At 43.3% G+C, this 115343-nt stretch carries 103 protein-coding genes and 8 tRNA genes (2 of these 111 running past the window's edge); 53 read left to right on the top strand and 58 right to left on the bottom strand.

All coding sequences use genetic code 11. The features are described 5' to 3' along the window. Window positions 1-1922: the 5' portion of a fatty acid oxidation complex subunit alpha FadB gene (gene fadB, locus AC4MDD_RS16170; protein ID WP_491882021.1), read on the bottom strand. It extends 232 nt beyond the left edge of the window; only the first 1922 of its 2154 coding nucleotides appear in the window; the start codon lies at window positions 1920-1922; its stop codon lies off the left edge, out of view. A gap of 479 nt (window positions 1923-2401) precedes the next feature. Here fadB and lpxO point away from each other — a divergent pair, with 479 nt between their 5' ends. The 6 genes from lpxO (at window position 2402) to pgsA (ending at window position 8009) form a co-directional block, all read left to right on the top strand. Further along, window positions 2402-3316: a lipid A hydroxylase LpxO gene (gene lpxO / locus AC4MDD_RS16165; protein WP_491882020.1), complete on the top strand. Its 915-nt coding sequence runs from the start codon at window positions 2402-2404 to the stop codon at window positions 3314-3316. 217 nt (window positions 3317-3533) lie between these two features. Then, window positions 3534-3941 (top strand): PH domain-containing protein, encoded by a 408-nt coding sequence (locus AC4MDD_RS16160; protein ID WP_491882019.1) that lies wholly within the window; start codon window positions 3534-3536, stop codon window positions 3939-3941. 155 nt (window positions 3942-4096) lie between these two features. Next, complete coding sequence (locus AC4MDD_RS16155) at window positions 4097-4441, top strand: DUF2185 domain-containing protein (protein WP_168159370.1); 345 nt, start codon at window positions 4097-4099, stop codon at window positions 4439-4441. Window positions 4442-4602: 161 nt separating this feature from the next. Continuing rightward, a complete protein-coding gene (gene uvrC / locus AC4MDD_RS16150; protein WP_491882018.1) occupies window positions 4603-6402 on the top strand; it encodes an excinuclease ABC subunit UvrC in 1800 nt (599 codons plus the stop codon). Between the two features lie 118 nt (window positions 6403-6520). Beyond that, on the top strand, window positions 6521-7315 hold the full coding sequence (locus tag AC4MDD_RS16145) for a thioesterase family protein (RefSeq protein ID WP_491882017.1): 795 nt from the start codon (window positions 6521-6523) through the stop codon (window positions 7313-7315). Between the two features lie 106 nt (window positions 7316-7421). Further along, complete coding sequence (gene pgsA / locus AC4MDD_RS16140; protein WP_004692729.1) at window positions 7422-8009, top strand: CDP-diacylglycerol--glycerol-3-phosphate 3-phosphatidyltransferase; 588 nt, start codon at window positions 7422-7424, stop codon at window positions 8007-8009. Window positions 8010-8059: 50 nt separating this feature from the next. Here the strand turns inward: pgsA and AC4MDD_RS16135 are convergent, their stop codons facing one another. After that, the gene (locus AC4MDD_RS16135; protein WP_491882016.1) at window positions 8060-9862 is read right to left on the bottom strand and encodes an ABC transporter ATP-binding protein; all 1803 of its coding nucleotides are present in this window, start codon (window positions 9860-9862) and stop codon (window positions 8060-8062) included. A gap of 128 nt (window positions 9863-9990) precedes the next feature. Here AC4MDD_RS16135 and AC4MDD_RS16130 point away from each other — a divergent pair, with 128 nt between their 5' ends. Further along, window positions 9991-10623 carry an alpha-ketoglutarate-dependent dioxygenase AlkB family protein gene (locus AC4MDD_RS16130; protein ID WP_005400948.1) on the top strand — a complete coding sequence of 211 codons (633 nt, stop codon included), beginning with the start codon at window positions 9991-9993 and terminating at the stop codon, window positions 10621-10623. Window positions 10624-10629: 6 nt separating this feature from the next. Here AC4MDD_RS16130 and AC4MDD_RS16125 read toward each other — a convergent pair whose 3' ends face one another. Continuing rightward, window positions 10630-11400 (bottom strand): IclR family transcriptional regulator, encoded by a 771-nt coding sequence (locus AC4MDD_RS16125; RefSeq protein ID WP_004692725.1) that lies wholly within the window; start codon window positions 11398-11400, stop codon window positions 10630-10632. A gap of 448 nt (window positions 11401-11848) precedes the next feature. Here AC4MDD_RS16125 and AC4MDD_RS16120 point away from each other — a divergent pair, with 448 nt between their 5' ends. From AC4MDD_RS16120 to AC4MDD_RS16110, 3 genes are read left to right on the top strand one after another with little or no spacing between them, the layout of a single operon-like run. Continuing rightward, on the top strand, window positions 11849-13930 hold the full coding sequence (locus AC4MDD_RS16120; protein ID WP_491882632.1) for an FUSC family protein: 2082 nt from the start codon (window positions 11849-11851) through the stop codon (window positions 13928-13930). A gap of 2 nt (window positions 13931-13932) precedes the next feature. Next, window positions 13933-14139, top strand: coding sequence for a DUF1656 domain-containing protein (locus tag AC4MDD_RS16115; protein WP_004692723.1), 207 nt, complete (start codon window positions 13933-13935; stop codon window positions 14137-14139). Between the two features lie 36 nt (window positions 14140-14175). Then, entirely contained in the window at window positions 14176-15183 is a 1008-nt protein-coding gene (locus AC4MDD_RS16110; RefSeq protein ID WP_491882015.1) for an HlyD family secretion protein, read from the top strand. Window positions 15184-15306: 123 nt separating this feature from the next. Here AC4MDD_RS16110 and ruvX read toward each other — a convergent pair whose 3' ends face one another. From ruvX to recN, 3 genes are all read right to left on the bottom strand, one after another. Beyond that, the gene (gene ruvX, locus AC4MDD_RS16105) at window positions 15307-15750 is read right to left on the bottom strand and encodes a Holliday junction resolvase RuvX (protein WP_062035179.1); all 444 of its coding nucleotides are present in this window, start codon (window positions 15748-15750) and stop codon (window positions 15307-15309) included. Next, complete coding sequence (locus AC4MDD_RS16100) at window positions 15743-16297, bottom strand: YqgE/AlgH family protein (RefSeq protein ID WP_004692720.1); 555 nt, start codon at window positions 16295-16297, stop codon at window positions 15743-15745. Before AC4MDD_RS16100 ends, ruvX begins: the two co-directional genes overlap by 8 nt. Before the next feature lie 112 nt (window positions 16298-16409). Continuing rightward, entirely contained in the window at window positions 16410-18071 is a 1662-nt protein-coding gene (gene recN / locus AC4MDD_RS16095) for a DNA repair protein RecN (protein ID WP_491882014.1), read from the bottom strand. Between the two features lie 391 nt (window positions 18072-18462). Between recN and ppnP the strand changes: the two genes are divergently transcribed. The 3 genes from ppnP to AC4MDD_RS16080 all read left to right on the top strand — a co-directional run bounded on the left by ppnP (window position 18463) and on the right by AC4MDD_RS16080 (window position 20628). Beyond that, on the top strand, window positions 18463-18786 hold the full coding sequence (gene ppnP / locus AC4MDD_RS16090) for a pyrimidine/purine nucleoside phosphorylase (RefSeq protein WP_125280995.1): 324 nt from the start codon (window positions 18463-18465) through the stop codon (window positions 18784-18786). A gap of 142 nt (window positions 18787-18928) precedes the next feature. Continuing rightward, window positions 18929-19678, top strand: coding sequence for a 23S rRNA (guanosine(2251)-2'-O)-methyltransferase RlmB (rlmB, locus tag AC4MDD_RS16085; RefSeq protein WP_004692717.1), 750 nt, complete (start codon window positions 18929-18931; stop codon window positions 19676-19678). Between the two features lie 32 nt (window positions 19679-19710). After that, the gene (locus tag AC4MDD_RS16080) at window positions 19711-20628 is read left to right on the top strand and encodes a DMT family transporter (RefSeq protein ID WP_491882013.1); all 918 of its coding nucleotides are present in this window, start codon (window positions 19711-19713) and stop codon (window positions 20626-20628) included. A gap of 12 nt (window positions 20629-20640) precedes the next feature. Here the strand turns inward: AC4MDD_RS16080 and coaE are convergent, their stop codons facing one another. The 4 genes from coaE to pilB are packed head-to-tail and all read right to left on the bottom strand — an operon-like array spanning window position 20641 to window position 25078. Beyond that, a complete protein-coding gene (coaE, locus tag AC4MDD_RS16075) occupies window positions 20641-21240 on the bottom strand; it encodes a dephospho-CoA kinase (protein ID WP_491882012.1) in 600 nt (199 codons plus the stop codon). 8 nt (window positions 21241-21248) lie between these two features. Continuing rightward, window positions 21249-22109 carry a prepilin peptidase gene (locus AC4MDD_RS16070; protein WP_491882011.1) on the bottom strand — a complete coding sequence of 287 codons (861 nt, stop codon included), beginning with the start codon at window positions 22107-22109 and terminating at the stop codon, window positions 21249-21251. Then, window positions 22109-23335, bottom strand: coding sequence for a type II secretion system F family protein (locus AC4MDD_RS16065; RefSeq protein WP_159127066.1), 1227 nt, complete (start codon window positions 23333-23335; stop codon window positions 22109-22111). Before AC4MDD_RS16065 ends, AC4MDD_RS16070 begins: the two co-directional genes overlap by 1 nt. A 30-nt stretch (window positions 23336-23365) precedes the next feature. Next, window positions 23366-25078 (bottom strand): type IV-A pilus assembly ATPase PilB, encoded by a 1713-nt coding sequence (pilB, locus tag AC4MDD_RS16060; RefSeq protein WP_491882010.1) that lies wholly within the window; start codon window positions 25076-25078, stop codon window positions 23366-23368. A 280-nt stretch (window positions 25079-25358) separates the two neighbouring features. Between pilB and tpiA the strand changes: the two genes are divergently transcribed. The 12 genes from tpiA (at window position 25359) to AC4MDD_RS16000 (ending at window position 33334) form a co-directional block, all read left to right on the top strand. Next, complete coding sequence (tpiA, locus tag AC4MDD_RS16055; protein ID WP_491882009.1) at window positions 25359-26150, top strand: triose-phosphate isomerase; 792 nt, start codon at window positions 25359-25361, stop codon at window positions 26148-26150. A 13-nt stretch (window positions 26151-26163) separates the two neighbouring features. Next, on the top strand, window positions 26164-26493 hold the full coding sequence (gene secG / locus AC4MDD_RS16050) for a preprotein translocase subunit SecG (protein WP_004692710.1): 330 nt from the start codon (window positions 26164-26166) through the stop codon (window positions 26491-26493). Window positions 26494-26546: 53 nt separating this feature from the next. Beyond that, a tRNA-Leu gene (locus AC4MDD_RS16045) sits at window positions 26547-26631 on the top strand. A gap of 49 nt (window positions 26632-26680) precedes the next feature. After that, a tRNA-Met gene (locus tag AC4MDD_RS16040) sits at window positions 26681-26757 on the top strand. Window positions 26758-26830: 73 nt separating this feature from the next. Continuing rightward, window positions 26831-26907 (top strand) — tRNA-Met (locus AC4MDD_RS16035). A 68-nt stretch (window positions 26908-26975) separates the two neighbouring features. Beyond that, a tRNA-Met gene (locus AC4MDD_RS16030) sits at window positions 26976-27052 on the top strand. 89 nt (window positions 27053-27141) lie between these two features. Further along, a tRNA-Met gene (locus AC4MDD_RS16025) sits at window positions 27142-27218 on the top strand. A 228-nt stretch (window positions 27219-27446) separates the two neighbouring features. Beyond that, a complete protein-coding gene (gene rimP, locus AC4MDD_RS16020; RefSeq protein WP_004692708.1) occupies window positions 27447-27971 on the top strand; it encodes a ribosome maturation factor RimP in 525 nt (174 codons plus the stop codon). 39 nt (window positions 27972-28010) lie between these two features. Further along, window positions 28011-29495 (top strand): transcription termination factor NusA, encoded by a 1485-nt coding sequence (gene nusA, locus AC4MDD_RS16015; protein WP_078425744.1) that lies wholly within the window; start codon window positions 28011-28013, stop codon window positions 29493-29495. A gap of 9 nt (window positions 29496-29504) precedes the next feature. After that, window positions 29505-32204 carry a translation initiation factor IF-2 gene (gene infB / locus AC4MDD_RS16010; RefSeq protein ID WP_491882008.1) on the top strand — a complete coding sequence of 900 codons (2700 nt, stop codon included), beginning with the start codon at window positions 29505-29507 and terminating at the stop codon, window positions 32202-32204. Beyond that, window positions 32204-32608, top strand: coding sequence for a ribosome-binding factor A (locus tag AC4MDD_RS16005; RefSeq protein ID WP_004978763.1), 405 nt, complete (start codon window positions 32204-32206; stop codon window positions 32606-32608). The genes infB and AC4MDD_RS16005 overlap by 1 nt, the downstream gene beginning before the upstream one ends. A gap of 192 nt (window positions 32609-32800) precedes the next feature. Then, window positions 32801-33334, top strand: a complete 534-nt coding sequence (locus AC4MDD_RS16000) for an 8-oxoguanine DNA glycosylase OGG fold protein (protein WP_491882007.1) — start codon at window positions 32801-32803, stop codon at window positions 33332-33334. A gap of 12 nt (window positions 33335-33346) precedes the next feature. On the opposite strand, the gene AC4MDD_RS15995 is transcribed toward AC4MDD_RS16000, so the two are convergent. From AC4MDD_RS15995 to AC4MDD_RS15920, 16 genes are all read right to left on the bottom strand, one after another. After that, a complete protein-coding gene (locus tag AC4MDD_RS15995; protein WP_004692702.1) occupies window positions 33347-33745 on the bottom strand; it encodes a Na+/H+ antiporter subunit G in 399 nt (132 codons plus the stop codon). Window positions 33746-33756: 11 nt separating this feature from the next. Beyond that, entirely contained in the window at window positions 33757-34032 is a 276-nt protein-coding gene (locus AC4MDD_RS15990; protein ID WP_004692700.1) for a monovalent cation/H+ antiporter subunit F, read from the bottom strand. Continuing rightward, a complete protein-coding gene (locus AC4MDD_RS15985; protein WP_004978767.1) occupies window positions 34029-34550 on the bottom strand; it encodes a Na+/H+ antiporter subunit E in 522 nt (173 codons plus the stop codon). Before AC4MDD_RS15985 ends, AC4MDD_RS15990 begins: the two co-directional genes overlap by 4 nt. Before the next feature lie 2 nt (window positions 34551-34552). Then, window positions 34553-36361: a monovalent cation/H+ antiporter subunit D gene (locus AC4MDD_RS15980; protein WP_491882006.1), complete on the bottom strand. Its 1809-nt coding sequence runs from the start codon at window positions 36359-36361 to the stop codon at window positions 34553-34555. Beyond that, window positions 36361-36726 carry a Na+/H+ antiporter subunit C gene (locus AC4MDD_RS15975; protein ID WP_004692695.1) on the bottom strand — a complete coding sequence of 122 codons (366 nt, stop codon included), beginning with the start codon at window positions 36724-36726 and terminating at the stop codon, window positions 36361-36363. Before AC4MDD_RS15975 ends, AC4MDD_RS15980 begins: the two co-directional genes overlap by 1 nt. Window position 36727: 1 nt before the next feature. Continuing rightward, entirely contained in the window at window positions 36728-39568 is a 2841-nt protein-coding gene (locus AC4MDD_RS15970; RefSeq protein WP_491882005.1) for a monovalent cation/H+ antiporter subunit A, read from the bottom strand. 362 nt (window positions 39569-39930) lie between these two features. After that, on the bottom strand, window positions 39931-41295 hold the full coding sequence (locus AC4MDD_RS15965; RefSeq protein ID WP_491882004.1) for an ATP-binding protein: 1365 nt from the start codon (window positions 41293-41295) through the stop codon (window positions 39931-39933). A 38-nt stretch (window positions 41296-41333) separates the two neighbouring features. Beyond that, the gene (locus AC4MDD_RS15960) at window positions 41334-42836 is read right to left on the bottom strand and encodes an AAA family ATPase (protein ID WP_004692691.1); all 1503 of its coding nucleotides are present in this window, start codon (window positions 42834-42836) and stop codon (window positions 41334-41336) included. 11 nt (window positions 42837-42847) lie between these two features. Continuing rightward, on the bottom strand, window positions 42848-43630 hold the full coding sequence (hisIE, locus tag AC4MDD_RS15955) for a bifunctional phosphoribosyl-AMP cyclohydrolase/phosphoribosyl-ATP diphosphatase HisIE (RefSeq protein ID WP_004978775.1): 783 nt from the start codon (window positions 43628-43630) through the stop codon (window positions 42848-42850). A gap of 189 nt (window positions 43631-43819) precedes the next feature. Continuing rightward, window positions 43820-45106, bottom strand: a complete 1287-nt coding sequence (locus AC4MDD_RS15950; RefSeq protein WP_491882003.1) for an FAD-dependent oxidoreductase — start codon at window positions 45104-45106, stop codon at window positions 43820-43822. Window positions 45107-45118: 12 nt separating this feature from the next. Next, window positions 45119-46177, bottom strand: a complete 1059-nt coding sequence (locus AC4MDD_RS15945; RefSeq protein ID WP_491882002.1) for an SMI1/KNR4 family protein — start codon at window positions 46175-46177, stop codon at window positions 45119-45121. 72 nt (window positions 46178-46249) lie between these two features. Further along, window positions 46250-47326 (bottom strand): patatin-like phospholipase family protein, encoded by a 1077-nt coding sequence (locus AC4MDD_RS15940; protein WP_491882001.1) that lies wholly within the window; start codon window positions 47324-47326, stop codon window positions 46250-46252. 162 nt (window positions 47327-47488) lie between these two features. Further along, window positions 47489-49108: an ABC1 kinase family protein gene (locus AC4MDD_RS15935; protein WP_491882000.1), complete on the bottom strand. Its 1620-nt coding sequence runs from the start codon at window positions 49106-49108 to the stop codon at window positions 47489-47491. Window positions 49109-49120: 12 nt separating this feature from the next. Then, entirely contained in the window at window positions 49121-49792 is a 672-nt protein-coding gene (locus tag AC4MDD_RS15930) for a ubiquinone biosynthesis accessory factor UbiJ (protein WP_489774253.1), read from the bottom strand. 23 nt (window positions 49793-49815) lie between these two features. Further along, window positions 49816-50760 (bottom strand): bifunctional demethylmenaquinone methyltransferase/2-methoxy-6-polyprenyl-1,4-benzoquinol methylase UbiE, encoded by a 945-nt coding sequence (ubiE, locus tag AC4MDD_RS15925; protein WP_039890287.1) that lies wholly within the window; start codon window positions 50758-50760, stop codon window positions 49816-49818. Between the two features lie 167 nt (window positions 50761-50927). Then, entirely contained in the window at window positions 50928-51632 is a 705-nt protein-coding gene (locus AC4MDD_RS15920; protein ID WP_114836923.1) for a DUF8198 family protein, read from the bottom strand. 195 nt (window positions 51633-51827) lie between these two features. Here AC4MDD_RS15920 and pap point away from each other — a divergent pair, with 195 nt between their 5' ends. Further along, a complete protein-coding gene (pap, locus tag AC4MDD_RS15915; protein ID WP_234965199.1) occupies window positions 51828-53255 on the top strand; it encodes a polyphosphate:AMP phosphotransferase in 1428 nt (475 codons plus the stop codon). Between the two features lie 53 nt (window positions 53256-53308). Here the strand turns inward: pap and AC4MDD_RS15910 are convergent, their stop codons facing one another. Then, window positions 53309-53851, bottom strand: a complete 543-nt coding sequence (locus AC4MDD_RS15910) for a hypothetical protein (RefSeq protein WP_004692676.1) — start codon at window positions 53849-53851, stop codon at window positions 53309-53311. A gap of 178 nt (window positions 53852-54029) precedes the next feature. Here AC4MDD_RS15910 and AC4MDD_RS15905 point away from each other — a divergent pair, with 178 nt between their 5' ends. From AC4MDD_RS15905 to recD, 3 genes are read left to right on the top strand one after another with little or no spacing between them, the layout of a single operon-like run. Then, a complete protein-coding gene (locus tag AC4MDD_RS15905; protein WP_491881999.1) occupies window positions 54030-57710 on the top strand; it encodes an exodeoxyribonuclease V subunit gamma in 3681 nt (1226 codons plus the stop codon). Window positions 57711-57713: 3 nt separating this feature from the next. Next, a complete protein-coding gene (locus tag AC4MDD_RS15900) occupies window positions 57714-61466 on the top strand; it encodes a UvrD-helicase domain-containing protein (protein WP_491881998.1) in 3753 nt (1250 codons plus the stop codon). 39 nt (window positions 61467-61505) lie between these two features. Then, window positions 61506-63290: an exodeoxyribonuclease V subunit alpha gene (gene recD, locus AC4MDD_RS15895; protein WP_491882631.1), complete on the top strand. Its 1785-nt coding sequence runs from the start codon at window positions 61506-61508 to the stop codon at window positions 63288-63290. A gap of 698 nt (window positions 63291-63988) precedes the next feature. Here recD and AC4MDD_RS15890 read toward each other — a convergent pair. Continuing rightward, window positions 63989-65287: a serine hydrolase domain-containing protein gene (locus AC4MDD_RS15890; RefSeq protein WP_491881997.1), complete on the bottom strand. Its 1299-nt coding sequence runs from the start codon at window positions 65285-65287 to the stop codon at window positions 63989-63991. Window positions 65288-65528: 241 nt separating this feature from the next. On the opposite strand from AC4MDD_RS15890, the gene rpsO reads away from it, so the two are divergent. The 4 genes from rpsO to AC4MDD_RS15870 all read left to right on the top strand — a co-directional run bounded on the left by rpsO (window position 65529) and on the right by AC4MDD_RS15870 (window position 70339). Then, the gene (rpsO, locus tag AC4MDD_RS15885) at window positions 65529-65798 is read left to right on the top strand and encodes a 30S ribosomal protein S15 (protein WP_004692669.1); all 270 of its coding nucleotides are present in this window, start codon (window positions 65529-65531) and stop codon (window positions 65796-65798) included. Between the two features lie 260 nt (window positions 65799-66058). Next, a complete protein-coding gene (gene pnp / locus AC4MDD_RS15880) occupies window positions 66059-68146 on the top strand; it encodes a polyribonucleotide nucleotidyltransferase (protein WP_491882630.1) in 2088 nt (695 codons plus the stop codon). A gap of 142 nt (window positions 68147-68288) precedes the next feature. Continuing rightward, complete coding sequence (locus AC4MDD_RS15875; RefSeq protein WP_078425728.1) at window positions 68289-69524, top strand: magnesium transporter CorA family protein; 1236 nt, start codon at window positions 68289-68291, stop codon at window positions 69522-69524. A gap of 113 nt (window positions 69525-69637) precedes the next feature. Continuing rightward, the gene (locus AC4MDD_RS15870; RefSeq protein ID WP_219349264.1) at window positions 69638-70339 is read left to right on the top strand and encodes an IS1-like element ISPa14 family transposase; all 702 of its coding nucleotides are present in this window, start codon (window positions 69638-69640) and stop codon (window positions 70337-70339) included. A 101-nt stretch (window positions 70340-70440) separates the two neighbouring features. On the opposite strand, the gene AC4MDD_RS15865 is transcribed toward AC4MDD_RS15870, so the two are convergent. The 7 genes from AC4MDD_RS15865 to AC4MDD_RS15835 form a co-directional block, all read right to left on the bottom strand. Then, window positions 70441-70701 (bottom strand): HP1242/YdcH family protein, encoded by a 261-nt coding sequence (locus AC4MDD_RS15865; protein WP_004692664.1) that lies wholly within the window; start codon window positions 70699-70701, stop codon window positions 70441-70443. 72 nt (window positions 70702-70773) lie between these two features. Next, window positions 70774-71130, bottom strand: coding sequence for a chaperone modulator CbpM (locus AC4MDD_RS15860; RefSeq protein ID WP_491881996.1), 357 nt, complete (start codon window positions 71128-71130; stop codon window positions 70774-70776). Window positions 71131-71140: 10 nt separating this feature from the next. Further along, entirely contained in the window at window positions 71141-72094 is a 954-nt protein-coding gene (locus tag AC4MDD_RS15855) for a DnaJ C-terminal domain-containing protein (RefSeq protein ID WP_004692661.1), read from the bottom strand. 144 nt (window positions 72095-72238) lie between these two features. Further along, window positions 72239-72691 (bottom strand): DUF2147 domain-containing protein, encoded by a 453-nt coding sequence (locus AC4MDD_RS15850; RefSeq protein WP_491881995.1) that lies wholly within the window; start codon window positions 72689-72691, stop codon window positions 72239-72241. A 199-nt stretch (window positions 72692-72890) separates the two neighbouring features. After that, a complete protein-coding gene (gene hslO, locus AC4MDD_RS15845; RefSeq protein ID WP_004978815.1) occupies window positions 72891-73766 on the bottom strand; it encodes an Hsp33 family molecular chaperone HslO in 876 nt (291 codons plus the stop codon). 50 nt (window positions 73767-73816) lie between these two features. Continuing rightward, entirely contained in the window at window positions 73817-75658 is a 1842-nt protein-coding gene (locus AC4MDD_RS15840; protein WP_491881994.1) for a monovalent cation:proton antiporter-2 (CPA2) family protein, read from the bottom strand. An 82-nt stretch (window positions 75659-75740) separates the two neighbouring features. Beyond that, entirely contained in the window at window positions 75741-77963 is a 2223-nt protein-coding gene (locus AC4MDD_RS15835; RefSeq protein ID WP_491881993.1) for a primosomal protein N', read from the bottom strand. Between the two features lie 152 nt (window positions 77964-78115). On the opposite strand from AC4MDD_RS15835, the gene gspF reads away from it, so the two are divergent. From gspF to AC4MDD_RS15820, 3 genes are all read left to right on the top strand, one after another. Then, on the top strand, window positions 78116-79321 hold the full coding sequence (gspF, locus tag AC4MDD_RS15830; RefSeq protein WP_491881992.1) for a type II secretion system inner membrane protein GspF: 1206 nt from the start codon (window positions 78116-78118) through the stop codon (window positions 79319-79321). 33 nt (window positions 79322-79354) lie between these two features. Further along, window positions 79355-79792: a type II secretion system major pseudopilin GspG gene (gene gspG, locus AC4MDD_RS15825; RefSeq protein ID WP_058868821.1), complete on the top strand. Its 438-nt coding sequence runs from the start codon at window positions 79355-79357 to the stop codon at window positions 79790-79792. Window positions 79793-80075: 283 nt separating this feature from the next. Further along, on the top strand, window positions 80076-80411 hold the full coding sequence (locus tag AC4MDD_RS15820) for a hypothetical protein (protein ID WP_004978824.1): 336 nt from the start codon (window positions 80076-80078) through the stop codon (window positions 80409-80411). 29 nt (window positions 80412-80440) lie between these two features. Here the strand turns inward: AC4MDD_RS15820 and AC4MDD_RS15815 are convergent. After that, window positions 80441-81263 (bottom strand): IS5 family transposase gene (locus tag AC4MDD_RS15815; RefSeq protein ID WP_087554504.1). Its coding sequence is split into 2 segments (ribosomal slippage): window positions 80441-80881 and window positions 80883-81263, totalling 822 coding nucleotides; the frame shifts between segments, so codons are not numbered across the junction. 193 nt (window positions 81264-81456) lie between these two features. Here AC4MDD_RS15815 and AC4MDD_RS15810 point away from each other — a divergent pair. Beyond that, entirely contained in the window at window positions 81457-81795 is a 339-nt protein-coding gene (locus tag AC4MDD_RS15810) for a tRNA-binding protein (RefSeq protein WP_004692646.1), read from the top strand. 66 nt (window positions 81796-81861) lie between these two features. On the opposite strand, the gene lnt is transcribed toward AC4MDD_RS15810, so the two are convergent. Then, window positions 81862-83421, bottom strand: coding sequence for an apolipoprotein N-acyltransferase (lnt, locus tag AC4MDD_RS15805; RefSeq protein ID WP_490792357.1), 1560 nt, complete (start codon window positions 83419-83421; stop codon window positions 81862-81864). Continuing rightward, window positions 83418-84257, bottom strand: coding sequence for a CorC family transporter (locus tag AC4MDD_RS15800; protein WP_004978829.1), 840 nt, complete (start codon window positions 84255-84257; stop codon window positions 83418-83420). The genes lnt and AC4MDD_RS15800 overlap by 4 nt, the downstream gene beginning before the upstream one ends. A gap of 212 nt (window positions 84258-84469) precedes the next feature. Here AC4MDD_RS15800 and tusA point away from each other — a divergent pair, with 212 nt between their 5' ends. After that, window positions 84470-84727: a sulfurtransferase TusA gene (tusA, locus tag AC4MDD_RS15795; protein WP_004692640.1), complete on the top strand. Its 258-nt coding sequence runs from the start codon at window positions 84470-84472 to the stop codon at window positions 84725-84727. Window positions 84728-84799: 72 nt separating this feature from the next. Further along, the gene (locus AC4MDD_RS15790) at window positions 84800-85327 is read left to right on the top strand and encodes a hypothetical protein (protein WP_005400910.1); all 528 of its coding nucleotides are present in this window, start codon (window positions 84800-84802) and stop codon (window positions 85325-85327) included. A 152-nt stretch (window positions 85328-85479) separates the two neighbouring features. Here AC4MDD_RS15790 and AC4MDD_RS15785 read toward each other — a convergent pair whose 3' ends face one another. Further along, a complete protein-coding gene (locus AC4MDD_RS15785) occupies window positions 85480-87192 on the bottom strand; it encodes an electron transfer flavoprotein-ubiquinone oxidoreductase (protein ID WP_005400909.1) in 1713 nt (570 codons plus the stop codon). Window positions 87193-87383: 191 nt separating this feature from the next. Between AC4MDD_RS15785 and AC4MDD_RS15780 the strand changes: the two genes are divergently transcribed. The 5 genes from AC4MDD_RS15780 (at window position 87384) to AC4MDD_RS15760 (ending at window position 91818) form a co-directional block, all read left to right on the top strand. Then, entirely contained in the window at window positions 87384-87995 is a 612-nt protein-coding gene (locus AC4MDD_RS15780; RefSeq protein ID WP_005400908.1) for a DUF1285 domain-containing protein, read from the top strand. Between the two features lie 47 nt (window positions 87996-88042). Further along, window positions 88043-88912, top strand: a complete 870-nt coding sequence (gene murI / locus AC4MDD_RS15775; protein ID WP_279697794.1) for a glutamate racemase — start codon at window positions 88043-88045, stop codon at window positions 88910-88912. A gap of 131 nt (window positions 88913-89043) precedes the next feature. Then, window positions 89044-90069 carry a DUF4062 domain-containing protein gene (locus AC4MDD_RS15770; protein WP_195728551.1) on the top strand — a complete coding sequence of 342 codons (1026 nt, stop codon included), beginning with the start codon at window positions 89044-89046 and terminating at the stop codon, window positions 90067-90069. 69 nt (window positions 90070-90138) lie between these two features. Beyond that, window positions 90139-91161, top strand: coding sequence for a ferrochelatase (hemH, locus tag AC4MDD_RS15765; protein ID WP_491881991.1), 1023 nt, complete (start codon window positions 90139-90141; stop codon window positions 91159-91161). Window positions 91162-91173: 12 nt separating this feature from the next. Next, window positions 91174-91818: an MBL fold metallo-hydrolase gene (locus AC4MDD_RS15760; protein ID WP_491881990.1), complete on the top strand. Its 645-nt coding sequence runs from the start codon at window positions 91174-91176 to the stop codon at window positions 91816-91818. 51 nt (window positions 91819-91869) lie between these two features. Here the strand turns inward: AC4MDD_RS15760 and AC4MDD_RS15755 are convergent, their stop codons facing one another. Both AC4MDD_RS15755 and AC4MDD_RS15750 read right to left on the bottom strand, forming a co-directional pair. Then, complete coding sequence (locus tag AC4MDD_RS15755) at window positions 91870-92049, bottom strand: hypothetical protein (protein WP_491881989.1); 180 nt, start codon at window positions 92047-92049, stop codon at window positions 91870-91872. 164 nt (window positions 92050-92213) lie between these two features. Next, the gene (locus tag AC4MDD_RS15750; RefSeq protein WP_004692619.1) at window positions 92214-92387 is read right to left on the bottom strand and encodes a DNA gyrase inhibitor YacG; all 174 of its coding nucleotides are present in this window, start codon (window positions 92385-92387) and stop codon (window positions 92214-92216) included. A gap of 86 nt (window positions 92388-92473) precedes the next feature. On the opposite strand from AC4MDD_RS15750, the gene AC4MDD_RS15745 reads away from it, so the two are divergent. From AC4MDD_RS15745 to AC4MDD_RS15735, 3 genes are read left to right on the top strand one after another with little or no spacing between them, the layout of a single operon-like run. Beyond that, on the top strand, window positions 92474-93133 hold the full coding sequence (locus AC4MDD_RS15745) for a class I SAM-dependent methyltransferase (protein WP_491882629.1): 660 nt from the start codon (window positions 92474-92476) through the stop codon (window positions 93131-93133). A 3-nt stretch (window positions 93134-93136) separates the two neighbouring features. Then, a complete protein-coding gene (locus AC4MDD_RS15740) occupies window positions 93137-94348 on the top strand; it encodes a TIGR03862 family flavoprotein (RefSeq protein ID WP_491881988.1) in 1212 nt (403 codons plus the stop codon). A gap of 58 nt (window positions 94349-94406) precedes the next feature. Continuing rightward, on the top strand, window positions 94407-94817 hold the full coding sequence (locus tag AC4MDD_RS15735; RefSeq protein ID WP_490753487.1) for a GFA family protein: 411 nt from the start codon (window positions 94407-94409) through the stop codon (window positions 94815-94817). Window positions 94818-94875: 58 nt separating this feature from the next. Here the strand turns inward: AC4MDD_RS15735 and AC4MDD_RS15730 are convergent, their stop codons facing one another. Then, a complete protein-coding gene (locus AC4MDD_RS15730; protein WP_490751869.1) occupies window positions 94876-95436 on the bottom strand; it encodes a hypothetical protein in 561 nt (186 codons plus the stop codon). A gap of 12 nt (window positions 95437-95448) precedes the next feature. Then, the gene (locus AC4MDD_RS15725; protein ID WP_491881987.1) at window positions 95449-96228 is read right to left on the bottom strand and encodes a class I SAM-dependent methyltransferase; all 780 of its coding nucleotides are present in this window, start codon (window positions 96226-96228) and stop codon (window positions 95449-95451) included. 122 nt (window positions 96229-96350) lie between these two features. Here AC4MDD_RS15725 and AC4MDD_RS15720 point away from each other — a divergent pair, with 122 nt between their 5' ends. From AC4MDD_RS15720 to AC4MDD_RS15710, 3 genes are all read left to right on the top strand, one after another. Beyond that, complete coding sequence (locus AC4MDD_RS15720) at window positions 96351-97637, top strand: hypothetical protein (protein WP_491881986.1); 1287 nt, start codon at window positions 96351-96353, stop codon at window positions 97635-97637. A 133-nt stretch (window positions 97638-97770) separates the two neighbouring features. Next, window positions 97771-97965: a hypothetical protein gene (locus AC4MDD_RS15715; protein WP_259233703.1), complete on the top strand. Its 195-nt coding sequence runs from the start codon at window positions 97771-97773 to the stop codon at window positions 97963-97965. A gap of 123 nt (window positions 97966-98088) precedes the next feature. Beyond that, window positions 98089-99045 carry a 2-hydroxyacid dehydrogenase gene (locus AC4MDD_RS15710; protein WP_491881985.1) on the top strand — a complete coding sequence of 319 codons (957 nt, stop codon included), beginning with the start codon at window positions 98089-98091 and terminating at the stop codon, window positions 99043-99045. A 50-nt stretch (window positions 99046-99095) separates the two neighbouring features. Here AC4MDD_RS15710 and AC4MDD_RS15705 read toward each other — a convergent pair whose 3' ends face one another. From AC4MDD_RS15705 to glyQ, 9 genes are all read right to left on the bottom strand, one after another. Further along, a complete protein-coding gene (locus tag AC4MDD_RS15705) occupies window positions 99096-99659 on the bottom strand; it encodes a hypothetical protein (protein ID WP_491881984.1) in 564 nt (187 codons plus the stop codon). 166 nt (window positions 99660-99825) lie between these two features. Then, entirely contained in the window at window positions 99826-100347 is a 522-nt protein-coding gene (locus AC4MDD_RS15700; protein ID WP_178927814.1) for a hypothetical protein, read from the bottom strand. A 299-nt stretch (window positions 100348-100646) separates the two neighbouring features. Beyond that, window positions 100647-101036 carry a hypothetical protein gene (locus AC4MDD_RS15695; protein ID WP_490792364.1) on the bottom strand — a complete coding sequence of 130 codons (390 nt, stop codon included), beginning with the start codon at window positions 101034-101036 and terminating at the stop codon, window positions 100647-100649. 73 nt (window positions 101037-101109) lie between these two features. Next, window positions 101110-102321 (bottom strand): ATP-dependent nuclease, encoded by a 1212-nt coding sequence (locus AC4MDD_RS15690; protein ID WP_491881983.1) that lies wholly within the window; start codon window positions 102319-102321, stop codon window positions 101110-101112. Window positions 102322-102343: 22 nt separating this feature from the next. Continuing rightward, entirely contained in the window at window positions 102344-103276 is a 933-nt protein-coding gene (locus AC4MDD_RS15685; RefSeq protein WP_114392660.1) for an IS5 family transposase, read from the bottom strand. Window positions 103277-103303: 27 nt separating this feature from the next. Beyond that, complete coding sequence (locus AC4MDD_RS15680) at window positions 103304-103477, bottom strand: hypothetical protein (RefSeq protein ID WP_491881982.1); 174 nt, start codon at window positions 103475-103477, stop codon at window positions 103304-103306. Window positions 103478-103683: 206 nt separating this feature from the next. Next, window positions 103684-103932: an AAA family ATPase gene (locus AC4MDD_RS15675; RefSeq protein WP_491881981.1), complete on the bottom strand. Its 249-nt coding sequence runs from the start codon at window positions 103930-103932 to the stop codon at window positions 103684-103686. Between the two features lie 94 nt (window positions 103933-104026). Next, window positions 104027-106096 carry a glycine--tRNA ligase subunit beta gene (gene glyS, locus AC4MDD_RS15670; RefSeq protein ID WP_491881980.1) on the bottom strand — a complete coding sequence of 690 codons (2070 nt, stop codon included), beginning with the start codon at window positions 106094-106096 and terminating at the stop codon, window positions 104027-104029. Next, entirely contained in the window at window positions 106096-107085 is a 990-nt protein-coding gene (gene glyQ, locus AC4MDD_RS15665) for a glycine--tRNA ligase subunit alpha (RefSeq protein WP_086209633.1), read from the bottom strand. The genes glyS and glyQ overlap by 1 nt, the downstream gene beginning before the upstream one ends. A gap of 260 nt (window positions 107086-107345) precedes the next feature. On the opposite strand from glyQ, the gene AC4MDD_RS15660 reads away from it, so the two are divergent. After that, window positions 107346-107759 carry a lysozyme inhibitor LprI family protein gene (locus AC4MDD_RS15660; protein WP_131229911.1) on the top strand — a complete coding sequence of 138 codons (414 nt, stop codon included), beginning with the start codon at window positions 107346-107348 and terminating at the stop codon, window positions 107757-107759. A gap of 110 nt (window positions 107760-107869) precedes the next feature. Beyond that, a complete protein-coding gene (locus AC4MDD_RS15655) occupies window positions 107870-108967 on the top strand; it encodes an HPP family protein (protein WP_491881979.1) in 1098 nt (365 codons plus the stop codon). Window positions 108968-109062: 95 nt separating this feature from the next. Here AC4MDD_RS15655 and AC4MDD_RS15650 read toward each other — a convergent pair whose 3' ends face one another. Beyond that, window positions 109063-109338 carry a PspC domain-containing protein gene (locus AC4MDD_RS15650; RefSeq protein ID WP_004692583.1) on the bottom strand — a complete coding sequence of 92 codons (276 nt, stop codon included), beginning with the start codon at window positions 109336-109338 and terminating at the stop codon, window positions 109063-109065. Between the two features lie 280 nt (window positions 109339-109618). On the opposite strand from AC4MDD_RS15650, the gene AC4MDD_RS15645 reads away from it, so the two are divergent. Further along, window positions 109619-110263, top strand: a complete 645-nt coding sequence (locus AC4MDD_RS15645) for a hypothetical protein (protein WP_005400888.1) — start codon at window positions 109619-109621, stop codon at window positions 110261-110263. Window positions 110264-110406: 143 nt separating this feature from the next. On the opposite strand, the gene AC4MDD_RS15640 is transcribed toward AC4MDD_RS15645, so the two are convergent. The 5 genes from AC4MDD_RS15640 to AC4MDD_RS15620 all read right to left on the bottom strand — a co-directional run. Then, window positions 110407-110482 (bottom strand) — tRNA-Lys (locus AC4MDD_RS15640). A gap of 102 nt (window positions 110483-110584) precedes the next feature. Further along, window positions 110585-110660: transfer RNA gene (locus AC4MDD_RS15635), tRNA-Lys, on the bottom strand. Window positions 110661-110679: 19 nt separating this feature from the next. After that, a tRNA-Lys gene (locus AC4MDD_RS15630) sits at window positions 110680-110755 on the bottom strand. A gap of 130 nt (window positions 110756-110885) precedes the next feature. Beyond that, window positions 110886-112727, bottom strand: a complete 1842-nt coding sequence (locus AC4MDD_RS15625; RefSeq protein ID WP_491881978.1) for a long-chain-acyl-CoA synthetase — start codon at window positions 112725-112727, stop codon at window positions 110886-110888. Between the two features lie 170 nt (window positions 112728-112897). Beyond that, window positions 112898-115343 carry the 3' portion of an Rne/Rng family ribonuclease gene (locus AC4MDD_RS15620; protein ID WP_491881977.1) on the bottom strand. 1040 nt of this gene lie beyond the right edge of the window, so 2446 of the gene's 3486 nt are visible here — the last part of the coding sequence; its start codon lies beyond the right edge, outside the window; the stop codon is at window positions 112898-112900.

The raw sequence follows: 115343 nt of genomic DNA, 5'->3' as shown, positions 1-115343 counted from the left end.
GTTTCGTTACAGAAAGCAAGCATCATACGGTCAATGATTTCTTGAGCATCAAACTCGCGTTTTTCCGCAGTTGCCACAGTAGCAACAAGCTCATACGCAGTTGGATCAACCACTTTGGCTTTTTTGCCTTTACGGTCAAGTTCGTATTTGTAGAAACCAACGTCGTTCTTTTGACCCAAACGTTTGTTTTCGTACATGATTTCGATTGAACCTTTGAAGTCTGGCTTCATACGGTCAGGGAAACCTTCAGCCATGACTTCTGCACCGTGAACGCCCGTGTCGATACCAACAACGTCGATCAAGTATGCAGGACCCATTGGCCAACCGAATTTTTCCATGACTTTGTCGACTTGCTGGAAGTCTGCGCCATCTTTAAGTAACAAGTCGAATGCACCAAAGTAAGGGAACAATACGCGATTCACCAAGAAGCCTGGGCAGTCGTTCACAACGATTGGTGTTTTACCCATTTTCTGAGCAAGAACCACAGTCGTCGCAATCGCTTCAGCCGAAGTCTTCTCACCACGGATCACTTCTACCAATGGCATCATGTGTACTGGGTTAAAGAAGTGCATACCGACAAAGTTTTCAGGACGTTGTAGGTTTTCAGCCAAACGTGTGATTGAAATGGTTGAAGTATTTGAAGCAATGATCGTGTTGTCACGAACATTCTTCTCAGTTTCAGCAAGTACAATGCCTTTTACTTTTGGATTTTCAGTCACCGCTTCAATCACGATGTCCACTTCTTTAAACTCGTCATAGCTTAAAGTTGGACGGATGCGCGCAAGCGTTTCACCCATTTGAGCAGGTTTCATCTTCTTACGTTCAACTTGTTTGGTCAGTAAGCCATTGGCTTCTTTCATACCCAAAGCAAGTTGCGGGTTACCAATGTCTTTCATGATGATTGGTGTGCCTTTGCTTGCCGCTTGGTAAGCAATACCACCACCCATGATACCCGCGCCCAATACAGCCGCTTGGTTTACAGGGTGTGCACCTTTTTCATATTTCTTCGAAGTTTTCTTCACCACTTGGTCATTGATGAATAGACCAATTAATGCATTTGCTTGTGGTGTAATCGCTGCTTTTGCAAAACCAGCCGCTTCAGCTTGAAGTGCTTCATTACGTGGAAGGCTTGCACCTGCTTGTAATGAGTCAAGAAGAAGTTTAGGCGCAGGGTATTGAGCAGGATTTGCTTTTGCAAGAACTGCACCTTTCGCCGAGTTGAACGCCATCATTTGTTCGATTGGGTTCAATTTAACTGGGTCAAGTTTTTCCTGACGTTTTGCTTTCCAGTCTACACGGCCAGCAAGGGCTTGTTTAACCAAGTCAATCGCAGCGTCTTGTAGTTTATCCGCAGCAACAACCGCATCAACCGCACCGTCTTTCAGTGCAGCAGCTGGTTTTTTAGGATTAGCCATCGCCATCCATTCAACTGCATTGTCGATACCAATTAGACGGCTTAAACGAACCGTACCACCGAAACCAGGGAAGATGCCCAGTTTGATTTCAGGAAGACCGACTTGAGCCGCGTCTGACATCACACGATAGTCACACACTAGACACATTTCAAAGCCACCGCCCAATGCCATACCATTGATCGCTGCAACTTTAGGAATCTCTAAATCTTCAAATGCGTTGAAGATGTCGTGAACAGGCAATGCCCAATCCACAATCGCTTGTTCGCCTTGAGCGAAGTTTGCACCAAATTCAGTAATATCTGCGCCAACGATAAATGTAGATTTAGCCGAAGTAACGATTAAGCCTATGATGTCACCGTTTGCTTTAACAGCGTCAATTGCAGCTTTGAAATCTTCAATCGTTGCACGGTTAAATTTGTTGACCGACTCACCTTGTAAGTCAAAGCGGAATTCTGCAATTCCGTCCGAAAGCATTTGGACGGTAATGGCATTGCCAGCGTGGATCATGCCTGATCTCCTTTATTTTGGAGGACTTCTAAGTTGATGTTGTGAAGCGAGTACGTCATTCCTACGTACATCTATGCTCCGCCAATCTTACGATAACTATATCGAAAAAGAACATAACAAGTTGTATCAAGCCGTGACGCAAGGGTCATCTATTTTTATTCAATTATTTCGTGTGCTTGCGTGATGTATTTTTGAATGATGCGGCCTAAATAGAGTGAAGTTTTTGTTTCATTTAAGATTTTTTATGGATGAGTGATCAAAAAATGATTAGACAGCGTCCTTATATTTCAAGTCAACCTTTGCGCCGATTTTGGCAATTTAGTCAATGCTACACTTGCAGGTAAACCCAAACAGAATGAAAACTTGTGATGAAAAGCTGGAAATAGGACGTACTTTGCAGCCTATGTTACAATTTGCAGTCTAGACCGAATACCGGTCTTTTTCTTTTATTTCGTTTTCTTTGGCTTCCAGGTTTTCATATGATTAAGTGGATCATTCTGGCGATTTTTATTCTTTCTGCACTTTATATTCAGCAACGTGGGAAGGTTCGTCACTCGTTTTATCGTCAATTTTTCGATCATTCAACGATTCTTGCACCGATTAACTATCTCATGTACATGTTTTCAAAGGTGCCGAATCAGCCGTATATCGACACTCAGCATTTTCAAGACTTAAAAGTGTTGGATGAAAACTGGGAAATGATTCGTGATGAAGCAAAAGCTTTATATGAGAAAGGCGGAATTAAAGCATCGAGTAGTTATGATGACTTGGGGTTTAACTCCTTTTTCAAAACAGGCTGGAAGCGCTTTTATCTGAAATGGTATGACTCTGCGCATCCGTCAGCTGCTGAGCTTTGTCCAAAAACCACAGCCTTGTTGAAAACCTTGCCGACCATTAAAGCCGCGATGTTTACCGAGCTGGCACCTGACAGCCGTTTGGTTCGTCACCGTGCCCCTTATGCGGGTTCATTGCGTTATCACTTGGGGCTTATCACACCGAATGATGATCGCTGCTTTATTGATGTGGATGGGCAGCGCTATTCATGGCGTGATGGTGAAAGTGTAGTCTTTGATGAAACTTATATTCACTATGCAGAGAATAAGACCGATCAAAACCGCATTATTTTCTTTGCCGATGTCGAGCGTCCTTTAAAGACACGCTGTATGGAACGTTTCAATCACTGGTTTGGTAAAAAAGTGATGACCGCTGCCAGCTCTCCAAATGAAGCAGGGGATCAAACGGGTGGACTGAATAAAGTCTTTGGTTATGTCTATCAAGTGCGGATCAAAGCCAAAGCTTTGAAGAAAACCAACCGTCAATTGTACTACTTCTTAAAGTGGTTCCTGATGCTCGGAATTTTCTTCCTGATCTTTGTTCGACCTTATGTGTTTTAAAGCACATTAAATGCCCTGAGGGGCGTTTTTTATTTGGGCAGAAAAGAGAAAGCCTATCTGCCCTTTTGATTTTTCTATTTATTTCAAGGCTTACAGTGGATTCGAACCACGCATGGCTTTATGCTTTATCCAGTTAAAACTAAAAACAACATGAGCGCGTATCTGTTTCATTTTTAAGATCGCAACTTATAACTTAGATAAAGCATGAGGTTTCAAGGTGCAAAAGTTTCGTTCGAAGATGGACTGGTGGTTTTTGGGGTTTATTATTGCCATGTCAGGTCTGTTGGCCCAATTGATTTTGACCACCTATGGCAAAGGGATTTTGATGCAAAATCTCTTGTTCGTTGTCGTCTATGCCTTGACTATCGGATTGCTGTGGTGGCCGCTATGGAGTACCCGCTATATGGTCGATCAGGAGCAACTGACAATTCGCAGTCTCTGTTTTAAATGGATCATTCCCTTAAGCGCGATACAGTCAGTTTCTGAAACAGATAATTCGATCAGTTCACCTGCCTTGTCCTTAGACCGTCTAAAGATTGAATATCTTAAACAGGGTAAAATCAAAACCATCTTGGTGTCACCGAAAGACAAAGTAGCGTTTAAAGCTGCGTTAAAATTGTCATAAATACAGTCTTAGGCAAGTTGTATGCTTTACGGGCCTAAGCGAGTGAAAGCCTTGCTCAAATATGCCGTGAGGACTAAAGTAAAATAAGCTTGAGTCCTGTTCATCCCACAAACCTCCACATGCAAAACGTCTACTTGCCGTTGAAGGATATTCTTATGAAGTCGTATCAATTGAGTCCGACACAAATTCAAACTTTAGTGCCGCATATGGGAAGTTGTATCGCTTCAGATATGATTACGGTGCAAGGCCTAAAAGTGGCCTACATGTACCGTGAAGAAGCACAATCTAGTGAGGAAAGTGGTTGGGTGTTTTTATCGGGTGAAGAAGGGGATGACTATATTGAAGACCCTGAAAATTTAGGCCTTTATGAGGTCAATGTGATTGCCAACTATGATGCGGACATCATTGCTCACTTAAATGCGCCTGCGGGAAGTCACTTTGCCCGCAATGAACAAGGTGTGTTTGAACGGATCGATTTTGAAGAGATGGATCTGGAATAAGCCTTCAATCTCAGTATCAATGTCTTTTGCCAGCCAGACTGGTTGTGAAACGCACTAGCAATGAGCTTGAAATGCGTCAGACCTGCCCAATCTAAAAGACAGATCAAAGGCTAAGCCTGCACAGAACAGTTGACGGCGAGCCGAGAAAATTAGGGAACCCTGTGAACGAAAACGCGCGAGAACATATCGAAAAAATTTTAGCCAATATGACCACACTGCCGGGCGTTTATCGCATGCTCGGCAAAGACGGTGAACTGCTGTATGTGGGCAAAGCGAAAAATTTAAAAAATCGTGTTTCCAGTTATTTTGTCAAAACCATTGAGCACCCGAAGACGCAGGCTTTGGTGGCGCGTATTTATGACATCGAAACCTTAGTCGTTCGTTCCGAAACTGAAGCGCTGCTGCTTGAACAAAACCTGATTAAGCTGCACCGTCCACCCTATAACATCATGCTCAGGGACGATAAATCCTATGTGTATATCTTTGTCTCTGCCGACAAACCTTATCCACGGATTGCATCAGGTCGGGGCAAAGGCAAACACCAAGTTGGGAAGTTTTTTGGACCGTATCCGAGTGCTTATAATGCACGGGATACTTTGTTGGTTTTGCAAAAACTGTTTAATGTTCGCCAGTGTGAAAATAGCTATTTTTCACAGCGTAAGCGTCCTTGTTTGCAGTATCAAATCAAGCGTTGTTCAGCACCGTGTGTAGGACTTATTAGCCCTGAAGAGTATAAAAATGATGTCGATAACTCGATTCGTTTTTTACAAGGGGACACCAAAGAGCTGAATCAAGAACTGATTGCGAAAATGGAGCAAGCGGCCGAAGCCTTAGAATTTGAAAAAGCGGTGTTTTACCGTGACCGTATGGCACTGTTACGGGATGTCCAGTCTCAACAAGCTATTTATAAGCTCAAAGGTGAGGCCGATATTTTAGCGATTGCCTATCAGGCGGGGGTGACCTGTGTGCAGATTATGCATGTGCGTAACGGGAAAATGCTCGGAGGTAAAAGTTATTTTCCAGATATGCTCGGAGAGGGTTTGGGGCAAATGCTGGCTGACTTCATAGCGAACTTTTATTTCCAAGTGGCAGATGAAGTACCCAGTGAGGTGATTGTAAATGTCGAATTGCCCGATCGAAAAGAACTGGAACAAGCGTTACAACAACATTTTGATAAGAAAGTACAGATTAAACATAGCGTGCGTGAGACACGTGCAGAGTGGTTAGAGCTGGCACAGATGAATGTGCAGCATTCGATCAAAGGGCAATTGGCCAATCACTTTGAGCTGAATGAGCGTTTCCATCAACTTGAACAAGTGGTGGGACGTCCGATTGATCGGATCGAATGTTTTGACATCTCACATACCATGGGTGAAGAAACCGTTGCTTCGTGTGTGGTATTCGACAGTGGCGGCATTCGTAAGCGCGATTATCGTCAGTTTTCAATTCAAGACATTACCGCTGGTGATGACTATGCCGCAATGCGCCAAGCGCTGACTCGTCGTTATAAAAAAGCTATGCTGCCTGATTTACTGCTGATTGATGGTGGCAAAGGGCAGTTGCATATGGCGATGGAAGTCATGCAAGAGCTGGGTTTAGAGGCCTTTATGGTCGGGGTGTCAAAAGGCGAGGGGCGTAAACCGGGCCTTGAAACTCTACACTTTACCGATGGAACTAAAATTCAGTTGCCTGAAGATCATAAAGCATTGCATTTGATTCAACAGGTGCGTGATGAGGCGCATCGCTTTGCGATAACCAAGCACCGAGCCAAACGCGATAAAAAACGGGGTTCATCGATTTTGGAAGTAATTCCAGGTTTGGGACCGAAACGCCGCCGCGATTTGTTGACGCACTTTGGCGGGATTCAAGGTGTGTTAAAGGCTTCCGAGAAAGACTTAACCGTAGTCCCCGGTTTGGGCGAAGTGATGGCCCGCACCATTTATAAAGTCTTGCATGAATAGAACCGAACCGCATCTACTGCGTTGGCAAAAGTGCTCATTGACGCATGGGTCATTGATCATTCACATTGGTTGAATTGTGTTGTAAAGATATGGACGGAATTTAAAACAAGGATGCCACATGTCACTTCAACACAGTTATCAAGCTTTAGCAGAACAAGAATGGATTGATATTCCTACAGGTTGGTTACAGGGACGCACGATCTATGGGGGACTGGTCGCAGGTTTAATGATGCAAAAAGCATTGTTGACTCTTGCCGATGACACGAAGCATTTACTCAGTTGTAGCGTGACTTTTGTTGGCCCAGTACAACAGGCCAAAGTTCGTTTAACCAGCGAGATTTTACGTCAAGGTAAGTCGGTTACGACCTTGGAAGTACGTTTATGGCAAGATGATGCAGTTCAAAGTATTTTGGTGGCAAGCTTTGGGACACAGCGTGAATCGAGTATCCATGTGCATCAAGAACCTGTAGCACCCGCGTTTCCATCGGTTGATGGTCTTACAACAGCGCCGCATCACCCGCTTGCACCTGAGTGTTTTAAGCAGCTGGATATGGTTTGGGTGACAGGGCAGCATCCGTGTACAGCCAGCCCAAAGCCTGACTTTTCTGGCTGGTATCGCTTTAATCCAGACTTACATGAAAATCGAGACATGACCGTAGCCGACCTCATGGTGTCGATGGACATTTGGCCACCAGGGGTGCTACCGATGTTTAAAAGTATGGCACCTGCCAGTTCGCTAACATGGCATTTGACCTATGTGCATCCGCTGAAAAATCAGTTACACGATTGGATGAAATACCACGTTGAAACGCAATATGCTGCGGGTGGATATTCCACCGAAGCCGCTTATTTATGGGATGATCAGAATCGTTTAATTGCAATTTCACGTCAAACAGTTACCGTGTTTGCCTAGTGACACCTTAGGTCAATTCGTATAAAGTGGGCGCTATTAACGATGGATTAAACCTCAAAAAAGTGTGCATTTTCATCGTACATGAGGGAAACAACTGGCGGTGTTTATGACTACAGGTCGCATCCTGAATATTCCTAATATCTTGACCTTGGCGCGTATTGCCTTAATTCCGGTCTTTTTGTTGGTGGCCTATTGGCCCCCTGTAATGGGTATCGCTGAACAAGCGGTAAGTATGTCTCGTCATATTTTGTTGACGTCTATTTTTGTCGTTGCAGCGGTGACAGATTGGTTCGATGGTTATTTGGCGCGGACTTTAAATCAGACCTCTGCATTTGGGCGTTTCTTAGACCCTGTGGCGGATAAATTGATGGTGGCAGCAGCACTGATCGTGTTGGTGCAGTGGAAACCTGAAATTTCGATGGCATTTGCGGCGATTGTGATTATTTCCCGTGAAATTACGGTGTCAGCACTACGTGAATGGATGGCAGAGTTAGGCGCGCGTACCAATGTAGCCGTGTCTACGGTTGGGAAATATAAAACCGCTTTTCAAATGATTGCGATTACCGTGTTCTTACTGAATTGGCAGCCGCTTGAAATGTTGGCTTATGCATTGTTGTATACCGCGGTAATTTTGACTTTGTGGTCGATGTTTATTTACCTCAAAGCGGCTTGGCCTTACTTAAAACAGCCTTAGTTTAGAGGTCGAGAAGCTCCTGAGGGAGCTTTTTTTGTACCTGAGATTCATTAGCTATGCGTTTCTTCCTCAGTATCATCTTCAAAAGTCTTGGCAATTTTTTCAATATTGAGGCTCTTGGCCATGGCATCAAAAATTTCTTTATAGACTCCATCCTGACGGTACAGCGCTTCATGTTCCCCATGTTCAGCAATACAACCTTCCTTCATGACATAGGTATAATCGGCATCGATAATTTGTGACAAACTATGCGAAATAATAATCACCGTTCGCCCTTGTTTGATCTCATCGAGGCTCTGTTTAATTTGCTCGCTAGCAATCGCATCGAGGCTAGCGGTTGGTTCATCCAGAAAAATAATCGGTGGGTTTTTGAGGAACATACGTGCCAGTGCAATGCGTTGTTGTTGTCCACCTGAAAGCATCAGTGCATCGGATTGGTAAGCTGAGGGGAGCTGCAAAATTTGTTCATGAATAGAGGCTTTTTCTGCGGCAGCATAGACCTCTTCATCACTGGCATTGATTTTTCCATAGCGAATATTGTCTAAAATACTGCCCTGAAAAATGTGATTTTTCTGTAAGACGAGGCCAATGTGATCGCGTAAATAGGCGGTGTCGATGTCTTGTAAATCAATTCCATCGAGCTCAATTTTTCCTGCATCAGGCTGATAAAATTTATCTAATAGGCTAATTAAAGTCGATTTTCCTGCACCAGATAAGCCCACCAAAGCCGTGATTTTGTTGGGTCGAATTTCCATGTTGATTTGTTTTAATGCGTGATGACCATTGGGGTAGAAAAAATCGACATTCTTTAGGCTGAATTTTCCCTGAATTGTGGGTTTGAGCGCACCACTTTGCTCGATTTCATCATCTGCTTCTAAAATTTTAAAAAAACTTTCCGCGTAAATCATTGCATCATTCACTTCATCATAAATACGGTGTAATGAACGAATTGGCGCAGAGACATTATTAAACAGCAAAATATGAAACATGATCATGCCAATGCTCATTTGTCCATCGAGTACAAAGTACGCCGTGAGGATGATGATCAGCACAATCCCGATTTGTTCAATAAAGGTCTTTAAGCCATCAAATAAAAAGCTGAGTTGACGCGTTTGCATTTGGTTATCGGTCAGTGCTTTTTGCAGTTTCAGTTGTTTAGTCGACTCAATGGACTCTCGGTTAAAGGACTTAATCACGCTAATCGACTGGATAATACTGAGAATGCCTTGGCTCTTTTTTTCACGGCCATCACGCAGGTTGCGTCGCCATCCGCCCAGTTTCTTAGCTTGTTGGAAGGTCAGCCAAAAGTAAATTGGGATAATACTGGTCGCCACCAAACCGACGTAGATGTTGGCATAGTACATCAGCCCCAGTGCCACAATGGCACTGCTAAAAAGTGGCAAAATATCGATAAAAAAGATTTGTACCAGACGGGTGAGTGAACCAATGCCACGGTCAATCCGTGTTTGTAGCTTACCTGCTTGGTTCTGATCGGCATTAAAAAAGGCCAAACGGTAGCTGAGAAATTTTTCGATAATGCTTTGCGCCAAGTCTTGCGATACCAGAATGCGGAGCTTTTCCCCATAAAACTTTTGACCAAACTGCACCAAGGCACTGATGATTTCTTTACTGAGTAAAATCACAGAAATGGTGATCAAAATGTGTAGGCCTTCGGTCAGTCCTTGGCCTTGTTCGACCAGACGGTTGATACTGTCGACGGCATATTGCAAAGTCAGGGCATTGACCTGCGCGGTGAAGGAACCAATCAGCGTCAGAATCAAGGTCGCAATCACCAATATCCGATAGGGGCGGACAAAGGGGCGAAGCTTTTGAAACAACTGCCAAAGGTTCATACATGCTTCTTTTCATTGTGAAAGTTCACATGAGTGTATGCATAAGGAGGCTAGGCGACAAGCTGTGACTTTGTTTTGATTTGTGTCGTTCTGAATTCAGTTAAACTGTTTGCAGAGGAGGAAAAGTCATGACCTTAGATCTGTTTAGTCCTGAACCGCAAGCAAACTTGCTGCCATTCGATGGGCAGGTGCAGGACATGGGCTTGATTTTAACTGCAGAGCAAAGTGCGAAATATTTGGATTATTTTTTAGCACATTTGGCATGGCAACCTGACGAGGTCGTACTGTATGGCAAACGTTATGTCACGGAACGAAAAGTGGTGTGGTATGGCGATGCCGAGTATCAATATCACTATTCGGGTAGTGCCAAGCAAGCACTGTTATGGCATCCCGCTTTGTTTCGTTTAAAACAACATATTGAGCAACTGGTGGGACATCCATTTAACTCATGTCTAGCTAATTTATATGAAAATGGCAGCCAAGCCGTGGGCTGGCATAGTGATGATGAGCCTTCACTACGTTCGCCGCAGCATGAAAATGTGGTGATTGCCTCACTCAGTTTTGGCGCAACTCGTAAGTTTTGCTTTAAGCACAAGTTTAAACAGGAAAAAATCGAGCTGATGTTGCATAGCGGGCAATTGATCGTGATGCGTGGACAGACCCAGCGCTACTGGAAACATGCTTTGATGAAATCCAGCAAAATCACTGAGCCACGTCTGAATTTAACCTTTCGCTATTTCTATCCAGTGCTTCAAAGCTAAGTTGAGTTAAGCCTCAATATTATGCAGCAGATGACATTTTTGTTCGATCTGTAAGGCGCTATGTCTTAATATTTCAACCATTTTTTTCAGATCGACAAATTCAAACCGATTTTTTGAAGCCAATAAGGTCAGTGCCAACGGTGTATCTTTGGGTGAAAATTTGACTGGTACAGACAGACTGGCAAGGTTGGGGTCGAATTCGCCATTGGAAAAATAATAGCCCTGTTTCTTAATGGCTTTCATTTTCTGTAAAAATTCATCTTGGCTCGCGGCAAAATTGACCTCGGCCAGTTGAGCCGAAAACTTTTGATAATATTCAATAATTTTAGCTTTGCTGAGCTGTGAAATCACTACTTTAGGCGATGAACCCAAATACACGGGACGTGGGCAACCACGCCCATAAGAAAATAACTCAAGGTCTTTAAAGACTTCACCATATAGATCAATACAGTGCTCTGCGTTGAGCTGGGTGAGGATACAGCAAAACTCCGTTCGCTCAACGATGTCTTGCATAAAAGGAATGCTGATTTGTAAGAGTGGGTCTGTGGTTCGAGAGATATAGTCCAACACAGCAATTTGAGAGCCTAAAGTATAGTCACCACTGGTTCCACTTAAGCGCTGTAAAAGTCCTGCGGATACCAATTCCTTTAAATAACGGTAACTGGTGGGCTGTGATAGCCCCAGTTCGGCACTGATGATATCGACATTGATAATCGGGCGTGACACAGAAAAGAGGTCTAAGACAGTGAGAATTTTACCGAAACTTGAAAGTGCCATAAGAACCTACTTAGTCAAAATAAATGCCATTTGAACGACAGTTACTATATAACAAAAACCCTAGACTCGACATGGCTTTCGTTCTGAGCGCATGGCTTTCGTGGACTTTTATCAGCATTTGTAATGCAATAAAAAGGGTAAAATATGATCTTAAAAATATGTAAATTATCATATTAAGATATTTTGATTGACAAAAAACTATATTTTTGGAAAAATTATCATTACAAGTGTCTTTTAATGAATAATGCTTTTGTTATTTATTGAGCTATTTTCTTTCCTTTCAACATGGCGCTGTCTTTGACCATGTCTGTAAAAGACTTCATTTATTTGAATCATTTTTTCATCCGTTTTCGCATGAGGTGAGGGCGAAGTGATGCTGTTTGTCTGAGCAATGCTGTGTGGAAGAATTGTTTAAATGTTGTCATTCAGCGCATTTAGAGATGAATTTATGTTCCTCACCAAACAGTTACTCGCATTCCGTCCAAATAAATTGGACTGGATTTTTGCGACGAAAACCTTTTTGGCAGGCATGCTTTCACTTTATGTCGCATTTTCATTAGATTTAGCTTATCCCATTTGGGCGATTGGAACGGTCTTCGTTATCGCAAACCCATATGCGGGTATGACCTCCTCAAAAAGTCTTTATCGGATGTTGGGAACATTGTTGGGGGCGATTGTTTCGATTGCAGTCACGCCAAACCTGATCAATACCCCAGAATTGTTCACATTATTTTTAGCCACATGGGTCGGGTTTTGTCTATATTTTTCATTGTTGGATCGGACGCCGCGTAGCTATATTTTTATGTTGGCGGGCTATACCACGGTCATTATTTGCTACAACATTGTCTATAACATTGAAACCACTTCCATGTTTGATATGGCGATTGGGCGCTGTATTGAAATCACGGTGGGAGTACTGTGTAGTGCAGTGGTGAATGCGGTACTGTTTCCCATGCATATTGGTCCCGTAGTCAAAACCCGTGTTTCACAGACTTTTCAAGACACCCGAGCGGTTTTTGATCAGATCCTGACAGATGATGTTAAGGCCATTAATTACAGCACTACGCTTAGTCATATCACGCGGGATATTGCCGATATTCATGTGATGGCCGTGCACTTGAGCTATGAAAAATCGACCTTGCAGGGCATGACCAAACCGCTCCAAGAAATGCTGCATCAACTCAGTATGTTGGTGACGAACTTGGTGGCCATGGCCGAGCGAATTCAGCAGTTAGATCACATTGACTCACGCTACCGTCCAGCTTTAGAAAAGGCGCATGCACAGATTGTAAAATTTTTACAAAGTGATCAGGTCATTTTAGAGCAGGACTTAAACCAGCTACCTGAGCAGTTTGAGTCGAGTTTTCAAGCCGTGTTTGATAGTGCCTTGCCACAGCAGCAAGTCATGTTGGCCAGTTTAAAAATGGATGTGCGTCATTTCACCCAAAATATACGTGCTATTAAGTTGATTTGGCAGCGTATCCAACAGGGGGATGACAGCTTACCCGCAATCGTGACCCCGATTAGTACAAACTATCCCAACTTACATCGAGATCATGGCGTAGCCGTGCGTGGCGGAATTTCAGCTTTTATTGTGGTGCTTGTGGCGACTGGCTTTTGGATTATCAGTGGTTGGAAAGCGGGTTTTATGATGGCAGAGATGGCCGCTATTTGTGCCTGTATTCTGACCAGCATGGACAATCCTGTTCCTGCCTTAAAAATCTTTATCCGTGCCAGTCTATATGCGGCGATTATTGTCTTTATTTATGCTTATGGCATCTTTCCGCACATTAGTGCTTTTTGGATGTTGGCTGTGGTGTTGGCCCCTTTTTGTATGTACTGTCTGATGCTGTTTTTACATCCACCACTCACAGGTTTAGCGCTACCTTTGATAATGGGTGTGGTCATGGGCTTAAACCTGCAAAACCGTTATCACCTTGACCAAGTGATGTTTTTTGATGCATCGATTGGGACGGTGCTTGGCCCCATCATTTCTGTCTATGTGATTCACTTGGTGCGTGCGATGTCGCCGGACATTACCGCCAAGCGAATCCTGTCTTTACATTATAAAGCGATACGACAAGCGCTTTATTTACCTTATGGGGTGGAATTTAGAGTGCATTTGCGCAGTATGTTGGATCGGATAGGCGTACTGAATACCAAATTGGTACAGTCCGATCGCTTGAAGCAAAAAATCAATTTGGCTCTGATTGAATCCAGTGCGGTGATTGATTTAACTCGGGTGCAAGAACTGATTGAAAAAATGCCTATGCAGGCCTCTATCACGCTGCATCTACAAGAACTACAAAGCCAAATGGATGCTTATTTTCACGCTAAAGAATTAGACCATAGCGACCTACAGGTCAGACAACACATTTTGGACAAAATTCAGATCATTCAGGCCGAGCTTATACAGCTGCAAGACCTAAGCATTGCTCGGCGTTTGCAAGTTTCACTGAATAATATTCAAAGCAGTCTCTGTCATGCGACATGGGACGAAATGTCTCAAGTCCGTTTGCTGGGAGCATAACGATGGGTGAACTTAATATCTATGGTGTGTATGTGCCAGTTTTGGTCATTCAGGCGGTATTGGCCTACATCGTATTACGGTTACTCATGCGGGTGACCGATCCTTGGGTCGACAAAGGCTGGATTTTTTTACCCAGTATTTTTTATTTATGCCTCTACATTACTGTGCTTGGCGTAGTCCATTGGGGTTTTATCGTGAGCTTTGCCTAAGCGCACATCTGATTGAAATGAATGAGGTAAAATGAAATGGCATCCTTTGATTGGCGTAAACTGAGCCGCCCCATCACTTTAGTGCTGATTGCGGGTATCGCGATCGCGGTGCTCGTGCATCTTTGGCATTATTATAATGCTGAACCGTGGACACGTGATGGGCGGGTTCGTGGCGATGTGATTCAAGTGTCTTCCGATGTATCAGGGTTAGTCACGGAAGTTTTAGTGCATGATAATCAAAGCGTCAAACAAGGGCAGGTGCTGTTTAAAATTGATGTGGCGCGTCAGGCGCTTGATGTGGAACAAGCCAAATCAGACTTGGCTAAAGCCAAAGCCAGTTTGGCTGCTGCCGAAGCGGAGTTGTTTCAAAGCAAAGCCAATTTGACCAAATCACAAGCCAATAATCACTTGGCCGATAAAAATGCAGAACGCTATGCCAATTTGATGGATGGTGCTATATCAATGCAAGAACAAGATCAGATGTTTGCCGTACGAGATCAATCACATGCCGAACATGAACAAATGCAAGCGGCGATTCAGCAGGCCAAAGCCAATATTGCGCAGCAACAGGCATTAATCGATGTAGCCACCAGTAATCTACATTTGGCTGAATTAAACTTGAACCGTTCCGAAGTGGTGGCACCAGCCGATGGCACACTGTCTAATTTTGAGATGAAAGCAGGGAATTATGTCAAAGTGGGGCAGGCGGTAGCGGCATTATTAGATCGCTCACAGCTTTATGTGGTTGGTTATTTTGAAGAAACCAAGTTAAATAAAATATATTTGGGTGCGCCCGCTACGGTACAGTTGATGGGCGACTCAAACATCTTAAAAGGGCATGTGCAGGGGATTGCTTCAGGCATTGAAGATCGTGAACGAACTACAAGTACAGGTTTATTGGCCAATGTAAACCCAACTTTTAGTTGGGTACGTTTAGCGCAGCGCGTTCCTGTGAAAATTGCACTGGATGATATTCCGAAAAATGAATTGGCATTTGTCGCGGGGCGAACCGTGACAGTACATATTACCGAGTCACAGCACTAAATTGACCTCTGTTCATTTCAAAAAAAGCATCCGATGAGGATGCTTTTTTTTGAACGCTATTTGATGTGTTGAGATCCGACTCCAGTCATAAAACCCATGTCATCTGTTTTAAGAAAGTCTTACTTAAGGTGTAAGACCTTCAGGATCGCGATACCAGCTTTCAATAAACAAGGTTGCGGCAAGGCTATCAGCAGAAAGTTTTTTGCCTCGGCCTTGCGCATGATAATGGCTCAGCTCATCACGGGCTGCACGAGTACTTAAGCGTTCATCCACCATCCATGTTTCAATATTGGTTTGATGACGTAAACGACGTGCGAACTTACGTGCTCGAGCAGATAATTCCGACTCGCTATCATCCATATTGAGTGGTAATCCGACTAAAAATACATTGGGTTGATATTGCTTAATAATTTTATGCAGTTCATCCCAATTGGGGATGCCATCTTTCATGGGAAACAAAGCCAAAGGTGTTGCACTTTCAATCAGTGCTTGACCGACTGCCATGCCCATTTTTTGTGTACCAAAATCAAATGCCATAATCATTTGAGGTGTGTTTAAATCAGGCATGTCCAATCTCAGAAGACAACCAGGTTCGGTCCAGCCCGAGCTTTTTATAGGCAGCGTCCCAACGGTCGTCATAAGGAATATTAAAAATCAAATCCATATCAGCATCGCAGACTAGCCAATCACCACGAGACAGCTCATCTTCCAATTGGTTTTTGGTCCAACTGGTATAGCCCAAAGCAATTTGATAGCGACCCACACCTTCATTATGCGCAATCGCATCTAAAATATCTTTAGACGTGGTGATACAGATATTTTCCCCCACCGCAATGGAAGAGTGCCATGTCGGCTGACCCGTATGTAAGACAAAGCCAGCTTCTGGACGCAAAGGCCCACCTTGGAGAACATCATGTGGTCGTACGTGATCGGCTTCAATTTCAAGATCATTGAGCAGTTCTTTGACTGAAAGTCCTGAAGGGCGGTTGATGATGATGCCTTGAGCACCTTCCTCATCGTGTCGGGCCAAATAAATCACGGTATGGGCAAAGACTTCATCTGCCATATCGGGTGGGGCAATGAGACAGCGATGCGTCAGATATTGTTTGCTCACCTAAAGGCTTCTCCTTGAAATTAAAATGCTTCTAGTCAAATGTTGTTATCTACCACGTTACTAGACTAATGCACTTTCTCCAAATCTTTTTTTGTGATCCAGTCTACATAAATTAGGCGGATTGAAACTTCAACTGACGTAATTGCTTGGCATGTTGTAGTGTAGTGTCATTGATTTCAACGCCGCCTGTCATGCGTGCGAGCTCATCGATACGCTCATCTTCTTCTAAGTTTAAAATGGTGCTACTGGCAGGGTCGGTCTGACGTTTTTTCACCAACAAGTGCTGGTCGGACTGTGCTGCAACTTGAGCTTGGTGGGTAATACACAGAATTTGCACATGCGAACCCAAGTCGGCCAAGAGACGACCAACAATTTCGGCTGTGCCACCGCTAATACCGACGTCAATTTCATCGAAGACTAAAACTTCAGCTTCAGTTTTTTCAGCATTCATCACTTGCATCACCAACGCGATACGTGACAACTCCCCCCCTGAGGCAACTTTGGCTAATGGTTGCGGTGGGATGCCTTTGTTGGCGGTGAACAGTAATTGAATAAAACTTAGACCTTCACTAGAAACCTGCTCCATTGGTTCAAACTTAAACTCAAAGTGCGCTTCAGGCAGAGCCAATTGTTTGACCTGTTCGGTTAAATGTTTCGCCAATGGTGCGGCTGCATCGCGACGAATTTGGTCGAGGTGTTGGGCTTTATTTAACAGGTCCTGATGTGAGACTTCAACTTGCTCGGCAAGCGTTTCTGGATCTTCTAATAAATGGAGTTGTGCCAGTTCAGATTGCCATTGTTCATGCTCTTGTTTTAAGTGTTCTGGCTGCGTGCGGTACTTACGGGCAAAACGGTGGAACATCTCAAGCTGGGTGTTCAACTCTTCCATACGTTCTGGGTCATAACTTTGACGGTCAATAAACTGACGGAGATTAGCCGTGGCATCGTCAAGCTCACTTTGTGCATTCAGCAAAGAAGTATGAATCTCGGCCAACTGTTCACTGCGTCCTGCATGTGATTCTAAGCGGCGAATGATGCTGGAAATTTCTTGATTAATATTTTGTTCAGCATCATCTAAGGCCGTAACAGCATAACTACAGTCCTGCATGATATTTTCATGATGCGACAAGCGGTCGAACTCTTGTTCAATCTCTTTATAGTCGATTTGCACCACATCTTCGAGTTCTTCTAATTGTAAACTCAAAGTATCTATACGCTGTTTACGCGTGGCTTGAGCATCCAATGCTGCTTGGTGCTGACGAATGTCTTTTTGCCATGTGCTATAGGCTTCACGCACAGCTTGCGCTTCTGGGTAGAAGTTATGATAGAGGTCTAACCAGCGTCTTGGATAAGGCGGCTCTAATAGCTGTTGTTGACTGTGTTGACTATACAGTTGTACCAGCAAACGCCCGATTTCTTTCAATTCAGCTAAGCTACTCGGACGACCATTAATCCATGCTTTGCTACGGCCAGTGGCAAAAATAACCCGTCTTAGATGAATTTCTCCTGACTCATCATCTAACTCATGTGCCTTTAGCCATATGGCTTCAGGGCTGTGCTCTTGATAGCTGAAAATAGCCGTGACATCGGCTTTGTCTGAACCGAAACGGACATAGTTGGTGTCAGTACGTTCTCCCAGACAGGCGGACAGAGCATCTAGCAATAATGATTTGCCTGCACCTGTTTCCCCAGTCAGGACATTAAAACCTTGATCGATATCAAGTGCTAAGTGATCGGCTAAAGCAAAATTAATTAAAGTTAAATGTGTCAGCATAAACGCATCCGAGCTGCGAAAAGTTTTAGTTTAAGATAGTGAAGTTTTATTCAGCCGACAAGACGGCAACGCTATTCGTTTTGTGCAAAGTCGGCTTATTTTAACGTGAATCTGAAAGTCGACCTAGCAGATTTTTTTAAATCCGACTGTTATAGCAAGCACAGCACAAACTTGTGGGTATGCGGTGTATACAGAAAGAGCACGACTCAGGGAATGATCGCATTGGCAAAAAACAAGCCAAAATGGGCTAGAAATTGAGGCAATTGTACGATGGTCGGACTTTAACAAAATATTGATTGAGGGGAATAAAACATCGATTGATTAGTTAATCGCACATCTTTAAACTAGCGAATCAATACGAATATAAATGCGCATTATCTGGAGTGTACGCATGTCAACTCAGTTCGACCATGTCTCTGTCATTAAAAAATCCAATGTTTATTTTGGCGGTTTATGCATCAGTCATACTGTGCAATTTGAAGATGGCACCAAAAAAACGTTAGGGGTTATTCTTCCGACAGAGCAAGCTTTGACGTTTGAAACACATGTGGCAGAGCGTATGGAAATTATTTCAGGCGAATGTCGTGTACAAATTGCAGACAGCGAAGAGAGTGAATTGTTCCGCGCAGGTCAGTCTTTTTATGTGCCTGGCAATAGTCGTTTTAAAATTGAAACTGACGACGTGTTGGACTACGTGTGCCATTTAGAAGGCTAAGCCTTCAACTGATACTCGCCAAGTAATTTCAAGCGAAATCGGTTAAACTATCTGTTGCACAGCAATCCTGTAAAGTCAGCTTTACAGGATTTTTATTTTTGGCACATCGTGTCGATGGTCATTTATCTTTTAGAGGTCCTACATGGCTAAACCTGAATATTTCTATGGCGTTCATTCGGTGGAGTCATTGTTGGAACTTGAACCTGAACGCGTACTAACGCTTTTTACTTTAAAAGGGCGTGATGACCAGCGTTTAAAGCGTGTGCTTGAGTTGGCTGAACCGTTTGGTATTAGCGTACAACAAACCGGTCGTGATCGATTAGAAAAAATGGCGGGCTTGCCATTTCACCAAGGGGTTGTGGCTGCGGTCCGTCCTAATCCAGTTTTCAATGAAAAAGATTTAGAAGCCTTACTGAAACAATCGCCAAATTGTTTATTGCTGGGTTTAGACCAAGTCACCGATCCGCATAACCTCGGCGCATGTATCCGTACCGCGGCTGCAATGGGCGTTGAGGCCGTGATTGTGCCTCGTGATCGTTCTGCAAGTTTGACCCCGACCGCGCGCAAAGTTGCGGCAGGTGGTGCTGAAAAAGTTAAATTTATCCAAGTGACCAATTTGGCTCGGACTTTAGCGCAAATTAAAGATGAGTTTAATGTGCGTGTGGTCGGTACCATGTTGGATGAAAAAGCCTTGCCGCTACAACAGTTCGATTTTACTGGAACGGCTGTATGTGTGGTGATGGGTGCTGAAGATACTGGTCTGCGTCCCATTACCCAGTCTCAATGCGATCAAACGGTTTATATTCCGATGGCAGGAAATCTACAAAGTTTGAATGTCAGTGTAGCAACGGGTATGGCTTTGTATGAAGCATGCCGTCAACGTAATGTCTAAGATTTTTTAATTCCTGATTCAATGTAAGCCCAATGATGACCCCTCAAAAACAAGGCTATGTCTTTATTGCCATCACCATGTGTATTTGGGGGGGATTTACCTTAACGGCTCGGCTCAGTGCCAATTGGGGCATTGGTGCGTGGGACATTACCGCCTTACGCTTTCTGTTGGCGTTTTGCATCTTAATGCCGATCTTGATCTATAAAAAAGATACCGCCTTTTTGTGGAAGAAAGAGCCTTTTATTTTGGCGATGATTGGTGGGGTGTGTTATTGCATCACCGCTTATAGCGCTTTTCATTATGTGCCTGCGGCACATGCTGCGATCTTTCTCAATGGCTGCATTCCGCTTTGCACGGCTGTCGCAGCTTATCTGCTATTTCGACAACCGTTTGACCGGCATACTTGGCTCAGTCTCAGTATTATGTTGCTCGCACTGACGGCCATGAGTGGGCTGATGTATCAAGAAACAGGTATCGCCTTTAGTTTAGGCGATGGCTTATTTTTCCTCAGTGCTGTGTTGTGGGGAACATTTACTGTTTTATTGAGACAATGGAAACTGTCAGCATGGCATTCTATGGCAGGTGTTGCGATTTGGGCTGCGATTATTTTTGTGCCGATTTATGTTTTATTCCTACCCAAAACCATAGCGCATGTGCAACCTGTGCAATTGATTGCTCAGGTGGTATTTCATGGCGTGTTTGTGGTCATCGTGGCGACCCTCACTTATGTGGAAGCCATTAAGCGTTTGGGTGCATTTAAAACAGGCAGTATTGTGACTTTAGCGCCTTTTATTGCTGCGATTATTGCGGTTCCTTTGCTCAATGAGCCTTTGAGTGTTGCGATTTTATGTGGTCTTGTGGGAATGGGGATCGGGGCCTTACAGCCATGGCGTTGGATACGGCAGGACAGTTTCAAAGCCCAACTCGCACAACAAAAAAAGCAGTCATAATCGACTGCTTTTTTAGACTTCTGAATGGGCCAAATACTTTAAATGCAAAGGTCTGAGCTGTGCGTATAAGTGTTCCAAGTGTCCATCATTTACCACGATATCATCGGCCAACGCTTGTTTTTGTTCACGGGACATTTGCGTTTCAATGATGGTTTGAATTTGCTCAATGGTTTGATGGTCGCGCTGTGAAGCGCGGAGAATCTGGATATCAATTGAAGCATCGATCAGAAGCGTATGTTGCGTCAGCTCATGCTGATTGGTTTCAAAAAGTAGTGGTGAAACCAAAATCGCATATGGGCTGGTTGCAGCTTGTAATTGTTGCATGATGGAGTGACGAATTGCAGGGTGGGTGATCTTTTCCAATTGCTTACGGGCAGACGGGTCCTGAAAAATGTGTTCACGTAAAGCGCGTCGATTCAGTTCACCATTGTCCAGTAAGGCCCACTCGCCGAAGCTGCTTCGAATTTGCTGAAGTGCAGGCTGACCTACGGCAACAATTTCTCGAGCAACGACATCGGCATCGACTACTTGTATGCCTTGTTGTTCAAACCAGTGGCTTGCGGCAGATTTTCCACTGCCAATCCCGCCTGTCAGACCTAAAATAAATGACATATTATATTTTAATTGCCTAAATATATTTTCATAATTTGCTCACCCCACAGAAAGGCAATCCAACCTGCGATGGCAATATATGGACCAAAAGCAAAAGGCTGATTTTCTTTGCGCACTTTGAGCAGAATGATGCCGATAATGGCACCTACGAAAGAGGAAAGTAGCACAATCAGCGGCAGCAGCAAAGGGCCCATCCATGCGCCTAAAGCAGCAAGTAACTTAAAGTCGCCATAACCCATACCTTCCTTACCTGTGATGAGCTTAAACAGATAGTAGACAATCCATAAGCATAAAAAGCCAATGATATAGCCCCAAATAGCCGCTGTTGGTGTGGTGTAAATCGCATAACTATTGACCCCTAAACCCAGAGCTGCAAGGGTGAGGGTATAGCGATCAGGTAAAAGTTGAGTGTCAAAATCAATAAAAGTTAAGGCGATTAAAATGTAAGTGAGTACGAGACCAAACAACATTTGGATTGTTGGGCCAAAGACTGCAACCACGACCAATGCACAAATGGCGGTCAGGAGTTCAATCGCAGGGTAGCGAATACTGATCGGGTTATGGCAAGTGCCACACTTTCCTCGTAGCAGTAACCAACTCATCACAGGGACATTTTGATACCAGCGTATGGCACTTTTACATTGGGGGCAGGTCGAGGCAGGCTTGCTCAACGAGAGTTTCGTTTCATCAATAATAGGCTGTTCAGGATGAAGCAGAAGTTGGCAGTCGGTGCGCCATTCTTGTACCATCATTTTTGGAGTGCGATAGATCACTACATTCAGGAAACTACCAATGCACAAACTAAAAACTCCAACGGCAAAATACAGCGCCATTGGAGTATTGATCAGATAGGAAATTATTTCTTGCATTAAACCACAGAACCCATTTGGAAGATTGGTAGATACATGGCAATTACTAGGCCACCCACAAGTACACCCAAGACTGCCATGATCAGAGGTTCCATCATTGCTGTTAAGCCATCCACCGCATTATCGACTTCGTTTTCATAGTGAGTGGCAACTTTATCCAGCATGGCATCGAGCGCACCAGATTCTTCACCAATCGCTACCATTTGTACTGCCATTGATGGGAATTTATTGGTGGCACGCATCGCGAATTGAAGTTGTTGCCCTGTTGCGACATCTTCACGGATCTTCATCACAGCTTCTTCATAGACTACGTTATTGGTTGCACCCGCGGTAGATTCGAGGGCATCAATTAAGGGTACACCCGCAGCAAAGGTGGTAGACAGGGTGCGGCTATAGCGCGCGATAATTGCTTTATAGACTAAATCACCAAAAATCGGGGCTTTCAGTGCAGCTTTATCCAACATGTCACGAAACTTTTTACTACGCTTTTTGGTTTCGAGTAAAGCTGTAATCACAACACCAACGACAATAATCAAAATGAACCAGTATTTCTGCATCCATTCAGACATATTTACCACCATTTGGGTGAATGCAGGTAAGTCTGCACCAAAGGAGCTGAATAAATCTTGGAACACTGGGACAACTTTGACCATCAAAATAATGGTCACGATCACCGCAACCACAACGACGGTTGCTGGGTATTTCATGGCTTTTTTAATTTTTTGCTTTAACAATTCACTTTTTTCTTTATAGACCGCTACACGGTCCAGCATGGTCTCAAGCGCACCTGATTGTTCGCCTGATTCAACTAATGAACAGAATAAGTTGTCGAAATATTGCGGATATTTTTTGAGTGCTCCCGCAAAGGTATTACCGCCTTCAACTTCACCTTTAATGCCGAGGACAACTTCACGCATAGATGGGTTTTCTAGGCCTTCAGCCACAATTTCAAAACCTTGAACCAGCGGTACACCCGCTTTCATCATGGTTGCGAGCTGTCGAGTGAAAATCGTGATGTCCAGTGTGGTCACTTTTTTCTTCATTATCCCTTCAAGAATATTCTTTTTCTTTTCTCGAATACTCTTGATGGTAATCCCTTGTTTGCGCAAAGTAACTTTGGCGAGGGCGAGATTACGTGCAGGCAATTCCCCTTTAATTTTTGCCCCTTTACGATCAATCCCTTCATAATTGAAGGTTGGCATCATCTGTGCTTTTTTGACAGCCATGCATTTATCCTTATTCTTTCAATATTTCAACTATTCGCTGGTTACACGATTCACTTCTTGTAAGGAAGTGACCCCCTGCATAACCTTGAGTAAACCTGAACGACGTAAATTGTTAAATCCTAATTTTGCAGATGCTTCCGCAATCTGTAAGGCATTGCCATCTTCCATAATAATTTTTGAAATTTCTGGCGTGACTTTCATGACTTCATAAATACCAACACGCCCTTTATAACCTTCACGGCACTCAGCACACCCCACCGGTTGATAAACTTTGAAGTCTGGATCTTTGATATCTGTGGAAGTAAAGCCCATTTCGAGCAAGCTTTGTTCAGGAATATCGACAGCGGCTTTGCATTGGCTGCATAAGCGGCGTGCCAAACGCTGTGCAATCACCAAATTGACCGAGGTCGCAATGTTAAAAGATGGAACCCCCATATTACGTAAGCGGGTCAGGGTTTCAGGTGCACTATTGGTGTGGAGTGTCGACATGACCATGTGACCTGTCTGTGCGGCTTTAATCGCGATTTCAGCTGTTTCAAGGTCACGAATCTCACCCACCATCACAATATCAGGATCTTGACGTAAGAATGACTTCAGCGCAGCAGAGAAGGTGAGGCCGACTTTATTGTTCACATTGACCTGATTAATACCTTCTAAGTTAATCTCAACAGGGTCTTCCGCAGTTGAAATATTGGTGTCTTCTTTATTTAGAATATTCAAACCTGTATATAGCGATACCGTTTTACCAGAACCTGTCGGGCCAGTAATTAACAACATGCCTTGGGGTTTGTCTAAAGCCTGCATAAATAGGTCTTTTTGGTCTGGTTCATAACCTAAAGCATCAATTCCCAGCATAGCACTGGATGGATCGAGAATACGCAGAACCAGTTTTTCACCAAACAAGGTTGGAAGTGAGTTGACACGGAAGTCAATGGCTTTGCTTTTCGACAGCTTTAATTTAATCCGGCCATCTTGTGGAACCCGTTTTTCAGAAATGTCCATTTGTGACATGACTTTCAAACGTGAGGCAAGACGAGTCGCCAGTTGTAATGGCGGACTGGCAATATGACGCAGAACTCCATCTACACGGTAACGAACACGGTAAGATTTTTCATAAGGCTCAAAGTGTAAGTCTGAGGCGCCCATACGAATCGCATCGATCAGTAATTTATTGATGTATTTGACGATCGGAGCTTCATCCCCTTGAGGTGAGTCATCTTGTTCGTCATTGGAGTTCTGAGGGTCTTGCTCTAAGTCTAAATCAATATCTTCATCAGAAAATTCAAAGCTATCGGCTTGCGCGAAATTTTGTTCGATTAGTTTTTCAAGCTGAGGATGTTCAACAATAATCGCTTCAATGTTCATTTTAGAATTGAAACGAATCGCGTCCATCGCATCCATGTTGGTTGGATTGCTAGTGGCGATATAGAGGATATTGCCACGACGGTAAATCGGCAACACACGATGCTTGGTGATAAGTTTGTCTTCGACCAGATCCCGTAGAATTTGTACAGAATCATAGACACTTAAGTCAAAAACAGGCTCGCCAAACTCTAAAGAAATCGTTTCAGCGATCATTTGTGGGGAGAGTTTATGATTTTCAATCAGATAAGGAACGATGTCTTGCTGAGCTTTTTTTGCAGAGAGCATTGCCAGCTGCATATTTTCAGCAGTCATGCGTCCGTCTTCGACTAAGCGTCGAATGAAGCCTGTGAACTTAGGCAAACCATTTGATACTGACATTCCCCAGATCCTTAACTTCTCAATTGTTTATAATTGGTATCGTAAAATTATACTTTTGTTGCACAAAAATACCATATCTGAAAGTGTTGTCACCACCTTAATATCGATTAAAAGCATGAACTGGTCGTGATAGCAGGCGATTTTTTTTACAAAAAGATGTCTTTATTTTCATTCGTGTTATTTTGATTGCCGAAGAAATTCTAGAAGAAAACTATCTTTGAAAAATAAATACCGTGTAGAATGAGGCCGTTTTAATGAACTGTTTTGAATAGGGTGCTGTATGTCGGGTTCGACGATTAAGCCATGGGTTGTCGGCAATTGGAAGATGAACCCAATGCAGGCAGATGCCAAGCAATTGCTTCAAGAATTTAAACAGCTCTTGCAAGAGAATGAAATAGCAGAAGAAAAATGTAATATTGGACTTGCGCCTGTAATGCTGGCTTTGACTTCAACGCAGGCTGAATTGGCGAATGCTGCACGTTCAGTTTTTACTGTGGCGCAAGATGTTTCGCGTTTTGGCAACATGGGTGCATATACCGGTGAGGTGAGTGCAGAGCTGCTTAAAGATAGTCAAATTGAATATGTTTTAATTGGTCACTCAGAACGTCGTGAATATTTTGCTGAAAGTGCAGCAATTTTAAATGCGAAAGCTCAAAATTCCTTAAATGCGGGTTTAAACGTCATTTACTGTGTAGGTGAAAGTTTAGAGCAGCGTGAGTCTGGTCAGGCAGAAGTAGTGGTTTTACAACAAATTTGCGATTTAGCCAGTGTGGTAACGGCAGAGCAGTGGCCACATATTGTGATTGCCTACGAGCCGATTTGGGCCATTGGTACAGGAAAAACCGCTTCACCAGAAGACGCGCAAACCATGCATGCTAAAATCCGTGAAGGCCTCACCCAAATTACCAGCCATGGCGCGAACATGGCCATTTTATATGGTGGTAGTGTAAAAGCTGAAAATGCAGTAGAGTTAGCGGCCTGTCCAGATATCAATGGTGCACTCGTCGGTGGGGCATCTTTAAATGCAACGTCGTTTTATAAAATTGTCGAAGCATTTGCAAATACAAAATAATTAGGAGTTCAGCATGCAAACTTTTGTGCTGGTAGTACATATTATCTTAGCTGTGTTGATGATCGTGCTGATTTTGGTCCAGCATGGTAAAGGTGCAGATGCTGGTGCTTCGTTTGGTGGTGGCGGTGCTGCAACTGTATTTGGTGCATCAGGTTCAGGTAATTTCTTGACGCGATTGACTGCGGTTTTGACGGCCTTGTTTTTTATCACCAGTTTGTCACTTGCTGTGTTTGCCAAAAAGCAAACCACAGATGCCTATAGCTTAAAGTCAGTGCAAACGACAAGTTCTGCACCTGCACAATCGACTGAAACTTCGCCAGCTGCACCTAAAACAAGCGAATAATTGGAATTAGTCCTTTCTTTTTTGTGACGATGCTACTAGAATGCGTCACAGCTGCGGTGGTGGTGGAATTGGTAGACACGCTACCTTGAGGTGGTAGTGCTTTCGGGCGTGGGGGTTCAAGTCCCCCCTTCCGCACCAACTTATGAATCCAGAAGATTAAGTTGGTGTATGCAGCAAATTCTGTTGATGCGGGATGGAGCAGTCTGGTAGCTCGTCGGGCTCATAACCCGAAGGTCGTTGGTTCAAATCCAGCTCCCGCTACCAATCAATCTTATTTTAGAAGCAAACTAAAGTGAGTAACTTAAGTGATTAAGTTAAGAATATTTTTGCGTTTTGTTGCGGGATGGAGCAGTCTGGTAGCTCGTCGGGCTCATAACCCGAAGGTCGTTGGTTCAAATCCAGCTCCCGCTACCAATCTTATTTTAGATGCAAACTAAAATAAGCAGTTTAAGTGATTAAATTGAATAATTTTTGCGTTTTGTTGCGGGATGGAGCAGTCTGGTAGCTCGTCGGGCTCATAACCCGAAGGTCGTTGGTTCAAATCCAGCTCCCGCTACCAATTTGATTTAGGTGCAACTAAATCAGAGCAAGTACGAAGTATTTAGATTGAAAAATAGTTCATATTTGTATATAATTTTTGCACGTTGATGCGGGATGGAGCAGTCTGGTAGCTCGTCGGGCTCATAACCCGAAGGTCGTTGGTTCAAATCCAGCTCCCGCTACCAAGTTTCTAAAAAGAGGCTCACAACAAGGTGGGCCTTTTTGCACAGTGGATATTAATTTTCTGTGCAATAATTGGGGCGATTACGCCCTTTTTTATTGGCTATCGTGTAGTGTCGATGTGAGCCGGATACGGTGAAAGTCAAAGTGTCATGTTCCACTACTACTATAGTTTGTATTGGCTTGTAGTGGTCTGTTTCGGCCATTGAATCGCACAAAAATGACGAGAGTAAATGAAGCTATCAAATAAAACTCAAGCACTCCAAGACTTAATTGCTCCTGCAGTGCAAGCCTGTGGTGTTGATCTTTGGGGGATTGAATTCCTTCCTCAAGGAAAACGTTCTTTATTGCGCATTTATATCGACAAAGCTGTCGACGAAAATGCAGAACCCATCATCAATGAAGATGGTGAAGAAGAGCAGGGCCGTGGCATCGGTGTACAAGACTGTGTACGCGTGACCCAGCAAGTCGGCGCAATGATGGATGTCCATGATCCAATTTCAGGTGAATATGCACTTGAAGTGTCATCTCCGGGTTGGGATCGTCCATTTTTCCAACTTGAACAATTACCTGCATATATTGGTCAACAGATCGCTTTCCGTTTGATCAGTGCAGTCGATAACCGTCGTAAATTCCAAGCTAAATTGGTTGCTGTAGATCTTGAAGCTGAAATGATTCAAGTCGAAGTGGAAAAGCAACAGGTGCTTGAAATCGATAGTAATAATATTGATAAAGCCAATTTGGTCTATCAAGATTAATTCATTTAATAAATAAGAATCTGAACGAATAGGTGGCTTATGGCACGTGAAATTCTTACCGTAGTTGAAACGGTTAGTAATGAAAAAGGTGTACCTCGTGAAGCGATTTTCGAAGCCTTAGAACAAGCGCTTGTTGCTGCGACTAAAAAGAAATTTTACGAAGGAACAAACTCTGAAGAAGCTCAGCTTCGTGTAGAGATTGATCGTAAAACGGGCGAATACAGCACTTTCCGTCAATGGGAAGTGGTTGCGGATGAAGATCATGAAATGCCAGCATGTCAAGATGCGATTTCTGATGTTGATCCTGCACAATGGTCGATTGGTGATATTCGTGAGCTTGAAGTGCCTTCAATTGACTTCGGTCGTATTGCGGCGCAAATTGCAAAACAAGTGATTGTTCAAAAGATACGCGAAGCTGAACGTGCGCTGATTGCAGATGCCTACGAGTCTAAAGTGGGTGAGTTGATCTACGGTGAAGTGAAAAAGCAAACCAAAGATGGCTTTATCATTGACTTAGGTGACAATGCTGAAGCGTATCTTGCACGTGAAGAAATGATTGCAAAAGAAATTTTGCGTCCGAAGCAACGTGTAAATGCGATTTTGTTCAATGTGAATCGTGAAGGTCGTGGTGCTCAACTACAATTGTCACGTGCCAAGCCTGAAATGCTCATCGCTTTGATGAAGAAAGAAATTCCTGAAATTTCTGAAGAAATCATTGAGATTAAAGCGGCAGCGCGTCAACCTGGTGTTCGTGCTAAAATTGCTGTGAAAACCAATGATCATCGTATTGATCCAGTGGGTGCATGTATTGGTATGCGTGGTACACGTATCCAAGCAGTTCAGCAAGAATTGAACGGTGAGCGTATTGATGTTGTTGTATGGTCTGATGATCCTGCACAGTACATTGCAAGTGCTTTAGAGCCAGCAGATGTATCGGGTATTGTGATTGATGAAGAAGAACGTACAGCGGACATTATTTTCGCAACTAGCGATCAATTAGCGCGTGCGATTGGTTCACAAGGTCAAAACGTACGTTTAGCCTCTGAACTTACAGGCTACAAACTCAACATGATGCTTGAAGATGAGTATCATGCTCGTCAGCAAAATGAAGCACAACAATACTTAGACCTATTTGTATCGCGTCTAGATATTGAAGAAGATTTGGCAATGGCATTGGTTGAAATGGGCTTTACTTCTTTAGAAGAGATTGCTTATGTTCCAGCTGAAACATTTGACGAAATCGAGCTAGATGCTGAAGTTGTTGAATTACTTCAAAGTCGTGCCAAAGAAGTTACATTGGCTGATGCATTACAGCAGCAAGAAAACATCCAAGATCCAAGCGCGGAACTCGTTGCAATGGAAGGGATGACGCAAGAGATTGCTTATGCACTTGCAGCACGTGGTGTCATCACAATTGATGACTTGGCTGACCAAGCGACTGACGATATTGCTGATATTGAAAGTCTAGGTACAGAGAAAGCAGGTCAACTTATTATGAAAGCGCGCGAATCATGGTTTAACTAGGAGATCTACATGACGGATAAGACGATACAAGAGTTAGCTCTCAGTGTGAACCGCCCTGTTGAGAAGGTCCTAGAGCAGGTTCGTGATGCTGGTTTACCACAGCGTAAATCGGACGATATAATCTCTACTGAACAACAAGATGCCCTCGTGCACCATTTGAAGAAAATTCATGGTCAAAACGATGGTCAGGCAGGAAAAATCACGTTGAAACGTAAAACGACCAGTACCGCTAAAGTAGCGAGTACTTCAGGTAAGGCAAAAACGATTAATGTAGAAGTTCGCAAGAAACATACATTTACCAAGCCAGATCCAGAACAAATTAAAGCGGAAGCTTTGGCAAAAGCGCAAGCTGAGCAACAAGCTCGTGCGAACGTTCAAGCTATGGTTGAACCTAAAGCTGAAACTCCAGCAGTAAATAAAGCAGCTGCAAACTTTGAAGCAATGCGTGCTGCTGCAAAGCAAGAAACGACGAAGCAAGAAGTTGCGAAAGCTGCGGTAGTTGTGAAGCGTAAATCAAACAATAAGCCTGTGGTTAAAGCACAAGTTAAAGTTGTTGAAACACCTGAACAGAAAAAAGCACGTGAAGCTCAAGCCGCTCAATTAAAAGCGACCGAAGAAGCAGCACGTCGTAAGGCAGCTGAAGAAGCGCAGCAACGTACACTTGAACAAATGCGTCAAATGGCATCTAAGTATTCTAACGAAGATGCAACTGCGACCATTCGTGTTGTGGATGATTCTCCACTTGCTGCGGGTCTAGTTGGCCAAGCATATGAAGATTCATTTGCGAAAGAAGACCGTGACATCAAACGTGGTACCAATACACCAAGTACACGTGCACCGAAAAAAGGTGGTCGTCGTGGTCAGGAAGAGCAAAGTTTCAGCAAGCAACCTAAACGTGGTCTGAAAACAAGTCAGGCTGGTAAACATGGTTTTGAAAAACCAGTTAAGAAACAAGTTTATGATGTTGAAATTGGCGAAACTATTGTTGTTGCAGATCTTGCAGCAAAAATGGCGATTAAAGTACGTGAAGTAATTAAATCACTCATGAAAATGGGTGAGCTGGTTACTCAGAACCAAGCGATTGAGCAAGAAATTGCTGCATTGATCGTAGAAGAAATGGGTCATAACCCTGTTCTTGTATCGGATACGCAAGCTGAAGATAACTTACTTGAAGCAGCTGAAGGCGCGCGTGGTGCTCAATCTACACGTGCACCAGTGGTGACCATCATGGGGCACGTTGACCATGGTAAAACATCGCTTCTTGATCGTATTCGTCGTGCGAAAGTTGCTCAAGGCGAAGCGGGCGGTATCACACAGCATATCGGTGCGTACCACGTTACAACTAACAAAGGTATGATCACTTTCCTTGATACCCCTGGACATGCTGCATTTACTGCAATGCGTTCACGTGGTGCGAAAGCGACTGATATCGTGGTTCTTGTTGTAGCAGCAGATGATGGTGTTATGCCACAAACTGCGGAAGCAATTGATCATGCACGTGCAGCTGGTACACCAATTATTGTTGCAATCAACAAAATGGATAAAGAATCGGCTGATCCAGATCGCGTATTGAACGAATTGACAGTAAAAGAAATCGTGCCAGAACAATGGGGCGGTGATGTACCTGTTGCAATGGTTTCAGCACATTCTGGTCAAGGTATCGATGAGCTTCTAGATTTGATTTCAATCCAAGCTGAATTGCTTGAATTGAAAGCATCTGAAGAGGGTGCTGCACAAGGTGTCGTGATTGAAGCACGTGTAGACAACAGCCGTGGTGCGGTAACGTCTATCCTTGTTCAAAACGGTACATTGAAAGTAGGTGACCTGGTTCTTGCGGGTGCATCTTACGGTCGCGTTCGTGCAATGACAGATGAAAACGGTAAACGTATTCAATCTGCAGGTCCTTCAATTCCAGTTGAAATTTTAGGTCTACCTGAAGCGCCAATGGCGGGTGATGAAGTTCTTGTTGTAAGCGATGAGAAGAAAGCACGTGAAGTTGCTGATGCGCGTATGGATCGTGAACGTCAAAAACGTCTTGAGCGTCAAAGTGCAATGCGTCTTGAAAATATCATGGCGTCTATGGGCAAGAAAGATGTGCCTATCGTCAATGTGGTATTGAAAACTGATGTACGTGGTACATTGGAAGCATTACATGTTGCTCTTGCTGACCTTGCAACAGACGAAGTTAAAGTTCGTATCATTGGCTCAGGTGTTGGTGCGATCACTGAATCTGACGTGACACTAGCTGAATCTTCTGAAGCAGTTCTTCTTGGCTTTAACGTACGTGCGGATAACGCAGCGCGTCAAAAAGCGGATGCTGACGGCATCGATATTCGTTACTACTCAATCATCTATCAATTGATTGATGATGTGAAAGCAGCGATGAGCGGTAAGCTTGCTCCAGAACACCGTGAAACAATTCTGGGTGTGGCTGAAGTACGTGAAGTGTTCCACTCAAGTAAGTTTGGTGCAGCAGCAGGCTGTATGGTACTTGAGGGTATGTTACATCGCAATAAACCAATTCGTATCCTTCGTGATGACGTGGTTGTGTTCCAAGGTGAGCTTGAGTCACTTCGTCGCTATAAAGAAGTGGTTGAAGAAGTTCGTGCAGGTATGGAATGTGGTCTTGCGGTTAAAGGTTATAAAGACATCAAAGAAAAAGACAAGATCGAAGTCTATGATGTTCAATTGATCAAACGGAGTCTTTAATGGCGGGTAGTCAACGTCTTAAGCGCATGGCGGATACAGTACAACGTGAGTTGTCTGAACTGATTCGTCAAGAGTTGAAAGATCCACGCTTAGGTGGTCTCGTGACCATCTCTGCGGTGAAGGTTAGTCCAGACTTAGGTTATGCTGAAGTATATGTGACTGTGATGGGCCGTGAGCTTGGCGATGAGCAAAGTGAAGCAGCCAATAAAGAAACGCTAGATGTGCTGAACAAAGCATCTGGTTTCTTGCGTCACGAACTCGGCCGTCGTATTAAGACACGTATTACACCGCGTTTGCGTTTCCATTACGATAAAACCAATGCATATGGTAACTATATGTTTGGCCTGATTGCTGAAGCAGTGAAGGATTTACCCGCTGACGAAGCAAACAAAGATGATGAATAATTCAGTCTAACTGAATCAAAAAGCCACCTTCGGGTGGCTTTTTTTATAATTGTATATAGATAAAAATAGATGGAGATTTTAAAAATGTTGTATCTGAGCGAGCCTCAATTATTAGAGATCCGGAGTCTGGATCCGTTGAGAGAATCTAAATTTAAGTATAATTCTACTCGATGGCTGAGTTTGGATCAGAACTTGAAAAGTATTACAAAGGACTATTGTGATGATGATATTTCAAGAGAACAGGTCATTAAATGTTTTAGGGATTATTTTGATTGCAAAGTTAGTGTGGAGTTACCTTTTGTACTGACGATGATTTGGGGTTTTGCTGATATTGGTTATGGTACATTTAGGACGAATAAATATTATACTTCAGAGAATATGGAGCTCATGGAGTTGGCGTTCACGCATGTAAAAAGGAAGAATATTCAACAAGCCTATAGAACATTGAAGTTAATTAATGGTTTGAATATTAGCTATATTTCTAAATTGCTCTATTTTTCAACTCGTGCTTTGGAGCATTCGGACTATTGTTTAATTTTTGATATTCGAGTGGCTAGAGCCTTAATTAGACTGACTTGTCCGGCAACACTAGTGAATTTAATTGAGGTGACACCATCCAATAAGTTTGAACACTATAATCAGTACAATATACAGATGCATCAATTAGCGCAACAACACCATATCAGTGCCGAAGCGCTAGAAATGTATTTATTTTTATATCCTTAAGGATACAAACGTTTAAAGACGATGTTCAGTGTCTTCATGCTTATTGCTAAAAGCTCTGCGGCGGGTACGTTGCCAAGGCAGTGGACGGTTGAGTGCTTCTGGAACGTCACCACTCAGCGAGCGTAAGCGCAAATGTAGCGCCGCTTGTGCCATTAAATTCGCCGATACGGGTGCGGTTAAAAAGGCAAACAGCGTTAATAACAGCTCAGCAAAACCAAAGCGTCCTTGGAATGCAGAATAGATCATTGCCGCGATCAAGAAGCTCCCTAAGCCTAAGGTGCTGGACTTGGTTGGGGCATGCAGGCGCATGAATAAATCGGGCAGGCGCACCATTCCAATTCCTCCGACCAGCATGAAGAAAGTGCCGATCATGAGAAAAATGGAGACTAAAATTTCCATCGTAAGTTGCATCGATCTTGCTCCTAGTCAATCACATGACCTGAGGTGAAGTAGCGTGCTAACGCGGCTGTAGAGACAAAGCCGAGCATCGCAACCAAAAGAGCACCTTCAAATAATGAAGTGCTGGCCCAGTAAATGCCTAAAATAATAATGAGGCAGATTGCATTTAAAAAGAGTGTATCGAGTGCTAAGAGTCGGTCTACAATCGATGGGCCGATGATTAAGCGAATTAAGCACAGCAACATTGAAATGGTGACAGCGATTAAACAAATCCCGAGGGCATAAGGCAAAATAGTCATGCTTTGTCTCCTGCTTCGACACCAAAAATTTGCATCAACGGTTTTTCATAACGCGCTTTGATATTTTCAATCTCGGCATTTTCATCATCGGTGCTGAGGGCGTGAACTAAAATGTCTCCACGATCTTGATCGATGCCTGCTGAAACAGTGCCTGGTGTGGTGGTAATAATCATCGCCAGTAAGGTGTTTACTTCCTCATGTTGTGTTTCCAACGGAACACGAAACCACTTGGGTTGTAGACGATCAATTGGGCCGAGGACCAATTTAGCCACTTGAATATTCGACACCACAATGTCGTATAACACCACAAAAAATAGTTTCAGCGCCGCTTTCCATTCAATATTTGGAGTGTAAGTAATGAATGGTCTGATCAGACGCGGAATAAAAATAGCCAGTAAAAATGCCATCACTAAGCTGGCTGCATCGACACTATGTGCCAACATCACCCAGCTCAGCGCAACAATCACCGAGACAAAAGGGTGGGGTAACCAACGCTCCAAAAACGACGTTTTTTTCATGTTTAAGGCTCCACCATCGGTTGTAGGCTTTCAGCATCGGGATTCACTTCAGCCTGTTGTTGCTGTTGCATTTGGCGTTTTTTGTATTCGGAAATATGTTCGCCTTCCAGTGTTTCTTCTGAAATTAAATATGGAATCAAATGTGCATTTGGATCCACCCGTTCGCCACCATATTTGGTTTCAGGTAAATTTTCACTGTCGAAAGGTTGTACGCTAATGGTTTGCCCATGCTCATCAGTTTTGAGTAAAGTCTGTTCATAGAGCACATTATTTTGGATTTGCTCAGCCGTTTGGTAAGTGTACTTTTGAATTGGACCTGCAAACACCATATAAGCGATTAAACCGACCAACAAGAGATAGATGGTTTTGTCATTGCGCTTCGGTGCTTGTTCAGGCAAAGCTTGGTACGCGGCATAAGCAGCTTCATCAGGGTTGTCTTCTGGTTTAGTTGCGCGCCAAAAAATCACGAAACCCACACGTGTAAACGCAATAATACTTAATAAACTCACCACTAAAACGGTCACAATAATCAGCAATTGATACGGTGAGTGTGCGGTGGTCTGAAGAATAAACACTTTGCCTAAGAAGCCACTAAAGGGTGGTAAACCTGCCATCATCAAGGCAATGGTGAAATAGGTTAACGCCACCACCTTATGCTGTTTCATTTGCGGTGCAATTTTAAAGTGGTCTTTAAACTCACCACGTTGAGAGGTAATCCAACCACTTAAAATATAGAAAGCTGCCGCAATAATGGTACTGTGCACCAAATAATACAGTGCCGCTGCCCATGCCAAGGTATTGAACAGGGAAATGGCGATTAAAATCGTGCCGACAGAAGACAAAATCATAAAGCCAATGAAACGACGTAAGCGTTCAGCACCCATTGCACCAATCACACCATAGACTGAGGTAATTAAACCAATCGGCAATAAAATGTATTGCAGGATTTCACGGCTAATTGCATCATCAAATACAGTACCATTAACACGTAAAATGGCATAAATACCGACTTTGGTCATGATGGTGAACAGGGCTGCTACAGGAGTGGTTGCAACCGCATAGGTTTTCGGTAGCCAAAAACCGACAGGTAGCATGGCTGCCTTAATGCCAAAGACTGTAAACAACAACAGCCCGCCAGCAACAGCGATACGATGTTGATCGCCTTCTAATAGAGGCATCAAACGTGCAACATCCGCCATATTGAGGCTGCCGACGCTGCCGTAAATCATGCCCAGACCAATCAGAAACAGAGCTGATGCCAACAAGTTAATAGTGACATAGTGAATGCCGAGTTGAAAACGCGCTTTGCCTTGGCCATGCAGTAACAGGACATAGGAGGCCATTAATAAAATTTCAAAGAATACAAACAGGTTAAATAAGTCGCCTGTCAGGAAGGCACCGGTTAAACCCATCAGTAGGAAATGGCACATGGCATGGAAATAACGGCCACGTTCATCCCATTCTTTGCTGGCAAACCACATCACTGGAACAGCCAAGCCGTAGGTTAAAACCAACATCAGGGCAGACAGTTGGTCGAGGACTAAAACAATACCAAATGGTGCTGCCCATTCACCAAGGTTATAAACACTGATTTGCCCTGAGCTGGCAAAGATCAGATAGTTGACCGCTGTAAATAAACCCAACAGGCCAGAGGTATAACTGATGCCTCGACGCCACGGTTGTCGCCAGTCTTGTGCTAAAGAACCTGATCCAGGATTGCCCAATAACACCAAAATAAAGGCGGTAATGGCAGGAATTAAAATACTAAAAATTGGAGTGTGTTCGGTCCAAAATTGGATGAGGTCATTCATTATGGCTCATCCTCACGTGGGTCAATTTGTGGTATTTCTTCTTTAGAGTCAACGTGGTCGGTTCCTGTTTCATAACGACTGCGTAAAGCCAGTTGTACAATAAACGCCGTGGTAGCAAAGCCAATCACAATCGCGGTTAACACCAAGGCTTGTGGCAAAGGGTCAGTGGCTTTGCTGGCTTCCGTGAGTACCGCGGGTGCATTAAGTTGAAGTCGCCCCATGGCAAATAAAAATAAATTGACGGCATAACCAATCATGGCCAAGCCAAGTACCACAGGGAAGGTACGGGCACGCAAAATCAGATAGATGCCTGTGGCAGTCAACAGACCAATAGCGGAGGCAAGTAACAGTTCTAAACTAATCATATTAATCCCCCTTTGGTACTGGACCAGACATACTAGAGTGACGTGAGTCCCCAAGTACTGAAATAAGTAGCATGGTTGCACCTACGACCGTGATATAAACCCCGACATCGAACAGTGCAGCTGTCGCTAGGTGCATTTCGCCTAAGATCGGTGGCGACACATAAAAGTGTGCACTGGTGAGGAAGGGGCGTCCCCAGAACCATGCGCCTAAGCCTGTTAATCCTGCAATGACCAGACCTGTTCCAATCCAGATTTCATACAAACGACCAGACTTGGCTTTGAGCAGCTGTTCTGCATGATCTTGACCGAGTGCCATGTACTGAATAATCAAGGCCAAAGCGGTAATCAAACCCGCGATAAACCCGCCCCCAGGCAGATTATGTCCACGTAAGAAGATATACAGGCTAACCACCAAGGCAATCGGTAATATCCAAGATGCAGTGATACGAAGCATCAACGGCGATGGATTAAAACGGTAACTAAGACCTTTGGTCATGGTGGTGCCGTGGGTACGCATACCATCCATTAGGCATAGCGCACCAATGCCTGCAATGCCGAGGACTGTAATTTCACCGAAAGTATCGAAACCACGGAAATCGACTAAAATTACGTTGACCACGTTGGTACCGCCGCCTAATGGAATCGACTGCTGCATGAAGAACCATGAAATGGAGTTGTGATCACGGGTCAAGATAAGCCATGTGATCCATGCAATGCCAAGCCCGCCGCCAATCGCAATCAGGGCATCTCGCCAACGGCGTGATACACTCGACTCATAGGGAGTGAGTTGTGGTAAAAGCGATAAACTCATCAATAACAGTACGGTGGTGACCACATCTACGGTGATTTGTGTCAAAGCCAAATCAGGCGCAGAGAAGCAGATAAAGACCATAGTCACGACTAAACCAATCGCACCGCTGATCAATACTGCTTTAATCCGTTCGTGGTGGAACCACAACATCATCCAGCAAGAAGAGAATAACAGTAGCCACAGTACAATCGCTAAAGCAGGGGCATGGGTGAGTTCACGGGTGCCTGTGGTCAGCCCTTGTCCTAAAAATGGAAGTGATACTATGGCAATACTGAAGACCACAATCCAAAGAATATAACTTTGTAATTTGCCGTTTTCAGTCCAGCGTTTAAATTTGCGTGAGTTGAGCAAAAGTGACTTAAGGAATAAGTCAAAGGCAACTCGACCTTGTAGGCGACCTAAATATGGATCGAGATCAATTTCTCGAATTTTGCCACCCTTCGCGAGACTGAAATAGAAAATCAGACCGCCAATCGATGCAATCAGGCTCATCAATAATGGCATGTTAAAACCATGCCATAGAGCAAGATGTACGCCTTCAAAGTCCATCACTTGGGTGCTGGCGCGTGCTGTGCTGTTGACGATATTTTCAACCAAGAGAGCAGGGAATAAGCCGACTAAAATACACAAAATCGCCAGTAAAGTGGCCGGTGCACGCATGCCAAACGGCGGCTCATGCGCATCTTTGTTCGGAACTTGCTTGCCTAATGGGCCATCGAAGAAAACCCCATGTACCAAACGCACAGAGTAAGCGACTGCAAAAATCCCCGCCAGTGTCGCGACAATCGCCGAGCAGATGAGCACAGGACCAGACAGATTGCTGAGCAGTTCAGTAAAGAACATTTCTTTAGATAAGAAACCGTTGGTCAAGGGTACGCCGGCCATCGATGCTGCAGTGACCATCGTCAAAGTAGCCGTATAAGGTAGCAGTTGCCATAACCCACTAAGCTTACGTAAATCACGTGTGCCTGACTCATGATCGATAATACCTGCGATCATGAACAGCGCTGCTTTAAAGGTGGCATGGTTAATAATATGGAAAATAGCCGCAGCCACAGCCAATGGTGATCCGATTCCCAAGAGACACATGATCAAGCCGAGATGGCTGATGGTTGAATAGGCCAATAAACCTTTCAGGTCTTCTTTAAAGATGGCAAAAAATGCAGCCATACACAGGGTAAATAGGCCAATAAAGGTGACCAAATTATGGAACAGTGCCGCACCTGCAAAAATGGGTAACAGTCGTGCCACCAAGAAAATACCCGCTTTTACCATGGTTGCTGAGTGTAAATAAGCAGACACGGGGGTCGGGGCTGCCATCGCGTTGGGTAGCCAAAAATGGAATGGAAATTGCGCACTTTTGGTAAAAGCACCGAGTAAAATCAGCAGCAACGTAGGAACAAATAAAGCATGACTTTGAATTTGTGCTGTCATTGTCAAGATTTGATCAATCTCGTAGGTACCTGTGATTTGACCGAGCAAGATGAAACCACCTAGCATGGCTAATCCGCCCATACCCGTAATGGTCAATGCCATGCGTGAGCCGCGTTGCGCCGCGTCGTAATTGCTCCAATAACCGACCAACAGAAAAGAGGAGATACTGGTTAACTCCCAAAAAACGAGGAGTAAAATTAAATTATTGGAGAGAGAAATCCCGAGCATGGCTGCCATGAACAACATGAGCAGTAGATAGAGTTTATTGAGAGAATTTTTTGGGCCTAAATAAAAATAGGCATAAATATAAATGAGCGTCCCGATGCCACTAATGAGTAAGGCAAAGAGTAGGCCTAATGCGTCTAGACGGAAGCTGAAGTCAATTCCAAGCTGCGGCAACCATGACCACGACTGCGTAATGACAGCGCCATTAAACACCTCTCGTGCTTGGGTCAGTAATAAGCCTAAACTTGTCATACTGACCCCAACAGCTGCGAAGGCGGTTAGCCTACGTGAGCTCTGCTTCAGTAATGAGACAAGGGTTGTGCCAAGTATTAACGGTAACAATATAATAATCGGTAGCACACTCGTTTCCATTGTCGTGAATAGGTCAAAACCTATTGGTGAATCTCATCTTTCAAGGATTACAGGACTGCAAAGAGCAGCCCAAGAGTCTCAATCTTGAAAGCCAATGTGAAATTTAAAAATAATGAAGTTGTGTTGCGCAACTCATGAAGCGTTATAGCAAAATCCGATTTCAGTTAGAAATTTGCAAGTAAAACCGATCATATAACATGACTAAAACAACATCAATCTTTTTTGCGCTGACGCAAAACATTATACGCGTGATGGTTGTTTCTTGGTGGATGACAGGCACTTTCTCAGTGCAAGAAATGTAAAAAAAGCGACCATTGGTCGCCTGTTTTTGAGGGTTAAAATAGATATGCTTATGCAGCAGGCTAAGTTAATGGATTTGCCGATGAAGCATCATCCTCAGCACTGAGTAAAGCAATCAAATGCTGTTGCTGTTCGGGAGAGAGTTGCTGCTGTATTTGTGTGAATAATTCAGCCACACGTAAATCTTGGGGTTCAGCCGCAATCGGTTCGATGCTTCCACTCGTCGCTTCATGATTGGCAAGGTTTTGGTAAATCACATCGAACTGATGTTGCAGTGGTTCGAGTTGGATCGGACTTAATTGCTTATTTTCCAGTTTGAGGCATTGAAACTCACTGGCTTGTTCCAGCAATTCACTTCGGTTGCCTGAGGCGATAATTTGTAGTCGAGGAAAAGCCTGATTTAAACGTTTTAAAATGACTTGCGCCATATTTTGATCCAATTGATGATCAATCGCGTCAATCAACAGTACGCCGTCACCTTCTAAACAGGGGAACAGGCTTTCAGGGTTGAGTAGGCATAAACGTCGCACAATATCGCCAACGAGCGCCACCCAGTTGCGGATACTATTGGAAAGCTGTTGATAGAGCATGCTGTTGCCATGGTAGCGCACCATCAGTTGTAACTTGGGATGATATTGCAGATAAATATCTTCTATTTCGGGCAGAACGGTTGCTAACGCTTGCTTGAGTGCTTGTAGGCTGGGCGACTGGATATGTGCTTGAGCCTGAGCCAGTTTATAGCTTAAGGGAATATCGGGTGGCATGCTTTTGGGCTGATGCAATATCGTTTGTAAAAACTGTGCAGTTTGCGCATTTTCAATATCGCTGATTTCACGAAACCACTCAAAGAAGCGCGCAAAGGTGGTATAGGGAATAGCTGAAATTTCATAGGCATGTGCATGTTGGAAAATCAGGGGATTGTTCTTGCTGAGAATATTCATTTCATTGACAAAACGTTCCGCAGGATAATACGCAATCAACGGCAAACCTTGCAGTGGATCTTGTAGCGTTGCCTGCTGATATAGATTGACCAGTTGTTCGAGTTCCAAGGTTTCAACTCGGCTGATGCCAATGCCTTGTTGGTTTAAGGTTTTGTAGAGTTGCCATGTATAGGGTTCGGGCGCAGTATCGGCTGCCGTAGGTTTGAGATCATACAGCTCAGCGGGCACAGCAACTTGAATATCAATTTTGGACTGTAGGCGGTTCAGCATAATATCGTGATCTAACATCACCACACCTGCAGAGCGTAAATCTTTATAACGGGCCGCAAACCAAGTCAGAGCCTGATAGCTAAAACGTAAGATCGAGGTCTTGCCTGAGGCTTGATCGCCTAAAATTAAAGTGACGGGTTTATCGTGATAAGAAAAATCGACTTTAAGGTCAGCAAAATGCAGGATGTGTTTCAGGTGAATCGATTGAATTTTCATAGAACACCCGCAGCGGTTGTGACTATTTTTACATTCGACTATCCAACAACTTTACGTAATGAGCTTGGCATTTGTTTTTTCAGCTGTTGCATCAGGTCGTAAATGTGATGGATATTTAAACTTACTTTAGCACGTGTACAGGCCACGTAAAGCAGTCTTAACTCTTCATCACTAATTTTATGGTCTTTGTCGTTGACCTTAAACTGATAATCATCTTCGATGTGAACGCGGTTCCACTCTAAGCCTTTGGCTTTGTGTGCGGTGGAAATAATATAATCCGCTTGTTCAATCGGCGTAATCTTTGCAAGGGCTTTTTTGAGTGGATCGGTGCCATGATCATCCACCAATTTCACTAAAGGCTTGATGTCACTGCCGTCATTGGTTTCGCAGTATTCATGTACATCATGCCAAGAATTAAACCAGGCCAGTTCAGGCACATCGGTGACGCGCTTACCTTGTTTCAACATCGCTGCGGCATCGACAAAGCGGTTCAGTTTGACATGGTCGGCTTGTAAGCTGACTTTGTCGCCATGAACTAATCCTGAAAGCAGCAGTTCCATAGCGCGCGCATTGGTGCGACATAAAATCGCATCGCGCATTTTGGTATGGGGTTTGTTGACCACTTTGGAGTTGAGCAGAGGGTTACCCATGAGCGGCACGGTTTCATTCAAGGCGCCTAAAATAGCATTGGCATGCAATGCAATCTCTTCACCAAAACGGAACGAGGTGGTGAGACGTGACTCAGGCAAAGGCAGTTGTTGCATGGCATTGACAGCACCGCGCCATGCATAAATTTGTTGGTGTGCATCTCCGACATAGATCACTTGTGTATTGCGCTGTTTCAGTAAGATGCCCAACATCAGTGGGTCAGCATCTTGTGCCTCATCAAACAACACATAGTCACTTGGGATATTGGGTTCAGACAGCGCCCACAGTTTTAAATAAATATCGTGACCAATCCCAGCCTGATGGTTGGGATCAATCGACTCTAACCAACGTCGTTCAATGGCAGGGTAGAGGTGCTTTTGTAGTGAATCGATATCATCGGGATGTAACCAGCTCGGTGCTTGCAAATGTCGCGGTGCAGGATACTGAGAACTGGTTGAACAGAAGTGACTCACAGCATTGGCCACAAGGCTGGCCAAGCGTGATGGCATCAACACATATTTTTCATAACGTCCGCCCATCATCCGTCTTAGGGTGATGGGTTCAAGGCGGTATTCTTTGGCAATAAAACTCGGACTTAAACGAGGCAGACGAAGTTTGTCCGTCACTCCACGTGGAACACTGCGAAAAGCAAGCGAGTGAAAGGTTCGGCAGTCGACATTGCCATGAAACTTCGTTTGCGCTTCGCTGGCAATGGCTTTGTTGAACGCTAAATACATGCCACGTCTTTGTGGCATGGCATCACTAATCATTTGCAGTGTGGTGGTTTTACCTGTGCCTGCATAAGCAATTACTTTAAACGATTTACCCAGACGCGCGTTATCAATGGCAATAGCTTGCTCATAAGTCGCGCTCGGTTTGATGATATTCGACACAGGCAATAAACTTAGTGGCTGCGGTTGGCTTTTTCAAGCAAACCAGAAAGCCCTTGACGACGTGCCAATTCATTAAGAACCACTTGAGGGTCTAAGTCGAAATAGCCTAAAACCACAATCGTATGGAACCAAAGATCTGCCACTTCATAGATCAAATCATTTTTATGGTCTTCATTGGCTTCAGATTTAAAATCTTTAGCCGCGATAATGGTTTCAACCGCTTCTTCACCGACTTTTTCTAAAATTTTGTTGAGACCTTTATGATACAGCTTCGCAACATAAGACGAGTCAGGATCAGCTGCTTTACGCTCAGCCATCATTTGACCGAGGTAGGACAAAACTTCAACTTGCTCAGACTGCGCCGTTGAGGCATTCATTGCCAATGTATGTGGATTTTTCGATTTTTCGCCATAAATCGCGTTCGGGTCTTTGAGCTGTGCATCCACAATTTCCCAGCCATTTGGCGTGAGTTTACGGTAGAAGCATGATTCACGCCCTGTGTGACAGGCAATTCCGCCGTGCTGTTCAATTTGCAGCACAATTACATCGGCATCGCAGTCGAGACGAATTTCATGTACGGTTTGAAAATGCCCAGATTCTTCGCCTTTGTGCCATAACTTGTTGCGTGAACGAGAGAAATATACGGCTTGGTTTTTCTCAGCCGTCAAAGCCAAAGCTTCACGGTTCATCCATGCAACCATCAAGACACGTCCCGTTTGGTGATGCTGTGCAATGGCAGGGACTAAACCTTGTTCGTTAAATTTTACTTCATCGAGCCATTGCAAATTGTTCATAAGATTTCACCAAGCGAATAAATATTGAGAGTGTTACGATGTTAACGTAGCGCGCTATAGTCTACGTGATTTAAACAGAATAGAGGAGAAACTTTCTACAGTTATCTCACAGCGGCTTAATTGATATATTTTAGAAATTCAACCATCAGTCACCCATCCAAAGCGGATGACGATGATTGTCATCGTATTCTACACAGAATGATTGTTTTGTTTTGCAATATCCCGATAGTTCATTTGACTGAGCATGCCTAATTTTAAACCTGAAATTGTCACCGCCATTTCTTTACGGAAATAGGGAATTCGATACATCCAAGCAAAGCTTAAATCACGTAAACCACCTGCCCACCATAGGTCAGATTGGTAAAGTGGTGTGAGTAAACGACTTAAAAATTGATAGAACGCCGTCGAACTTTGACGGTGTTGATGGTAAGTTTGCCAGAGTTGGACATAATCAAGGGCTTCATTTTTTCTTGCGCTTTGAACCGCTTGCCCCAAAGCCCATGCATCTAAAAGGGCCATATTTGCACCTTGCCCCAGTTGTGGACTCATGGCATGTGCTGCATCACCCATGACACCAATACGACCCTCACCAAACTTAGACAGTACTACATCACGATAATTTGCCGTCAACCATTGTGATTTTTGTTCAGGCTGGGCAATGACTTGTTCTAACCAATCCGCAGCAGGTTTCCAACGCTTAGACACTTGGTTTAACCAGTCTGAGTGAGCTTGTGAATTGTGTAGAAAGTTATTTAGCTGATGGCTTGGAAGACTCCAAAACACACTCGACAGTCTTTGCTTGGGTTCATGCGGGACTGCACCTGTCGGTAAGATGCCCATCATCATTTTAGAGCGATCATGAAACTGATGTAAAATTTCTGTATCTAATTGAAGGCATTCGGGAACAATCGTCCATTTCGCTCCCCAAGGATAAGCTTGATCAATCTTTACCCATTTTTTGGGTCTTAAAAGGCTACGTGCGCCATTGGCAACGATTACAGCATCAAAATCTTGATCAAATGATTCATCATCTTTTGTACCTAAAACTCGGACTTGATTGGATGTTTCTTCTAATTTTTGAATGTCGGTATTCATATACCACGTAATGAGTTCAGGATATTCACGGCATTTATTTTCTAAAACATGACATAACGTTGCTCGATGAATCCCTACCCCATAAAAATCAGGATGCGCTTGTTGATAATGGCTATTCACCAATAAATTTCCACTCGGCAATTGACCTTTGAGCCCAGTGACTTTTGCACCGAGTCTTAAAACCTCATCTAAAAGACCTAAATGCTCAAAAACAGCTAAACCAGAGGGCTGTAGTAACAGTCCTGCTCCGACAGGTTCAAGTTCTGTGGCTTTCTCTAAAATACTGACTTGAATATTTTGGCGAGCCAGTAAAATCGCAGTGGCTAACCCTGCGGTTCCTGCACCGATGATGGCGAAGTGGGGGGAGTGATTAGAAATCATAGATCGAATGATTTAACCATTTTCTAAGATGAATGCATAACGAATATCATCCGATTTTTTTAATTGGCCGATGTTGATTTGAATGAAATCCTCTAATGAGCTTGCAATCACATTTCTTTCCCAAGATTCATTTTGTAATTCAATAATTTGACCATATTGCCCTTGTTCACTAGGATCAAGATCAATCATTAAATAATCACCATTTCTCCCTTCTGCAAACGGAATCCAGTTGGGATTGGTATAGTCACTTATTTTTGTTCGAACATCATAATTTGGGTAATTCGAGTGATCGAGATTTTCTCCAGTATTGAGTTCAACATTATGTTGCCAATGCTTATAAATATCTTCAAAAGGCAGTAAATCGTAATTCCAGCCCTTCACAAAAAAAGTAAAGATAGCTGTAACCGGATTCCAATACACATTATGAACTTTATAAAAACTGGTTAAAACTTCAGGCATATGCATCTCATTTTGCATGTGGATTTCCTGAATGTCTTGACGCTGTATACCGTGCTTTAAATTATAATAATTATTGTGTTGGGGAACGATACTATGAATTGCATTGAGCCAATTTGACCATAGGATTTGAAAATGGGCATATTCTGGAGCTAAGGCTAAGGGTTCTGGTATTTCAGATTTAATATAGGCTGAGAAACTAATCCCATCGATTTGCTGGTTTTTTAAATCGCCATGAAACCATGCATAAACGTCATGTGCAACTAAGGCTTTGTTGCGGTCGCCTTCATAAATAGGAATACGTAACTCAGGATGTTTAAAAAAATAAGAGATTGCTTCATGTTGGCCATAATGGAATTTTCCCTTAAAGGCATGTTTTGGAGCGGCATCATTTTCTCGACGTTTAAATGAAACATCAATTGTATCAATAAGATGATCTTGTTTAGCATAGGCTGTGATACCAAGTTCATCCCAAACATAGATTGTATTGGTTTCGCAGTTTAAAACCCGATGCGTTGTATCCAGTACAGAAATCAATTTTTCTGTTGGAATGGGGAAGTTAAGGGGGTGTTGGTTTAATAAAAAAGTATTTTCATTTAAATTAATTGTTAGCATAGAAAAAATGTAATCTCGATTTTTCTTTATTTGGTCAGATTAAACAAGATTACATTCATGCGCAAATTTTGTTTATAAATCTTGTATGACCTGTGCAAAATGCTGTTTTTCCACCATTTCCAAGAACTCATCGCCTAAGCGCTGACTTTCAGAAATACATTGGTTCCACATTTGAATGCGCTGTTTTTGGTCGAGCCCTTTGAGGGTGAAATCTTTACGATCGGGCAGGCGTCCTAAAGGTAAGCTCTGTAAATAGTCTTGGGACGGAGACAATAGCAGCGTACGCGCTTGATTTTCAGGATTGGCGCGACGTTTAAACAGTTTATCAAACCAACCGGGCGTAATGCTGTCCGTAAAGTGCGGATAAAGCACAATGCCTTGACTCTCAAAAGGCAGATCGATGTGGTAGTCAATCAGACCACCATCACGATAACTGCCTTGTGGTGCATCTGGAATATCGCGAATTGCGGCCATCACGCCTGGAATAGAGGCTGAGGCAATCAGCCAAGGCAGAACGTTTGCAGCGGTGAGACTGTGATAATGAGTGAGGAAATCATCCTCCACTTTAAATTGTGTACCATTGCTGGGCTGACTAATCACCCGTTGCATAAAGTGGCGACTATGCTTTCGCGCAACAGCGGTTGTACCGATGATACCTGCGACAGAGGCCAAGAGCGGGAGAACTTGGTCACTTTGAAAGATGTGTTGAGCCTTAATCGAGAGTACCGCGAGGTGGTAATCGGGATGATTGACCAATTCCGCTTCTTTGCCTTGCACCAAGTCGAGCAGCATGCCACGGCAAATATCACTGACTTCTTGACGCTGCATTTTTTTGTCAAAATACAGGTTGGTATAGAGTTCACCTAAACGTTCGGTACCTGCTTTTGCACCGTGCGCTAAGATGCTGGCAAAGCGCCAACTGCCAATCGACGAACCAATCAAAGTCCGTCTTTGCGGCGCACGAGCAAAGAATTCACCAAAAATAGCTTGGTCTAAACCTTGAATCCCGATGCCTTTGGGCCCACCTGCGGCACCGGGTACAATATCGACCTGTTCAGCTTGTAAGCCTTCAGTTTGAATGAGTTGACGTGCTAATTTACCTGCACGAATGCTTAAAGCTGGAGGGTGTTTATGCAGGATTTGAGTCATCGTTATCATTCAAAATAGACAATATGTATTGTCATTTTAACTGACGAGAGAACGAGCGCATTGGCAAAAGTGATCCAAGAATGACTTGGGAGTCACTTCCTATATAAAACCTAAACATAAAAAAGCCTGAGAGACTCAGGCTTTTAATACAGCAGAAAGCGTCTATTTAAACACGCGCCACAGCGCCAGTAAGCTGGTGAGTACAATTAAAATCACTGAAATAAACCAAGGCGAGATAATCGCAATCGACAGCAAAATGGCCATGAGACTGCCAAAAATCCAACTGCGCTTTTGCTGATGTTCCATTTGCAGGCGCATGCTTTGTAGTTCATTGAGCTGTTTAGCATGCCAAACTGATTGGTTTTTGAGACCATTTAAGCTATCGACCAACAGCGTCGGGAAGTCTTGTGCCCCTAAAAGTAAGTCCGGAATTTTTTGTCCCAGCTCTTTTAGGTTCTTCTGTGGATTCATTTGCGCTTTGATCCAATCGGTCAGGATTGGCTTTGCCAAACTCCAAATGTCCAGCTCTGGGTAAAGGTCTGTACCTAAACCCTCAACATGCACGAGGGTTTTAAGCAGCAGCATCAGCTGTGGCGGAATTTCCAAATGGAAGCGTCGTGCAATATCCATTACCTGAATCAAAATGCCCGCGAAGTCCAATTCATGCATAGGTTTGGACACCATTGGCCCGACCGTGCGACGCATTTCACGTGCTAGTGCATCTTGGTCTGTGCCCGGTGGAATCCAACCAGCTTGATGCACGATTTGAATCAGTTGCATAAAGTCGCTGTTCATGACCGCAAGCAGCATACGTGCCACGGTCATTTGGTCATGCTTCGACAACTCACCCATAATGGCACAGTCTAGTGCAATATAGCGGGGTTGGCTTGGGTTTAGGGTTTCAACGAAGACATTGCCCGGATGCATGTCGGCATGGAAAAAGTTGTCACGGAAGACTTGGGTAAAGAAAATGGTTAAGCCTTTTTCCGCCAGATCTTTACGATCCATTCCCAGCTTTTCGAAGGTTTCAATGTCTGAAATCGGAACGCCGGTAATGCGTTCGGCCACCATCACGTCTTTGCTATCCATATAGACTTCAGGCACATACATCATGCTTGAGCCTGTAAAGTAATGACGCATACGACGGGTATTGTCGGCTTCTAAGGTCAAATCCAGTTCATTTAAAATGACTTGACGATAGTCCTGAATAATTTCAGATAAGTGCAGTGCACGCGCGGCTTCTAGGCGTTTTTCTAGAAAATCACCTAGCCATTCTAAAATTTCAAAGTCTTGTAAAATTTGACTACGAATAGCGGGACGGGTGACTTTCACCACCACTTCGCGACCATCATGTAAAGCGGCCGTATGTACTTGAGCAATCGAGGCTGCTGCCAAGGGTTGTTCGTCGAAGCGAGCAAACAGCGTGTTTACATCGGCTTTTAGTGAGTCTTGAATGCGCATTTTCGCGACATCAGAACCAAAGGGTTTGACACGGTCTTGGAGTAGAACCAGTTGTTGTAGCACTTCAGGTGGAATCAGGTCACGACGAGTAGACAGCAGTTGTCCCATTTTAATCGCCAGTGGTCCCATTTCCTCTAAAGCTTGTTTGAGCTTCAGTGGGTTTTTTCGTTCACGACTGGACCATGCCGCAGGGTGCATACGAATTACACCCAGCGCATGGCGCGCTTTTTCAGGCAATTCTTCCGCAGGAAACAACGTGTCGAGTCTATAGTGCGCGGCAATGCGCCAAAGTTCGAGTAAACGTGAAACGTGCGGAATCATATATGTAAATACCTAGTTTTGAGTTGAGTCTTGAGTGTCAATCTGTGCTTGAAGTTGTTGAATTTTGGCTTCGGCACGATCTAAGTTTTGATTAAAAATGCGGGTATCTTGATGCAGATCATCCATTTGCCAACGCGGGGCAAATAGACCACTGTCTTCTTTCAAGGCATCTTCAGCAAAAAACAAATGACTTTGTAAGGCCTGTTTGATGTGTTTTGGTGTCAGCTGAATTTTGGCCAATTCATGCGCCAAACTTGGGCCAATCCACGGGCTTAAATACGCAGCCAAGTCCGGCTCAGCGTGTTGCATAATCCGTTGAATATCCTGTAGAAGGTGATAATCACCTTGGAGTGGGATAGTACCGACATCATCTGCCAGTAATAGCTTGAGCAGCTCAACCACATTGGCTACCGTTAAAGTTGCGGTTGCTGGGGTGTGAGATTGAGCTTGGTCAAAAGGGCGTTGTTCGAAAATGGACGCTGTTTCACTATGCCCTGTAACGGTAGGTTCTAAGCGCACTTTGGCTTGGTCAAAGAACACATCTACAGACAGTTGCGGGGACGCGATCACCACACGTAACATCTTGCCTTGTAGTTCATTGAGCTGGATGCGAGTGATCGCATCCAAATTAATCACATGATGAATTAATCGTTCAATTGCACCGAGTGCCAGAATCGACCACATAATTTGCCCTTAAACGTTTAATTTTAAAGTTTAAAACCACGGTGTACAGCAACGATACCGCCTGTCAGGTTGTGATAGTCGCAGTTTTGGAAGCCTGCATTTTCCATCATGCCTTTTAGCGTGCGTTGGTCTGGGTGCATACGAATGGACTCGGCTAAATATTTATAGCTTTCTGAGTCATTGGCAATAATTTTACCCATGATCGGCAGTGCGGTGAACGAGTATAGGTCGTACAGTTTTGAAAACGGTTCAAATACAGGTTTAGAGAACTCTAATACCAGTAGGCGACCACCTGGCTTAAGCACGCGGTACATCGCAGCAAGTGCTGCATCTTTATCGGTCACATTACGTAGACCAAATGAGATCGTGAGTAGGTCAAAGCTGTTGTCTTCAAATGGCTCTAAGGTTTCAGCATTGGCTAATACGAAGTCAACATTGGTACAGCCTGCATCAATTAAACGATCACGCCCCACATTCAACATCGATTCATTAATGTCTGAAAGTACTACATGACCAGTAGGGCCGACTTCACGACTAAACACTTTAGCCAAGTCACCTGTCCCGCCAGCAATATCTAATACGCGTTGACCACGACGTACCCCTGACATATTGATCGCAAAGCGTTTCCATAGACGGTGAATACCAAAAGACATCAAGTCATTCATAATGTCGTATTTGCTTGCAACCGAGTGGAAAACTTCCGCTACTTTTTGCGCTTTATCTTCACTGCTCACCGTCTGGTAACCAAAGTGTGTGGTATTGCCGACGTTGCCTGTGTTAGCACCGCGAGGAAGATTGTATTTAGGTACAGAACCCGTCACTGGGGTATCAGTCAACTGTTGTTGTAATGATTTTTGTTGACCTTGCGCCGTACCTTGGGGTAATGGTTCAGTTAAAAATGGACTCACTTTGTCTGTGTTTTGTGCCGACTCTTGAGTAGCGGTAGGCGTTTGATTTTCATTCGACATGGGAGTCACTCCTAACATAGCAATAGGGTAAATGTTGCAGTGCATGCATGATGACAGATTCTAGGACGTTGTACAGTAACCATCATGCAATTGTGCTGAATAATATACAGAAAAACAGCAGAGCTATGCAGCCACTGCCTTATTTTTATCAAGGAATAATCTGAAATTTACTGAAATGGGTATAGATGACCCGAATGTACTTTATCAATAATTTGACGTTCCACCGCAGTAAAGTCTTTCACAAATTTCTCCGCCGACTTTAGCGGTTTCATGGCCAAAAAGCCATCTTGCATAAAATCATACATGATATTGAAGTTATATTTGTTGGCCGTCCCTTTACACATCTTAAAAGCGGTATAGACCATAAAAGAGCGCATGTATTTATCGAGGTTCTTACCCAATTGATCGAGTAAATATAGCTGTTTCAAGCGTTCTTCGCCTTGTTCTAGTTTTAAGTAGGCTTGGCGCATCAAATCATCGGTTAAGGCTTCATAGGGATGGTGATCTTTCAGCAATTGCATTGCTACTTGTTCATCCAGTCGCACCGCCAAAATCGCCAACTCAACCCCAGAGGTACCGGTTTTAATGGCATTTTCAGGAATTAATTTCTCTGCTTTGTGCGCATATTTGCTCAAGCGCGCAATTTGTCCCGCCAAAGCATCAAAATCTGGGCCACCATATAAACGGTTGATAAAATACTCGGCCATCAACAGATTTTGCTTTTCTGTGAAAGTTTTGTTGTGGGTACGCTGCATTCGCTGTTTTTGCCAAGTTTGCACATCTTGTAAACGTTGGAAGAGCACCGAATCTTGATGATAATGCAATTGGTAATACTGTTCTAAAAGCTCATCGAGGGCGGCGAGTTTGGACATTTGCTGTCTCAGTTCTATTTAAAGATAGCTAAATCTTAGTGCGTGATGACGGAACTCGCTATGACAAAGTGACAAAAAAACTATTTATTTGTGGTCAGTTTGATGTAGAAGTAGTCAAAAGATACATATGAAAATCATCTAGACCATCATCTTTTAGGATCTAGTGATCTGATTAAATAGAAAAAAGGAGGGGTAATGGATACAGAAACGATCGCCAGTACAGTGCTGAACGAAGAACAGCTTTCACTGGACTTAATTGAAGCGCAATATGCGTTGATGAATACCCGTGATCAGAGCAATGCAAAAAGTTTAGTGATTTTGGTCAGTGGAATTGAACTTGCGGGTAAAGGCGAAGCGGTGAAACAGCTGCGCGAATGGGTCGATCCGCGTTTTTTATATGTCAAAGCCGATCCACCGCACTTGTTTAATCTAAAACAGCCTTTTTGGCAGCCCTATACTCGATTTGTACCTGCCGAAGGGCAAATTATGGTGTGGTTTGGTAATTGGTATGGGGATTTGTTGGCTACGGCTATGCATGCTTCAAAGCCTTTGGACGACACTTTGTTTGATGAATACGTCAGCAATATGCGAGCCTTTGAGCAGGACTTAAAAAATAACAACGTAGATGTCTTAAAAGTTTGGTTCGATTTGTCATGGAAGTCTTTGCAAAAGCGTCTGGATGACATGGACCCGAGCGAAGTGCATTGGCATAAATTGCATGGGCTAGACTGGCGCAATAAAAAACAATATGACACCTTACAAAAGCTACGTACGCGCTTCACCGATGACTGGCAAATCATTGATGGTGAAGATGAAGATTTGCGTAATCACAATTTTGCACAAGCGATTTTAACGGCACTACGACACTGCCCAGAGCATGAAAAAAAGGCCGCGCTAAAGTGGCAGCAAGCACCGATACCGGATATTCTGACTCAGTTTGAAGCCCCTCAAGCTGAGGATGCAAACTATAAAGCAGAGTTAAAAAAACTCACTAAACAAGTGGCCGATGCCATCCGCTGTGATGATCGTAAAGTGGTGATCGCTTTTGAAGGTATGGATGCCGCTGGGAAAGGGGGGGCGATTAAGCGCATCGTGAAAAAGCTCGACCCGCGAGAATATGAAATTCATACCATTGCCGCACCTGAAAAGTATGAGTTACGCCGTCCTTACCAGTGGCGTTTTTGGAGTAAGTTACAGTCGGATGACATCACTATTTTTGATCGGACGTGGTATGGACGCGTTTTGGTAGAGAGGATAGAAGGCTTCGCAACCGAGGTAGAGTGGCAACGCGCTTATGCGGAAATCAATCGTTTTGAAAAAAACCTTAGCAACAGCCAAACCGTGCTGATTAAGTTTTGGCTGGCGATTGATAAAGATGAACAAGCAGCGCGGTTTAAAGCCCGCGAAAGTACTCCGCATAAACGTTTTAAAATTACCGAAGAAGATTGGCGCAATCGCGACAAATGGGATGACTATTTAAAGGCAGCCGCGGATATGTTTGCACATACCGATACAGGTTATGCGCCTTGGTATATTATTTCCACCAATGATAAACAACAGGCCCGAATTGAAGTCTTAAGGGCAATTTTAAAACAGCTCAAAGCGGATCGCGACACAGATTAAAAAGCATAAAAAACGGTCATTTGACCGTTTTTTATAGAGGTGGATTTAGTTCTTTAACTTAAGGGAATTTGGGTCACTGGCGCTGCAACAGGAACACCTTGTTCGGCGGCTTGTTTCAGTTGAATGCCTTTGGCGAGCTTATACGACTCTTCCACATGAGTTTCCGCAATTTTTTTCATCACGACATAACCCAAGCTAGCCGCAATCATCTGTCCACCAAGAGGAATGAATTTAGTGACTTGTTTGGTGATGTATTTGGCTGCCATGTTATTGAGGGATTTCTTCACGGCTGTACGTGCCACCACCAGTCCAGAGAACTCCACGCCACGTTTACGCAGTTCTGACCAATGTATTTGCTTGGTTTCTGGGTCGTAAACACTGACTTGCTCAGGGGTTAGGCCAAAGCGGGCGTTAATTTCGGGAATCAACTGCGACAATATGCCCACATCAATCACCACATCAAGGAAAGGGACTGGAATAACCGCTGCACCTGCGGAAAAATAGGCGCGCTTTTTGACTAAGTCCAAACATTCTTCGCGGATTTGTTCTAAATTTAAAGAGGGATCAATTTTTTCTGGAATGTGCTCTAATTTCATTTTCTAAATCCTAAAATATCCTGATTCACATTGATTCTAGTTTTGCTTAAAGTGCGTATTTTAAAGCAAATTTTAAATAGAAATATGTCATCAAAGTGACATAGACAGAACTAGAAGTATAGTCAATAATCTGTGTACTTTTGTAGATTTTTCATAAGATGGTTATTTGAGAGGAAACATGGCGATACACGTAATACAAAGTCAGCGTATTGATGTTCTGTTGCAGGCCATGCAAAAAACCGTCTTTAAACCAGCCAAAAATGCCTTTCAAGTGTTGCAAGCACAGCACTTTATTGTACCTTCACCTGCGGTTGAGGCCTGGCTAACACAAAAGTTGGCGGAGCAGCAGGGCATCAGTGCCAACACGCAGTTTCATCATCGTATTCGTGGTTTTCAATGGGCGGCTTATCAGTGGGTTTTGGTCGATCAAAAAGACGAAGTCCGTAAAGCGAATATTCCGCGATTGATTATTAAATGGCGTGTCTTCCAAGCCTTAAAAGAATTTATACAAGCTGAGCTGAATCCTTTAGAGGTTGCCCATCCGTTGTATCCGATTATTCAGCGTATCTATGCCAGTGCTGACCGTTTGCAACAGGGTATTGATAAACAGCTGAAAAAACAAAGCATGCTGTATTGGGTCGCGGAGCAGGTTTCACGGCTATTTAGTTTTTATATGGATTATCGTGGGCATTGCACCAAAGGTTGTCCACCGCAAAGTTGCCGTTGCCAGACCAATTGGTTACAAGCGTGGGGCAAAAACCAGCCGCTCGATTTGGAGCAGATGTTTTTTAAAACTCAGCAAGAACTCAGTACTTTTCAACTCAATCAAGCTTATGAATTGGAAGCGTGGCAGCGTTGGCTCTGGCAAGTGGTGTTCCATGCTGACTTTGAACAAATTCAGCGTATTGATACTGCATTTTGGGACTTACTCGATCAAGCCGAGACCCGAGACGCTGCGCTTAAAAAGTTACCTGCTCAGCTGGTGGTGTTTACGGTTTTAGATTTACCACCAAAGCAATTGGAGTTTTTGCATCGATTGGGGCAATACCTCGATATCTTTATTTTTCACTATAACCCGTCACAAGAATATTGGGCGGACAGTGTCGACCCCAACTGGAAAGCGCGTTATGACGCACGGGTGAAGCAGCGTTTTATTGAAAAAAATCCAAATGCCAATGATGCAGAGATTCAGCAGTTTTTTGATGAGTTTACCCTCAATTTTAATGCAGAAACCCGAGAATCTCGCCATCCTTTACTGACCCGATTGGGTAAACAAGCGCGCGACCATTTCTCTTTACTTTCCAGCCTTTCTTCAGGTGAAGATGGGGTGTGGGCCGATGTCTTTGTTGATGAATACCCAGAAAGTTTACTTGGTAAAATTCAGTCCGATGTCCTGTATTTGGTGGAGCCTACGCAGCATCAGTATGCCTTGGCTGAACAGGATGATTCGATACAGATTCATGTCTGTCACTCCAGCCTCAGACAGCTTGAAGTCCTCAAAGATCAACTGACGCATTGGTTGGCTCAGGGCACGGCTGATGCACCGCGACGTCCAAGCGATATTTTGGTGTTGACGCCCAGTTTAACTGAGCTAGAACCTTTTATTCGCAGTGTTTTTGCACCTCCTCCGCATGAGCGTGAAGCTTTGCAAAAAGGTCACCAACTCAGTAAAGACAGTATTTATTTGCCTATTAAGCTGGCCGGCGTGACTCAACTTGATGCTTTAAATGCATGGCGTGCTGTACTGGGACGGATGGTCTTGGTACGGGGGCGTTTCAGTATTGAGGACTTTGCTGATTGGCTCAGTTTAAATGCAACGCAGCAACGTTATGGCTTAGACATGAATATGATCGAGCGCATGACGGAGTTGTTGATCAACGCAGGCTTTAAGCGTGGATTGGATGCTGAACATTTAAAACGCAGTTTGGTCGAAGGGGATGAAGACTATCGTTATAGTCTGAAGTTTGCCTTAGATCGTTTGGCTTTAGGCGTCGCTGTACCAGAGCATGTGCTGTTTCATGAGACCTTAAGCTATGCCCAAGTACAGTCGAGTGATTTTGAGCTGATTGGTGTTTTGATTGAAATTTATCAGGATTTCAAACACCGTTCCGAGTGGATGATCGCGCATGAAACTGGACAAAGGACAACTGCGGAAACTTGGCTGAATCGTTTGATGGAAGATATTCGCGAGTTTGAAGCCTCAGGTGTCGAGTCTTTGGCCGCAGTGTATAAGATGGTCAAAAAACAAGAACGTATGCTGACCTTGGCGAGTTTCTATGACGAACACGACCATCATGCACTGCGCAGTTTAAGTTTACCTTTGCCTTATGTATTAGAAGAAATCCAAAAGACCTTAGAAGCGCAACTGGACTATGCAGAACCCACGGGGCAGATCACGTTTAGTCAAATTGGCCAGATTCGACCTGTGCCGTATAAGTTGATCGTGATGTTGGGCTTGGACAGTGGCAAGTTTCCCAACCGCAGTGCGCATTTGCCTTTTGACCTGATGGACTTGCTGAAGCCACAACTGGGAGATCGTTCCCGTTTGGAAGATGATCAAGGGGCTTTTCTAGATGCCTTGTTGTTGGCACAAGAGAACATATGGTTATTTTATAATGGCTTTGATATCAACGATGGTGAAGTCCGTGATCCGTCTACGGTATTGCAAGAACTGATTCAGCATATGGCCTTTATTGTGCAGCCTGACATACAAAGCAAGAGTGTCAATGCAACGGTTGATAAGCATGGTGTGACTGTCCCTGCACAGTTGGCATCGCTGTATCATGTCCATCCTTTATTGCCTTTTGATCCGCGTGGTTTTGAGTCTGAGCACAGTATTCGTTTTCAAGACCAATGGTTTCAAGTTGCGAAACAACTACAACATGCATCGGGACAGCGGAGCAGTTGGGTCAACACGCCTTATCCAAAATTAGAGCAAGACATTCAAGTGCTCGACAGTCAGCAGTGGATTCAGGACATCACTTTCCCTGCACGACTTTATCTCAAGACTTTAGGCGTGGAAAACTTAAAACCAGAAGAGGTTCCTGCAACGCAAGAGCCGTTACTGCTCGATGGTTTAGGACGTTATGCCATTCGTCATTTTTTACAACAACATGAGGCAGCGGCAGATGCCAATCTTTTGATGGATCAACTGCCGATTGGTAAAGTTCAAGATGGGGTCTGGCAAATGAGCGTGCTTGAACAGCAGCGCTTGCTGGCACGTTTACAACGCTATGCACCCGAGGCCACAGCCACGACCCAACAAGTCTGGAAGGTGAATGAACATTTGCAAATCAATGTCACCCTAGCCAAATTTAGTGCTGAAAAATGGGTCAGTGTAGAAGCATCCAGTGCTCGGGCAAAGCGCCGTGCCAAAGTTTGGTTAGAGTATTTACTGTGGTTGGCTTATGTCAATTTGGGTGAGGGCGGACAGCAATATCAACGCATCGTGGTGTTTAGTGACCGAACCATTTTATGTACTGGTGTGAGTTCAAATCAGGCGCGTGAATGGCTCAAACCTTGGTTGAAAGCATGGGAGTATGCACAAACTCAGCCTTTGGTTTTACCTGCGGCCTTGTTACTGAAAATTGCAGAAAAAGATAAAACGCATGAATGGCAACTGAATGATCAGGAGCAGATGGTGATTGCGGACATGGACGCCATTTATAAAGTGTGGGAAGAAGATGGTCGCTTTAGTGGTTTTTCAATGACTGAAAATGAAGCCAATAAAGCACACCGCGACTGGCAGTTTATTTTACAAGAGCAGGATGCCAAAGCATTACTTGCCCATGCCTGCGAGCAGTTTTCTTATGAACTATATCATCCGATATTTTTGCATCAGCAAAGCCTTGAGGACTAAGTCATGAAAGCACAGTCTCAGGTCACTACATCGAACATGTCTTATCAACCCATTGCCGATATGAGCTTTCAGGGCTTGCATTGGATTGAAGCTTCAGCAGGCACAGGCAAGACTTTTACTTTATCCAGTTTGATGGTGCGTATTTTTCTTGGGGCCTATTTGCCGAATCAGGTCATTGCAACCACCTTCACCCGTGCTGCCGCTGCGGAGCTGAAAAGTCGCGTTCGGGCACGCTTGGTTGAAACTTTACGTTATTTTGAAGGTTGCCAGAGTCTGACCGAGCGAGAAATACAGGCCAAAATAGCTGTTGAACAAGATCCGCTTTTTATCAAAGCACTCACAGACTATGCCCAGCGGGTCGGTTTTGCCCAAGAGCGTTTGAAGTTGGTGATCGATCAGTTAGATGAGTTATTTGTCGGGACATTGGACAGTTTTAGTCAAAAGTTATTGCGTGAGTTTTCTTTTGAAAGTGGCAAGATTGAGCGTGCAGATATCACCGATGATGCGCAGAGTTATACTCAGCAGCTCATTCATGATGTGTTACGCGAGTGGATTCAGGCACAGCCACAGCCTGTGGTGAATTATTTACTGTTAAAACAAAAATTAAAAACCGAACAGGCTTATGTGCCAATTGTTGAAAATAGTCTGAACTTTGCGTCGGCACAGTTTCAACAGGTAGAAAAACCTGTGCTTGATTTGACGCAATTTGAGCAGGCCATTGATCAATTTACCGCGCTGGATGTGGCGCAGATTGAAAGCTTGAAAGACTATTATGCACCCGAAGGGCAATACCATGCAGTGCTGGGGAAAAAGTGGCGTACCGATGCTTTGATGCAGCGTATTCTATGTCAGGATTTACCTGCTTTTTTGACCGCACTGAAAGAGCAACGAGCTTATGCTTTATTCGCGCCACATTTTGAAAAAACCTTAAAACATCTGACTGACCTTGCGACGAAAAAAGTCTTAAACAAATGTGCTGTAGATGTACTAGAACAGTTTGAGCAGCATCCTGTGTGGCGACAGGTCCGCAGTTTCTTAGACGCGTTGGCAGAGCTAGAGCTTAATTTGGATGTGTTGGATGCGTATTTGAAATATCACTTAAGTTCTGAGGTGAAAAAGCGATTACCACAAGTCTTGCAGCAAAAGAGTGAAACGACCTTTGCTCAGCAAATCCGTACCTTGTCAGAAGCCTTACAGGGCGAACAAGGCCGGCGCTTTGCTCAGTTTGTACAGGCACGCTATCCGCTCATTTTAGTGGATGAGTTTCAAGACACTAACCAAGACCAAGATGACATGTTGGCGCGGATTTGGCGGGATGAACAGCGTTATCATCAAGGCTGTATGATTATGGTCGGTGACCCAAAACAAGCCATTTATGGCTTTCGTGGGGGTGACATGCTGACGTATAACAAAGCACGTTTAGATGTTTTGGCAAAACACGGTCAGCAGTATAGTTTGAAATATAATCATCGCTCTGTGCAAATGTTGGTACAGGTGGTGGATGCTTTATTTCAACGCCAACAGGACTTTGGTGAGCAGGTCTATTACCAGCCTGTAGAAGCATGGACTCGACCACATCCCGCTTTGGTCGATACACAGGGTGAAAACCATGTACCGCTGCGCTGGCTGTTACTTGAAGATAAAAAAAATGAAGCTCAACAAGTGGCATGGAAAATTCGTGATTTAATCAACCAAGGCATTCAACAGCAACTCTATGTGGCAGATGATCCGCCACAGTTTATGGGTGCAAATGATATCGCGGTGTTGTCGAAAAACCATGATGGCTTGGACAAAGTTCAGTTTGAACTAGAGCGTTTGGGAATTTTGGTCAACCGTCCGTCTAAACGCAGTGTGTTTGAAAGTCAGGTCGCGAAAGATGTTGGTGCGTTATTGACCGCAATGATGCATCCTTTTGATGAAGCCAAGGTTCGCCGTGCGCTTTTGAGCCGGCTGTTGGCGATTGATTTAAAACAGTTACTAGAACTGGAAAAGCAAGCCAACGGTCTGAGCCAGTTTATGGCAGATTTTGATGACATTCGCGACATGTGGATCAACAAAGGCTTTTTAAGTGCATGGCAGTACGCTTTAAACCTGTTTAAAGTGTGGAAAAACTTGGTGGCTTACCAAAGCCGAGACAACGAACGGACTGTGGTTAATCTGCGGCATTTGACTGAGTTGTTGAGCCAACATAGTGAGCAGTTCCAAGGCGCGCAGAAATTGTATCATTGGTATCTCAAACAGCTGCATTTGCCTGCGGAACGTGAGTGGGAGCTGGAACGCAAACTTTCCAATGCCACAGGCGTACAGCTGATGACCATTCATCAGTCCAAAGGTCTAGAGTTTAAAATTGTGTTCTTGCTGGGTGCCGACAAAGACTTTAAGGAAATGAATAAAACCTTAAACTTTTCAACTCTGGAACAGATCAATCCGACGACAGGGCGGAGCGAGTTACAGCGCATCGTGGCAGTAAATGATGCCAACCTGTTAGACCCAGCCGCGATTGATCAACACAATGAGCGAGCCGAAGCAGAACAGCATCGCTTATGGTACGTCGCACTGACCCGTGCGAGCCACCGCGTGTATGCCTTACTGCAAGATCAGGAATATAAATCAAATACGGCATTGGCATTTTGGCGTGGCCAAGCCGGTAATCTGTTTGAACATCCTGCCAGTGGTGATGAGGGGCTGCTGACTGAAAAGCCGATTCGTTTACAGCCAGCCGAGCAGCAAGAGATCATTCAACTGCAAGCCTTGGCCTTTCCTGAACAGCGTTTTTATCCACGTTCCAAAACCAGTTTTAGTGCGTTGACACAGCATTTGAGTCGCAAAGAGGCAATGGATGCCTTAGCTGTTTTGAGCGAGAAAGTGGGCAGTGCGGATGACGAGATCAATCATCCTGTACTTGAGGATGTGGAACTGAGTCAGCCTTTGGCGTGGATTAAACGGCAGTTTCCAATGGGGACGACTGCGGGAACCTTCCTGCACGAAATTTTCGAGCACATTGACTTTCAGGACTCACGTGACTGGGGACTGGAAATTCATCGTCGTTTTAAAAATGATAGCCCCTTACTGTGGCAAGAGTTATTGGGCAAATATCAACACGAATTTGGGCAGGATGATGAAACTCAATTGGTGCTGTGGATGCAAGAATGGTTAGCAGATGTGCTAGAAACACCTTTACATGACAGTTTTCAGTTGAAGCAACTCAAAGCCGATGAACACTTGGCTGAGTTTCCTTTTTATTTGTCATTGTCCGATCATGTACTGGCGATTAAACGCATACAGGCATTATTTCAAGAATACGGCATTGATCTACTCGACTTAAATGAAGCCAATTCTGCTCGTTATCTGACAGGTTCGATAGACTTGGTTTATTTTGATGGTCAGCGTTATCACATCGCCGATTATAAAAGTAACTTCTTAGGGGCGGATCAGCAGAGCTATAATCATGACGCAATCCAATTGAATATGTCACATGCCAGTTATTGGTTGCAGGCGGGTTTGTATTTGGTGGCTTTGCATCGCTATTTAAAAGTGAATTTGCTGAACTATGACATTGAAAAACATCTTGGTCAGGCGAGTTATCTTTATTTGAGAGGGATGAATGGGCAGCCCGATCAAGGGGTTTTAAGTTGGCGTGCTAGCCCAGAGTTTATTTTAAGATTGGATGCCATCTTGGGTCATTTTGCTGAGGATACTTCTACTGAAAATCATGTAGGCAAAACTTCTGAATTAAGTGAAATTAGTCACTCATAAACAAAGAATTAAGCTGTGGATAACTTTGAGGATAACCGTGTGGAAAATGTTCGTAAAGCCAGTATTGATCAGGCTGCCGTGGTAGACACATGGTTAACACGTTGGAGTCAGTTTATTCAACAGTCACCGCTAAGTAAAACAGGGTTCACCGAAACCCGAAGTGAAATGATTCAACAGGTCCTTGAAGCAATGCTACGCGGTGAGAGTTGTATCTCGGTTGCAGCTGAAGCCGTCACAGTCTTAGATGATTTGGTGATGGATGAACAGCAGGCACAGCAACAAAAAGCGCCGTTTGTTTACGATGAACAGCAACTATATCTATATCGTTATTGGGCTTTAGAGCAGTCCTTAGCCCAGCAAGTGGCGCGGTTAAAACTACAAAACTTAACGCAAGTGGATATTTCAGCTTATGCCCATTTACTTGAAGATCCACACCAAAAACAGGCTTTGGCTATGGTGGCTGAGCAGGCGCTCTCGATCATTACAGGTGGTCCGGGCACAGGGAAAACCTATACCTTGGCGCGTATTATTGCGGTGCTCAAACAAAGTCTGCCTGATATTCGTATTGCGATGGCTGCACCGACAGGTAAGGCGGCGCAGCGCATGAAAGAAGCCCTTCAGAACTCTTTTCAAGATGAAAAGTTACAAAACTTCATTACCCCAGATTTGAAAAACTTAAACCCTGTGACGCTACATCGACTTTTGGGTCTTGGGAATACGCAGCAACCGCGTTTTCATAGCAGACAACCTTTACCTTATGATGTGATTGTCGTTGATGAAGCGTCAATGCTAGATTTAAATTTGGCACAGATGCTCTTTGCTGCCATGCCGAATCAAGCCCGTTTAATTTTATTGGGAGATGCCGATCAGTTGGCTTCGGTCGATGTCGGCTCTGTACTCGCCGATCTACAACAGGTTCCAGCTTTGGCTGAAAATAGAGTCAATTTGGTCAATAGCCGTCGTTTCAAATCAGATGCACGGATTGGAAAGTTGGCACAATTTATTCAACAGCAATCTTGTTTTGACTTAACGACGCATCCTGCCGAAAAACAGAGCGTATTGCATACTTTTCAACAGCAAGTAGTAAATGCCACGACGTTGAAGGCGGTTGAGTTGGATCAGGTCAAGGTCGATTATCTACAACTTGAATTGTTGCCTGAGCAGGCTTTATCTGCAGAGCAGTTACAACATTATTATGATCTGTTGATGCTCGGCTTTCAGGGCTATGTCGAGGCTTTAAAGCAATATCAGCAAAATCCTAATGAGTCTCTCGTACCCAAAGTGATTCAACATTTTGATGATTACCGTATTTTGGCAGCCATACGTCACGGCCATTTCGGCTTAAAACAGCTCAATCTGCAAATCGAGCAACGTCTATTAGAACAATCAAAACAAATCAAGCAGGGTGAGTGGTATTTAGGACGCCCTGTGATGATGACCTATAACGACTATCAGTTGGGGGTGTCGAATGGCGATATTGGCCTGTGTTTACAGCGTATACAACAAGGTAAGTTGCAGTTTGAGGTGTATTTCCCTAGTTTGGATAAATGGGTGGCCGCGACACGGTTACCCAAAAATATTGAAACGGCTTTTGCACTGACCATTCACAAATCTCAAGGCTCTGAGTTCACCCATACCACGGTGGTTTTAGATCGGCAGGCTGAAAAATTACTCAGTAAAGAGTTGATTTATACCGCAATTACGCGGGCGAAAAAAGTGGTCAGTTTACTGGTCGATGCCGATGCATTCGTACATGCTATGGTGACTCGAACCACTCGAGAAAGTGGTCTATCAAGAAAAATTAATCAACAAATTCAATTGTGAAGATTTAATAAACAAATAAGAGCTTTGTACGAAATGGCTTACAGGGATTCAGGAGATTTGCGCATAGAGCTTTGCTGAGGATTTTGAGAAGATGGCTTCACATAAAGAGCTCAACACGGAATGTTGAGTATAATCGCAAAAAGATAATAATAACGTCAGTAGACAGCGAACTTACAGTGAAGTAGGTGAAAGAGGAAACTTACAGCCGCTAAGCCTTGTAGTTTTGGGAGAGACTACAAGGCTTTTTTATATCTGATAAATTGGCAAAATGTGACAAAAAATAGCCATTCATTCATTGAAGCATAAAATACAGTTATAGATTGAATATTGAAGAGATACTGTCTCAGTATTGCACGGCTTATGCTTTTTTAAATTTAGTTCTTATGTATTTAAGAATTTGTTTTTAATAAATTAAATTTTTAATATTGCATTTTTTAGAGAAATTTAAGTTGAATAATGGAGAAAATCAGGAGTTTGTGTAAGCAATCGCTTACATGAAGATGAGTGAAATGCGACTTTTTTCTTCTGTGTGATGTGGCAAAATCTGTCACATAAGGATGTAAATGATTAAACATGGAATGTTTAATACAAGACGCGGAAAAGCGCATTATTATAATGATAACCAAAACAACAAGAACAAAAATAAAAGAACACTACAGCGCAAAAAAGCCCAAGTTTACTTGGGCTTTTTTTTATGCTCAGACTAAGTCTGTTTCGCTTCGATCGGTTGCAAATAATGAGCGACGTTGGTGCTTTAAGATTTTGGGACAATGCTTCGAGATTTGATAAAGCGTTTTCGCTAAAGCAGGTAAGTGGGTCCCGACGACAGATTTTCCTGTGGTTAATAGCGATACGCTAATATCACGTTCTGGATCGGCCCAGCAGAGAATATTGGAAAACCCGAGATGTCCAAAGGCTTGCCCAGTCATGGGTCCAAATAACCCAATAGGATTACTCCCTAACATTGGGCCTAAGGCATAACGCATCGGAACTAATAATGTCCGATCTAAACTGACTCCTGACGTGGCCAAGGTCGAGCGAAATACCGTTTGGGCACTCATGATTTGTTTGCCTTGGTATTCGCCACCACTCAAGAGCATTTCAAAGAAACGACTAGCTTGTTCCGCACTGGTATAAATGTTGCCCGCTGGGCAAATCGTGTCCATAAAGCGCGCATCATTGGTCACATCGACCGCCAACTGTAAACCACCACCCAGTACCCGATTAAGATAATGGTCTGTGCCTAAACGTGGATGTAGACCTGTGGCATAGTTTAAAGCGGCATCCGCTCGATACTCAGGTTTTAAACCATAGTTAAAGTAATCTAAGCCCATGGGTTTTTCGATATTTTCAGCAAGAAACTCGCGGGCTGTTTGACCCGTTACCCGCTTGATAATTTCCCCTAAAATATAACCCGACGTCACGGCATGATACGCCAGATGCGTGCCCGAAGCTGAAACGGGTTGTGCCGCATAAAGACGTTCTAAAATTTGATCTTGATTAAACAACAGTTCAGGTGTGACTTTGCTGTCAATGCGCGGAATGCCACCACGATGAGCGAGCAAATGGAAAATGGTGGCACGACGTTTACCGTTTACGCCATATTCGGGAATATAGTGGCTAATCGGATCGAGTAAATTCAGATCGCCGCCTTCATCCAACATATGAATCAGCATGGCTGTAACGATTTTAGAGGCGGAAAATAAGCAAACTGGGGTGTCGGGTGTGCCAATTTTTGCATCTACCGCTAAACCATCGGGTGAATTGCCTTGCGCATAACCAATGCTGCGGTTTAACAATATTTGTCCCTGACGACGTAAACAGAGGCTGATGAAAGGGTAGTTTCCTGTTTTATATAGGGACTCTATACTGGTCCAAATGCTTTGAATTTGTGCGTCATTCATGCCACCCAAGGTAGCGGAGACCTCATCCTTAGAACGAATCACGTGGTTGAGGTCATGGGGGACATAACAGGTATTGGCAGATAAAATTTTCACAAATTTCTCTCTATTTTTCGTTTTTATTGGATTTGAGTCTGATACTGAAAATCAGAATTGTCATGATTTGTGCAAAGCCGTCAGTTGCCGAATTGACTGCGAACATAAAACATTTTTGCAATATAGCGCTAGATCCCTTAAAATAATGCCTTGCTGTAGTGATGCACGGCAGTCAACTTGGTTTTGAAGAATCAATTTGATTTGTATCAAATGTAACTTATAAGCATCTCGGAGAAATCGAATGGCTTTAACAAACGCAGATCGCGCAGAGATCATTGCTAAATTTGCTCGTGCTGAAAACGACACTGGTTCACCAGAAGTTCAAGTAGCTCTTTTAACTGCTCAAATCAATGATTTACAAGGTCACTTCAAAGAGCACAAACACGACCACCATAGCCGTCGCGGTCTTATCCGTATGGTTAACCAACGTCGTAAGCTTCTTGATTACCTTAAAGGTAAAGACGCTACTCGTTACAGCGACTTGATTGCTGCTTTAGGTTTACGTCGTTAATTCGATTAAACTTTTATTTTCGGACTATCGCATTTTGAATGCTTTATTACTGAAAAAGAAAGTCTACCTTGCTTCTGTGAGGTAATGGGGAAGGGGCGAATGTTTCGCTCCTTCTTTGTGTCTTAAAATTATATTTTTAGTCTCTGGTGAGGTCGGCTTCTAAGCTTTGTCATTTATACAGTTGCCTGAAATGGCAATGTGAATGCCAAACCTTAGGGGTCTCCACTAGAATAAAAATCAGGAAAGAAAAATACATGTCTATGTTTAATATTATTCGTAAAGAATTCCAATATGGTCAACACACGGTTGTTTTAGAAACGGGTCGTGTTGCTCGTCAAGCGAACACTGTTGTGATCACCATGGGTGGTGTACAGGTTCTTGTTGCAATCGTTGCTCAACCAAAAGCAAAAGCAGGCCAAGACTTCTTCCCGTTGACTGTTAACTACCAAGAAAAACAATATGCTGCAGGTCGTATTCCAGGTGGTTACGGTAAGCGTGAAGGTCGTCAGTCTGAAGCTGAAACTTTAATTTCACGTCTTATTGATCGTCCAATCCGCCCATTGTTCCCAGAAGGTTTCTACAACGAAATCCAAGTAACAGCGACTGTTATTTCTTCTGACAAAACTATGGAAGGCGATATCGCTGCAATGTTGGGCGCTTCAGCTGCGATGTCTATTGCTGGTGTTCCATTTGCAGGCCCAATCGCAGGCGCACGTGTTGGTTTAATCAACGGCGAATACATCCTTAACCCAACTTTAGAACAGCTTAAGGAATCTGATCTTGACCTTGTGGTTGCAGGTACTGAAGCTGCTGTATTGATGGTTGAATCTGAAGCGAAAGAGCTTTCTGAAGACCAAATGTTAGGCGCTGTACTTTTCGGTCATGACGAAATGCAAATCGCAATTCAAGCGATTAAAGAATTTGCTGCAGCTGCGGGCGCAGTTGAATCTACTTGGGTTGCGCCAGTTAAAAACGAAGAACTTCTTGGTAAATTGAAAGAAGCATTCGAAGCGAAAATCTCTGAAGCATACACAATTGCTGTTAAGCAAGAGCGTTATGCAGCATTAGATGCGCTTCACGCTGAAGCTGTTGCTCAGTTTGTTCCTGAAGAAGATGAAACTGGTATTGGTGCTGAAGTTGACGAATTATTTGAAGACTTAAAATACCGCACAGTACGTGACAACATCTTGTCTGGGAAGCCACGTATTGATGGTCGTGATACAAAAACTGTACGTGCAATTGATGTTCAAGTTGGTGTGTTAGATCGTGCTCACGGTTCTGCATTGTTCACACGTGGTGAAACTCAGGCATTGGTAACAACGACTTTAGGTAATACACGTGATGCGTTGATGGTTGATACCCTTGCAGGTACGAAAACTGACAACTTCATGTTGCACTACAACTTCCCTGCATACTCTGTCGGTGAAACAGGTCGTGAATCTGGTCCTAAGCGTCGTGAAATTGGTCACGGTCGTTTGGCACGTCGTGGTGTTCAAGCAGTTCTTCCCGCGGCTGATCGCTTCCCGTACGTAATTCGTATCGTATCGGATATTACTGAATCAAATGGTTCATCTTCAATGGCTTCTGTGTGTGGTGCTTCATTATCACTTATGGATGCAGGTGTTCCATTGAAAGCGCCAGTTGCAGGTATTGCAATGGGTCTAGTGAAAGAAGGCGAGCGTTTCGCAGTTCTTTCTGACATCTTGGGTGACGAAGATCACTTAGGTGACATGGACTTTAAAGTAGCTGGTTCTGCGAACGGTATTACTGCACTTCAAATGGATATCAAGATCGAAGGGATCACTGAAGAGATCATGGAAGCGGCATTGAACCAAGCGTATGCGGGTCGTATGCATATCTTGAATGAAATGAACCAAGTGATTTCACGTGCTCGTCCTGAAATTTCAATGCATGCGCCGACATTCCAAGTGATCAACATCAACCCAGACAAGATCCGTGATGTAATCGGTAAAGGTGGTGCGACCATCCGTGCCATTACTGAAGAAACCAAAGCTGCTATTGATATTGAAGACAACGGTACTGTTCGTGTATTTGGTGAAACTAAAGCCGCTGCTGCTGCTGCGGTTGCAAAAATCCAAGCACTTACTGCTGAAATTGAGCCGGGTACAATTTACGTCGGTAAAGTCATTCGTATCGTTGAATTCGGTGCGTTTGTAAACATCCTTCCAGGTACTGATGGCTTACTTCACATTTCACAAATCTCGAACGAGCGTATTGCAAACGTGGCAGACGTGTTGAAAGAAGGTCAAGAAATTAAGGTACAAGTTGCGGATGTAGACAACCGTGGTCGTATCAAATTGACAATGAAAGACATCGAACAAGTTTAATCTCTTGTCAATTCACATGGTGTTTGCCATGTGAATTGAGTTGTCTTAGAAAAGCCTTGAGCTTGGCCAATTTAAACTTTGGCTTGCTCAGGGCTTTTTTTATGGCATCATGCTGGCTAAGACAGACAATAATAAATGAGATATGCAAAGCTATTATTTCTATCAACATCCCACCGCACAGCATACCTATGTGCAGAAACAGCCGATTGCAGAGCAGGAAGCCGAGTTTATTTGGGTGGAGTGTAGCCGTGACGATGTGGTCAATCGGGCAGAACATTGGCAGCAGGACATTTATGCGGCAACGGGACTGTGGATGAATGAATATCATCTGCGTGACATTCTAAATTTAGAACACCCTTGTGCCTTTGACACTTTGGAAGATTACGACTTGCTGATCTTTCGTAAGCTGATCACACCCGATGATCAAATTAAGTTTGATACTCAAGCGACTGAAAAACATGAACGGGTCTTTGGTCTGGCGACGACCCCGATTAGCTTTATGCTCACGCCGCAAGTTTTGATTACGGTTAGAGAGCAGGGTAATAAAGAAGTTGAAAGCTATATTCAGCGTATGGAAACGGTGTTGAGCCGTCCGATTGAGGAACATAATAAGCCAAGAAAATTACCCGCAACGCCTTTAGATTTGACCTTGAGACTGCTCAATAACATGGTGGATGGTTATCTTGATTTACGTGTTCCGCTGACGCGTCGAGTGGAGTTTTGGCAGCAAGAGCTTTTACAAGGCCATCGTCGTTTTACCAAGTGGCATCAACTGTTGCAAGAGAATATGGCTTTCCAACAAGTGGAAAATTTGTGCGAAGAGCAAATCGAAACTTTGCAGGAATTACGCGATGAAATTGTCGATAATTATTCGCACTTGAAAGGGAAAAAACGTAGTGAAAAACAAGACATCATGCTGGTACGTGTCGATGATTTAACCAGTCATATTGAACGTATTCAAAAGCATACCATTCGCTTGAGAAATGCAGTGCAAGCAGCTATCGATCTACATTTTTCAGCCATAGCCAATCAAACCAATGAAAATATGCGGATTTTAGCCATTATTACCGCGATTTTTGCACCACTGACCTTACTGACAGGGGTGTATGGTATGAACTTCGAGTTTATTCCGGGGCTGAAGTCTCCCACAGGGTTTTGGATCATGTTGGGTATCATGTTAATGACGACATTGATTCTGCTGTATTATTTTTATCGACGTCATTTGGTCGGGCGTGGCGAAAAAAGTGTCATTGATATGTTGGCACAGCAGCATGCGGATCAACATATGAATTTGTTTTGGTTTATCGATTATGAGCCGATCAAGCAAACCGTGAAGGGCACCATTAAAGATTTAGAGAAAATCACCAAATTAAAATAATTCGGTGATTTTCCGCATAGACCATTAAAGCCAATGGGCTTTAATATGTTTCTTGGTGGTGTTTCAAAAAGTATGCTGAAAAAAAGCAGGTTGAATTTTGATAAAATAGAGAAATGCAAATAACTCTAGAAATCAAATGTCCAACCTGCCTCAGTGACAGTATAAAGAAAAATGGCATCAAAGTAGATGGGAAACAAAACTATCAATGCAAAGACTGCAAACGTCAGTTTATTGGTGACCATGCTCTGAGCTATCTAGGATGTAATTCTGGCATTACTCGTAAAATATTACAGTTGATGGTCAGAGGCAGCGGTATACGAGATATCGCTGAAGTTGAGCGCATTAGTATCGGTAAAGTTTTACGGACTTTAACTGAATCGACCTATCAAATTCAGCCTAAACAAAGTCATTATGAATCTCTCGAAGTAGATGAATTCTGGACTTTTGTTGGAAATAAAAATAATAAACAATGGCTTATTTACGCCTACCATCGAGAAACAGGTGAGATTGTTGCTTATGTTTGGGGTAAGAGAGATTTAGCTACAGTCCAACGGTTGAAGACAAAGCTTAAACAATTAGGTATTCATTACACCCGAATTGCAAGTGATCATTGGGACAGTTTCATCACTGCTTTTAAAAACTGCAAGCAAAGTATTGGTAAGTTTTTTACCGTAGGTATTGAAGGTAATAATTGTAAAATAAGGCATAGAATTAGGCGCGGTTTTAGAAAGAGTTGTAATTTCTCCAAAAAGATTGAAAACCATTTTAAAGCCTTCGACTTAACCTTTTTTTACATCAATAATGGTTTCATTTAATGTCAGCATACTTTTTGAAACACCACCTGTTTCTTTATATGCTGACGCTATCCTTGTTCAATTTATTATTCGGATATATGGGCGTCGCAAGGAGATTTAATTTAAGAAGTTTTTAACTGGGCTCCTTTTAAAATCCGATAAAGCTGATCTTTAATGAACAACTTTTTGCGTTTGAGGGGCTCAATCTCTCCACGATGAATCCTGACAGGGTCTTGTTCGAGTAAACAAATTTCCTGATCGAGAGCTTCATGGTCGTCAAACATTTTAGAAAAATGCGGATTGTCTTCTCTAAGCTGTTGAATCATGTCTCGGTATTCAGGAAACATGAGCTTAGTCTTTTTATTACAAACTTTGAGTTTCATGGTTGCCGTCTAATCCTCTTATTCAAAAATAAAAAAAGAAAGAAAGGCATGCGCCAATCTTTCTTTATAGAACTAGTGTTGAGTCGTTTGAACTGGGTCAGTGAGTTGTAAATGTTTTACTTCACGACGAAGTTTTTGAACTTCCTCAATCAAATCCAGCATCATTGCGACTGCAGTAAAGCTGGCATCAAAGTCACGTTGTAAGCGATAGGCTCGCCGTGCACGTGAGACATCATCACCAAAAAATTGGTGAATGCGGTTATCGGGTCGGTTAGGCAGAATGTCATATTCCAACAGCTGTAAAACCCATTCAGGACTTTGTCCGCAGGCTTCAGCAAAATGCTTTAAATCAAAGCTATGTTGTTCATCAACAATTTCAGCGTGTCGACATCCGTCTAAAATAATTTCACGATATTGAATAGTCGTCATAATTTTCTCCTTAAGACTGACGCGGCTTAAAGTGAGGGAAGGCTTCAGCAAAGGCTTGGTAGGCTTGCTGTTCTTGCTCACTTTGCGCAGGAGGTTGAACAATGTTTAAAATTAAATATAAATGTCCTGCCGTTTTGGCTGGAATCCCCTGATCTTTTAAACGGAGTTGCTGCCCCGTTTTGGCATTTTTCGGAATTTGAATTTGTAATGTTCGACCATTGGGTAGCGCGGCGGTGATGCTTTGCCCCAAAGCGGCTTCCCAAGGACTGATATTCAGTTGGTGATAGACATCAACTCCTTCAACGCGTGTGGTCTCCGTATCTTTGTAATAAATTTCGATATATAGGTCGCCATTTTCACCACCCTGAATACCTGACTGTCCTTGACCACTTAAGCGAATTTGTTGCCCTTCTTTCATGCCTTTGGGAATTTTAACTTCCAGCGTTTTGCGCTGAATTTCCGCTTCACCATAGGCATTTAAAGTGGGAATCTGTAAGGTAATGGTTTGGGTGGTACCGTGGAATCCAACCTCAAGATCGACCTCTAAACGCGCATGTTGGTCTTCGCCTTTATGGCGAGTGCTATTTTGGCGTTGATATTGATAGTTTGATCCTCCAAAACCTGAACCAAAACGGCCAAATAAGTCTTCAAATCCTGAAAAATCATGTGCCTGTTGTCCACCTTGGGCATTCCTAAATGCCTCTTCAAAACCGCCAAAGCCTGCATTGGGGTTGAATTGGTGTGCGCCTTGCGGATGATCGAGTTCAAAGTCATATTCTGCTTTTTTCGTTTCATCACTTAAGGTGTCATAGGCGACATTCAATTCTTGCATACGTGCTTCAGCATCAGGCTCCTTACTGACATCGGGATGATACTTACGTGCCAATTTTCGATAGGCTTTTTTAATTTGTTCGGCGGTCGCATCTCGCGTTAAACCGAGTATTTCATAATGGTTCTTCGGCATAAATAAGATTAAATAAATTGATTAAGTTTGAATCATTATTCAGCCTTTCAGCAGATTTCAACAGTAAAGATATGTTCCTTATTGTTTCAAAACATGACAAGAAAAAAGCCCCCGATGAAAGGGGCTTTGATGGATGAGGAATACTTAATATTTGACCCATGTGATGTTGCGCCCACCGCCATTTTCGGTCGACGTTCCTCGAATTCGTAAGTGCTTACCATTGTTGCTGAGTCGTGCATATGCGTCATAACGTAACCCTGTGAAAGGGTCGAGGAACTGCCCATGGTTATAGGTCAAATCATTGGCATTGTCTAACTGCAAATGGCTGAGCGTTGTCATGCCGACGATGGGCTGATTTTTATTGACACCATCACACTTGCTACAGTTTTCTATTTTTACCGCACCTGGAATTTCACGCGTACTTACGATGACTGCTTTATAGCTATTGTTTTTGTCTTTTTCAATCATGACGTCACTGAGAGAGTATCCTGTTTTATCATCGATAGTTTTCCATTTGCCGACCAAGGGATCGGTGGCTGCAAAACTGGAGAAGGCGCATAAACTGCTGAGTACGAAAAGACTGCAAGAAAATTTCATGATGATAAAACCCCAATGGAAGAGAAAAATAAAGACATATAAAAATTATGGATTTATTTATAACGAAATTTAAGCGGTGTGACCAGTGAAATATCTATGAATAAAAGTGATGAATCATTTGAATTATCTTATTTTTATGAGAACAAAGGCATAAAAAAAGAGCAATTTAGTTGCTCTTTTTTTATTGCACATGACGCGCTTAGCTTAAGTGTTCACCAAATAAACCCAAGGCTTCTTCTGCACTAAAGCTATATTGCGTGTTACAGAACTGGCAGTCCATGGTAATCGGGTTTTGATGTTCTAGCGTTTCACGAACGGCTTCAGCGCCAATTTGTTCAAGCGCTTGAGCACAACGTTCTTTAGAACAGGTACAGCCAAATTTCAGTACTTCAACTTCAGGTAAGCGTACTTCTTCTTCGTTGTATAAACGGTAAAGAATTTCACTGGATTCTAAATCGGTTAACTCTTCGATTTTGAGCGTTTCAGTCAACATGGTCAGACGTGGCCATAAGTCTTGATCGACACGTTCTTGTTCCTCTTCACTGTTACGTGGTAACAGCTGAATAAGTAAACCACCAGCACGCTGGGCTGAACTGGCCAAAACGATACGCGTTGGAATTTGGGCAGACAGGTCATAGTACTGCATTAAACAACCCGCAAGATTTGGCTTGTCTAAAGCCACAATCCCTTGATAACGCTCACCAAATTCGGGCTCAATATTAATAAATAGTACAGGGCTAATGAGGGTGCTCAATACCGTACTGCTGCTGTCGGCAGCATTAAAGCGAGGATCTGCTTCATAATCCGCCAAGGCACGTACTTCACCAAGGTGATTACATTCAGCCATGGCCCATTTGAAACTACCTGAAGCTTGAATTTGTAAACTAATACGGCCTTTAATTTTTAAAGTACTGGCAAGTAATGCCGTGGCACTAAGCATTTCACCTAACAGCACTTGGACTGCAGGTGCATAATCACGCTGCGCCAAGATGGTTTGTAGGGTTTCTTCTAGATGAACCACTTCACCACGAACAGGACTATCTTCAATATAAAAGCGTTGACGCAAATCAGACATAAATTTCTCCAATATCCTGTCTTAATGGTGACGATATTGTAAAACACAAGTTATTTTACTTCATCCCGTGTTACATCTATTCGGTTATGTTGTAACTCACGTTGTAGGTCAACACCCACAGGGCTTTGGCGCAATTGGGTATCACTTTCAAATAAGTGTTCTAATTCGGCCAGAGCATTCCGATGTGTTTCATAGACCTTCTGTTCGTCGTTATAAATACTTTGCTGCTGTGCGAGCAGTTTTTCATCATAATCGCGAAATAACTCAATGCTCTTATAGGCATCTTGTTCTGCAATGCCTAAATTACGCAGGGCAAAATAGGCCATCCCTAAAGACGATAAATAGGTTTCACGCCAAATATGTTCCACCCCTAAGTCACGTAGTAAATGTACATGATGTCGATCGCGGGCACGGACCAGCAAGTTTAAATCTGGATAATTGAGCCGGATATGGCGTGCCACATTCATCGAGTCTTCAATATCATCAATGGCTAACACAAACACTTTGGCATGTTCTATACCTGCTGCACGCAGGATATCGGGTTGAGTGGCATCACCATAGTAGAGTTTACCGCCATAGTTGCGAACGAAATCAACCTTGTCGATATTGCTATCAATCGCTGTGAAGGTTTGGTGTTGTAAGTGAACCAAACGCGCCACAATTTGTCCGACACGGCCAAAGCCAGCAATGATCATCGGGTTATGCTGTTCAGGAATCTCATCATAGACGGGTGTGGTTTCTTTTTCGAATAGTGGCACCACCCACGAACTCATCAGCCAGTACAGAATAGGCGTCAGAATCATCGACAATGTCACGATCAAATTGATTGGCTCTAAAATGGCCTGCGTAATCACGTGTTCACTCATGGCAACATTGAGCACCACAAAAGCAAATTCACCGCCTTGTGCCAAACAGGTTGCCAGCATCAAACTATTGCGCCATGAAAACTCGAAGTAGCGAGCGATGGCTGTTAAGGCCAGCAGTTTGACCAACATCAGCAATAACGCACCGCCAACAATCAGACTTGGGCTTTCCCACAGCAGCGAAACTTGCGTGCTCATCCCGACGGTCATGAAAAATAGACCGAGAAGTAGACCTTTAAATGGTGCAATACTGGCTTCCAGTTCATGACGGAATTCAGAGTCAGCAAGTAACACTCCAGTTAAAAATGCGCCCAAGGTGGTACTGATACCTAAGACATCCATCAGCGCGACTACGCCTAAGACAATAAACAAACCGACTGCGGTAATCAGTTCATGTGCGCCACTTTTGGCCACAAAGCGGAAAAAAGGGCGCATGAGATAGCGGCTAAATAAAAACAAGCCTGTAAAGGTAGCAACAATCGCTGCAAAGTAGGCCACACCATGATGGGTTGAGTTTGTCCCTGCAAGGAGTGGAATGACTGCAATCAGCGGAATCGCGGCAATATCTTGAAAGAGTAAAATGGAAAAGGACTGCTGACCAAAAGTGGTATTGAGCTGCTGTTTTTCACTGAGCAGCTGCAACACAAACGCAGTAGAGGAGAGGGCAAGGGCAAAACCAATCACGACACTGGCTGCAATCTGTTGTTGCAGGGCAAAAAAGACGATGCACGCCAGTAGCACGCCGCAGAGTGTTACTTGTAAACTGCCCATCACAAAAATGGATTTACGCATTTCCCATAAACGTTGTGGGCGAAGTTCGAGTCCAATAATGAACATCAAGAAAATCACGCCGTACTCAGCGAGTTTATGGATGTCTTCAGGGTCATGGACGACATTGAATACACTGGGACCGAGTAAGATGCCTGTAAATAAATAGCCGAGTACCGTGGCAATCCCCAGCCGTTTAGCCAACGGAACGATCATCAGTGCCGCAGCCAAAAAGAGGGTGATTTGAAGCAGTAGAGACATTGCCCTGTCCTAAATTTTTTTCTTTATGTTGGAAGTTTAAGGGAGAACGCGACTCAGGTCTAAACCTTATTCACGTCAAGTCTTAACTTAACTCTTGTGGATCAATATCAAGGCTCAATTTCATACTATGCGGTTTGTTATGCCAGACATTTTGCCACCACTGACGAATGTAAAAATGCATCCGCGCACGGTCTTTGGACAGTAGTACCATATGCGCTTGATAGCGGCCCGCTTTACGCTCCATCGGCGCAGGAATTGGCCCCCAAATATCAATACTGTTTTCTGAGGCTTGGCGCAATGCTTGTGCATGCTCTTGTAAAAAGCTTTGGTTCAGTTCTTGGTCTTTGGATTCACAGCGCAATAAAGCCGCATAGCGATAAGGTGGCATCCATGCAGCTTTACGCTCTTTCAACGTTTGCTTGGCAAAGCTGCGATAGCCCGATTCCAGCAGGGTATTCAGCAAAGGATGATCTGGACGTAGAGTTTGTAAATAGACTTCGCCTTTTTTCTCGCCACGCCCAGCACGTCCAGCGACTTGGATGATGAGCTGTGCAGTACGTTCTGTGGCACGAAAGTCAACACTGAGTAGGCCTGAGTCGATGTCTAAAATCGCCACTAAAGTCACATAAGGAAAGTGATGTCCTTTGGCCAGCATTTGGGTGCCGAGCAAAATGATGGGTTCACTTTTTTGGATTTTGTTATAGATTCTTTGCCAGCTGCCGACCCGACTGGTCGAGTCACGATCCACCCGAATTACGTCAAAGTTGGGGAACAGTGCTTGTAGGTTTTCTTCAACTTTTGCGGTGCCTAAACCAATTGGTTTTAGTTCGCTATGCTGACATTGCGGGCAGTGTTCAGGCATGCGGTGGATGGTGCCGCAGTGGTGACAGTGCAAATGCTGGTAGGGCTGTCGATGCACGGTAAAATTGGCATCGCAGTGGGGGCACTTGGCCTGCCAGCCACAACTTTCACAAATCAACACAGGCGCATAGCCGCGACGGTTTAAAAAAATCAGCACCTGTTCTTTTTTGTCTAAGCGCTTTTGTACTTCATGAATCAGTTGTTGGCTGATGCCATTTTGTTTTTGTGCCACTTTTAGATCGATCACATGCATTTTCGGCATCACGGCCACACCTGCACGTTGGTCCAACTCCAAACGAGTCATTTTACCTTGTTCGACCAATGCATAACTGTCGATACTTGGCGTTGCAGAACCGAGGATAATCGGACAGTTTTCTAAGTGTGCACGGTATAAAGCCACATCACGAGCATGGTAGCGGAAGCCTTCTTGTTGCTTGAAAGATAAGTCATGCTCTTCATCTAAGACAATCAAACCCAAATGCGGAAGAGGGGTATAGATGGCAGAACGTGTGCCAATCACAATCGAGGCTTTGCCCGTTTGTGCGCTTTGCCAGGCTTGCAGGCGCTTAGAATCATTTAAACCTGAATGTAGTAGCGCAATATGACAGTGAAAACGTGACTGAAAACGGCTCACTGTTTGTGGGGTGAGACCAATTTCAGGCACTAATACCAAGACTTGTTTGCCTTGTTTTAAAACTTCTTGCATGACTTGCAAATAGACTTCAGTTTTGCCACTACCAGTTAAACCATCCAGTAAGAAAGCGTGGTAGCTATGACGAGCTTTGAGAATGTTTTGAATGGCACGCTTTTGTTCATCATTGGGCGTGAGAGGCATTTGCGCCAGTGTCATGGCTTGCGGTTTAAAGTCTTGGGCTTCAAGTATGCACTGGGTGATTTGCTTTTTTTCTAAGGCTTTTAAGGTCGCAGTTTCAATGCCAGCCAAATTTAGAATGTTTTCAGACGTTCCTGTGGGATGCAGCTTTAAAATTTTATAGGCATCTTGTTGTTTTTCAGAACGCTTCAATTTGTCTTCGGCATGATCATCTATCAGCTTCCACATTCGCGCCAGTAAATTATAGGGTTTGCCTTGGCGTAAAAAGCTGGGCAAAGCAGCATGCATCACTTCACCAATGGGAAATTGGTAATATTGCGCTGACCATGTCAATAAACTTAAAACTTTAGCATCTAGAATAGCGCTGTCATCGAGCAACTCAGTTATGGCTTTGAGTTTAAAGCCTAAATCGAGTGGTTTCTCATCAGTGAATTTCTCAACAATGACACCGACCACATTTTGGCGACCAAATGAGACAGCCACACGTGCACCCACTTCAGCTTGGTGGTATTGTTCAGCCGTTAAACTATAGTCAAAACAGTCATATAGATAAACTGGAACAGCCACACGAATACGGTAGCTTGGTGTTGTGGAAAGTGTATTTTCTGGCATAAAAAGCTCAAAATGTCCTGATGAAATTGTCGTTGTGCGATGAATGAGTTGTGTTAGAGTGATGACATAATTTATAACTTAGAATATGAATGATTTTGGTGCCGACATGCAACAGCGCCAAATGACTAAATGGACAATTAGAAAGCGTAAACATGCCAGTATATCAATTTACCGCACTCGATGCCGCAGGAAAGCAGCAAAAAGGCGTGCTCGAAGGAGATTCAGCGCGTCAAATTCGGCAACAACTTCGTGATAAAGCGCTGATTCCAGTCTCGGTTGATCCTGTTGAACAAAAAGATAAGCACAGCAGTAAAACATGGTTTCAAAAACAAATTACCGCCTATGATTTGGCTTTATTGACACGTCAACTTTCTGTACTTGTGGCGGCGGCCATTCCGTTGGAAGAAGCCATTCGTGCGGTCGGAAAGCAGTCAGAAAAAGCACATGTACAAAATCTATTGATGTCGGTGCGCTCTAAAGTATTGGAAGGTCATTCATTGGCGCAGGGTTTACAGCAATCTGGACGTTTTCCAGAGTTGTATATTGCCACGATTGCCGCTGGTGAGCGTTCAGGACATTTGGACTTAATTTTAGATCAGCTGGCAGACTACACCGAAAATCGTTTTGCAATGCAAAAGAAAATCCAAGGCGCGATGATTTACCCGATTATTTTAATGCTGATGTCTTTTGCCATCGTGATGGGACTTATGACCTATGTGGTGCCTGACATTGTCAAAACCTTTGACCAAAGCAAAGATGCCTTGCCATGGATTACCGTTGCCTTGATGAAAGCCAGCGATTTTATTCGAGTGGCATGGCCATTTTTATTGGTGGGCAGTGTACTAGGCATCGGCTTATTACTGCGATTTTTAAGAACCACAGCAGGGCATTATGCCTTTGATCGTTTAACGCTCAAACTGCCATTATTCGGTAAACTTTCACGTGGTATAAATGCCGCACGCTTTGCCAGTACCTTATCGATTTTGACCCAGTCAGGTGTGCCCTTGGTGGATGCGTTAAAAATTGGCGCGGCGGTGAGTAATAACTGGGTGATTCGCGATGCGGTCAATCATGCGGCAGAAAAAGTGACTGAAGGTGGAAACCTTGCGACCCAGTTGGAGCGCAGTGGTTATTTCCCACCGATGATGGTACAAATGATTAAAAGTGGTGAAACGTCGGGTGAATTGGATCGGATGTTGGAGCGCGCATCGACCATGCAAGACCGAGAGGTGACAACGCTCATATCGACCTTGCTGGCTTTACTTGAGCCACTGATGTTGGTTCTGATGGCAAGCATTGTCTTGGTGATTGTGATCGCCGTGATGCTGCCGATCGTCAACATGAACAACATGATTTAATTTTAAAAATATAAGATGGAAGAGAAAATTCACATGCAATCAAAAATCTATAGACGCCAAGCTTCAGGCTTTACCTTAATTGAAGTCATGGTGGTGATTGTTATTTTAGGTGTGTTGGCAGCCTTAATTGTACCCAATGTGATGGGACGCGGTGAAAAAGCCAAAGTTGATACCACTGTCATTACCCTTAAAGGGGTTGCTGCGGCATTGGATCAATATAAATTGGACAATGATAAATACCCTTCGATGCAAGAGGGTGGACTTGATGCTTTGGTGAATAAGCCTGAGTCTGCAAAAAATTGGTTACCAGGCGGTTATGTGAAAGGTGGATATCCGAAAGACAGTTGGGATAATGACATTCAATATGTTGCACCTGGGACCGATGGACGACCATTTGATTTATATTCTTTTGGCGCAGATGGACAGCAAGGTGGCGAAGAAACCGATGCTGATATTCAGTATCAACCTTAATTGAGAATTATTATATATTGGGTTTAATTGAATATATCATTACAGTGCATAGGTTATGTCGATGTGGACTGTAATGATAATACATCTTAATTTAAAATTAATATCTAAGATTATGATTTTAAATTATTAAATATAATAAGCATCAGCTGAGATTTATAATAAGAATTATTCCCATATTTGTTGATTACAAATAATGTAAATTATGGATAAAAATAGGCTTTTTATTTATTTAAATCCTTGCATAATGTTCTCAATGGCAACTGATTTGCCTGAGGAGAATAGAATGAAAGCATTAACCTTGTTGGATGAAATGAGCCAATTCCATTGGTCGATGCTCAAATCTGTTCTTTTGATTTTGAGTATGCTTCCTGTTGCTCAAGGTGTTTTAAGTGTCTGGCAGTCGACTGAAGGCAGCAGCCAAATCATGGTGGGTTTCTTTGCAATCAGTCTGTTCAGCACATGGGCGGTTTTGAGCTTTTGGTCTGCGTTAAAAGCAACCGTACTCACACTCGATCAAGTACAGATTACAGCATTAGAACAAAAAGTGGTCATGTTCTACCGTTATACCCCAATGCTCTTTTTAGCTGGTATGGTGTCCTATTTGGTCAGTCAAATTTAATACTGACATTAGATCTCTTGCGAAAGTCATTATTGCAAGTTTATCCGGTTTACGAGTGCAGCAATTAAGTTAATGCGTAAACCGAATCTTTTCCGTCTATTTCGATAGCGTTCACTTAATATTCTAAATGTTTTCAATTGACTATTAATGTGTTCGATCACAACTCGTATTTTTCCAATCATTTTATTGTACCTTTTCTCAACATCAAATAAGGGTAAATTCTTCTTTTTCTTTATTGGCATCAATAATTTAAAGCCATCTTGCTCTAATCCGTAGTACCCTAAATCGGTCATAACATATTCACAATGTTTGAATTTCTTAACCGTTTTTCTTGCCAATTTAATATCATGCTGACTGCCATTCGATATATCTAGCCCTATGATTTGTTTGCTGTTCGGATGATAGATCACTTGTGCTTTTAGCGTATGTTTCTTCTTTTTACCACTGTAGAACTTACTCTGATTTTTTTTTCGGACGTTCTATTGAACATTCTGTCGCATCAATAATGACCCAGTTAAAGTGTTCGTCTGCTGTGGTAATGCTTCGTTTTGGCAGAGTAAAACGTCTTGATTTCATCAATGCATCTTCAACCTTTTTAATGGTTCGATTCACATTACTTTCAGCGATATGGTAATTTGCCGCTAATTCCAGTTGAGTGCTGTAGTTCCGTAAGTAATTGAGAGTTAATAACAACTGATCCTCTATATCTAAAGTATGAGGACGACCTGATTTCTTTTTGAGTGATTCTGCTTTTTCTAAAACCTCTACCATTTCAGTAAAAACTTGTCGAGGTACGCCAACCAAGCGTTTGAATTCAGAATCTGAAAAACGATTTAATTTCTGATATCTCATGAAATTTATATTGAGGTGGTTTTTACTTTCGCAAGAGATCTATTCATAATGCAATAAAAAACCGAGCACAAACGCTCGGTTTTTTACTGTGTCATGAAGAATGGCGGAAAGATAAGATCGCTTGTCTGTTTCGTTGTATATGATGCTAGTGTTCGCTCCCTATACTGTAGGAAATATAAATATAGAGTGAAATATGGAACAGATTGATTGGGCAGATTTTTTAAAAGTCGAGCTCCGAGTCGGGCGAATTATTCAGGCCGAAGTCTTTGAGCAGGCACGTAAGCCCGCTTATATTTTACATGTCGATTTTGGCCATGAAATTGGCATTAAGAAATCGAGTGCGCAGATTACTGAGCGTTATCAACCTGAACTGTTATTGGGTAAATTGGTGGTGGCAGTGGTTAACTTTCCAAATAAACAAATTGGTCCTATCCAGTCTGAGTGCTTAGTGACTGGCTTTCATGATTCAGACGCAGGCGTGGTGCTGTGTGTACCCGATACTGAGGTTCCTGTAGGTACCAAACTACTATAACTGAAAAAGAAAAACCCAAGCGGAGCTTGGGTTTTTCTTTGGAAAAGTCTGATTTAACAATAGCAACTATCGACGAGACTTAAACGATACATCGACTTTACGTGGACGATAGATCCAACCCAAGATCAGTAAAAAGACTGAAAAACCTAAAATTGGCCAGTCACTTAAACGGGTGTACAGCGTTTGGCCTTGCATAGCAGGTAGTTCGCCGCGAAGCACGGTTGCCACATCTTGCGGAGCACGTTTTACGATATGCCCTTGATGGTCAATAAATGCGGTTACGCCTGTATTGGTGGCACGGATAAACCAGCGTCCATTTTCTTTGGCACGCATTTGAACCATCTGTAAATGCTGTAAAGGGCCTGCGGTTCCTGTAAACCATGCATCGTTGGAAACTGTCACCAAGAAATCACTTTGGCTGGCATTACGACGCGTCAAGTTCGGATAAGCCACCTCATAGCAAATGGCCGCGCCTAAATGCTGCTGATGAATAGAAAGCGGTTGTTGCTGCTGTTCGCCACGTGAAAAACCACTCATCGACGGATCATTCTGCATGGCAGGCAACACCCATTTCAGTAAACCAGATAGTGGAATATATTCACCAAAAGGCACTAAACGTTGCTTTTTATAGAGTCCTTCGGCTTCAGCACCATTGGCTATAATACTGTTGTAGTATAGTGGTCGACCTGCCGCTTCAGAGCCTGAAATATCCCAGTATGGAATACCGGTGACCCACGCCGTGTTGGTTTTCTTGGCCTGTGCCGTCATTGCAGCTAAAAAGGGTTCGATATCACTTTGGAACATCGGAATAGAGGATTCAGGCCAAACAATGAGGTCTCGTCCCCATTCTGTTTGGGTTAAATCAGCATAGATTCCAAGTGTTTTCAGTTGATACTCAGTGAGCCATTTTAAGTCTTGTGGGATATTGCCCTGAATTAAAGAAACCGATAATGGTGGCGTATTTTTTGCGGAGACGAATTCAATTTTTGATGCGCCCCATGCACCAAGTACCAATAAGGCAGAGGGGATGACCCAAAAGATGCGGCGGTTTAAAACTTCGACCAGTGCGCAGGCCAACACCAAGACTACAAACGATACCCCGAAGATACCAAATAATGGTGCATAACCATCCAGTAAACGTTCGGTAAAGGCATAGCCTGCAAAGAGCCATGGGAAGCCTGTGAAGACCCAGGTTTTTGCCCATTCAAAAAGCACCCAAAGCGGAGCGAAGGTTAATGGCGTTTCAGGGAAAAAACGGCGGTAAATAAAGCTTTGAACAGCCGTGAATAAGCCCATGACCAAGGCCATAATGCCGATCATGCCGACACTTAAGGCACTATTGGTATCGCCATAGACATGGATGGAAGTGTAGAGCCAAAAAGCCCCCACGAACCATAGGCCAAAACCATAGGCCCAACCAATACCAAAGGCCTGCTTTGCACTGCGTTTGCGTAAAGTGGCGTAGAGCAGTGCAGGGGATAAGATTGCCAACCACCAATAATGATAAGGGGCGAGTGCAAAACTAAAGACCGCCCCTGAAAATAAGGCAATTAAAAGTGGATAAATTAAAGGTAACTGTTTTTGTTGTGGATTGGGGGTTAACAGTTTGTCAAAGTAAGCTCTCATTTACGAACGGCTCGAATCAGATGAATAGAACGTGCATCTGCTTCTACAATGGTAAATTCCCAATTTTCAAGATCAATGACCTGACCTTGTAAATCACTCACTAAACCAATTTCTTGAAGCAATAAACCGCCCACAGTTTCAACCTCATCATCAGAAAAGTCTGCATCTAAAAGATTGTTAAAGTGTTCGATTGGTGTAAGTGCTTGAACCAGCCACGTGTTTGCGGTCGTTGGGTCATTGTCGGGAATAATATATTCTGCTTCTTCATCGATCTTGTCGTGTTCATCTTCAATTTCACCGACAATTTCTTCCAAAATATCTTCTAACGTCACTAAGCCTGAGGTCGTGCCATATTCATCAATTACCACCGCAATGTGCGTTTGGGTATTTTTCAACATGCGAAGCACTTGGTCTGAGCGTGCGCTTTCAGGGACATATAAAGGTTGACGCATCAACGCACGTATATCCACTTTATTGTTTGGTTCAGTCAAGAAGGGCAATAAGTCTTTGGCTAATAAAATGCCCACGACATTGTCTGGTTGATCTGATGAAAAGACAGGGAAACGTGAATGTGCCGACTCAACCAAGGTATGCAAAATGTCGAGTAACTCATCATCTTCTTGTAGGCTGATCATCGATGTACGCGGTGTCATGACCTCGCGGACTTTGGTTGCTGGAAGGTCTAATACACCTTCTAACATCGCAACAGTGTCGGGTTCTAAAAAACGACGTGAATCTTGAACTAACTTTAACAGTTCATCGCGAGTTTCTGGCGCGGTACCTAACCATTTGCGTAAGCCACGCATTCCCCACGACGGGCCTGATTCCTCGTGCATGATCTTTCCTAAAGACTCTTAATATCTAAAAAACTTAATTTTATCATACCGTAGAAAACACAGTTGTCTATTGTAATTAAGCAAGGATTGCATGAATGATTAGATCAATACTTTTAAATACGAGGTTCATCTGCAATCAAGCTATGCAAACAGATATGCGAAATAGGCAGTTGTGTTAAAATTGGCAAGTTTTTAAATTTTTGAGTTCATATATGTCTGATTTGGAAGTGAGCCCAAGCATCCAATTAAACACCCGTGGTTTACGCTGTCCAGAGCCTGTGATGATGTTGCATCAAGCCATTCGCAAGTCTAAATCTGGAGATGTAGTCGAGGTGTTTGCAACTGACAACTCCACTTCATGGGATATTCCTAAATTTTGTATGCATCTTGGGCATGAACTTTTGCTGCAAGAAGAGCGCTTAGACGAAAACGGCAATAAAGAATTTCATTATTTAGTTAAAAAGGGTTAGGACATTTGTCTTAGCCTTTTAAAATGTACTTGAGTAAAGAAAAAGAAATCAAGTTCATCCAAGGAAATCAGAATGAAAAGAATAAATGTGTTCTTATGGGCTCATATTTTTGCATTATTTTGTTCAATTTCTTGGGCAAAATCTTGTGAAGTTCCTGTAGGTACGATGAATGTTGCAGGTTTAAAAATTGGACAGCATATTCGTGAATTTCAACAGCATCATCCCACCGCAAAAACGGTTATTTTAGGGGGCGATAATTATCAGTTTGAATTTGCACAAGGTGTAGATACACAAATTAAAAAAGCTGGTGTGAGCTGGGTTCAGCATATTCGTTACGATCCGCATTCTAAAATGATTATTTCATACAGTTTAAGTTTTCTAGATGGGCCACTTGCGACGTATGAAACCGATTTAGATGTTTTTAAAAGTCGAGTATTAAAACGCTTTCGGGTGGCGCAAAACGGTTGGAAACAAGCTGAAAATAAATATGTCTATCAGTGTGCCGATTATCGGATTGAAATTTATCAAGATCATGGGGTTGGACATACCGCGATAGGGCCAACAGTGATGGTTTTTAGCAAAAAGTCAGATGCCTATTAATTAAAAAAAATCCCTTCAGTGCTGAAGGGATTTTTTAATCTAAAAGCGATTACTTACTCGGAAATGCGCCTCAGCGCAAGCCCGTTTTAACATTACATGTTCGGTTATGCGACACGGTTAGCAAAGCAACTGCTTTGCCGTGTCGCAAGGAATTACATATTCGGGTAATTCGGACCACCACCACCCTCAGGAGTTACCCAAGTAATGTTCTGAGATGGATCTTTAATATCACACGTTTTACAGTGCACACAGTTAGCCGCGTTAATTTGGAAACGCTTCGAACCATCGTTCTCTTCCATGATTTCATAAACACCAGCAGGGCAGTAGCGCTGAGCTGGCTCGTCCCATTTAGGTAAGTTTACATTTACAGGAATAGAAGCATCAGTCAGTTTCAAGTGTGCTGGCTGATTTTCTTCATGCACAGTATTTGATACAAATACTGAAGATAAACGGTCAAAAGTCAACTTACCATCTGGTTTTGGATAGTTTGGCTTAAATGTTGCCGCATCCGCAGTTTTTAGTGTACTGAAGTCAGGCACTAAGTCATGCAGTGTAAACGGGACTTTAAACACATTTTGATCGATGAAGTTAAATGCACCACCACCGAACGTGCCAAATTTATGCATTGCTGGACCAAAGTTACGAGAACGATATAACTCTTCTTTTAACCAGCTGTTGTTGAATTTGTCTGTGTAAGCGGTTAGATCTTTTGCAAAGAAGTCTTCACCTTCAAGCACGCGTGCAATGGCAAGATCACCACCTTTTTCAACACCTGCTTGAATCGCTTCGAATACTGCTTCACCACACAACATGCCCGATTTCATGGCCGTGTGAGAGCCTTTAATTTTAGCAAAGTTTAGGAAGCCTGCATCATCACCAATTAAAGAGCCACCTGGGAAGGTAAACTTCGGCAGTGAGTTTAAACCACCTTTGACCACAGCACGTGCGCCATAAGAAATACGCTTACCGCCTTCAAGGTACTGTTTAATCAGTGGATGCGTTTTCCAGCGCTGCATTTCTGCAAATGGATACATATGTGGGTTTTCGTAAGATAAATCCACGATCATACCCAAAGTAACTTGATTGTTTTCAGCATGATATAGCCACCAACCACCAGAAGAACCGGTTTCAGCTAGAGGCCAACCTGCACCGTGCATCACCAAACCTGGTTTGTGTTTTGCAGGGTCAATTTCCCATAGTTCTTTGATGCCGATACCATAGTGTTGAGGATCTGCATCTTTATCGAGATCGAACTTAGCAATCAGGCGTTTACCTAAATGACCACGACAGCCTTCCGCAAAAATCGTGTATTTGGCATGTAGTTCATAGCCCGGGGTAAAGTTATGTGTTGGTTCACCATCTTTACCAATCCCCATATCACCGGTTTGGATGCCTTTAACAGTCCCATCGGCATGATAAAGAATTTCAGATGCAGCAAAACCTGGGAAAATAGACACTTCTAATTCTTCAGCTTTTTGGCCTAACCAACGCACCACGTTACCAAGTGAAATCACATAGTTGCCATCATTATGCATGGTTTTAGGAACCATCCAGTGCGGCGCTTCTTGTGACTTTTCAGCAGACATTAAGAAATACGTTTTATCTTCAGTTACTGGAACATTTAAAGGCGCGCCTTCTTCTTTCCAGTTAGGGAACAACTCATTGATCGCACGCGGTTCGAGCACAGCACCTGAAAGGATATGCGCACCAACTTCAGAGCCTTTTTCTACGACACAAACGGACAGATCATTAAGGTTGTTTTCAATTGCAAGTTGACGAATTTTAATCGCAGCAGAAAGGCCAGCAGGGCCTGCGCCAACGATGACTACGTCAAACTCCATCGATTCACGTTCGATGTGTTCCATGTAGGACTCCTCATATGGTTAAAGGTGGCAACCGTTTTGACTCAAAGAACGGTGCTGCCATGAGTGTTCTTAGTTCCCAGACACAAAATTTATCATCGTGTCTTTTATATTGTGAGCTAGTATAGGTTTAAACCGAGTTCTAGCCAATTGGCTGAATCATATTATTTTTCCGTCAGACAGGCATGAATTTTATGGATAAGCAGCACAACTCAGCAAATCCGACGAAAAAAGTAGCTATTGCTGATAATAAAAACTTAACCGATATTGCACAATACATAAAAGATGGACAGTCCGGTCACAAAAGGTCAATCCCCCCTTTAGATCAATGGCACCCAAAGCATTGTGGCGCAATGGATTTGAAGGTTTTAGCCAATGGAGAATGGTGGCACGAAGGTCAATTGATCAAACGCCAAGCCATGATTGAGCTGTTTGCAACGGTACTTTGGAAAGAGGACGGAAAATTTTATCTCAAAACCCCGGTCGAGCAGATTGAAATCGAGGTTGAAGATGAGCCTTTATTTGTCAATCAGGTCGATCAAGTCGAAATTGCAGGAAAAATCTACCTACAGCTGACCACGACCACGCATGATGTGGTGATCGTTGATGAGGACCATCCCATTTTTATGCGTGCTTTCCAAGGGGAGCTACGTCCTTATGTGCATGTTCGCTTTGGCATCAATGCACTGATTCAGCGTGCTGCTTTTTTTCATTTGGTGGAAATGGGTGAGCTAAGCGACGATGCGGAAGGTGAAGCCAAACTGAGCTTACAAAGTGGTGATTTGCTATTGCAATTAGGCACCTGAGGTTTAAGCTTGATTGATCTTTTAACTTTATACTGCAACGAGTCCCCATGAGTGCCATTCAGCCCTTATTTCCTCTGATCAATCCTATGCCAAAAGCGACAGCCAATGCGCCAATCGGGATATTTGATTCGGGGATAGGCGGCTTATCTATCGCTCAAGAAATTGCCAAGCATTTACCGCATGAACGATTTATTTATTTTGCCGATACAGCGCATGTGCCTTATGGGCCGCGCGATGATCAAAATATCCGAGAATTGACTGCACAAGCGATTGAGTGGCTTTACCGCCAAGGCTGTAAGGTTGCAGTTGTGGCGTGTAATACCGCTTCAGCCTTTAGTTTGGATTATTTACGCGAGCACTATGGCGACAACTTCCCGATTATCGGCCTTGTTCCTGCCCTAAAACCTGCGGTATTGCAAAGCAAATCCAAGACTGTGGCTGTTTTAGCGACCCCTGCGACCTTTCGCGGGCAACTGATTAAAGACGTCGTTGATAAGTTTGCACAGCCTTCGGGAGTCACGGTGATTCCAGTGACCTGCTTAGATTTAGTGCCTTTTGTTGAGAGCGGCGCACAGATGAGTGCGGCATGTTTAGCCACGTTAAAAGATATTTTACAACCGGTTGTTGATCAGGGTGCAGATTACTTAGTTTTAGGCTGTACCCATTACCCTTTTTTGAAAATAGCGATACAATCTATTTTTGGTCAGAAACTGACATTAATTGACTCTGGACTGGCAGTTGCACGACAAACAGCCCGTATTTTAATCAAAAATGAGTTATTATTTGAACAAAATCATGAAAGTGATGTTCGAATTGAATGTTATGTCAGTGGAAATAATGCAGAAAGTTTGAGACCTATCTTACAACTTTTGCTTGAACCAGAACTAAATTGGACTATTTCAAACATATCTGATTAATTTTTAAACAAATAAGTCGAGTATTTTGATATATAGTCAAAAATTGCAACCTAATATGCTTGAGTTAGTCGCAGTGTCTATCTAATGGAATTTGGGGGATGGGATGCTGCGAAGAATAATGAGGATAACCGATGCTCGATAAGCGTTATCAAGTGTTTATAACTACTTCTGGAAGCGAGATGCAACCAGAGCGGATCATTTTGGCCCAAACTTTAGTGGGCATGGGATTTTTTTCTTGGGGATTAGAACAACGGACACCACTTTCAACAGCTTTTGCACGTCGTCAGATCGATGACTGTGACTATGTCATATTGTTGCTGGGCAGCAAATATGGCGAACAGTCCGTGTCAGGGGTGGGATATATGCACCTTGAATACATTTATGCGGTCACCAAACAAAAGCCGATTATTGTATTTATGCATGATGATCCTGATGCCCGTGAGTTATGTTTACATGACGACAAAGCTGAGCTGCGTGAAAAATTCAAAGAGTTTAGAAAACTACTCCAAAACGAAGTCGATCAGGTTTTCACTTATCGCACCATGCGTGACTTGGAAATGGCCGTTCGCTTGAATATGACGCAAATGCTAGAGCGCTATCCTGTATCGGGTTGGGTACGTCCGCAGAACACCCAAGTGTTGCATGACGAAATTGATAAACTCAAAGCCAAATTGGTGCAATTGGAAACTGAAGCGGGTAAACGTGAAGTCGATCCATTTTTGTCTTTACCCAAAGTGGCTATGCATGATTTTTTTGCTTTTGATTATCGGATGCATGCCTATCAAGATGGCAATTTTAAAGAGCTGAAAATTCAAAAGCAGATGACTTGGGCGCAATTACTCTCGGTTTTGGGGACAACCTTTATTCACCCCACTCCTGAAGAGTATTTCTCCAAACGCATAAATGAGTATTTAAACGAAACTGGTTTGAATGATGCACGTCTAGAAATGCCTCGTGCCCATGCTGTTGCGCGCTCGCAAATTAATATTCGTGCTTTGCACAGTATCAAAATGCAAATGCGTCAAAATGATTGGATTGTTCAGTCGGGTCGAGATGATCGTCAGCGCATGCTTTGGCAGTTGACCCCGAAGGCGACGAAACTTTTGGAGAGTAATTTATTGGAAAAGGATCGGCCTTTTCAATTTCAATCTTCGTAGTTATCCATTTAGATAATGAACTGAAAACTGTTACAGTAGAGACATTCGAAAACGAGCCACGAGGGCTGAATGTCTACTGCAACAAAAGCAAAAGTTACTGTTATTTTGGCAAATTTGGGAACGCCTGATGCACCGACAGCTTCAGCAGTGCGTCGCTTTTTGGATCAGTTTTTGTCAGACCAGCGAGTGATTGAAATTCCCAAACCGCTTTGGCAGATTATTCTCCGTTTATTTATTTTGCCGTTTCGCCCAAAACGCGTTGCCCATGCGTATGCCATGGTGTGGGGCAGCGATTCTCCAATGCGAGAAATTTTGCTGACTCAAGTGGCCGCGTTACAACAGCAGTTGATTTTGCAATATCCTGAGTTTGAGCTGAATATTGTTCCTGCGATGACCTATGGTAATCCCGGCATTCAGCCCTTGCTTGCTGAGTTGAGTCAAAACCCGCAAGATCATATTGTACTTTTTCCTTTGTTTCCGCAATACTCGGCAACATCCAGCGCGCCTTTATATGATGCTTTCGCGAAGTGGATTCCAAAGCAGCGTAATTTGCCGGGGCTGAGCATTATTCGTGATTATTATCAGCACCCTTTATACATTCAGGCATTGGCGCAAAGTGTGCGCGATTTCCGTGCTGAACATGGGGTGAGTGAAAAGCTGTTAATGTCTTTCCATGGTATTCCACAGCCTTATGCCGATAAAGGTGATCCCTATGCCGACCGTTGCCGTATCACAGGACAGTTGGTGGCAGCCGAATTGAGCCTAGCGGAAGATGAATGGGCAATCAGTTTCCAGTCTCGTTTTGGGAAACAAGAGTGGGTGAAACCCTATACCGATGCCTTACTGGCCGAATGGGCGGCGCAGGGGGTGAAATCGGTACAAATTATGAGTCCTGCGTTTTCAGCGGATTGCTTAGAAACTTTAGAGGAACTGGCGATCCAGAATGCTGAATTGTTTTTGTCTCAAGGTGGAGAGCGGTATCAATATATTCCAGCCTTGAACAGCCGCGGAGATCATTTGCAATTGCTCAATACGCTGGTTCAGGCTAATCTTGATGCCTTAAAACAGACATTAGCCAGCAAAACGAATTGAGGTTGACACTCTATGTTGCAAGTTAAAATTGTGCCTGTAACGGCATTTCAGCAGAACTGTTCCATTGTTTGGGACAGTGACAGTAAAGAAGCAATTTTAATTGATGCAGGTGGGGAGCCTGAGAAGCTTAAAGCAGAAATTGAAGCGTTGGGTTTGACAGTAAAAGCGCTTTGGTTGACGCACGGACATTTAGATCATGCTGGAGCAGTCGGGGCATTAAAAAAACTGTGGGATGTCCCTGTGATTGGCCCGCATAAAGAAGATGCCTTTTGGTTGGATATGATCCAAGAAGTCTCGCAGCGTTATGGTTTTCCTGTTCCTGAAAAGGTGGATGTCACGACATGGCTAGAAGGTGGTGAAGTCCTTAAACTGGGAGATGAAGCGTTTGAAGTACGTTTTGCCCCTGGACATACTCCGGGTCATGTGATGTTTTATAACAAAAACTATGGTCTGCTGTGGACCGGCGATGTGTTGTTTAAAGGCTCCATTGGTCGTACCGACTTTCCGCGTGGCAATCATCAGCAGCTGATTGACTCTATTCAGCGTGAATGCTTTAGCTTACCCGATGAGACGCAGTTCATTTCAGGACATGGCCCAATCAGTACCATTGGTTTTGAAAAACAACATAACCCCTTTGTGGCAGGAAAAGCAGGCTAAGCGCTTTGTGGTCTTATTGAAAAATAAAAAAAGTCAGCAGCTGCTGACTTTTTATTTGCGAAATGGATTATTCAAAATGTGTTGGGTTTCTAGAGCAAACACGATAGAGAATAAGGCCACTAATAGTCCAATCGAGACGATTAACAGATCTTGCATATAGATGCCAAAACTGAATAGACAGATCGCGAGTAAAACGCCAATTAAAACAATAATCTTACTCAGGATATTCATCTTATCCCCCTTTAGGATGTTATTTTTGTGACTTGATCATGCTGTGAGCATGTACCAATTTTGGGGGAGTATAGTCGACGAATTATCCTTTTAAGCGAATATTAAGATATTAAATAATGAACAATTTCTCTTAAAATATGAAAAATATCATGAAATTAAACATATTATTCTTCTGAGTTTTCTGCTTGCGGTGCATCTTGCGTTGGGAGGCGATATTCATCATTGGCCCATGCACCTAAGTCGATCAGTTTGCAGCGTTCAGAACAAAAAGGACGAAAGGCGTTGTCTTCCCATTGACTCATTTCTCCACAACGGGGACAAGGGAAAGTGTGTGGCATGGTCGACTCCAGATAAAATTTTCGGATTGAAATAGGCAAAAACGTTGGCAGTTGTTAGACTGATGCGGTTTTTTTCTTAGTTTGATCTGATTATGCCGATTCGTCAATTTCAAGCCCAGCGTATGCATGCGCCTCGTGATTTTCAAATGATCAGTCCTGATCCACTGTGTGTGGAAATTGGGGCGGGCAAGGGTAAACATGCTTTATTGTTTACGGCCAATCATCCTGAGAAAAAGCTGATTGCGGTTGAGCGAACCCGTGAAAAGTTTGTGGCGATGCAGAAACAACATGGCTTAGAAGGTCAGCAGAATTTACAGCTGGTACATGCCGATGCTTTACCGTGGGTGGTACATGCCTTGCAACCGCAGCAGGTTGAACAGTTCTTTATTCTTTATCCCAACCCTGAACCGCATAATCCTGCACAGCGCTGGTTGAATATGCCGTTTTTTGAGTTTCTGATATCACGTTTACAAGTGGGCGGACAAATTACTTTAGCCAGTAATATTCCAGAATATATCGAAGAAGCACAGCAACAGTTGATTGAGGTGTGGAAGTTACCGTTTGTAAAAGAGCGCATCGCGGATAGTTCTGCGAGGACGCATTTTGAAATTAAATACTTAGAACGAGGCGAGCTCTGCCAACAGTTGATCATCACCAAACCTGAAGGTTATCGCACGCGTTTTGACGCGTTTCAGGCTTTGCAAGGTCAGACCTCACAGGTGCAATCTTCGGATCAAGCTGAATAAATCATGCCAAAGCGTATTGCAATTATTGGGGCGGGCCCAGCAGGTTTGATGGCGGCAGAAGTGTTGAGCCAATATGATGTTCAGGTCGATGTGTTTGAACAAAAACCATCTGCTGCACGTAAGTTCCTGATGGCGGGTAAAACAGGACTGAATATCTCTCATGCAGAACCTGTGGAGCAGTTTATAGGTCGTTATGATCAAGCTGAATGGCTAGCACCTTGGATTCGTAAGTGGGATGCCACATGGATTCAAGCATGGATGAAAGGTTTAGGCATTGAGTCCTATGTCGGAACGTCTGGGCGTATTTTCCCGATTGAAATGAAAGCCGCGCCTTTATTACGTGCATGGTTGAAACGCTTGGTTGAGTCAGGCGTCAAGTTTTACTATCGTCATCAATGCCTCAGCCTCAAAGAGCATACGCTTGAAATTAAATCTTTGCTTAGTGATCAAGTGCACAGCCAGAGCTATGATGCGATCGTTTTGGCTTGCGGAGCGGTGTCATGGTCTAAGCTCGGTAGTGATGGCGCTTGGCAAAACTGGTTGGAGGCCGATGAAATTGAGCCTTTTCAAGCCAGCAATGCTGGGGTAGAACATGAATGGTCTACCTATATGCAACCCGTCTTTGGGCAGCCACTGAAACGTATCGCGGCATGGGTGGGCGATGCGGAAAAAAGTATGGGCGATATCGTCATCACCCATTATGGTCTAGAAAGTGGTTTGGTCTATAAGCAAGGTCGAGCGCTGCGTGCGCAGCAAAAACAGCTCCAACCTTTAGTGTTAACGCTTGATTTACTGCCAGATGTCACTGTTCAAGAATTGGCTGTGCGTCTGAAACCCACAAAAAAACAGTCGTTAAGTAATGTTTGGCGTAAAGCTGGTTTAGATGCAGCTAAGGCGAGTTTAGTGCGAGAGTTGGTTGCAAAAGATCACTGGAATCACCCTGAACAATTGGCGCAGCAGGTGAAGCAATTACAGATTCCTTTAACTGGTTTTCGTCCGATTGAAGAAGCCATAAGTTGTGCTGGCGGTGTGCGCCGTAAAGGCCTGAACCCGCAGCTACAATTAAAATCCAATCCCGCTGTTTTTTTATGTGGGGAAATGTTGGACTGGGATGCACCCACAGGGGGCTACTTACTCACTGCATGTTTTGCAACAGGACGTGCCGCAGGTGAGGGTGTTATGCAGTATTTGAATGTGGCAAAAAAATCGCCATAAGCGATGCAACTGAAGATCAGCTGTGCTAATTTGAATAAAAAATTCAAGGAGCATCATGATGTCGGATCTTCAGCAGTATGTGGGCAGCTGCCTATGCGGTGCAGTGACTTATCAAATTGATGGGCCGATTGGCGATATTATTCAATGCCATTGTCAAAAATGTCGCAAGGCCAATGGAACGGCATATGCAACCAATGCACCGATTGCTAAGGCGGATTTCAAACTGACCTCTGGTCAGGACGTCGTAAAAAAATATGCATCGAGTGCAGGCACAGAGCGCTGTTTCTGTGGCAACTGTGGTTCACCGATTATCAGCATTAAGGCCGACACCCCTGAGTTTTACCGTTTGCGGATCGGCACTTTAGATACCCCTTTAGCGCAAAAGCCGACGCAGCATATTTTTGTGGCATCTCAAGCCGAGTGGGACAACATTTGTGATGCATTACCACAATATGCTGAACGCCCATAGTTAGAACACATACAAAGAAAAGGGATCATCTGATCCCTTTTCTTTTTCCGCGATTGAGTTAGTAGCCTGTCGACATCATATCTTGAGCTTTAGGATACTGCGACTGCCAGTGTTCAAGCTGCTCTTGAGCATGAATAAGCTCACCGAGGCCTTTCACGTTATCATGTGGTGCTGCGGCTTTATCTTGGATGATTTTGGCTTGGTTATCCCAATATTGGTACATCAAAGTTTGAATGTAGCGCCCTTGTTCTGTTTTTAAATCCAGCTCTTTAAGCATATTCAGTGCAGACTGAATGTTGTCTTGTTGACGTGTTTTTGCAAATTCATCCGTGAGCGTGCCTGCCTCACGCATTTTCATGAGTTCATCTTCCATTTCATCACTCATGCTGCTAAAGCGCTGGTCATAGTCGACCAAGAGCGCAATATCGTGTGGATCATTGGCTGTTTTTGCAAAACTTTTGACAGGTTCAGAGCTGAGTTCTTGCAGAATTTTATCATCGCTTGAAAGCGTGTCTTGCTCAGCAGATTGATTGGCTTTATTACAGCCTGTGAGGATTAAGCTGCCACCTAAAAGAAGCGGCAGTAGAACCTGTTTCAATGAAAGAGTATGTGGGTTCATATCGGTGTCCTATTATTCTGCTATTTTTTGAAAGTGATAGGCATAGGTGATGTAAGGAAAACTGATTTCATCTTGTGGCTGTTTACCCGTGTACTGCTGCACAATTTGTTCAAACTGATGTTTTAAATCCTGCTGTTGCTCCGTAGGCATTGCGGCAATAAAGCTGGTCGAAAGGAGGCGTTTTGAGACGGCTTGTTCTACTGTACCTGTTTGCTGCTGTGCAAACTGATGCAGGCTTTTGAGCTGAAATAAGTGTTGATGTTCAAAGACTTTTTTCCATAGCCCACTATGATAACGCGGGGTCTCTCCTTCTAAAGGAGCGAGCCGTTCTGCCAGAGCATTGACCCAGTCGACTTGAGTGTCGCGTTGATTCCAGACCAAGCCCAAATGCCCTTGCGGTTTTAGGACACGATGGATTTCTTTTAAACTGTCCAGATTGGCAAACCAGTGGAAGGCCTGCGCAGATAAAACTGCATCGATACTTTGCGATGGTAGGGGAATATGGTCACTAAAGGCTTGTAATGTCTCCACCTGTGGGTAAGCCAGTTTGAGCTGAGCTAACATTTCGGTAACAGGTTCGATGGCAGTGAGCTGTCCACTATGTGGAATCAGATAAGGCAGAAACTTTCCTGTACCCGAGGCAAGATCAATCACATGTGAATTTGCGTTTAAATGCAGTTGCTCGGTGAGCCACGCATGGATCTCTTGTGGATAACTTGGACGTACTTGTTGATAAAGTTCAGCAGCTGCGCTAAACCCGTGTTGTGCTGCAGGATGGAGTAATTGTGTCATATTTTGCGCTTTTTTATCTGCTCTGCATCTATAAAATAACACATTTGGTTCGATGAAATCGCTTATGCTGTATGGAACGAACATGACCTCACTTTATAGGAATGAAATCTCTCAGCATGGACATGGCGAAACAAATTATTTTTGAAGACGAACAGATTCGTGTCATTTTTTTACAGGGTTCATCGGACGAACTTATTTTCTCTTTTGGCGACCTGATTACCCGTGCCAAGGGAACGTCGATCAATGCTGAAAAGTCGCTAGCCAAGTTTGGCTTCAATGTGGTTGGCATTATGCCAAAACAAAAGTCATGGTTTCCAGAGTCTTCGATGTTAGCGATGTTGGAAGCAATTCGCGCGTGGATTGCACCCTTTCAAACCCGCATTGCCTATGCAGGGTCAATGGGCGGCTATGCCGCGATTAAATACTCTAAACTGCTTGGTTTTAAGCGCGTGGTGGCCTTGGTGCCGCAGTATTCGATTGACCCTGAACAGGTGACGGATAAACGCTATAACATGTTCTATCAGCCTGAACTGAACCATGACATGCAGGTACAGGCGAAGGATGTCTCGGCAGAGTGTGAATACATTGTTATTTATGACCCTTACTGCTCTGAAGACCGTGCGCATTATGAAAAATTACAAACGGTCGTGCCGAATCTGAATACCCTGAACTTACCTTTTACAGGGCATGATGCGATTGCCGTTCTGGCCAGTTCAGATTTGTTACACGATTTTTTACGTCATGAGTTTGATGCACCGTATTTTTATAAAAAAATTCGTGAAGTGAAAAAGAATAGCAAGTTTTACTACCGTAAAGTGATCGAAAACTTGTTGCCGCGTCATCGCTTTTCTTTGGGACGAATTCTGAAAAATAATGAGCTTGAGTTAGACGGTCAATTTTTTGATGCCAAGCTAAAACAAAGCATTATCCGCGAGTTACTCAGCAATCGACAAGTGAGCCAGACCGATCTGTTGAAACTGGGCATTCAGGTCAATTTACCGCAAGAAAATAGCTGTCAGTTAATGGATAGTTTTGGACATGGTTTAGTATTCAATATGATCAGTCAAAAGATTGAAAGCTATGCACCAGATGCCATTGCGCTGAATCATAAGTTTCTGCTGCCGATTTTTGCCAAGGGCAATGGACTAGTACACATTTACTATAATGACATGCGCTATACCGTGGTGATGAATGACCGTCAGATGATGAAATTGGTGCATGAACAAGCCGAATTGAGCGCTGGAATGCATCCATTGTTAATGAAAAAATACAGTGACTATTATCTGATTAGCTATAAGCAGTTTAACTTTAGCTGTGATGAATATGGTGGCTTTGATTTGGTTGAGGATATTCCAGAAACGGCGCAGTTTTTGGTGTCAAGCGATGCTGAGTCAGATGTGTTTCTATGATGCGTTTATGTGATGTATTCCTATAGGGCTTTGGTCTAAAGCTAAGCACTTGTTTTGCGCCCTATTTGGTTTAATATGAAAGTATTGTTTACATTTTAAACAATACGGATAAAGATCAAATAGGGTGGAAGCAATGCAAAGACATTGGTCGGCTGTATTTATAACATTACTGTTTATTTCAACCTCACAAAGCGTACTGGCACAAAGTTTAGAGCCAGCTTATCTGACATTCGGTGGTGGTCTCATTCTCCTGCTGATCCTGACGTTTTATGTGATTAAACAGATCAGTATTTCTATTCGTATTCATCGTAATAAGCCCGTTAAATAGCGGGCTTTTTTCTGTGTATAGCGGCTATTTTTAGGTGGTCAAGACAGTGTTTACGTTGAAAAATGGAGCTGAGTTGGTTTAAATAAGCGTTCTATCATTATGCAGAACAACAGGACGTGAGCAATGAAAGCCGTATTTTTAGATTGTGCATCCTTAGATAAAAATGATTTGGACTTTCAAGCACTGCATGCTGTTTTTGATGAACTGATCCTTTACCCAAGTACCGATGCTGAGACGCTTGTTGCGCGCGTGCAAGACGCAGATGTGATTATTAGCAACAAAGTGTTGGTGGATGCCGATACCCTAAAACAATGCTCTCAGTTAAAGTTGATTTTAATCTCTGCCACTGGCACCAATAACATCGATTTGCAGCAAGCCAAAGCGCAAGATGTTGTGGTGTGTAATTGTCAGGGTTATGGCACGGCAGCGGTGGCACAGCATACTTTAATGTTGATGCTCAACCTTGCAACCTCATGCTTGCAATACGACCGCGCGGTGCAGCAGGGTGAATGGAATAAAGCCTCGCAGTTTTGTCTACTGGACTACCCAATTATCGAACTTTCCGGCAAGACCTTGGGCATTTTAGGGTATGGGGAATTGGGGCAGGCGGTGGCTAAACTCGCTGAAGCATTTGGTATGCGGGTTTTAGTGGGCAATTTGCCGAACCGTCCACATACTAACCCAACACGAGTAGGCTTTGATGAATTGTTAGCGCAATCGGATTTTGTCAGTCTGCATTGTCCATTAACCGATGACACACGTGACCTGATTGATGCTCAAGCTTTTACAAAAATGAAAAAAAGTGCCTTTTTAATTAATTGTGCACGGGGTGGAATTGTCAATGAAGCAGCTTTGGCAGACGCGTTAAAACAGGGTGAAATTGCGGGTGCAGCAACCGATGTATTGACCGTTGAGCCACCTAAAGAGGGTAATGTTTTATTGGATGCTCGTCTGCCGAATTTAATCATCACACCACACAGTGCGTGGGGCAGTGTCGACGCACGTCAGCGCATGGTGCAGCAGTTGGTCGAAAATGCTCAAGCTTTTCAAGCAGGGCAGCCAATCCGTCGGGTGAATTAAAGCAAATAATGACAACTAAAAAGCCCATCAATTGATGGGCTTTTTTGCTATTAAAGCTTAGTCACTTTGATTTCTTCTTCTGCTTGAGCAGGTGTAAAGGAAGACGGTGCTTGGGTAATCGTGGGTTCATTCATTGTTTGTGGTGCGACAGGCTGTGCAGATGAGACTGAAGGCGCTTGAACCGCAGGAGCATCTGCGGGTGCAGATGACGGTTGACTCAAGCTGCCTTGGTAAATAGGAGCGGGTTGATCTGTTTGGCCAGTAATCACTTGCTTGGTTTCATGCAGCTTTTTATTCACATTTTGGGTGACTTGCTGTCCTGTTTCTTTGGCTTGTTCTGCGGTGTTGTTGGTGATGGTTTTTGCACTATCCAAGGCTTGGTGTGCAGAAGGGCGAATTTTTTGGATGCCTTTTTCTGTTGCAGTCCCGACTTTTTCCGCCGTGTTAATCACACCTTCTTGAGTTTTATAAGCCCAAACGTGAAAGATGTTGGGGTTTTTACCATAAGGCGTAATTGGCTTTTGCGCTTGCTGAGTGGTGGTTTCTGTTTGTGCCCATACACCTGCTGTTGTCATTAAAAGAGCGCAGAAGAGTGTTGTTTTCATCATATTCATAGAGCAGTGTACCTCTTGGGCTATCGTGCATAAATCAGCGTTTTAGCATAAAGCCTCTTTGTGTGAATTTCATGTGCTTGGTTGTAAACAAGCTTAGTGTGCAAACGTATATAGCTAAAAAAGAGCCCAGCATGTGGACTCTTTCAACTCTGGAGGAGTTTAACTTCTACTTCGCGCCAACGGCAGCATCCGCAGATGAACCGACTTTGGCTTTAGCAACAGGTGTATCTAGTTCCACTTGAGCCTGCCCATTTACGTCAGCACGTTTAGGTTGACCACTGACAGCCTGCTTAGTTTCCTGCCATTTTTGTTTGGTCGCTTGTTGGCCTTGTTTCGCTTTATCCGCTATATAGTGACCACTTTTTTTGGTGTTATGCTCAACAGAGTGTTTAACGTCACCAGCCTTATCTTTTACGACAGCAGATTTTTCAGCTGAAAATTCTTTGGTGTCTTGCCATTTTTCTTTGCTGAATGCTTTGGTTTTGTCGACACCATGCTCAACCGTTTCTCCTGTAGCATGTGCGGCATGTTTGACATCATGTTTTAAGTTTTGCAATACGCTTGGCTGCGAGGTTTGAACTTGAACATTGGCCGATGTATTGGCTGTGGTATTTGCAAATAGGGAAGTGGAAGCTAAAAGTGCAGTGGTTAAAGCCGAAGCGGTGAGTGTCTTTGTTAAAACTTTCATCTTTGATTTTCTACCTCTTATGACAGAACCCGATGAGGAGTTCAGAACAGCAGTCATCATAGACAGAAATGAGCTCAAAAATAGCGTTTGATATGAAAGTCGCACAATGCTGCAACAGCGAATGAACAATGGGCTGAAAATTGTGTCGTTCAGTTAATTCATTAAAATTATGTAAGTTTATGCGTGGTCGTTGTTTTAAATGTAAAGAGTATGGAGACTAGCGTTGAAATAAAAGATATGAAGCGGAAGGCATTTGAGAGGAAGTCATCACTGATGTTGCACCAGTGATGACGATTTGCTTAGTTACATTGCGCTAAGGCTTCTTTTGCAAAGTGATTACGTAGTGCGAGGAAGTTTTTCTGTACTTCTGCATCGTGTAATTCAAATTTGGTTGCTGTGCTTGTGCCATCGAGTGCAAAGGTTGCTGAGCCACCTGTGATGAGGGTGTAGTCACGGAACGCCCACTGTTCTACGACTTTGCCTGCTTTGAGGTTGCCGGTAAATTCGATGACGCATTTGTCTTCAAATTTGGTCAGTTTTGCTTTGTTATTGGTTGTGTCTGGATAGACTTCAATATCTTGGACTTCTTGTAATACACCCGCTGTCAACTGTGGAATCGTTGGTTGAGATGTACATGCTGTAATAGAAAGGGCAGCAAAAGTAGCGAAAAGTGCAGTTTTTAATTTCATAAGGTTCGTTCTTGTTGCGAGTTGTTAGGTTGAGTATAGGGAATTAAGAAAAGGTTGGCTATTCCTGATAATGTTAATTTATCCAATGAATAGCATCTAAGAGATGTTCAAAGTCATGTATTAAACTTTCTAGCGGAATTTCATTATTTATTAATGCTGAATTAAATAGTTTCCACTCTTGTTCTTTCTTTGAGTTAAAACCATAAATAGATTCGATGTCACCTTTTTTCCAAATATAAATATCTTTAGCTTTTAGAGATTTATGAATATTTTCAATTATGGGTTTAGCTTCAGGAAATGAAGCGATGGAATTAAATTTCTTTGCCTTAATCTGGCGTAAAGTATCGCAGTTGATAGTGTGTTCTGTATCTATTTGCAAATCAGAATGATCTTTATATTTCTGAACAAATTTTCTAAAATCCTCGAAATCTTTTGCATTATTTTCATCAATTAGCTCCCAAAATGCACAATTACCAATAAAGTCTAAATCAGCAATTATGCGAACTGGAATGCCAAGAGCTTGAATAACTTTTTGCATAGGAATTAAATTATGTTTTCCTTCTACTGCTATTAACGCGATCTTTCTTAAATGGAAAGGACGATCTGTAATTTTTGAATAAATATTTGGTAAGACACGTAATTCAGTTTTACCTTCAACTAGTAGAACTTCGTCACTAAAGAAAATATGGGATGCATTATTTAATTTAAAAGCATCATTAAGTTGTGCGAATCGATTTTGAGAAATTTGGTTAATGATATGTGAAATTGGTTGTCTTGCTTGTGTCCCTAATTCTGAGTTTTTATAAATTTGGATTGCATTAACAGCATGATTAGCAGACAAAAGGTTTGCTGAATGAGTCGAAAATATAATCTGATATCCGAAATTACCTAAAATGATCAAAGCATCACGGACTAATTCAATGGTAGTGGGATGTAAATATAGTTCTGGTTCATCAATACAAATAATAGTATTCGATCTTCTTAGGTTGGGGTTGTTCTGTTGAATATCAGCTAAATAGCGTATTAAAGCCATTTGGATTGAACGTTGGCTACCATGCCCAAAATTTGAAAAATCTCTTTCAATAGTCTCATTCTCAAAAATTTTAATAGTTCCATTTTTAAAAATGTCTTCAATAGTTGGAGTCGGAAAATGAAGTTTTACTGAAATATCAGGGAAAAAATTATGTAAAATATGATTGATTCCTGCATCTACAGTAGATAAAGCATCAATTCGTTGTTCACCATTATGGGATAGGGCTTTGTTGCACAAAGATTTGAAATGCAAAGCGCCCCTAATTGAGCTAAATTTAAGGCGTAACTTGGGTAAGTGGTCGACCTAATTCCGTAAATCTGTTAAGGACTGCTACACGTGCATGGATTTCATTCACTTGGCTATCAAAACTCCTTGCGCTGAGTTTATCTCCTAATAATTTGATGCAATGCATCTTAGTTTCAACCAAACTTCGCCGATGATAGCCTGACCATTTTTTCCATAGTGTCCTGCCTAAACGTTTAATTGTTCTAAGTAATTCATTTCGCTCTAGCGAGCTACTCTTTGTATCTTTCCATTGTTTCGCATTTTTTCTAGGTGGAATCACCGCATGCCCTTGCCGATCTGCAATGACCTGACGGCATTGCTTGGTGTCATAAGCTCCATCGGTATAAACAGAGTCAATCCGCTCATCTTGTGGAATCTGATTAAGTAAATCACCAAGCACCTGTGAATCACTGACATTATTGGTTGTAAGCTGAACTGCTCGTATTTGTAGGGTTTTAGCATCTATACCAATATGAAGTTTACGCCATTGGCGACGATATTCAGGTCCATGTTTCTTGCGTTTCCATTCGCCCTCACCTAGAAACTTCATGCCTGTAGAGTCCATGAGTAGATGCAGCCCATCGCTACTTTTTTGGTAGCTGATTACAATATCAATATGCTTTTGTCTTCTACAAAGCGTGGTGTAATCTGGAGCTATCCAATTTAATCCGCAAAGTTTAATCAGACTTTGCACAAAGCCAGTGACCATACGTAAAGACAGACGGAATAAGGATTTAATCATTAAGCAGCATTGGATGGCTGCGTCGGAGTAGGTTTGATTTCGCCCTTGTTTGCCTTTTGATGGCGCATACCATTGCGTAGCAGGATCAAACCAAATGGCAATATTTCCGCGACTCATGAGTGCTCGGTTATATGCGGGCCAATTGGTTGTGCGGTAGATTTTGTGTGTAGGCTTCTTCATTTGAAAATTATATCGCTGAAAAACCCTTTACAGATAGGTTTGTGCAACAAAGCCATGGGATAGTAATTCTGATACTTTTGCCAAACTGGAAGTGAATTGCTCTTGATAATTTTCTTGGATTTCAAGTGATATAAGATCAAGTAGTTTAGATATAGCTGTACCACTTTTGTTTTTAGTTGAGTCCTCTTGAGCATCAGACATAGCTTCAATATGGATGAATTTTGGAAAAATTTTTATAATTGATTGTTCAATACCAGATTGAATAGGTTTCCATTCGTTACCATTGAATAAGGTAACAACAATTTTTTGTTTGCTATTATTCTCGATAAATGTTGATCTTCGGATTTTTAACTCTTCATTAATAATAAATGGTCTTAGTTTTGTAGCATGATCATCTTCTAGTAGATTTAATAATTCTTTTTTATATTGATTAAGGTTGCAGTGACAATTATAGGGTCATCATGATTATTAGCATTAGTATAGTAGTTAAATGTCTTTGCACTTAGTCCTTCTAAAAGAAACTTAATTGCCAATATTATGTTTGATTTTCCAGCATTATTATAACCAATAAGCGCTGTAAAGTTTTTCATTAAAACTTTAGTGTCTTTGCATGATCTAAAGTTTTTTATTTCTAACTCTTTAATAGTTACACTCATTTTAAACTCTCAGTAAATAATTTTATATTTTTATAAAGAAAAAACCCCACTAATTTATAGCGGGGTTTTGTTTAAAACTCAAGCAACTAAGACTTTAGTGCTGCAACACCGAAATATCCGCAACACTGGTAAACAAGTCTCGTAACTGAGCCAGTAAACGTAAACGGTTTGCTTTCAATTCCGCATCATCTGCTATAACCATCACACCATCAAAGAAGGCATCAATTGGCGCACGCAGCGCAGCTAACTTAGAAAGGGCAGCGGTATAGTCTTTTGCAGCCAAAAGCGGTTGAACCACAGGTAGAATATTTTGAATCTCTGCATAAAGTGCTTTTTCAGCATCTTCAACCAATTTAGACTCAACAATCTCACCCGTAGGTGCAGCTTCTTTCGCCAAGATATTCGCAACACGTTTATTCGCAGCAGCCAAAGCAGCAGCTTCAGGCAGGCTACGGAAATGATTCACCGCAGTTACACGCTTATCAAAATCAAGAGGTGATTTTGGAGAAAGTGCTTGAACTGCTTGAATCACATCAACAGCAACGCCTTGGTCTTCATACTTCGCACGATAACGACCTTCAAGGAACGCAACAGCATCCGCCAAAGTCTTGTCATGATCTTTCAATACATCGCCATAAGCAGCCAAAGCAAGCTTGATCAGTTCTTCAATTGAAACATCAAGATTATTTTCAGTCACTAAACGCAAAATACCAATCGCAGAGCGACGTAAAGCAAACGGGTCTTTAGAACCTGTAGGCGCTTGACCAATACCGAAAATACCAGTCAACGTATCTAAACGATCTGCAAGGGCAATCGTAGTACCTGTCTTGGTCTGCGGTAAAACGTCACCTGCAAATTTAGGTAAATATTGCTCACCTAAAGCTTCCGCAACTTCATCATTCTCGCCTTCAATACGTGCATAGTAAGTGCCCGCAATCCCTTGAAGTTCTGGGAACTCGCCAACCAATTCAGAAGTTAAATCACACTTTGCAAGAAGTGCTGCTTTTTCAGCATCGGCAGGATTCGCACCTGTGATTGCAGATAAAGCCACAGCCAATTTAGCAATACGTTCAGATTTATTCCAAAGCGTACCTAACTGTGCTTGGAAAACCATATTGGCTAATTTTTCTTTACGAGATGCAAGCGGTTGCTTTTGATCTTGTAAGAAGAAGAATTCAGCATCAGACAAACGAGGGCGTACAACTTTCTCATTCCCTTCAATGATTTGAGTTGAATCTTTAGACTCAATATTTGAAACAGTAATAAAGTAAGGTTGAAGTTTATTGTCAGCATTCACCAAACAAAAATACTTTTGGTTGTCTTGCATGGTCGTGATTAACGCTTCTTGAGGCACAGCAAGGAAACGTTCTTCAAAGCTTGCACGAAGCGCAACAGGCCATTCAACCAATGCCGTCACTTCATCACGTAAATCAGCAGGAACGATCGCAATCGCATTGACTTCATCAGCCAAAGCTTTCACTTGTTGATCAATGATCGCTTGGCGCTCTTCAAAATTCGCGACAACTTTTGCAGCACGAAGCGCATCTAAATATGTATCTGCATTGGTTAAAGTAATCGCTTCAGGTGCATGGAAACGGTGACCATAAGTCACATTGCCGGCTTTGTGATCCTGAATAGTTGCATCAACAACATCGTTGTCTTTTAACAATACAACCCATTTTACAGGACGAACGAATTCAGTACGGCTTGCCGCAGAACGCATACGTTTTGCGATTGGAAGGTTATCCAAAGCAGTTTGTAAAATTTGTGGCAGTAAAGCGTCAAGGCTTTGACCTTGCACATCTTTTAAGTAGCAAACTTTTTCAACTTTACCTGCTTGGAAAGTTGAAACTTGATCCGCAGTAATGCCTTGACCACGCATAAAGCCTTCAAGTGCTTTGGTTGGTTTGCCTTCTGCATCATAAGCAGCTTGTACAGCAGGGCCGTCAAAACGTTTTTGCGTATCTGCTTGAGCACCATCGACATTGATAATTTTCAATGCCAAACGACGAGGTGCTGCATAGGCTTCGATAGAATCAAAAGCCAAGCCTGCATCTTTTAAGCCTTTTACAGTTTCAGCTTGCAATGCATCACGTAAAGTTTTTAAGCTTTTTGGTGGAAGTTCTTCACAGCCAAGTTCAAATAAAACTGTATGTTTAGACATTATTTGTTCTCCGCTGATTTTTCTGCTTGAGCCGCTTCTGCTTCAACCTGAGCTTTCAATTGAGCTAAAACTTCATCACGTAAATGTGGTTCTGCCATTGGGAAACCAAGTTTGGCACGAGCCGCCACATAACTTTGTGCAATTGAACGAGCCAAAGTACGTACACGTAAAATATAACGTTGACGCTCAGTCACAGAAATCGCCCCACGTGCATCGAGCAAGTTAAAGCTGTGTGATGCTTTGATTACTTGCTCATAGGCAGGAAGTGGAAGTTCAGCTTCCATTAAGCGAGTTGCTTCCGCTTCATAGAAATCGAACAATTCAAACATTTTTTCAACGTTGGCATATTCAAAGTTATAAGTTGATTGCTCAACTTCATTTTGATGGAATACATCGCCATAAGTCACAGTACCAAACTGACCTTTGGTCCAAACAAGATCGTAAACAGAGTCGACACCTTGTAGGTACATGGCTAAACGTTCAAGACCGTAAGTGATTTCACCTGTTACTGGGTAACATTCAACACCACCAACTTGTTGGAAGTAAGTAAACTGAGTCACTTCCATACCATTGAGCCAAACTTCCCAACCTAAGCCCCAAGCGCCGAGTGTTGGAGATTCCCAGTTGTCTTCTACGAAACGAATATCGTGAGTAAGGGTATCGATACCAATAGCTTTTAATGAGTCTAGGTAAAGTTGTTGGATATTGTCTGGGTTTGGTTTCAGTACTACTTGGAATTGGTAATAATGTTGCAAACGGTTTGGGTTTTCGCCATAACGACCGTCTTTCGGTCGACGTGATGGTTGAACGTATGCTGCGTTCCAAGTTTCAGGCCCAAGTGCGCGTAAGAATGTTGCAGTGTGGAATGTTCCTGCACCCATTTCCATATCGTAAGGTTGTAAAATGACACAACCTTGTTCAGCCCAGTAGTTTTGTAAGGCAAGAATTAAGCCTTGGAATGTATCAATATGCGATATGGCGCGACTCATGCAGCATCCATTATAAATATAAGAAAAAATTGGTTCTAAGTATAAGGATTTTGCAGGGGAGTGGCAAAGGGTTCAGCAGGATTCATTCATTTAAAAATTTAACTGTGGTGGTTGCGTGAGAGAAGTCAGATAGCACGATTTTTGTATGTTGAAAAAGATTGAGCTGCGTGTATGACATAGACCATCTATTCTCTGGTTTGAGCCAAATTGCCCGAGTTTGCTATATTAAATTTCTGCACAATAAAACCAAGAGCATCCCTATGCCAAAATTTTATCTTCAGATCCTTGTTCTGCTGGCTACGTTCAGTGGAGCGGTTCACGCACAGCAGCAAGAGGCCGAGCCAGATATTTATAACCAATGTGTTGAGCAGACCATTCAGGCTTTACAGCTTGCCAGTATTAATAATAGTGTGGTGGAGATCTGTTCAGAAAGAGCCAAACACCTTAATGAAAAGAAAATCGTATCATTACTTGATCAAATACGTGTGCAAAGTCAGCAGGATAGCCAGCCAGAACGTTATCAAGCCATTTTGAAATCACAACGCTTGTGGAAAGCCTATGTTGAGCAAGAGTGTGATAATGCAGGGCAGTATGTTGGATCGCCTATGTATGCTTTTTGTCCTATGCAGCAGTATGCCGAACGGGTTGTACAGTTACAGCAATACGTTCACTAAAGAATTCAGTAGAATTACTCATAAAAATAAGATGTAAAATAGATGCATCTTATTGGTGAGACTGCGTATAATTTTGCACTGGTTAAGTGCGCAAAAGTAGAAGGGCGGCTGTGTTTCATATGCAACTTGAATGGTTAAATACCTTAAAACCGAATTTTAAAGTGTTACCGCTAAAGGAAAGAATGCTCTGTGGTTTGGGTGCATTGTTGGGATTGGCACTGTCTTCATTCATAAGTTGGTGGCTTTTGGGTGGGATCAATGCATGGTATATCGCCCCGATGGGTGCGTCCTCGGTGTTGCTTTTTGCCGTACCAGCTAGTCCTTTGGCTCAGCCATGGAATATTGTGATTGGGAATACGATTGCAGCTGTGATTGGGGTGACCTGTGCACTCTATATTTCCAACTTAACAGAAGCATTTAGTGTTGCTGTGGCTTTGTCGATTATTTTGATGATGACGACAGATTCTTTGCATCCACCAAGTGGTGCAGTGGCAATTACAGCGGTACTGGGAGGAGATACGGTACACGAGTTAGGGTATCAATTTGTGTTTTATCCTGTTCTACTTAACTCGATCCTGCTTCTCGTGATTGCGATTGCGTTCAACCGATTGCTCGGGAAACAATACCCAACCGTGGCGCAAGTCAATACGCGTAGCACCGACCCGACCCCCACCCAGAAGGTCACAATTCAACCTGAAGATATTCATCAAGTTTTAGCCCAAGAAACACAGTTGCTTGACATCAGTGAATATGATTTACAAAAATTGATTTTAAAAGCTCAAGCGCAGGCCGATACTCGCTTTCACATAGACCTGCGTTGTCGGGACATTATGAGTAAAGATGTCCTGTGTTTATATGAAGATGAAGACATTCAAGTCGCTGTGGAAAAATTTAAACAGGTCAATTTGATGAGTTTACCTGTGTTAAATCGAGCTGAACAAGTTTGCGGAACCTTAGCTTTATATGAGGTGGTGGAGTGGTTCCAAAAGGCAACGGATTTGCGTACCTCTTGGCAAGATCAAGTCAAGCACATTATGAAACGTCAGGTGGTCACGGTACAGCCGGATCAAGAACTACAAGATTTGATTCCGTACTTTGTTGAACGTTCTTTTAACTATATTCCTGTGGTTGAAAATAAGGCTTTGGTCGGCATCATTAGCCGTGCCGATATGATTGCAGCGTTGTATCGTCTGTTACAACATCGCTAAGTCATGTGAGTGTCGTAGGCAAAAAAAAGCTACGACACTTTGGGGGAAGTTGTCGTAGCATAAAAAGAAACTTTTTTGAGACGAAAGATGTGCGCTTATGGGTTGCGATGATCTGGATTAACGGTACGCATCGTATTGCTATAACCTGATCGAGCCTGTGGAGAATGCTCAATTTGGTCTTTTTGTTTCGGCATCACCAACCAAAGAATCAGGTAAACCAAAATTCCAGGGAATGCTGCACTTAACAGTGAAATGGTGATGAAAACAATACGAAGTAAATTTGCGTTCCAACCAAAACGTTCAGCAATACCACCCATTACACCAGCAATCATGTTTGAGCGGTTTGAGCGATATAAACCAACATTGGCCATCTAGGTCTCCTTAAAATTAAAATCTGAGTGGCTTTATGCACTCATAGTTTAAAAATGGAGATGGAATTAAGTTTTTAAAGGTGACGGAGTCGATTAAAAAGTAAAGTTATGTAAAGAGATAAAAGCTGTGGTTTTGATCAGGACTAAAATGTGCTCTATTTGGCGTTGAGCTAGCTGCTTAAAGTCAGTAAGTCATTTGAATCCGAGAAAACACCAGAGGTCGGGATGGAATATTCGTGATGGTTATGGAGATTAATCACGTGCAGGAAGTGAGTGTGGAATGAAGTTGAAACGAAAGCATCAGGGTTTGATTGGCGCATTACTGCAAGGGGCAGTGGGGCTAATCGGTGTATCGTTAGCTGGCTGTGATGGTGGGCTGTCGGAGGCGTCACAACAACATGAAAATAGCACAGTAGAGGATGTTGCTGTTCCGCCTGAGTCGGGGAAGAAGCTGACTGAGGTGGCAGGACGGGCAACCATGCAAGATGATTCGGAGTATGCACCTCGTACGCTGGATATTGGTGAACAGCAGTTCATTGGGCGTTATCGCACACAAATTCAATGTGATGGTTATTTTTTCCCTTGTGAAACGGGGAAGGCTGATTTTATTCTCAATTTTTTACCTGATGGTACGGTGCATCGCAGCATTGTACGCTTAGGCAAGGTCTTTTCGGAAAAACAACGCCCTGGCTTTTCAAACTTAAGTTATCGCCGTGATACATGGACCATGAATAAAGAGCGAACAGAGTTGATTGTCCATCGTAAAGAGGGGATTAATTTTTATTATCGCGTGGTGGATTCGCAAACGCTGCAAATGGATTTGGATAAAAGTAATAATCTAGATGCCACTAACCAAAAATTGTATGCGCGAGGTTTTCCGAAATTAGAGCGTGCGTATACGTTAAAGCGTGAGCCTAATTCATAGTTAAAATGGAATTGGGCAAAGCAACAGAATAAGACTGAAGAATAAAAATAGTGAAGAAATGAACAGCGTTCGAATTTTATGACTTAAATAGCATGTCGCTAAATAAATGTCATATCAATGCAATTAAAGAGGATTTAAATAAATGGTGGGTCGTCCGCGATTCGAACGCGGGACCAACGGATTAAAAGTCCGCTGCTCTACCAGCTGAGCTAACGACCCTGAGCAAGGTGTGCGAAAGAGTATTCGCTGAAAGTTTAAAAAAGAAATTTTTAAAGCATTCGAACCTGAGCAGGTTTGTAAAATTAGATTTTACAATAAAGATGGTGGGTCGTCCGCGATTCGAACGCGGGACCAACGGATTAAAAGTCCGCTGCTCTACCAGCTGAGCTAACGACCCATCAAGGGTATCAAAGGAATGGTGGGTCGTCCGCGATTCGAACGCGGGACCAACGGATTAAAAGTCCGCTGCTCTACCAGCTGAGCTAACGACCCATATCATTTGATGGAGCGTATTGTAGCAAGATATGCATCGAGCGCAAGTAAAAAATCGCAAACTTGTTGATGTTTGATTATAAATACAACAAATTTGCGATTAGGTAGCTAAAAAACAAGCAATTCGAGTTTAGAAGCGATATTGATAGGCTTGAATGTTATCAAAGACTTGTTGCGTTAAATCTGCATAGGCACTGCTGTTGGGTAACAGGACCAGCAAGCGTTCATCCGTTTTTTTCGGGTCAAAGGCTTGTTCTTTGAGCTTGTTCTTTTGGTATTTAAACGTTCCCGTAGTTTCAACTTGCTTTTGTACGCGTAAGAAAACGGGTACAGCATAGGCAGGCAGACATTTTTTAAAGCTCACGAGCATTTGAGCTAAATCCTGCTCATTCAGTTCAGCGCCATCTGCCAGTGTAATCGCAGCCATCCCCACACGACCATTGGTGTTTGGAATTTCAACCCCATAAACCACAGCTTCGGTGATTTTGTCATATTCACTAACCATGTTTTCAACTTCAGTCGTGGACACATTTTCGCCTTTCCAGCGGAAGGTATCGCCTAAGCGGTCGACGAATTGGGCATGACGGAAACCAATGTCGCGGACTAAGTCCCCTGTGTTGAAGTAAGCATCTCCAGACTTGAAGACATCTTTAAGAATCACTGATTTATTTTTTTCAGGGTCGGTATAGCCATCAAAAGGGGAGCGGCGAGTAATTTTACCGATCAATAAACCAACTTCGCCTTTTTTGACCTTGATACAGCCACCTTTGGCATCATAAACAGGCGCATTTTTTTCTTTATCAAACTGGATAATGGCATAAGGCGTGGGTGAAAAACCGACAGTGTTGTCAAAGTTAAATACATTGCTAAAGCCGACATTGCCTTCACTTGATGCATAAAGCTCTAAAATTTCTTCAATACCAAACCGCTGTTTGAATTTGTCCCAAATATTCGGACGCATGCCATTGCCGATCATTTTGGTGACACGGTGGCCTTTTTCTAACGCTGAAGGTGATGCATCCATGAGGTAGCGACATAACTCACCAACATAACCAATCGCAGAGGCATCGAACTTTTGCACATCTTTCCAAAAAGCAGAAGTGGAGTATTTACGGCGTAAAGCCAAGGTGCCAGCACCTGCAATCACGCCACACCAACACACCACAATGCCTGTTGCATGGTACAGCGGCAAGGTGACATACATCACATCGTCTTTGCCGAGGTTGAGTACGTGCCCGTAGGTTCCATAAGCCAATGTCCAGCGGCTATGCGTGAAAATAACGGCTTTAGGTAGACCTGTTGTGCCTGAGGTATAAATATAAAACAAGCCATCTTTACCTAGCACACTGTGTGTGGTTGGGGTGTTGAACTTGGCAAAGGCATCAATTTTTTCAGCAAGATTACTAAAACCTTGTGGTGCAAGGCCTGCATCTTTTTGGGTTTCTTGGTCGGCAAACCAATAGAAACGATCCGCAGTGAGATTTAGATCATGACGGATTTCATCAACTGCGGCACGGCATTCTTCACCCACGATGACTGCAATGGGTTTGACCAGATTAATACTATGCGCCAGCACTTTACCGACTTGAGAGGTGTTGACTAAAGCCGCAGTAACGCCAATTTTGGCAAGTGCAATCACGGTTGCAACCAATTCAGGACGGTTTTCAATCATCACTGTGATGACATCACCCTTTTTTGCCCCGATGGATAAAAAATAATGCCCGATTTGGTTTGCCCATTCGTTGAGGGCTTGGTAGCTAAATTTTTGATCTTCAAAAAGCAAGGCCATACCGTGAGGGTTGCGCTTCACTGCTTTTTCAAAAGCAATCCCGAGGCCTGCTGGGGTGTTTGGGGTACGTAAATATGCTTGCTTTAATCCACTGAGTAAGTTGGGAACTTTACTGATGAATTGAGGAAGTTTTGCTGCAACGTCAGTAATACCAATGAGGTCATGTGATGGGTGTTGGCTCATATGAATCCTAATTATTTTATGCAATCCAATGCGTTTGAATAGTGCTCAGTTTCTACACTTGTTCTTTTAATCGTTTCGGTCTAGTGCAATCAACCTAATCTGACGAAAATAACAAAAAAACCTAGCCACTGACATGACTAGGTTTTTAAAATTTACAACTCTAGGGCGAATTACGACTCAGTCGGGCTCGCTTTTTTCGGTGGACGACCACGTGGACGACGTGGGCGAACTGGCTTGTCCGAGTCTGATTTATCCGACTCGTCCGCAGCTGTTTCCGCTACAGTTTCAGTCACTTCTACTTTTTCAGCTTGCTTTGATGCTCTAGGCGCTTTGGCTTGAACTGGAGCAACAACAACTTCCACTTCTTCAACCGCAGCTACATCAGCCATGCTTTTCACTTCACTGCTTTCAACGGCAATAGGCGCTTCGCTTTCTGTTACAAGAGCAGGCTCGTTTTCCTCTGGAGTTACAGCAGGTGCAGCTTCAGCAGCAGGCGTTTCTGCAACAATCGCTGTTTCAGGCGCTGACGATTCAGCAACAGGTGCTGTTTCACGTGCTTGTTTGGCTTGTTCAGCAGCAAGTTTAGCTAGACGACGACGCTCACGCGGGTCATTTGCAACACGTTGTTCAGACACAGGTGCAGGCGGTGTCAGGTCCAATACTGGAACTGGCTCTGCTTCAGGCTGCGCTTTTGTGATTTCAACATCACGGGTGACCGGTTTTTTCTCTGCTTCAACAGCAGGCGTTGTCACAGTTTTGCTTAACGTTGCTGCATACTCTTCAGTAAATTTCTGAAGGGCACGGTTGAAGGTTGGAATTAAACCAAACTGCTCAATCAGCACTGAACAGTCTTCACCATAGACATGGCGAATCAAGCTGCTGATGGTGTACTGACCTAAAGTTGGCACCTGTGAAGGTGTGAGTTTAGGTGTTTCAGTTTGCTGTGTGTGTGAAGCGCGTTGTTGGCGACGGCGTTGGCGTGGATCATTGCTGGCACGTTTTACGCTTTCACGTGGTTTTTGCTCTGCTTGTTGTTCAGCAGGTGCTGCTACAACTTCAGTTGCTTTCTCCTGTACCACTTTCTCAGCTTTTACTTCAACTTCTGCTTTCGCAACAGCCGCTTGCTGAGGCTTGGTTTCGGTTGCAGTGTGTGCAGGCGGAGTTAATGCCACGATTTCACTTTGCGCTTGATCGACATTGACCACATGGGCTGTTGTGATCATTTCTTGACGCGGCGCTTCAATCAACTCAACTTTAACTTGAGGTTCTTGAACCACAGCTGGCGCTGCTTCAGTCGCTTGCTCATTCAGTACACTTGGGTCGCGGTGGCGATTTGGGCGCTCTGGACGAGGTTGGTTACGGCGGTCACGACGTGGCATTGCATTTTGCTGTTCGTTTTGAACATCAGTGTTTTGCTGTTGCTCACCGTGTTGGCGACGTGATGATGAACGCTTGTTTTCACGCGGTTCCTGACGTTGCTGTTCACTGCGCTCTGGACGGTCTTGACGTTGTTGTTCACCGCGCTCAGAACGTTGTTCATGACGGTCTTGGCGTTGTGGTTCATTGCGTTCAGGACGTTGTTCATAACGATCTTGGCGTTGTTGATCTTGACGAGAGACCTGCACAATTTCTTCATGAACTTGGTTGTCATGTTGCGCATTTTGCTCACGTGACTCTTTGTGCTTATTAGGGCGCTTTTTGTTGTGGCGTGTGCCACGTTCTTCTTTCTCTACATGCTTATCTTCACGGTGTTCAGATTTTGCATGAACAGGTGCAGCGCTTATGTAGACATTGTTGCTTGGTGCAACTGGTGCCGCAGCAGGCGTGCCAACTTGACCAAACTGACCACGACTCACTGCACCACCATTCACCATTTGCTCAATGGCTGCAGCAGCATTATTTGCAGAACGTGATTGATCGACAGTCGCAGCTTGTTTTTGCACAAACAAGTTTTCTAACCATGCACATGGGCTGCTTGAAGGTGCAGTCTGAGCAGGGGTTTGTTGAGCGACTTGTTGTTGTGGCGCGTTGTTACGAGGTTTTTTGTTGCCTTTTTCTTGTTGTGCAGGCGCAGGAGCGGCATGTTGATGCACATGATCTGCACCATCTAAATGCCATTCTGATGACTCGTAACCCAACTCTTTTTCGCTTGAACGTGTTGCTTCTGTACGTTCATAGCTGGTTGGTGCAAAGCCTTCAGGGTTATACGAAATTTCGTAATGCGGAGTTTCTAAGTGTGGGTGCGGAAGCACAGTCACACGAACACCTGAGGTTTGTTCGAGGTAAACCAACGTGTGACGCTTTTCATTCAATAAGAAGGCTGCAATTTCAACAGGAACCTGTACTTGAACTTCACCATGACGTTCACGCAGCGCAATTTCTTCTACTTTACGCATGATTGAAAGCGATAATGAGCGTAAGTCACGAACCATACCTGTGCCATGACAGCGCGGGCAGACATAACCTGTTGCTTCTTCAAGCGAAGGGCGTAGACGTTGACGGCTCATTTCCATCAAGCCAAAACGAGACAATTGACCGAATTGGATACGGGCACGGTCGCTTTGTGTTGCTTCGCGAAGTTTCGCCTCAACCATACGTTGGTTGCGGTCTTTGGTC

The sequence above is a fragment of the Acinetobacter sp. CAU_H_29a_1 genome (assembly GCF_058599505.1).
This window is presented reverse-complemented; position numbering and strand designations above follow the sequence as displayed.

Coding starts and splice junctions, on each gene's coding strand:
- lpxO (WP_491882020.1), top strand. CDS start 2,402: ATGATTAAGTGGATCATTCTGGCGATTTTTATTCTTTCTGCACTTTAT.
- AC4MDD_RS16155 (WP_168159370.1), top strand. CDS start 4,097: ATGAAGTCGTATCAATTGAGTCCGACACAAATTCAAACTTTAGTGCCG.
- AC4MDD_RS16145 (WP_491882017.1), top strand. CDS start 6,521: ATGTCACTTCAACACAGTTATCAAGCTTTAGCAGAACAAGAATGGATT.
- pgsA (WP_004692729.1), top strand. CDS start 7,422: ATGACTACAGGTCGCATCCTGAATATTCCTAATATCTTGACCTTGGCG.
- AC4MDD_RS16135 (WP_491882016.1), bottom strand. CDS start 9,862: ATGAACCTTTGGCAGTTGTTTCAAAAGCTTCGCCCCTTTGTCCGCCCC.
- AC4MDD_RS16130 (WP_005400948.1), top strand. CDS start 9,991: ATGACCTTAGATCTGTTTAGTCCTGAACCGCAAGCAAACTTGCTGCCA.
- AC4MDD_RS16125 (WP_004692725.1), bottom strand. CDS start 11,400: ATGGCACTTTCAAGTTTCGGTAAAATTCTCACTGTCTTAGACCTCTTT.
- AC4MDD_RS16120 (WP_491882632.1), top strand. CDS start 11,849: ATGTTCCTCACCAAACAGTTACTCGCATTCCGTCCAAATAAATTGGAC.
- AC4MDD_RS16115 (WP_004692723.1), top strand. CDS start 13,933: ATGGGTGAACTTAATATCTATGGTGTGTATGTGCCAGTTTTGGTCATT.
- AC4MDD_RS16110 (WP_491882015.1), top strand. CDS start 14,176: ATGGCATCCTTTGATTGGCGTAAACTGAGCCGCCCCATCACTTTAGTG.
- ruvX (WP_062035179.1), bottom strand. CDS start 15,750: ATGCCTGATTTAAACACACCTCAAATGATTATGGCATTTGATTTTGGT.
- recN (WP_491882014.1), bottom strand. CDS start 18,071: ATGCTGACACATTTAACTTTAATTAATTTTGCTTTAGCCGATCACTTA.
- ppnP (WP_125280995.1), top strand. CDS start 18,463: ATGTCAACTCAGTTCGACCATGTCTCTGTCATTAAAAAATCCAATGTT.
- rlmB (WP_004692717.1), top strand. CDS start 18,929: ATGGCTAAACCTGAATATTTCTATGGCGTTCATTCGGTGGAGTCATTG.
- AC4MDD_RS16080 (WP_491882013.1), top strand. CDS start 19,711: ATGATGACCCCTCAAAAACAAGGCTATGTCTTTATTGCCATCACCATG.
- coaE (WP_491882012.1), bottom strand. CDS start 21,240: ATGTCATTTATTTTAGGTCTGACAGGCGGGATTGGCAGTGGAAAATCT.
- AC4MDD_RS16070 (WP_491882011.1), bottom strand. CDS start 22,109: ATGCAAGAAATAATTTCCTATCTGATCAATACTCCAATGGCGCTGTAT.
- AC4MDD_RS16065 (WP_159127066.1), bottom strand. CDS start 23,335: ATGGCTGTCAAAAAAGCACAGATGATGCCAACCTTCAATTATGAAGGG.
- pilB (WP_491882010.1), bottom strand. CDS start 25,078: ATGTCAGTATCAAATGGTTTGCCTAAGTTCACAGGCTTCATTCGACGC.
- tpiA (WP_491882009.1), top strand. CDS start 25,359: ATGTCGGGTTCGACGATTAAGCCATGGGTTGTCGGCAATTGGAAGATG.
- secG (WP_004692710.1), top strand. CDS start 26,164: ATGCAAACTTTTGTGCTGGTAGTACATATTATCTTAGCTGTGTTGATG.
- rimP (WP_004692708.1), top strand. CDS start 27,447: ATGAAGCTATCAAATAAAACTCAAGCACTCCAAGACTTAATTGCTCCT.
- nusA (WP_078425744.1), top strand. CDS start 28,011: ATGGCACGTGAAATTCTTACCGTAGTTGAAACGGTTAGTAATGAAAAA.
- infB (WP_491882008.1), top strand. CDS start 29,505: ATGACGGATAAGACGATACAAGAGTTAGCTCTCAGTGTGAACCGCCCT.
- AC4MDD_RS16005 (WP_004978763.1), top strand. CDS start 32,204: ATGGCGGGTAGTCAACGTCTTAAGCGCATGGCGGATACAGTACAACGT.
- AC4MDD_RS15995 (WP_004692702.1), bottom strand. CDS start 33,745: ATGCAACTTACGATGGAAATTTTAGTCTCCATTTTTCTCATGATCGGC.
- AC4MDD_RS15990 (WP_004692700.1), bottom strand. CDS start 34,032: ATGACTATTTTGCCTTATGCCCTCGGGATTTGTTTAATCGCTGTCACC.
- AC4MDD_RS15985 (WP_004978767.1), bottom strand. CDS start 34,550: ATGAAAAAAACGTCGTTTTTGGAGCGTTGGTTACCCCACCCTTTTGTC.
- AC4MDD_RS15980 (WP_491882006.1), bottom strand. CDS start 36,361: ATGAATGACCTCATCCAATTTTGGACCGAACACACTCCAATTTTTAGT.
- AC4MDD_RS15975 (WP_004692695.1), bottom strand. CDS start 36,726: ATGATTAGTTTAGAACTGTTACTTGCCTCCGCTATTGGTCTGTTGACT.
- AC4MDD_RS15970 (WP_491882005.1), bottom strand. CDS start 39,568: ATGGAAACGAGTGTGCTACCGATTATTATATTGTTACCGTTAATACTT.
- AC4MDD_RS15965 (WP_491882004.1), bottom strand. CDS start 41,295: ATGAAAATTCAATCGATTCACCTGAAACACATCCTGCATTTTGCTGAC.
- hisIE (WP_004978775.1), bottom strand. CDS start 43,630: ATGAACAATTTGCAATGGCTCGATGAAGTAAAATTTAACGAACAAGGT.
- AC4MDD_RS15950 (WP_491882003.1), bottom strand. CDS start 45,106: ATGATTTCTAATCACTCCCCCCACTTCGCCATCATCGGTGCAGGAACC.
- AC4MDD_RS15945 (WP_491882002.1), bottom strand. CDS start 46,177: ATGCTAACAATTAATTTAAATGAAAATACTTTTTTATTAAACCAACAC.
- AC4MDD_RS15940 (WP_491882001.1), bottom strand. CDS start 47,326: ATGACTCAAATCCTGCATAAACACCCTCCAGCTTTAAGCATTCGTGCA.
- AC4MDD_RS15935 (WP_491882000.1), bottom strand. CDS start 49,108: ATGATTCCGCACGTTTCACGTTTACTCGAACTTTGGCGCATTGCCGCG.
- AC4MDD_RS15930 (WP_489774253.1), bottom strand. CDS start 49,792: ATGTGGTCGATTCTGGCACTCGGTGCAATTGAACGATTAATTCATCAT.
- ubiE (WP_039890287.1), bottom strand. CDS start 50,760: ATGTCGAATGAAAATCAAACGCCTACCGCTACTCAAGAGTCGGCACAA.
- AC4MDD_RS15920 (WP_114836923.1), bottom strand. CDS start 51,632: ATGTCCAAACTCGCCGCCCTCGATGAGCTTTTAGAACAGTATTACCAA.
- pap (WP_234965199.1), top strand. CDS start 51,828: ATGGATACAGAAACGATCGCCAGTACAGTGCTGAACGAAGAACAGCTT.
- AC4MDD_RS15910 (WP_004692676.1), bottom strand. CDS start 53,851: ATGAAATTAGAGCACATTCCAGAAAAAATTGATCCCTCTTTAAATTTA.
- AC4MDD_RS15905 (WP_491881999.1), top strand. CDS start 54,030: ATGGCGATACACGTAATACAAAGTCAGCGTATTGATGTTCTGTTGCAG.
- AC4MDD_RS15900 (WP_491881998.1), top strand. CDS start 57,714: ATGAAAGCACAGTCTCAGGTCACTACATCGAACATGTCTTATCAACCC.
- rpsO (WP_004692669.1), top strand. CDS start 65,529: ATGGCTTTAACAAACGCAGATCGCGCAGAGATCATTGCTAAATTTGCT.
- pnp (WP_491882630.1), top strand. CDS start 66,059: ATGTTTAATATTATTCGTAAAGAATTCCAATATGGTCAACACACGGTT.
- AC4MDD_RS15875 (WP_078425728.1), top strand. CDS start 68,289: ATGCAAAGCTATTATTTCTATCAACATCCCACCGCACAGCATACCTAT.
- AC4MDD_RS15870 (WP_219349264.1), top strand. CDS start 69,638: ATGCAAATAACTCTAGAAATCAAATGTCCAACCTGCCTCAGTGACAGT.
- AC4MDD_RS15865 (WP_004692664.1), bottom strand. CDS start 70,701: ATGAAACTCAAAGTTTGTAATAAAAAGACTAAGCTCATGTTTCCTGAA.
- AC4MDD_RS15860 (WP_491881996.1), bottom strand. CDS start 71,130: ATGACGACTATTCAATATCGTGAAATTATTTTAGACGGATGTCGACAC.
- AC4MDD_RS15855 (WP_004692661.1), bottom strand. CDS start 72,094: ATGCCGAAGAACCATTATGAAATACTCGGTTTAACGCGAGATGCGACC.
- AC4MDD_RS15850 (WP_491881995.1), bottom strand. CDS start 72,691: ATGAAATTTTCTTGCAGTCTTTTCGTACTCAGCAGTTTATGCGCCTTC.
- hslO (WP_004978815.1), bottom strand. CDS start 73,766: ATGTCTGATTTGCGTCAACGCTTTTATATTGAAGATAGTCCTGTTCGT.
- AC4MDD_RS15840 (WP_491881994.1), bottom strand. CDS start 75,658: ATGTCTCTACTGCTTCAAATCACCCTCTTTTTGGCTGCGGCACTGATG.
- AC4MDD_RS15835 (WP_491881993.1), bottom strand. CDS start 77,963: ATGCCAGAAAATACACTTTCCACAACACCAAGCTACCGTATTCGTGTG.
- gspF (WP_491881992.1), top strand. CDS start 78,116: ATGCCAGTATATCAATTTACCGCACTCGATGCCGCAGGAAAGCAGCAA.
- gspG (WP_058868821.1), top strand. CDS start 79,355: ATGCAATCAAAAATCTATAGACGCCAAGCTTCAGGCTTTACCTTAATT.
- AC4MDD_RS15820 (WP_004978824.1), top strand. CDS start 80,076: ATGAAAGCATTAACCTTGTTGGATGAAATGAGCCAATTCCATTGGTCG.
- AC4MDD_RS15810 (WP_004692646.1), top strand. CDS start 81,457: ATGGAACAGATTGATTGGGCAGATTTTTTAAAAGTCGAGCTCCGAGTC.
- lnt (WP_490792357.1), bottom strand. CDS start 83,421: ATGAGAGCTTACTTTGACAAACTGTTAACCCCCAATCCACAACAAAAA.
- AC4MDD_RS15800 (WP_004978829.1), bottom strand. CDS start 84,257: ATGCACGAGGAATCAGGCCCGTCGTGGGGAATGCGTGGCTTACGCAAA.
- tusA (WP_004692640.1), top strand. CDS start 84,470: ATGTCTGATTTGGAAGTGAGCCCAAGCATCCAATTAAACACCCGTGGT.
- AC4MDD_RS15790 (WP_005400910.1), top strand. CDS start 84,800: ATGAAAAGAATAAATGTGTTCTTATGGGCTCATATTTTTGCATTATTT.
- AC4MDD_RS15785 (WP_005400909.1), bottom strand. CDS start 87,192: ATGGAACACATCGAACGTGAATCGATGGAGTTTGACGTAGTCATCGTT.
- AC4MDD_RS15780 (WP_005400908.1), top strand. CDS start 87,384: ATGGATAAGCAGCACAACTCAGCAAATCCGACGAAAAAAGTAGCTATT.
- murI (WP_279697794.1), top strand. CDS start 88,043: ATGAGTGCCATTCAGCCCTTATTTCCTCTGATCAATCCTATGCCAAAA.
- AC4MDD_RS15770 (WP_195728551.1), top strand. CDS start 89,044: ATGCTCGATAAGCGTTATCAAGTGTTTATAACTACTTCTGGAAGCGAG.
- hemH (WP_491881991.1), top strand. CDS start 90,139: ATGTCTACTGCAACAAAAGCAAAAGTTACTGTTATTTTGGCAAATTTG.
- AC4MDD_RS15760 (WP_491881990.1), top strand. CDS start 91,174: ATGTTGCAAGTTAAAATTGTGCCTGTAACGGCATTTCAGCAGAACTGT.
- AC4MDD_RS15755 (WP_491881989.1), bottom strand. CDS start 92,049: ATGAATATCCTGAGTAAGATTATTGTTTTAATTGGCGTTTTACTCGCG.
- AC4MDD_RS15750 (WP_004692619.1), bottom strand. CDS start 92,387: ATGCCACACACTTTCCCTTGTCCCCGTTGTGGAGAAATGAGTCAATGG.
- AC4MDD_RS15740 (WP_491881988.1), top strand. CDS start 93,137: ATGCCAAAGCGTATTGCAATTATTGGGGCGGGCCCAGCAGGTTTGATG.
- AC4MDD_RS15735 (WP_490753487.1), top strand. CDS start 94,407: ATGTCGGATCTTCAGCAGTATGTGGGCAGCTGCCTATGCGGTGCAGTG.
- AC4MDD_RS15730 (WP_490751869.1), bottom strand. CDS start 95,436: ATGAACCCACATACTCTTTCATTGAAACAGGTTCTACTGCCGCTTCTT.
- AC4MDD_RS15725 (WP_491881987.1), bottom strand. CDS start 96,228: ATGACACAATTACTCCATCCTGCAGCACAACACGGGTTTAGCGCAGCT.
- AC4MDD_RS15720 (WP_491881986.1), top strand. CDS start 96,351: ATGGCGAAACAAATTATTTTTGAAGACGAACAGATTCGTGTCATTTTT.
- AC4MDD_RS15715 (WP_259233703.1), top strand. CDS start 97,771: ATGCAAAGACATTGGTCGGCTGTATTTATAACATTACTGTTTATTTCA.
- AC4MDD_RS15710 (WP_491881985.1), top strand. CDS start 98,089: ATGAAAGCCGTATTTTTAGATTGTGCATCCTTAGATAAAAATGATTTG.
- AC4MDD_RS15705 (WP_491881984.1), bottom strand. CDS start 99,659: ATGAATATGATGAAAACAACACTCTTCTGCGCTCTTTTAATGACAACA.
- AC4MDD_RS15700 (WP_178927814.1), bottom strand. CDS start 100,347: ATGAAAGTTTTAACAAAGACACTCACCGCTTCGGCTTTAACCACTGCA.
- AC4MDD_RS15695 (WP_490792364.1), bottom strand. CDS start 101,036: ATGAAATTAAAAACTGCACTTTTCGCTACTTTTGCTGCCCTTTCTATT.
- AC4MDD_RS15685 (WP_114392660.1), bottom strand. CDS start 103,276: ATGAAGAAGCCTACACACAAAATCTACCGCACAACCAATTGGCCCGCA.
- AC4MDD_RS15680 (WP_491881982.1), bottom strand. CDS start 103,477: ATGTCTGATGCTCAAGAGGACTCAACTAAAAACAAAAGTGGTACAGCT.
- AC4MDD_RS15675 (WP_491881981.1), bottom strand. CDS start 103,932: ATGAGTGTAACTATTAAAGAGTTAGAAATAAAAAACTTTAGATCATGC.
- glyS (WP_491881980.1), bottom strand. CDS start 106,096: ATGTCTAAACATACAGTTTTATTTGAACTTGGCTGTGAAGAACTTCCA.
- glyQ (WP_086209633.1), bottom strand. CDS start 107,085: ATGAGTCGCGCCATATCGCATATTGATACATTCCAAGGCTTAATTCTT.
- AC4MDD_RS15660 (WP_131229911.1), top strand. CDS start 107,346: ATGCCAAAATTTTATCTTCAGATCCTTGTTCTGCTGGCTACGTTCAGT.
- AC4MDD_RS15650 (WP_004692583.1), bottom strand. CDS start 109,338: ATGGCCAATGTTGGTTTATATCGCTCAAACCGCTCAAACATGATTGCT.
- AC4MDD_RS15645 (WP_005400888.1), top strand. CDS start 109,619: ATGAAGTTGAAACGAAAGCATCAGGGTTTGATTGGCGCATTACTGCAA.
- AC4MDD_RS15625 (WP_491881978.1), bottom strand. CDS start 112,727: ATGAGCCAACACCCATCACATGACCTCATTGGTATTACTGACGTTGCA.